The sequence below is a fragment of the Gardnerella rara genome (assembly GCF_055452355.1).
In genome coordinates this window covers 230,687-344,828 of record NZ_JBVBJP010000002.1, presented here as the reverse complement: position 1 = coordinate 344,828, position 114,142 = coordinate 230,687, and the positions used below count along the sequence as shown (strand labels likewise).

Genomic DNA, 114,142 nt, shown 5'->3' with positions numbered 1-114,142 from the left:
AAACACGGGCAAGTGTTCTTGCTTTTGTTCCCAAAATCGGCCAAAACGTAAACAAACACGGGGAAAAATAAACAAACACGGGCAAGTGTTCTTGCTTTTGTTCCCAAAATCGGCCAAAACGTAAACAAACACGGGGAAAAATAAACAAACGCGGGAAGAATCGCAAGAAAAACGCATTGACCCCCACTATGCAATGCACAGCAGGGGTCAAGCGGTATGTCCTTAAGAATGAAATCCAGAATTTAGCGAGCGTAGTACTCGACGACGTACTGGATGTTGACTTCAACTGGAATCTGATCGACTTCCGGCTTACGAGTCAAAGTAGCCTTCAAAGAGGCAAGATTTACATCGAGGTAACCAGGAACTGCTGGCAAAACGTCACGATGAACGCCTTCAGCAGCCATCTGGAATGGCACCATTGTCTGGCTCTTAGCGCGAACCTGAATGGTCTGGCCTGGCTTAACGCGGTAAGATGGGCGATCAACAAGATTGCCATCTACCAAAATGTGACGATGCACAACAAACTGGCGAGCCTGAGCGGTTGTACGAGCAAAGCCTGCGCGCAAAACCAAAGCATCAAGACGGGTTTCCAAATCGGTGAGCATTGCGTCACCAGTCTGACCTGCAGTGTGCGTACCCTTTTCGTAAGCTGCACGAAGCTGCTTTTCGGAAAGACCGTACTGAGCGCGAAGACGCTGCTTCTCGCGAAGACGTACTGCGTAATCGGACTCGGTACGACGACGAGTGCGGCCGTGCTCACCTGGAGCATATGGACGCTTCTCGAAAATACGCTGAGCCTTTGGGGTCAAAGCGATGCCGAGGGCGCGAGAAAGACGCACCTGACGGCGAGAACGCTGAATATTAGTCATTACTAATCCTTTTATTCTGTCGTTATCTGAACGGAACGTGAACCAAACTTTACGATTGTTCACGCTGAGCCGGCCTCTCCAGTGCTTCTTCGTGCAAACACACGAACGCGAAAGCATTAAAACGCATAAAACGCCATAATTCTTGCGCGCCGACCCACTGATGGGCTAAGGCTCCAGATAATGCCTACGAAAATAGGCATCGTTTCCTATACTACTCCGCGCCATAGATAGTTGTACTCACCTCAACATCATCATTTTGCACGCATATTACACTAAGCAAGGTGGAGATTCGAGATTTTTCGCCGCGAAAGAGGTGAGCCTCAGCATGAAATGGTGACTCGCCGAGAGAGCAAGAAAAATCGAGAATCTCAGGCGACTAGCGATACGAAATTGTTCAAGCACGCAAGAGGGCTGGGTGATTCTTGGTCGAACAGTATAAGAGCGGCAGCCGATACCAAACAACCCAATGACACACGCCTACAAACAAACTTCAACCAAAAACAAAATCAAAGCCAAATCGGAACAACCGCAACAACAAACCACACGTAATAGGCGGAGCGTTGTGAGACAAGAAACACCCAGCCCTCCTACAACACCAAGTAAGGAAAGAGCGCAAATGTCAAGCTCAGTTACAGCGCGAACGCAGTATTCCAGAGTCCATTGTGTAAACGAAATCAGCGCTTGCTGCAACCGATTCATCGTGAGTCACAACTAAAACCGCTGCTCCGCCTAGCGCCGACTCGCGCAAAAGATCTAAAACAATACTTGTGTTTTGCGAATCCAAATCGCCAGTAGGCTCGTCCAAAATCAGCAGCCGAGGCTTGTTAATCAAAGCGCGCGCAATCATAATGCGCCGCATTTCTCCACCCGAAAGCTCACGCGGGTAGCAATGCGCAAGATCGTCCACGTTAAGGCGCTTAAGCAAATCCATAGCGAATGAAGTCAAGCTAGCATCTAAAGAAGATGTAGAAGACGCAGACACAGAAGACGCCTGCGCAATCCTAACAGGCAAAATAACATTATTCAGCACACTTAAATTAGCAAGCAGCGTCTGCGATTGCGTAACAAAACCAATGTTTTTAGCGCGAATCGCAGAAATTTGCTCATCGCTTATAGATGGCAGCGAGATATTGCAGCCAAAAATCGTAACGCTTCCACGAGTAGGCTTTAAAAGCCCTGCAATCATGTTTAAAAGCGTTGATTTTCCATTTCCAGACTTGCCCACAATCGCAACAAAATCGCCAGACTTAAGCGAAAAATCAACATTGTCTACAGCAATAAACTTGCGATTTTTGCGCTTAAATTCGCGAGTAACATTTTTAAGACTTACAACCAAATCGCCTAAATCGCCTAAATCGCTGCTAACCACTTTATTCGCCATCTTGCTCGCCACTTTATTCGCCATCTCTCAAAGCTAAATACGCTTCCTTGCTTGCGATTCGCCCAACAATAATCGCAGAAGTTACCAGAACGCTAACAAGCGAAAACGCTACAGAAACCGCCGCAAGAGCGCACACAAACCAAGCGTCCGACTCCAAATACGGCAACTGCAATTGGCTAGAAATCGCAATGTTGTACGGGAACAAAATAAGCGAAGCAAAGGCAACACCAATCACGCCTCCCGCAACGCCAATCACCGCCGACTCTAGCGAAATCATGCCAAAAAGCATGCGCTTATTTGCGCCCAAAATCCTCAATGAAGCAAATTCCCTCTTGCGCTCAGATGTAGAAGCCGCAAAAACGCACACAAGAATCAAAACGCCCACAGCCCAAAACGCCAGAATGCCAAGAAAAATCGCCTTGTTTAGCACCTCTAAGCTCTTTTTAGTCTGCTCGGTAATTCCGCCTGGAAACACCATTCCAAGGCTTTTAATTCCGCTAGTTTTACGAATATTTTCCGCAACACTTTTAGCGCTAAAACCTTTGCGCACCTTTACAAGAACCGCACTAACAGCCTTGCGTGCGTACTTTGCTGGAATCGCAGTGTGCCCAACTTTCGAAGAATATTTAACAACCGCTGGAATCGTATCTCGGTTTACAAACACCGAGTTATCTAGGCTAGTGCCCGTTTTGGCAAGCTGCGCAACAATCGGCCATTCGTGCCCGTACAAGCGAACCGTGTTTTTGTAAGACACAAGCACGTTTGCGCCCGCAATCATCTGCCCTTTTTTAAGCTCGCTTTTGTGCTGCGAATAAATCCATGGCGCGATTACAAAGTCGCTAGCAGGGTCAAAACCTATGATTTGCAACTTTTCCGCGCAGCATCCAGCAGATAGCGAAGATATGTAAGTTTGCACGCTTGCTTTTTCAACGCCCTTTGACTTTCGCACAAAATCCTCAATATTGTTTGTAAAGTAAAACGTGCTCGATCCGCCATTGGTAAGCAACGCTTCCGCGCGATTGTAGGTATTTTGCGGAATCACCATAATATCCGCGCCAAGGCGAGCGCGCATACTGTTTAGGCCGTTTGAAAGATTTAGGGAGATTAGCGAGCCGCCAAAAAACACAGCAGCTAAGCACGCGGAAACCACGATTAACGCGGCGGTTCTAAGCGGCTTTTGCTTTAGGTTTTCTAGCGGCAGGCTTTTTAGAGTAAATTTTTGCATTGTATTTGCGTTATATTTGCACTATATTTGCGCGGACTTTTCGTCACCGTTTGCTGGCGACTACTCAGCCTCTTTCTTTGAATCCAAATACACAGCAACAGCAGCAAACACAGCTGCTAACACACCCAAAACAACCAAAGTTGGGCGCGTTGTGGAAGCGCAATGCATCATCGGGCTTTTGCAAACTCCGATTAGGAAAGTTGGCACTGCGATTGCAAGCAGCGCGTTTACAATCACGGCAATGCTTAGGCCCGCACGCAAAGGTGCTTTTACAAACAACGCAACAACGCCAAGAATCGCTATAACAACGCCGATTCCTAGAGCTGCGCGGCCAGTGTAGTAGCATGCCATGTGCATTCCGTTGGCGGATGCGCAAACTTTTGCAAAACTAATAGGCGCGATGGCGATTAATACGCCAAAAACAATCGCGGGAATTGATGCGAACAACCTGTTTTTCATAACTGTCCTTTCATTTTCAGTGCAGTTTTCAGTATGTTTGCGTTTCCATTTTTTCAAGCATCAAGTACTAAATCAAGACTTGAAAAAGTGATGTTATTCTGTATAATCGCGCCCACGCTAAAACGTAATAATGTTTAGATATGCCATTTTTTAGCGGTAATCTTACGATTAGTCGCAATCTTGGCAACAAAAATTACTTAGTCTGCTTAATGTCAAAAATCAAAGTTTTTCTATTGGAGCAACTCTTAGCATAAGTCGCTTTACGCCATCCGAACCGAAGTCAACCGTAATAATTGAGTTTCTGCCCTTGTCTTGCGTTTTAAGAACAGTTCCAAGGCCGTAGGTGTCGTGCGAAATCTTGTCGCCTTCGTGGAAATCATTTATGTTTAAGTGATTGTCTTTTTCTTGCAAACTCTGCTTTTTGTAAGATAATGACGATGCAGACGATTGCAAATTTGAGGTGGATGGTTGACTCTGGTACAATGCGCTCGATTTTCTTGCGATTCGAGTGGTAACTTTGCCAGACTTTGAGCCGTACGACTTGCCGTATGAGTTACCATACGAACTAGAGCCATACGAATTGCCATAGCTGGACTTTGAACTGTATGAATTGCCGTAGAGCGACTTGCCATAACGCGACTTGCTGTAGCGAGATCCGCCGCGGCTCGAGCCGCCATAAGTGGTGTACGAATCGTCATCCCAACCGCCGTCATCGCTAAAATCGGAGTCAAAATCAGCGTCAAAATCTCTGCCCGCTCCCCTAAGTCCAGCACGCATAACGGCCGCTTCTGTGCGCTTCCAGCAAATCAAATCCGCAGGAATCTCGTCCAAAAACTGACTTTGAATCATCTCCTCCGACTTGCCCCATTGTGAACGCTCAGCAGCCCAAGTAACGTACAAAATTTTCTTAGCGCGAGTTATGCCAACGTATGCAAGACGACGCTCCTCGCAAAGCTCCTTTTGATTATCAACACAGCGCGAATGAGGGAAAGTGCCCTGCTCCATGCCAGTCAAAAACACAACGGGGTATTCCAAGCCCTTAGCCGTGTGAAGAGTCATAAGCGTAACTTTTCCAGTATCTTCGCCCTGGTTTGGAAGCTGATCCGAATCCGCAACCAAAGCCGTAGTCTCCAAAAAACCAGCAACATTTGCATCAGGCGTATTCTGCTCATACTCGGCTGCAACCGATTGCAATTGAGACAAATTATCTACCCTAAATTCGTCTTGAGGGTCTTTAGATTCTTGCAAATCCTGCAACAGTCCGCTTTCGTTAAGCACGTTCTCTACAACCTTAGAAGGCTTGGAATCATTAGCTTTCATAAAGTCAATAAGCGAAGTAATAAGATCCCTAAAACTCTTAAGCGCGTTTGCAGTTCTTGCAGGAACGCCGCCGTCTTGTTCGATTTTGTCTATATTGCTAAGAGCCGCCCAAAAACTGATGGAATTTTGCTGGGCATATAGCGCAATAATCGACTCCGCACGCGCTCCAAGACCACGCTTTGGAACGTTTAAAATGCGGCGCATATTAACATCATCATCAGGGTTTGCAATAGATTGCAAGTAAGCAAGCGCATCTTTGACCTCGCGGCGCTCGTAGAACTTAGTTCCGCCAACAAGTTGATAAGGCAAGCCCGACTTAATAAGCGCATCTTCTAAGCTTCGCGATTGCGAATTTGCGCGATACATAATCGCAATATCCGAGTAATTTACGCCGTCTTCGCTTGCCAGGCGCGCAATTTCTTTGGCAACCCACGCCGCCTCGCTTTGCGCGTTATCTGCCACATAACCGACGATTGGCGAACCTTTGCCTAAAGACGTCCACAACTTTTTAGGCTTGCGATTAGTGTTGTTGGAGATCACGGCATTTGCAGCGTCCAAAATGGTTTGCGTAGAGCGATAATTCTGCTCCAACATAATTGTTGTAGCGTTTGGAAAATCCTGTTCAAAGTCTTGAATATTGCGAATATCTGCGCCGCGGAAAGCGTAAATCGACTGGTCGGAATCGCCAACAACCGTGATTGACGTGACTGAAGAATGCGGAAGATGTGGGGAATCAACGCCATTATCGTCAACGCCATTATCGTCAACTCCTGCAAGCTGGCGAATCAAAACGTATTGCGCGTGATTAGTATCCTGATACTCATCCACCAAAATGTAGCGGAACTTTTGCTTATAATACGCGCTAACCTGCGGATTTTGGCGCAAAAGCTTAACCGTTAGCATAATCAAATCGTCAAAATCGGCCGCATTAGACGCGCTAAGTCTGTTCTGATACTCCGCGTAAACGGCTGCGTAAAGCGCGGCGGCATGGTTGGAATTGCCTGCAGAATTAAAGCCAGATATGCCAGATACAGAAGCGCCTGGCTTATAATCTGGCGCGTAATTTTTAAGGCTTTCTTGCCATGTAACCAAATTATTTTTAAAATCAGATATCTTAGACAATAAAAGTTTCGGCGTAAACTTTTTGATATCAATATTCAATTCGGATGCGATTATTTTAACAAGACGTTCACAATCGGCTGAATCGTAGATAGAAAAGCCTGATTTTAAGCCGATTGAATCGCCATGAGCGCGAAGAATTTTAACGCAAGCAGAGTGGAAAGTAGAAACCCACATGCTGTTTGCGGCAGGTCCGATTAGGCCTGCCAAGCGCTCGCGCATTTCCGCGGCCGCCTTGTTTGTAAACGTGATTGCAAGAATCTGGCTCGACCACGCCTTGCGATTAGCCAAAATCCACGCGATTCTGCGCGTAAGAACACGCGTTTTGCCGCTGCCTGCGCCCGCGCCGATTAAAAGTGCGGGGCCAGTGTATTGAACCGCCTTGGATTGCTGTGGATTTAGGCCTTCTAAAAGCGTTTGCGGGTTGATTTCGGGGATGTTGGAAGATTGAGCAGCGGAAGATTGCGCGATTGGTGCAGGTTGAGCAGGTTGTGCAGTTTGAGCGGAATCTACGGAAAAATCGCCAGCCACCGTAGAATCAGAAACTTCGCTCGTCATATCTTCATTAACAGAAGCATCACTAACAGAAGCATCACTCTGCTCGTCGGCATCTTTGTAAATAGAAGCATCGCTCTGCTCACTGGCATCTTCTGGATTGCCAAACAAATCAAAGTCGTAACCGTATTTGCTCAAAGCCCCTCGCTCCTGTGTTTCAAATCGCAAAATTAAACTCTAACCAATTTTAACGAACCCCAGCCAAACACAAATCGCGCGTTTTGCACTGTACGCATTACGCAAATCTGTAGTGCGATTGTACATAAAATACGGCGTGTTGTATCGCTCGCTCGTTACAGCGCGCGAACGATATGACGCTTTTTGTAGCTCAACACGCTGTCCAGAACTACAAAATGCGGAGTCATCTTCCGCTTTTTGTAGCTCAACACGCTGTCCAGAACTACAAAATGCGGAGTCATCTTCCGCTTTTTGTAGCTCCGCGGGACGTTTTGAACAACATTCTCGGGAAAATCGCTCGCACAGTCTAAGCGATTTGGATGAGCGCTTAAAACGTTGTTCATAAAATGAGTCAAAGCGGGGGGTAAGCTATACAGATACACGCTGCACACGCAAAATACGGCGCCACTAGAAAGGAATAATCGTGCAAGAACTGGAAGAACGCATCCAAAAAGAAGGCATTGTTAAGCCAGGAAATGTTTTGAAAGTCGATGCATTCCTTAATCACCAGTGTGATTGCGCGCTTTTTGACGCAATGGGAGCCGCATGGGCGCAGCATTTTAAAAACACGCAGATCAACAAAATCCTAACAATCGAGTCTTCGGGAATAGGAATCGCGTGCGTTGCGGCGCGTCATTTTGGCAACGTCCCAGTGGTTTTTGCAAAGAAAGCGCAATCAATCAACTTGGATGGCGATCAATACGTGTCTACCGTATTCTCGTTTACAAAACAGCGCGAGTTCCCTGTAATTGTATCTAGAAAATATTTGAGCGCAGACGACCGCGTTTTGATTTTGGATGATTTTTTGGCAAATGGCAAGGCTTTGCAAGGGTTGATTGACATTTGCAATCACGCTGGAGCCACGGTTGCTGGAATTGGCATTGCGATTGAAAAGGGATTCCAAGGCGGCGGAGATGCGTTGCGCACAGCTGGATACGACTTGGATTCGCTGGCGATTGTGGATTCGATGGATCCTAGCGATGGGTCGATCACCTTCCGCCAAGCCTAGTTGATAAGATTGTGCGCAAATTGTGAAAAAATTAAACATAATTCTTCACAAATCGCAATTTTGCGTAAAAATACGATAAAGTAGTTCGGTCAGTGTTTGAAATCTATCATTTTAAATGAGCTGATTTCAACAGGATAATTTTCAATAAGATGCTTAATCGAGATAGCTTTAATCGGCTAGTTTTCAACTGATTGGCGGCTAAACGTATGACTGATGTTGTGATTGTAAGCGCAGCGCGCACACCGATAGGAAAATTCGGAGGCGCGTTGAAATCGCTCACATCGGTTGAGTTGGGAACAATCGCAGCAAAAGCCGCAATCGAACGCGCAGGAATCAGCCCAAAATCCGTAGATCAGGCGATTTTTGGCAACGTTCTTCAGGCAGGCAGCGGCCAAAACGTTGCGCGACAAATCTCTCTTAGTGCTGGATTGGATGAGTCCAGCTGCGCAATGACAATCAATGAGGTTTGTGGCTCTGGTCTTAAAGCCATTCGCCTTGCGCAGTCGGCGATTTGCATGGGAGATGCAAAAGTTGTAGTTGCTGGTGGCACGGAAAGCATGAGCAATGTGCCGTTTTACGCGCAAAACGTGCGATTTGGTGGACTTCACTACGGCAACAGCGCGCTGGTTGACGGCCTAAAAAAAGACGGACTTTGCGACGCTTTTACGGGCAAAGAAATGGGAGTTACCGCGGAAAACGTGGCTGCCAAATTTGGCATAACGCGCGAGCAGCAAGACGCTTTTGCGCTAAAATCACACCAGAAAGCCGTTTTTGCGCAAAATAACGGCGATTTTGACGCGGAGATTGTGCCTGTAAAGCTTATGGACGGAACCGTGATTAGCCGCGATGAGCATCCGCGCGCCAACACGTCTATGGAGAAATTGGCTAAGCTTAAAACGTTATTTAAGGCGGATTTTAGCGCGTACGAAACTGATGGAATGCGCGAGGCGGATGAAACTCGCGAGGAGAATGGAATGCGCGAGGGGGATTTTAGCGCAAAACACTCTCCTACTGTAACCGCTGGAAACGCAAGTGGAATCAACGACGGCGCCGCAGCACTCGTCTTAATGAGCAAAGACTACGCAATCGCGCATGGAATCGACTATTTGGCAGAAATCGTGGGATTTGCGGAGGGCGGAATCAGCCCAGACCTTATGGGCTACGCGCCAAAACACGTTATGGAGCGTATGCTAAAAAACACGGGCTACACCGTTGAAAACATTGATCTTTTTGAGATTAATGAGGCGTTCGCTGCGCAAAGCATAGCAGTTTGCCAACAGCTGAACATTAACGAAAGCAAATTGAACATAAGAGGCGGCGCGATTGCGCTTGGCCACCCGCTTGGTGCTAGTGGAGCCAGGATTTTAACAACACTTCTTTACGCGCTTAAAGATAATTGCATGCAAAACGGCGTTGCTGCGCTGTGCGTGGGCGGCGGAATTGGAGTGAGCATGCAAGTTAAGATGCGAAAGTAGACGTAGCAATGCGATACGTGCGGCTGCTTGCGACACGCGCGGTTGCTTACGACTTGAAAAATGGCGCCAAAGCAACATTGCAAAAGTGAAAAATCGTAAAAATGGCGTCAAAAAAAAATGGCGTCAAAAAAATAAAAATGCGTCAAAAAAAAATGGAGAAACATGGCAGCTTTTCGGGAATTAAGCGTAGAGCAGCGCATAAAAACGCTGGAATCAGAAGGCGCGCTTAGCGGAGATTGCGCGCAGCTGCTGCTGGAACAGCTAGCGCAAAGTGGCGAAACGAACATTCCTGCAAGCGTTGCAAACAGCATGATTGAAAACCAAATCGGGCGATTCAGCTTGCCCGTAGGCGTTGTGCGCGACCTAAAAGTGAACGGCGTTACGCGAAACGTGCTGATGGCCACAGAAGAGCCGTCCGTAATCGCTGCTGCATGCAACGGTGCAAAAATCGCGGCAAAAAGCCTGGAAAACGGCGTTACGGCTCACAGCGCGCATTACGTTACGCGCGCGCAGATTGTTTTTGAAGACGCGGATTCAAGCGTGGCCAAAAAACTAGATAGCATAATGCGCGACGAATCAAAACGCACGGCGATTAGTGAGGTTGCGCGCTCCGCGCACCCATCAATATACCAACGCGGCGGCGGATTAGAACGCGCGCAGGCGGCGGCGTTAACAGGCTTCGCCAAGCTAACACTAGACATAAACACTTGCGATGCAATGGGAGCAAACATTGCAAACACCATTGGCGAAGCTGTTAAAACCCAGCTGGAAGGCTGGGTTGGGCGCAAGGCGCTGGTGGCAATTCTTGCCAACTCCAGCCGCGTGGCCACAGTTGCCGAAGCGCGCATACCCGTAGAAGCGCTTGTGCCTGGCGCAAAAACAGCCGCGGCTGGAGGTGCCGAAGGCACGCGCCTTGCGCGCCGCATCGCCGCCTTAAGCTCCCTGGCCGCCGTAGACGCGGAGCGCGCCGCAACCCACAACAAAGGAATCCTAAACGGAATAGTGGCCGCAGCTGCCGCATCGGGCAACGACACGCGCGCATTACAAGCCGCCGCGCACGAATGGGCCGCAAAATCCGGCCGCTACATGCCGCTTTCAACGTGGACCTTGCAAAATAACGGCCAAATTCTTTACGGCCGTATCGAAATCCCGCTGCAAATCGGCACGGTGGGCGGCGCAATCGCCTCTCTCCCAATGTCAAAAGTCGCGTTGCAGCTTGTTAAAGTCAATAACGCCAACGATTTTCGCAACGTTCTAGCCGCCGTCGGCCTCGTACAAAACCTGGCTGCACTTCGCGCGCTCGCTGGCCCTGGAATCCAGGCTGGCCACATGCGACTTCAGGCCGCAAACATCGCTATTGCATCTGGAGCGCGCGGAGACGAAATTCAAAAAGTTGCGCACGCGCTTCTAAACGAAAATTCTTCCGATTTGAACACAAGTTCTGCAAGAATAATTCTTGAGGGTTTGCGCAAGCGCAAGAACACGTAAAACCGAGTAAACGTGCGGTTAATGGCCATTTTTCCGTAGGAAAAGTCGGAAGCTTCCGCGCCGTAAAATTTACACCACTAAAATCGTCCTTAAAAAAAATCGCCCTTAAAAAGCAGGAAAACATGAGCAACACTTCACATACGCCAGACAACACGCAAGGCACACTCAACACGCCCAACACACCAGACACGCCCAACACGCCCAACACACCAGACACACCAGACACACCCAACACACCCAACACACCCAACACGCAAAAAATTCCGCCAAAAGTTGGCATCGACCGTATAACTTTCGCAACTCCAAATTGCTACCTAAGCATGGAAGACCTGGCGATTGCGCGCGGAATCGACCCAAATAAATTCACAATCGGCATAGGCCAAAGCCAGCAAGCAGTGCCGCCAAACCACCAAGACATTGTAACGCTTGGCGCCCAAGCCGCGCTGCCGCTATTGCCAAGCATTGATAACAACCGACTAAAAATGGTGATTGTTGGCACAGAAAGCGGCGTAGATGCCAGCAAATCCAGCGCGCTTTACATTCACAAGCTTCTAAACCTTAGCCCGTGGGTGCGCTGCGTGGAAGTAAAAGAGGCGTGTTACGGCGCAACTGCGGCTCTTATGATGGCTCGCGACTACATTTTGGCGCATCCAGGCACGCAGGTTTTGGTAATTGCGGCAGACATTGCGCGTTACGGCGTTGGCACTCCTGGCGAAGTAACGCAAGGCGCTGGAGCTGTGGCGATGCTTGTAAGCGAGAATCCGCGCGTGTTGCAAATCAACGATGACAGCGTGGTAAAATCGGCGGAAATCCAGGATTTTTGGAGGCCAGTGTATCAAAGCACGGCGTTGGCGCGCGGAAAGTTTTCAACCGAGCAATACATCAATATGTTCTGCGATGTGTGGCAGCGGTATAGTGCAGAAAACGCCTGCAATTTCAACGATTTTGAGGCGATTTGCTTCCATCTTCCGTACACAAAAATGGGGCTTAAAGCGCTTCGAGCTGGGTTTGAGGAAAATTCGGGCATGTCTCCTACGAGCGACACGCGCGAACGACTTCTTGCGCGATACCAAGACAGCACTAAGTACAGTCGCCGAATCGGGAATATTTACACCGGCTCGCTCTATTTGGGCTTAATTTCTTTACTTGATTGCGATTATTTTAGGAATTCTTGCGATTCATCAGAGTCTGTTGGCGATTCGCCTGCGGCTGCTTGCGACTTATCTTCCGCAGCACACACAAACGAACCACCTACGTGCCCGTCTCCCCTACTCCCAGGCCAAAAAATCGGCTTGTTCTCCTACGGCTCGGGCGCTGTTGCAGAATTCTTTAGCGCAACGCTCGTTCCAGGATGGCGAGATGCGCTGTTTTCCAATCAACACATAAAAGCGCTAAACAATCGCACACAATTAAGCGTTTCGCAATACGAGGAGATGTTTAACAGCGCGGCGCCTTATTCTCCGCAGGATTTTGCCAGCAGCCAGAATCATCGAAGTGGCGTGCGATTTGTTCTTGACTCCATCACATCTCAAGAGCGCCGTTATCTTTCGATTTAGTCTCTCCGCACTTTGTACCAAATTCAACCTAAATTACGTACAAAACCCGTCAAACAACTCCGCATTTTGTACCAAATTTGGCCTAAATCACGTACAAAACCCGTCAAACAACTCCGCACTTTGTACCAAATTTGACCTAAATCACGTACAAAGTCGGGAAAAATCGACGCACTTCGTAGCTCTAAACCACGCGCACAACAGAAACTACACAACAAAAACCACGCGCACAACAGAAACTACGCAACAGAAACTACGCAACAGAGATTACGCAACAACGCCGCTAGCAATCAGCTCGCGCGCAACCTCGCGATACTCCTTCGCCGTCTTATGCTCAGGCGCAAAAATCGTAATAGGAACCGCCGCAACAGTAGAATCCGGCAGCTTAATCGAACGCGAAATCACAGAATGCAACACGCGCCCCTGGAATGCCTCGTAAATCCTTTGCAAAACCTCTTCGCTGTGCAAAGTGCGCGTAAACATGGTAACGAGCACGCCAAACACCTGCAAATCTGGGTTAATTCTGTGCTGCACCTTTTCAATCGACTGCATAAGCAGCGCCACGCCTCTAAGCGCAAAGAACTCCGCCGCAACAGGAATAATCACGCCGTCTGCCGCCGTAAGCGCGTTAACGGTGAGCAAGCCAAGCGAAGGCTGGCAGTCAATAATAATAACGTCGTATTCGTTGCGAACCTTGCGCAGCACGCCAGCCAAAATCTGCTCGCGACCAACCTCGGTAACAAGCTGCACCTCGGCTGCCGAAAGATCAATGTTTGCAGGCATAACGTCAATGTTTTCGGTGGCCGTGTGGCGAATCACATCGTGCACGTCTACAGAAGAATCAAAAAGCGCCGTGTAAACCGTGTTGTCAAGCGCGTTGGCATTAATCCCAAGCCCCACCGTTGCAGCGCCTTGCGGATCGAAGTCAACAATCAAAACGCGCCTACCGTATTGACTCAGCGCTCCAGCAATGTTGATGGAGCTGGTGGTTTTACCAACGCCACCCTTCTGGTTACACATAGCAATAATGCGCGCAGGACCGTGCGTTGTAAGCGCATCTGGCGCGCGGAAAGTCTCATATTCGCGTCCAAGTAAATCAGTAGGCATACGCTCTAGTTTAGCAAAAGGTATGTTCAGTGGATTTGTGTAATGCGGCGGAGAATATAACACCTACCCTGCGGCGTATATCACACCTACCTTGCGCGCGGATGGCTCATAGCATACGCCTCCATAAGCGCCGCGGGGCTTATATGCGTGTAAATCTGCGTTGTTGTAACGGACGCGTGGCCAAGCAGCTCCTGCACCGTGCGCACGTCGGCGCCGCCCGAAATCAGATGCGTTGCAAACGAGTGACGGAGCGTGTGCGGATGCAATTCTTTGCCGATTTTTGCCAGCTTGCCAGCGTGCGAAATCGCCTCCCATGCGGATTGGCGAGAAAGCGCTTTGCCGCGTTTGTTTAGAAAAATCATGTGAGAATTTGCGGATTTTGATGCGGATTTTGATGACGAGTTTAATGGCGACTTTACTCGCGACTCTGCGGTTGCTTGCGACTTCCCAGCTCGCTCCGCAAGAATCGGCCTAGCTTTATCTAAATAATCGCGCAACGCACAAACCGCACACTTTCCAATCGGCACAAGCCGCTGCTTTTGCCCCTTGCCGCTAAGCCGCACAACCGATTCCGCTAAATCAATATCCTCAAATTTTAAGCCAACCGCCTCGCTAACGCGCGCGCCAGTCGCGTACAAAAATTCCACAAGCGCGCGGTCTCGCAAAGAGACGGCGTCCGTGCTGCCAAAACCGCCAGCCGCATCGATTACGCGCTCAACTTCGCTAATGCTTAGCACGTCTGGAAGATGTTCCGCTTGCTTAGGCGCTTTGACTTCTGCAGAAGGGTCGCTTGCAATTTGCGCGTTGGAAAGCATGAATTTATTCCACTCGTGGATGCTGGCGATTCGCCGCGAGACAGTGCGCGGCCCTAAGTTTTGCGCTGCCATTGCGCGCACGTATTCTTCAATGTCTAGCTGCGTGATTTCGTTGATATCGTTGATTTTTCGGGCTTCGCGCAACCAGTTGGTGTATTTTGTAAGATCCGACTGGTAGGCTTCAACGGTTTTTGGCGAAAGCCCACGCTCCACGCTTATGTGGTTTATAAATTGCTGAATTTTTGGGAAAAATGGCGATTGCGGCGATTGATTCATGCGCGGTTGCTGCGATTCGTTCATACCCTAATTATATGCCGCACGAATCGACGACTTGGATCTGCATAATACGCGAGCGATTTTCCGAAAATGCGCGACGACCTGCCTGAGCGCTTAGAGCGCAGCGCGAAGGCAATTCGGAGCGCTGAGCCGCTCAAGGCAGAAGCACTGCTTCTGCGCGGCGAAGACGTGAGCGCGGCTAATCCGCGCGAACGATATTTACCGAAAATGTAGCTCAAATTGGCATGTAGAGCTACAAAGTCGGGGCTCTCAGATCAAAGCGAAAAAGCAGGCAAGATTTTAGACGAATGCATGGCAAGCTAGCAAAGGCTCGCTTCCCGTGTTTGCACAGCAACACGTTATGCAGACACAGGAATAAAAAGAGCTACATAGCCATCCTTAGAACAGACGACGCTGACTCACTCTGTACTGGGTCAATAGTAATCATACCTAATACAGATGTTATAAACGCAAGGAGGGCTAATATCATAAGATAATTCGTTTCCATTACCTTATAATACTTTAGGCAAGACTTCTTTGTAACAAGAAGTTTACTCTCTCTTTCATGTTCTCTAATCTTCAAATACTTATTTGTTGTAGGCATATAGTCTATATCAATCTTAGTTAAAGCATATTTATTATTATAAGATTTCACTTTAACACCGAGACAACAAGCAACTGCCAAAAGGATAAGAGATATAACGATTTTGATATCATAATTTAAAGGACAGCAAGTAAATATAATCAAATACACAATTGCAGATACTGAACTAACATACATATATACAATATTGTCTTCTAAATCATCATAAATTTCTTTACATTCAACTTTTTCTGCATGTGAATAAAAGTGAATAATAATAGTATAGGCAACTAGGCTAAAAAGAAAAATAAATAAATACTCAACACTATGATTATAATCAACACTATAACTATTAGAAACATCTTTATAAAACACAATTAATACTGATACTAATATAACAGCTAAAAGCACATAAAATAACCCTATACAACTACTAATACTCTTTAAAGTTTTTTCATCTATGCACTCTTTATAAGTTGTAGCTTGAGAATTATTTTGCGAATTACGATTTTTAAAACTCATAGGCTGCGCTGCCTCGATTCTAATAATTGTGATTAATTTATTGCAATTAGTTATAAAAATGGTGGCTGCAGGAAAACCTACAACCACCATAAGTGTAACATTGGCGTCTGCAAAACACCGCACTACGAGCGCGAGAGGCTATGCATCAGCCAATGCGCGCAGTGCTTAGTGACGAGCCTTGCGAACAGCAGCACCCATACCAGCAAGCATGGTTGCAGCCAAAGCAGTCAAAGTCACACCAACACCAGTGCCTGGCAACTTCTTGCCATCATTCTTCTTCTTCTCAACTTCAGGCTTGCCTGGCTTACCTGGCTGGCCTGGCTTGCCTGGCTGGCCAGGAACTACAGGAGTTGGAACACCAGAAGGAACAGGCAAGTTAAGCTCTGCCAAAGGATCAGTCAAAACTGGAAGATCACCAGGAAGCTTCACGCCATCAGCCAAAGCAGCATTAATAGCCTTCTTGTAAGCTTCCAAAGCCTTGTTGTAAGCAGCGGAAGCATTAACAGCCTCAGCATAAGCCTTATCAAACTCAGCCTTAACCTCGTTGTAAGTCTTCGAAGCGGCACGATAATGAGCAAGAGCACGAGCAGCACGCTCAGTCAAATTCTTGAAAGCAGAAGGATCGGAAGTATTCAAGCCAGCAGCCAAAGCATCCTTAACAGCCTGATCGGCAGCATCCAAATTAGCCTTAGCAGCATCCATCTCAGCCTTAGCAGCAGAAAGCTTAGCGAAAAGCTCATGATAAGTCTTAAGCTTACCATTCATGTTGCCTTCAGCATCATCAAGCACGGACTTCAAACCATACAACTTAGCAACATGCTCAGCCTTAGTAGAATGAGCTGGAACCTGCTCTGGATCCTTATGATCTGGATCCTCCTTAGGAGCATCCTTGCACTGAGCCTTAGCAAGATCAGCCTCTGCATCCTGCAAAGCATCCTTAGCATCCTGCAAATTATGCTTAGCAGTCTTTACTGGCTCAGCACTAGGTTCCTGACCTGCATTCAACTCTGCTGCACCATTATCTGGATCTTGACCAGCATTAGCGAATGGGTTTTCATCTCCACTCTTGAAGTCCTTAGCAGCCTTAGCAGCCTTAAGGAAAGTATCCTTAAGAGCCTTCAACTGATTTGGAGATGTCTCATCCTTCTTATCGCCAGTCTTACCATCATTGTAAGCCTTAAGAGCAGCGTTGTACTTATCTGCAACAGCCTTCTTAGCTGCGTATGCTTCCTTCTTTGCAGCAAGTTCATCCTGAGCATCAGCAAGAGCATCGGTCTTCTTAGATACATCACGCTTAGCAACAACAACAGCATGAGTAAGCTCAGCAAGCTTATCAGCAGCAGCTGGAGTGCACTTAGGAGCCTCATCCTTAGCGAATGCTGGGGTTGCCATTGCGAAGCCGGCAAGCAAAGTTGCGCCAGCAGCGAAAGCGGCGATAGCCTTCTTATTCATCATTTTAATTTCCTTTCTTCTTCTCCTCTGCGTTAGGGGCGCAGAGAAAAATTTGCCTTTGCGGTTTCCCGCGTAGTTCCCCGTGAACTAGGGATTCACTGGTAACTGACTTAAAAGATACAGCATGCTATGGCGAAAATCAACCAAACATTCAGCTAACGTTAAGGTTTGTTCTAAATATTTTATTGTAAATCTACTAAATTAAGACTTTTTACCGTAAATTTTACACATAAACAACAAATAAACCGTAAAAATACATATTCCAAGGTTTTTAAAGAATTTTCCCAGGTTTTTTTAAGGAAAGACTTTCGCGCGTGTCGCGCGAGACGACCTGCCTTTTCGCTTAAAGCGTAGCGCGAAAAGGCAATTCGGAGCGCTGAGCTTGCTCAAAGTTGAAAGCACAGTGTGCTTTCAACGCAAGCGAAGACGTGAGCGCAGCTAATCTGCGTGCGAGTCGACGATTTCGAGCTGCATAATGCGCGAGAAATCACCTCGACTCGCTGAGCCGCTCAGGCAGAAGCACTGCTTCTGCGCGGCGAAGACGTTCGCGCGCGTAGACCGCGCGAACGACGACCTACATTTCCGCTTTTTGTTGCTAATTTTAGCGTTTAGAACTACAAAGTCGGGAAAAATTTCCGCTTTTTGTAGCTGATTTTGTGGTTTTGAACAACATTCTCGGGAAAATCGGGTATAACCCAAAAAAAACGCCACTGTGCGAGCAGTGGCGTTTTTGCGTTTGTGGAGTCGCGGGGAATTAGCATTTAATAGCCGCTAATGCCTTATTTCTCTAAGAGTTTCATAGAATAACATTTTGATATCAATGCGCTCAATATCGCCTTATATTGTATTTTTGCGGCAAATATTAGAACATCTTTCGCGTTTGTTATCGTGTTTGAATTCTATCAAATATTGCAGAAAATTTCTCACTATTTTTTCTAGTTTACTTTACTTTATATAATAGCTGTGCTATTATATAAAGTGTCAAACAAGAAAGGAGGTGACATGCATATAGTGGAAATACTTACTGCGATTGCAATTCTACTAGTTGGCATTGCAAAGCTCATAGAAGCAATAGCAAAGCTTATCAAAGAATTGAAGCGCAATAAGTAAATAAAGAGTCCCGAACAATCCAGGTGTCCGGGACTCACTATCCACTATACTGCAGGCTCATTATGAAATTAGATGCAATAGTATCAGCTATGTTCTCACTCGTTATTATCGCTGGAGTATGGTGCCATTTTTCACCTTGGCTCATAACTGGTTGTGCTGTAATCAGTGCCGTATGCGCGTTAGACGCTGGTAGAAAGCACAAAGGGTAATATGAGTGAGCGTTATTTGAGTTATACGGAAGTTGCTGAGCTTATTGGTGTAAAAACTGGTGCGCTTGGCAACTACAACCTTCCAGATCCAGACGCGTTTATTGGTCGCACTCGTGGCTGGAAACGTGAAAATATTGAAGCTTGGAATGCGAGTCGTCCAGGTCATGGCGGACGCCCTTCTAATACAGAGTAGTTAAGAGTAAAATCATATTAATGGAAAACGAACTTGCTCTTAACCATTTCTTCACAACTCGAGTCTTAGCATCTCAGAACCAATGCTATAAGAGGGTTGTGAATCGCTTCATTCAAGATACTAAAGGGAAAACTAATAGCCAGATAATAAGCGAGATTTACGAACTTATGGCAAATACACATAGGTGTGAATACGTTTATCAGAACACTCTGTTAAACATACTTTTGCTTAGTGGTAGTGACGATGCGCAGCAAACTGCATTAACACAGTTACCTAGTGGCAAATCAAGAGCCGACTTTATCGTCATCAATGACAACGCCACTGTTTATGAGATAAAAACCGAACTTGATACTTTCGAGCGACTGAAAACACAACTTAGTAATTACTTCAAGGCCTTCAATCGCGTTTGTGTAGTAACGTCTGAAAACAAATACCAACACGCTCTAAAAGTTCTTGCTGGTACCCCTGTAGGCGTTTACGTGCTTGATGGTCAAAATCATATAAGCGAAAAGATGCGCAAAGAGCCTGTAGAAAATAATTCAAAACTTGAGCACGTTGCATTGTTTAAGCTGCTACGCAAATACGAGTACGAAAACATAGTAAAGCAATATTTCGGCATGCTGCCTGATGCGGCGCCCGTGTTTTATTACAATGCTTGCTTGGATCTATTTCGCCAAATTCCCATTCTTGACGCTCATAAAATGGTTATGAGTGAACTTAAGAAACGGAATCACATCAAATACGTAGATGCTTTTAACAGTGTACCTTATGCGTTAAAATCTCTAGCATACTTTTCCTATAACACAAAGAAAAGCCTTAACGGTTTACTGAGTTTTTTAGGCGAAAAGTTCATATAAAAATTACCCCCCGCATGGAGCGAGGGGTAATTACTAATTTTCAACTTGTATTCTCAATTAGAGAATACTTTGAGTATATCGCGCGCTACTTATTTTCAGTAGGCGTGTCTTCCAGCTTTTTGCCACGGCCGTCCAACTCAGCATCAGCCTCGGTTGTTGCGGCATGCTTGCCTGTATTGATAGCATCATCCGCCTGCCCATCAACATAAGTTTTTACACACGCAAGCACAGATAAGAGGACTCTTATAACCCTTGTTTTTGCGATTTGCAGATTTAATGCTGATACGTTTTCGGCAAAGCTAACGCCCTCTATCCAAATAATATATCCACTCACAATACCAACAAGCGGCGGGTTAATACCTAAGTTTGCTTTAGTTTGAGCATACTCAAGCAAAATCGAAAGAGCTACTATCAACACGTACGCAAATTTATGAAAGAGTCCATCACGCATTTTGCTGCTAGACACCGAACGCAAGTAGACTGCTTTCGCAAAACCACTAATATAGTCGAGCAACACAAGGCCGCCAGCAATTTCGAGCAATAAGATTTCAATATCATTCATTCTTTTCTTCTCCTATTTGTTATTTTGGCTGATTGTCTTTGGTTATCCACACGCCGCTGACGTGTGTGAAGCAGTTTTTGCCGTCACCATCCCAGCAGATGCTTCCGTCTGGCTTTACCATGATGCTTCCTGTACCGTTTCCAGATAAGTGGATTGCTGCCAAAGAAACTGGTCGGAAACCTTCAGGGACTTGCTCTCTTGCGTGGATCCATGAGCCGCCGTCGCAAATCACGCAACCGCAACCATTCACTGTGACCACATTGCCGCATCTAGTGAAAACCATGCGCTGGTCTTGATTGATTCCCCATGGAATGTGCATGGTAAAACTGCTAATGTCACCGTCGTGTTCTATTTGTGACACGTCTGGTTGTGGTGCTGGTTGTGGTGCTGGAGGAGTTGTTGCATTGTCTGATTGAGCGTATTTATCCCACGCCGTACGGTCACCGTAGAACTTGTTTAGGTCCAAGTTGCTGCCGTAGTTTGGTAACGCTCCAGCACTAGAATATTGACGAATTGCACAACCATACGCATCCTCATTCCAAGGCTTGCTCTGGTATCCTGTATGATCATTGTTGGCATATTGAGCTACCCACAGTCCACAGTTTGTTGCTTTGCTTACTCGAGCAAGTCTGCCATAGTCACATTGACTGCCGTACAATAACGGGTGTACCCCTGTGAGCGCGTACACTTCCGCCGCACACTCTTGCAAATACCCAGCGTTTGAGTATGCACTGTTGTTTTCGCTTTCAAAGTCCAATGCAAGAATTGCGCGCCCAATGTAAGGTTTTGCCGCGTTTACAAAATACTTCGCCTCGGCTTTAGCATTACCGCCTGTGATGTAATGGTATACGCCTAACAATTTGCCGCTGTTGAGTGTTGCGTCGGCTTGCGCGCGAAAGCACGGACTCGTATACCATACGCCTTCTGTAGCTTTAACGATGACAAAATCAGCTGGTACGGCGGCGATATTAATACCCGTTTGCCAGCTTGATACATCAATGCCGCTTAGCGTCATTTCTTCCTCCTTATATTAAAAAAGCCACGCGTTTGCGTGGCTAAAAAATGTTAAAAAATGCAGATAAGCTGTTATTATCCAATGCAGAAACACAGCAAAGTGCGTTTCTTATTGCTACGGCTTAGTGCATAGAGTACTTTACCCCCATTCTCTACGTCTGTAGTATATGCTGTAGAATGTGTAAATGATTTGTTAGACCTTTGACCTACCCTTATTGTTCTAAGCCAACAATTATTTAGCCTACTGAAATCATCTATAGAGTTTTTGCATATTTTTGGCCATGGAACAAATGCTCCCTTAAAACTTCCTTCAATACTATTCCTACACTCGGGGCAAAATTCATTAACACTTGGTGTAAATACTCTCATTTTATAAAAATCAACATCATATTTTTTGCTATCCACATTAAGATATGCACATGGAACAGATGACAACAAAATATTGTTCTGGAGATAATCTGGCATTTTTTTGAAGAAATAAGCGCAGTACTGAGCAGTACGAGTATATTGGTATGTCCACCTATCTACACCAGCAGGAATCTCTTCACCTTTAAGTGGCATAAGAAACTCCTGATCTGAAGCATTAAACTCCACAGTAGATGGCTTGTCTGCTATCATTAACGCAACTGGAGAACTGTTATATGGGGTGATACCTATTTTTACTATAATGAACTTGTACTGTGTCCCTAGTACTGTTGCACTAATGTAATCTCCTGGGTATATGCCAATTCGGTGATTGTCATACACTGCCTCTCTAATAACTAGAGCTGTATTAGGTCCGTATTTCTTTAGTGGTTTCCATCCTTCGATAGGTTCAAAATCAGGTGTAATTTCTTTTCCTTTGTATGTTCCTGCGGCTACTTCTGCTAGACGTGCATTGTGCCAAGCTGTTTTTTCTTCTTCACTAATTTCATTAGTAATCATGAATGGCATTTGACATACTGGCATTATAGCTCCTTTATAAGTGATTATTTATATAAGATTCGTTTGATGTGCCGCCTTTTTTATCGCCTAATGCTATAGCTATAAGGCTAAGGCTCTCTACAGTTTTTTGTGCAGATACAGTTACTTTACCCGTGTATACCCCTCCGCTAAATTCAAAGTTGAAAACTGGTTGTGCTTTCGCGTATTCTTGCAAGTTACTTGTTCCACTTTCTGGATATACGATGATTGTTTTCCAATCGGGTACACCTTTGAACAGTGATACATCAGCTTCTTTATTATTTCCGCCTTCTACGCTTACTTTGAATCCACATACAAGAGTTTTAGAATCTTCATTTATTGAATTTTTTGCTTCTTGTGCTGCGGCTAATGCTTGTTCTGCTGCAGCGTGAGCTGCAATGGTGGATTCTTCTGCTTTAGTGAGAATTCCAGAAGATTTGGATAATATGGTTTCTGCGCTGGATGATGCTGTTTTGCATTTTTCAATTACTTCATTTATACCTGACACAGAAGCATTGGCTTTCTCGGCTGCAGTATTGGCATTCTCTGCAGCTACGTTTGCTACTCTTGTTGCTTCGGATGCCCCGTCTCTAACTGGTTTAAGTTCTTCTACTGCTGATGCAACTCTTTTTGCTATTTCGCTAGCTTCTTTGACTGAGTCTACTATTTTTTTAGCTTCGCCAAGAATGCCAGCAGAAGCATGCACTGTGTCTAATGCTTCGTGAGCTGCTTTGTCTGCTTCTTTTGCTTTTGTGATTGCAGCATCAATTTCAGCAGCATTGTTACGATACTTACTCTCAGTTTCATTAGCTTTTTGTACAGCAGATTCGGCGTTAAACCCAGCTTTTCTGGTCTTTTCCGTTTCTTGTTTGCATTTTTCAATTACTTCATTTATGTTTGACGCTGCAGTATTGGCTTTTGAGGCTGCAGTATTGGCATTCTCTGCCGCGTTAACTAAAGCCCCTAAATGTGTTGTAGCTTGCTCTGCTTCTTGTATGATTGATTCAACTTTTTGTGAAGCATTTGAGGCTCTTAATGCTTCAGAGTTTGCGGATTGTGCGGAGTGATTCGCGTTCTCTGCGGCAGCTAATGCTTGTTGTGTTGCTTCTAAAGCAGATCGTTTTGATTCATCTATATTACCTGCTGCCTCTAAAGCTTGTTTTGATGCTTCTAGAGCTTTCTCTTTTGCATTGCGAGCCTGCTCAGCAGCTTCAGCTAATGTGAGCTTGTATGCGTTTGATTCTGTAGCAAAATCATCAAAAACAGCATGGTCTACTATAGCAGTGAAAGTTCTCGAGTATAGAACTGAATCACTTTCTTTTATCTCAAAGCTCATAGCAACCTTACCAGGCATGCGACATACATCTGCTGGTATTTTACATGAGTAAACTATTCCATTATCTGTAGCTTGTTTACTCATTGCAACTTTGCCGCCCATAAGAACTCCGAGCTGCTGATTATATACAAGATCTACTGATATATTTTCGGAATCAACTGGTATACCATTGTTTAAGAGTTGGACGTTGATAATACGTCCTTGTTTATCTCCTGCATTTACGCGTATATCGGGGATAAAAGCATTGGCATAGTCTAAGTGGATTATGCTAACTGTTGCATCTTTATAGCTAGTCATATCAGTGTGCTTCCTCTTTTGAACTTGTATTTTTTAATTCTTGTAATTGTGTTTCTAAATCTTGTATTTTTTCATCTTTTGCTTCGCATAAAGCTGCGAGCGTTGCTATTCGACCGCTCATATCCGCAATTATGCTTTGTAGGTTATTCGCTATACGTGTTTGGGTGTCATTATTCTGCATTGGTGTCATTATGGTTCTCCTTTAGTTGGTTGGTCTTTCCCATTTGTAGTATTTGTAGTATTGAGTCTAATTTTGTGTTTATTTCTTCCTGTAGTTGCATAGAAGGTGTACCTGTTGAATGTGCTACTTCTGCGTCTATAAATTTTTCTATAGGCCGTGGTTGGTCTTGTGGCATTACAATTATTTGATTGTTATCCATATAATTCCTTCCTTTTATATGACGAATCCATGTTCAAACCCGAATGTAATGATTTTCCATTCCGTTACTGTGCCAGTATGCTGGTCAATTGTTGTAGGCAGCAAGAATTGCTGTTTCTGCAGATTCGTCCCATTCTCATACCAGCAACTGCTATCGATTTTTGCCTTACTGATTGAGTAGTTATGAAAGTCCGCATCACAAGAAAAATTAATGCCTTTACTGTAGTTGCCCCAGTAATCTGGCGAATATGTCATCATGTTAATATACGAATCAGTAGACCCTTCTTCCCTCCATGCCCACGTCATGTAATTTATGCCCTCTAAGTTGAACGACAATGTTTTACGCCGTGGATCTTTTTTCATATATGAGCACGTTATCCTACCAATATGTTCGTCGCCTACTGTAAAATCCATTCCATTTTTATCAAAACGCATAATTTTGTTATAAATAGCGTTATTTGATATTTCCATTCCACCAATTGTTGCGTCAGTAACTTCCATGTGGCCAGAAATCAAGTCCCAAAAATTATTTTCATATTTGTCCTGAATTTTTCCAGCACGAATAATATTCGCAGACAGATAACCGCTTTTTATGTAAGACGCGTTCAAATACAACTTTCCATCATTTAAGTAGATACCCTGCGTTTCGCCGTCATTAGTGAGCTTGTTAAAAATAGCCTCCTGGGTTAAAGCCTCATTCATTCTATCTATAACACCATCAGCACTATCGTCAACAATCTGCTTAACAGTTTTGCCCCCAATCTTCGCTGACGCTTGCAATGAGAACTCGCCAGACTCCATGTCCCACCAGTTGCGGCCTTGAGCATCTATGAGCCTGCCAGTAGTAATAGCGTTAGCGAAAATACCCTCGCCAGACGCAATATTCTTCCAATCCCAGTCGCCGTCTGGTTTTCTCGAATTAGCAGTGCGCCAGAATCCACCACCGAGCTGGATAGCGCGAGTCGGGTGCTGATTCTCAGGCTTATCGTAAACTGTAATACCCTCACCAGGTTTCAAATACGTATAGCCGCCAACGCCGTTCATCACATCATTCACGTGCCCAATAAGGTCACGAACGTACAAACAATTACCTTCCGTGACGGCATTCCATTCGCTAGACTGTGCGATAAGCGCATCAAGCTTCTGCTCTTGAGCGCGTCTTCTTTGCGTGTACGACTCACTAATATTGCCAAGCGTAATACGAGTCGCATCAACAGAATCAAGTAAATCTTCCTCGATTTTCAGCACGCGCCCTTCCACGCGAATAGGAGGAGTGAACGTAGCGTCAACAATTTGCACGGAGTCACCAACACTCACGCCATGCGCGTCAAACCCAGCGCGCCCAAGATTCACCACGTCCGCTTCGTACGCTACTTGTGGTTTCGATACTTGAGCCAATCGTGCCTTAGCAAGCCTTAAAAGCTCATTATGGTCATCACAATCCTCAAAAACAGCGTCGCCTTCGAGCACGCCCCAATACTTTTGCGCTTCAACATCATCAAGATACGGTTTATCCCCGTTTACTTCCTTAAGCCCAATGCGCCTAGAGTATCCGCCAGTAGCGTTTCCATCGTCGTCAGTTTTCTCCTCACCTTTGCCCCATGCGTAAAGGCGCGTTATAACTTGGTCAGCCATAAGAGTGCGTTTAACACTCTTCAAATCGCAACCGTACTCGAATCGCCTTTCAGCGTTATGATTGCCGCGCTGTTCCAGCAAGTTTATAGTCCGAGCCATAATCTTGCCATTTTCAACGGTTATGCTAGTTTCAATCTCAAGCCCGTATGCTTTTGTAATGTCTTGTAAGGATTTTAGGACGCTTTGGTGATAGAAGTTTAGATCAGCGTAATGGCGTATTGTGCCGTTATCTACAGTACCAATCTTCCATCGTGTGCCTTCTAACGCTACTTTCACGCGCTCTGGTGCGGTTGTTTTTCGCCCTCGTTTATCTAATATGTATACGCTTCCAAGTTCTGCGATAGAGTTCACGCAATATGCTGTGGTGACTGGTTTGCCCTCGTCGCGTTGGGTTTCCACGATTTGCACAATGTATTCGTGCCACAAGCCTTTGCCGTCTAAGTAAAGCAAGCGGTCATTTTTCTCCACTCCGCCATCAAGTGTTGTAATGTCAAGCGTGTCTGCGCCGTCTATTGCGCATGTGCTTACAGCTTTAGTAATAGATGTAATATCTGGCTTTAGTATGCCGTTATAGCTTACGTGAGCAAATCGCATTGATGCTCCTTACATTAAGGTTAATGGTGTTATTTCGAGTGTTCCGCTGCAGCCTGTGCATGTGATTGTGTTTGCTCCTGGTAGCAGCGTGAAGTAGTCGGAATCGATTGTTGGAAGAATGATATTGTTGTTGATTCTGCAATTTCTACTTTGAGGATTTGCGTTGATTGCTAATACTCCATTCATGTGCGAGCCTGTGCTAAAGATAAGAGTTTTGCCGTCTTGCCTAGCTATTGATGCTGAGTCTGCGTCAATGGAGAGTGAGAATTGCGGCCATACTGGTCTGCTTCCTGGTATTGCCACGCGATTTTCGCCTTCATGTAGCCTGAATGTACGCTTTTTGCCATAAACATATGGATCTGCATCAAGTGATAGCTCTAGCAATAGCGCACAGTGGAATGAATCTTGCCAGTTTCGTATTATGTTCCAGTTTGATATTCTCCATCGTCCGCGATATTCTCCGTTTGAGTCACTTGTTTGTAGACTTCCTTGCTTTCCGTGAATTTCTTTGGCAATATGCTCAAAAAGAGCACTTACTGTAGCTAAATCTCCTAAAGCGTAGAGACTTAAGGTGATTGCATGTTTTTGTAGGAATGCTGCGTGTGTGTCGTCTTCTACCGTTGTGTCTAACGCGCCGTTAAGTCCAGGAACTGTAATGCTGGAAGTAGTTGGTTTTGGTGATTCTATGCTGATTCCCTTTTTTTCGAGATTCAGCCCCCATTCGTCGAGTGGGATTTTGTTGATTCTACATTCCAGCATTATTGTTCCCTTCCTTTTATCTTCCTAGTGTTGCCATTTTGTTTAGCTCATTGTTCATTGGTTTTGCGAGTATTCCAGCCATAACTTCTCCGCCACGACCGTTCAGTTTCAGTGCTACGCCTTGGCTCATTACTCCATCGAATGCATCGTATAGATCTTGCTTTGTTAAGCCTGTTCTTGATGCGTCGACTTCATAGTTTGCTGCAACTTTTGCTATCTGGTTTTGTTGAGCATTCCAGCCTCCATCAGGTGGCGCAACAGTAGTTTTCAGACGAATAGCATTAGAATCGTTGAACCAATTTCCAGACTGTTTAGTGAATCCAGCGACCTGCTTTTGCACGTCCTGCCATGAGTTACCAAGCCCCTTGCTGAAGCCTTGCATAATCGCGTTGCCAGCTGGAATGAGCAGCTTTTTATCGTAAGAGATTGGCCCCTTGTGTTTAGCAATCCACGAGCCAATGCCGCCAACGAAGTTGCAAACACTTTGCCACGCGTGGCGTAAGCCAGCAAGAAGACCATCAAGAATCGCGCGGCCAGCATTCAAAAGCCATTGGCCAGCATTGCTGAAGAATCCAAGTATTCTATCTTTCAAACCAGTAACAAAGCGGAATACTGCGTCAATACCAGCTTTGGCACCGTTTTTTATGCCATCCCAAATGGTGCCGAAGTAACTTTTTACACCATTCCAGCAAGCGTTCCAAACGTTGCTAATTGTATTAAGAGTAGTCTGTATAATCGCTTTTATTCCATTCCAAATTGCTTCTCCAATGCCTTTAATGGCGTTCCACACGGTGTTCCAGACAGTTTGGATTACTTGTAACCCTCCTTGAATTAAAGAACTTATAGCATTCCAAACACCAGTTACGATGCTTTTTATCGCAGTCCAAATACTGCCAAAAATATTTTGAATACCTTGCCAGCATTTGTTCCAATTGCCTATAAATACTCCAGCTATAAATTGAATAATTCCAGTAAATACTTGAATGACTCCCTGTATTACTCCTACAATTGCTTGGAATGCAGCAAGTAAGACTCCCCCTACCGTTTGCGCAACAGCGCAAACAATTGGAATAATCGCATTAAAAGCTGGTATTAACACAGCTGCAATTATGTTGCCAAGAGTCTGAAATACTGTACAAATTATAGAAAAAGCTCCTTGGAGCAATGGCGCCATTATATTTATTGCTGTAGGTATTAATGTTCCTATAGCGTTTATTAACGGCTGGAGAGCTTGCCATACAAGTTGTATTGCTTGCCCAACTGCAGAGAATACCGTCTGTAAGAAATTCCATACTGCTTGAATAGGTTGCAAAAGCGCAATGCTGAGCGCTTTTGCAACGTTTGACACTATATTCCACACGCCCTGTAATATTGCTCCAAGCTTACTGAAAAGAACAGGGAGAGCAGCGAATGCGGATCCAATTATCTGAGCGAGTTGGCCAAAAGCGGATTCAATTATCTGAGCGAGTTGGCCAAAAGCAGCTCCAATAGCACCTAATACAGTAGAAAATATATTCCATAGATCTTGCAACGCTTCACCAAGCTGGCTGAAAAGAGCAGGGAATTCAGAAAAAGTAGGGCCAATTATTTTGGCAAGTTGCTCAAAAAGCGGCTCAACAATACTTGATATCGTATTCCATAAGCCTTGCAATGCTTCACCAAGCTGGCTGAAAAGAGCAGGGAGAGCAGCGAATGCGGATCCAATTATCTGAGCGAGTTGGCCAAAAGCAGCTCCAATAGCACCTAATACAGTAGAAATTATAGGGCTTAATGTTCCTACAATGCTTTGTATTACTCCTTGCACTGCTTTGCAAACGTTGGAGCATATATTGATAAACCCTTGGAATCCGCTTATGATTCCGTTCCACATGGTGCCTAATGCTGGCCCAATGCCACCAATAAATTGCGAAAATCCTTCACACAGTGCTTGCCAGACTTTTTTCCCTGTCTCTGTTTGCGTGAAGAACCAAACTAAGATGCCAGTAAGTGCTGCTAATGCAAGTACTACTGCCCCTATAGGGTTCATGCTCATTACAACGTTAAAGGCCGCTTGTGCCGCTGTGGCTATTTTTGTAACGCTAGACCACCCTGATGTGGCAATTTGTGCGGCTTTTACGGCAATGGCATATCCTGCCCATGCTGCAATAAGCGGGGATAAAGCAGGTGTCAAGAATTTAACTACTTGCAAGGCACCATTTAATGCGTCGAGAACCCCCTTTAAGGCTGCAGATAACGACTCTGGCGGGAATAATGCACCCCACCCTCCGACAATGCTGAATACTTCTTTGAAAATGTCGCACAATGATTGCCATATTGCTTTAAAGGACTCGAATACTCCAACGTTTTGCATTGCTGCAAAGAGTTTTCCAAACCAGTCAATAGCTCCACTAATAGCTGCTGACAATGGTGCTTGTATCGAGTTGGTTAGATCACTAATTGCGTCTGCAATTGCACTCATTGCTTGAGTTGTTGGTCCTTTGATTGAGTCAAAGATTACCATTCCAGCTTTTACAACAGACGCTTGCAGATTCCCCCATGCGCCTTCGATTGTTACTGTGCTTTGTGCAGCTTTTACGGCAACATCATTAAAGCCTAGGTCAAGCAGTGCTTGATTAAATGCTTCGCTGGTAATCTTGCCTTGGCGCATCGCATCTGCAAAATTACCAGTGTATACACCGTTTTTCTTAAGCTGTTCCTGAATTTTGCCAGATGCGCCTGGTATTGCTTGTGATAACTGCCGCCAGTTGTCTGCTGTGAGCTTTCCAGCACCAGCAGTCTGAGTAAGAACCATTGCGACGGACTTAAATGTTTCTTTGTTTCCGCCTGCGATTGCGTTCAAGTTTCCAGCTGCTTCAGCGAGCTTGTCGTAGCCTTTTACTCCATTCGATGCAAGCTGTGCTGTAGTTGAGCGTATGTCTTCAAGATCATACACAGTTTTATCTGCGTACGTTTGTGTTGATTTGGTAAGCTCTTTAATCTGCTTATTGCTTACTCCTGCGAATTGCAATGTTGCGCCAAACTTTTGTGCAGAGTCAGACGCGCTCATGATTTCGCTAGTAATACCGCCAAAAGCTCCAATAATTTTGCTGGTAACAGATTGTGCTATGCCGCTAATCATGCCCATTTTTAAGCCAAAACCTTTGGCAAATCCGCTGCCTGCGTTTTCGCCGCTTTTTTGTGCGTGAGATGCCATAGAGTTGAGTGCTTGCTGGATTTTACCGCCTATCCCTGCTGCTTTTTGAGAAAAAGTGCTTGCGTAGCCTGTGCCTGCTTGTGAGCCTTTTTGTATAACAGTAGAGTTGGCTGATGTTAGTTTTTGGGCAATATTGCTTCCAATTTTGCTAACGTTTTGATTGAACCCAACTGCATATTTTTTGCCAGATTCAGAGCCTTTTTGAGAAACGCTATTGTTGGCATTGTTGAAAGCGTCGCAAATAGCCTTACCTACTCCTTTTGTAGATGGCACAATTTCTACAAAAGCGCGCGCAATATTAATGCCAGTATCGCCTTTTGCCATTATTCGTCTCTTTCTCTATCTATACCAAGCAAAGCGTAAAGTTCTTCACTACTTTCCGCATGCCCTGTTTTGATTGTGGTGCTGTTGCTGTTTGTTTTTGAGCCAGGTCGCTTGATTGTATTGCTGAACTTTTTGCCTTTGCTTGCGTCTTTTGTTTTGCAAAATGCTAGAAAAGCCGTATTGTCTGCAATATTCGCAAGCAATTGTCGCGTTGCATTCCATTGTGCTTGTGGGTTAATTCTCCCCCAAATAAGCGCACAATCTGGCAAATTTGCTGCTAAATCAGCCATTCGCCTAACGCGTATGCTTTCGCCTGTTTCGTCTAAGTTAAGCCCGTAGAATCTTTGAATATCCGCGCGTAAGATATCTGGCGCGAGGCGTAGCATTTCTACGAGCGTGAGGAGTTTGGGGAGACTTTACGTAAGTATTCAGAAACGAAAGAGGATACTTCTTCCATAGTGATTCGTCCTGTTTCCTTATTTCGTAAAGCGTTTTTAACTTGCTTGTACTTTTCTCCAAAAAGTCGTTTAAGCAATGGAATAAGTGCGAAAGCGTTAGGTTCTGTATCGTCTGCTGGGTTTAATTGTGAAAGAAGCTCCAATGTCTCCAGATCGTCTAGCACTTGTGGGTCGACTGTAAGCTCTACGCCTTTGATGGATACAAGAATTGGCTCATCTTTAGGCACAATTTTCTTTTCTTGCGTCATATTTAGTCCTTTTTAAGAATGTGTAAGAGAGTGAAAGTTCCTTTCGTTTTGTTAAGAGCTGCTCACGTAAGTGAAAGGAATAAAAGCCTTACGTGAGCAAGATTTATCAGACGTTGTTATGTTCTGAAGATGCGCCACTAACTGGCTGCGATGCTCCCAAATCTGCAAAGTAATTGTATGAATTATTGCCTTGCTTATCTGGGAAGGTAGAGAATGTTACGTCGTAGGTAATTGCGTCGCCAGAATGATATTGCAAATCTCCTGTGTCTGTAAGGACTGCGTCAGGAATCACTGTTCGCTGTTTTTTGTTCATGCCAGACATAAGAATCTCGGCAATAATGCTAACGTGTTCATTCTTTGGCATGCCTGTGGTGAACGAAGTTACTTCGTCACCGTTGGCCTTAACGCGGTCTTTACCGTATCGTACTGAGAGCGTAGCTGCATTGGTTTCTAGCATCACGAATTGGAATGTTTCTTCGTAGGAAGCGATGAATGACGCCGCCTTTTCGCCACTCATGTTGTTGATATCAGTGGTATCAACATCGGTGGATCGTGTGATTCCGTCTTCATTCAAGTCCGCTACGTTCTTAAAAGCTTCATTCAGCTTATCCGTAGCATTTGTAGGCAACGGTGTGCCCGCTGGTGCTACGAAAAGTACTCCGCCTGTGCATTGTTTTGCTACAGCAATGTTTCTAACCATAAAAATCTCCTTTATAAAGGTGTGTTAATTCTGAAGTTCACCATGAATCGGTGATGATATGGGGTGTCTGGGTCTGGGTAGATTGTGATTGTATCTAGGATTACGCTTGCAACGTTTTCTACATGCTCTGGCATTGCTATAAGTGTTAGAGCAAGAGCGTCTGCAGCTTCTGCGGCTTTTATTTGGCTTGGTGCATAAATTGATGCAGAAAGAGCGTAAATTCTTTTCCTGTCGCTTATGCTTGTGCCGTTTTTTTCTACCGTTATGAAGCTACTTGAGCTTGTTGCGTTTTGTGGCACAAGCCCTGATGCTTCGAATCCGTCAATGTGTCCATCTGCGTTAAGGTAAGTGATAACTGTTTCTTCAATGGTTTTCATTTACCTGCTCCTACAGCTTTTGCTAACCAGTGATGTCGTCCTTCTGATCGCATTGTTGCCAGCCATTCTTTGGAAGGATTGCTTGCTGCTGTAACGATTGCGACGGCACCCTGTTTAGTATCTTTTACTGGCAATGCCACATATTTCGGGTGTATTCCGCTTTTTGTAGCTGTTGCCATTGATGTAGCATTTGATGCGATTTCTTGTGCTACTTTTGCTACTACTGTGTGCCCTGCTGTTCGTCGCAGTTGTAGGAAGCCGTCAAAGTTTAATTTAACGTTGTTTTTGCTCACATCATCCTTCCTTGTCTGTTACGTCGACTTCGAGATTCCAAGCGGTTGGACTCATACCGCCGTCTAGTGGCTCTGGGTCTCCTAGCACTGAATATTCGCGCCCTCGAATCCGAATTTTTGCTCCTCGTAGACTTTTGTAAGTCCAAGAGCGAGGGAAGTAGCAGATGCGTGACACTTCTATGCCGTATGGCTGTAGTTCGCTATCCGCGTTTGCGTTAGCAAATACTCCGTTCCCTGGAGAAACAAGCACATTTTCTACTTGCTCCTCTTTTGGTGCTACTTCTATAGGATTGTTGAGCGCGTCAACGCCGTTGAATACTGGGAAAAGAACGGTTACTGTTTCACCTTTCATCTGAATCTCCTATAAGGTCCACATGAAAGCCTGTTTGCGCTCCTTGCCCTCGTATTAAGCGTTTTTCAGCGCGAGTTAAATACAAGTCACCAGCTGGATTTGTAAAACTCCACGATTGTGAGAAAGCTCCCACGGTTTGTGACGTTTGCGTTACTCCAGTCATTCCGTCGCCGACGTTTTCAGCTGCTGCAAGAGCGCGCCTTACTACGCTGCAACAAACGAAGCAAAGTAGACGCTTGTTGTCTGTGAGTTTTGGCGCGCTTGCTTGTATAAGAGCTGACGCATCAGATATCAGTGTTTCTACCGTTTCACGGTTTCGTGTTGAGGCTGCTGAGTAGCGCGCCTTTACGTCGTCAAACGTTGCGAACACTTCCATGCCAGCGCCTTCCTGTTAGTGAGATGCCACTGCTGATCCAGCTGGTGCCTTAACAACAGCGAAACGTTCTGCGAATACGTACCATGCGTACTGAACTTCCAAGCGCACAGCGAGTTGATTTGTGCGCTTCAAGTCTCCTTGACCATCTGGGTCACCGTATCGGATAAGATCTACTGGGCACTTACGCTGAACGCCCCAATACACGCCATTAGCAAAGTCACCAACAATAGCTTTAACGCCACTGTCCTGCTTCATTTCAGGAAGACCGTTTACGGTAGTAGACACAGCTGTCTTAATTCCCTTATACTGAGTCATTTCAGTTCCGAATCCAAGTTCTGGATACATTAAATGACCTTGCTTATCTTTAGCCGTAGCAAGAGCGTAAGCAGTTGGCTTGGAGAGAGCTAAACCGTTTACGTCCGTTCCTTCGCCATCTGTCAAAATTAAGCCAATTGCCTTTTCAATGTCTGCGTCGATGTTTGCAGTAGCATCAACGATTTTCTTTGTAGAAGTAAGGTAATTCGTCCAATCGGTTACTGTGCCTGTTAATGGGTTTACGCGATGGAGTAAACCAAAGTCGAGTGCGCGTGCCAATGCGACTGCTCCTTCTTCGGCAAGAGTTTTCATAATGCCGAGTTGGTAGTCTTCGTCGGCCCAATCGACTTCATCGCTGATGCGCATTGTTACCTGAGTTTTATGAGGCGTTACACGTACAGAACCAAATTTAACGTTAGTTGAGCTTTTGTTTGCACCTTCTTCCACGAACTCTGCACGAGGTCTCGACTCCAAGGTAACGAGCGTAGAACTACCAAAAAGTGTTGGCTTTGCAGCGGATAATGCTGCAACAGTAGAGCCAGAAGTTACACCTTTTACAATTCCCTGTAGCAAATGATCTGGGAGTTCCAAGGTTTTAGTTGTTAAAGTTGCCATAATTTTTACCTTCCTTACATAGGGTTTTGTTTAATCGTTAGAAAAAAGTTTGCGAACAAACGCGAGTGTGTCGTCTACTTTTAAGCCGTCTGGCTCGTCGTTAAGGCGAATACTGTCTGTTCGTGGTTTGGAAAACTCTTTAATTGCCTCTGCGTGATCGCGCAATTCTTTTTCTGTTGAACCGCGCAATAGTGCAGCTGGTACGCCAGTTTCTTTTGCGACGAGTTGAGTGAGTTCATCGTGTTTGCGCTGGGTTTCAATAGCAGATAGTTTTTCTTTCAGCTTTGCTTCAGATTCTTCTACTGCTTTGAGCCTTTCAGCTGCTTGTTCTGAACTCTTGGCTCTGGCTTCCCATTTGCGTGCAAATCCGCGCCATTTTTCAGCTTCCGCTTTGTAATCTACTTCCTCGGTTTTTTCTTCCGTTGAAGTAGTTTCGGCATTGTTGAGTTCTTCGACCTTTTCGGTTTCTGTCTCTTGTGTTGTGTTTTCCAACTTTTCTCCTTAATAAAAAAGCCCCATGCGGGGCTGGTTAATAAAAAACCACCTTTTGCAAGGTGGCTAAAATCTGATAATTGCTATAATTTATAGCGTAAATTCGTTAGTATCGTTTAAGTATTCTTCTTTAAGTTCTCGTTCAAGCTCTGCTCGTTTAGCAAGATAGACTTTTGCGCAATTAGCACATAAGTGGTGACTGAACCCAACATTTATCCAGCCTTTAAGTGGAGAATCTTCCCTCAAGTCAAATCCTAGTGTTGGTTCTGCTTCGGGTTCACATTCGACTTTAGCTTTGCAATGGTCACAGAATAGTGCAGCTTTAGCAAGATATGTCATGTTAATCCCTTTCTAAGTATTGAATAAGATAAAGCCATATGATAGAATTGAAATGAAAGCTAGGGCTCCTCTTACCCCTTAAGCTCGTAACGAGTTGGTTTGAGGGTATGACTAGCTTTCGTATATTCCAACTGTTTTGCCATCTTTAATAATCCATACTTTACTTAAACGTACCTCTACGCGCCGTAAGCGAGATTTTGCTGTTTTAATTATTTCGCTTTCACTTATAGGAGTATCTGTAATATCCAATATGAGATTATTGCTTTGCTTGCTACCATGCTTGAGCGCGTTCATTATAGTGTTTTTACCGTTGCCTGAAATAGTTTTTAATTCCCATATTTCTTTATCTATTGTAAAATCAGGGTTTTTCTGATTTTGTATATTTTTAACTGGGTTTGCTGTAATATTATGCCCTGATTGTGCAATCCATTGCATAGCACGCTTTTCTTTACTGTTAACACGCGCTCCGTCGGGTATATTTATTGAACCTTTTGAACTCTTTGCGTTATTAACTGGCTTGCATTCGTCAGAACAAAGTCCAGGCGTTTTTCGTAACTGCGCAAGAATTTCTTTCATGCTTGGCTCAAAAACTTCGCTAGCATCTTTACCACGTTTACGAGCTTCTGCTTTGTTTTTCTCCCAAACTATTTTTTTGGCTTTATCCCATTCGTCACTAAGAGCGTCAGGGTCATAGCCTCTAATTTTGTTTGGATTTGCATTCCACTCAGGGCAAGCTACACAATCGCAATGATTGTGCATTTTATGAGCTGTTTTTTCAGACTTATACACAAAGCCACGGCCCGCAAGCATTGTGCAGAAAGCGCATGTTTTGCCTTGTGGTACGAGTGCATAGCGTGGTTTTTTAGGGTCTCGTTTGCAATTTTCAGCGATTGTTGCACGCCCTGGTATTTTAACCCATCTATCCATTGCGTCGACGATTGCTTCATCAAACTTGCCTCTGTTTGAAAGTATATGATCGTGAATTTCTTCAACGATTGCTTTCTTGGAATAAGTTTGTGCGAGTGATGCTTCGAAACCGTCGTCAACGTCAGGCAATGCGTCTGCGCGAACTTCTTCATACCATTTAGCAGCCGCCATAGCAATTTGTTCGCTATATTGTGACGCTACTGCTGGAATCAGTTCGTCTATGAGAGCAATGCGAGCAGCTTCTGTTGGTGCACTAGCTATTTTCTGCAGTACTTCCTGTGCCGCCTGTTGCGCTGAGTCGCTTATCTTCTTGTTGGCTGCTGCTAGACGATTCGTATCCTCCCTTGTTACCAATTGTCGTCTCCTTGCCTAGCAAACTGTTAAGTGATTCAAGAGCGCGCGTTTTTCGTGCTTCGCTGAGTAAGGTTCTGCTTTCTGCGTCGCTGAACCCTAGTTGTCGCCATGCGATTTCGTTCATTGCGTACGATGGGCATGTTGCTGCAACTTTTTGGAAGAAGTCGCCTCTAGCTCCCATGCTTACTTCTTGTGTTGGTTTCCATGCAACTTGTGCCGCATAAACATCTGGAGGAATTGTTGTCATTCCATCATTTTGTAAGCAAACCGCAATGCCGAGCGCTTTAATAATCGATTGGCTAAAAATCAGATTTTGCCTATCTGCTTCGCGCGTCAATTTGCGTTCTGCTACACTCATTGCTTCAGCGCTTGTTGGATTTGATGTTGTAATACCAAGATCGCATGCTGGCAAACCTGTTTCGCTGGCTACCATGAGTGCAATCGTTTTCAGCATCTCCGAGTGTGGAGTCATGCTTGCTTGTGTAAGCTGTTGCAAGGTTGGAGTATCTCCGTCCTCGTCCTTTGTTACACCGTTGACTGCACTAACGTAACTGCTCCATTGCGCCTTTTGTGCATCTTCAGAAAGACCTAAGAACCATATCTTTGGAATGCTGTAGAACTCTGCAGTTGCTTCCATTCTTACGAAGGTTCTAATTGCCATATCCGTATAGCTCATAAGCGGTCTTGTTATTCGGCTTCGTCCGAATGGCCTGTCGAGCTGTGGATCGTAGCAAATTGGCACTACGCATACGCCTTGATAGGACTGTTCAGAAACGGTTGCTTTCCACACGCCTTCAACTTTTTTAACTTCGTATGAGTACCCTTTGAGCCAGAATCTTACTTCGTTGACTTCGTTTTTCTCATTTGTTCCTGTAATGGTCATTGCGGCTTTTACTTCTTGGTGTGCCATATCCCATAACGCGGAACTCATTAGAGCGCTTCTAGGTACGATTCTTACTGCTCCACCTGTGGTGGCGTCCTTATATATTGCCAAGAAGCTGCATGAATGTTTGTATGCGCTGATGATGGCTTGTGGCAAAATCACGCTAAACTGGTTTGCTTCTGCGATTGCACGCATGTTGTGCACATCGTCACCGTTGATTTGTAATCCGTCGTAAACACTTAAATCAGCTAATGCTCTTACTGCTTTCGCACTCCAGCCAACGACTGCTTTAACTCTACGAGCTACATCTTCTGGAATGGAAATGTTCAGATTTTTAACCGTCTCATCTGCGTTAAAGTATTTTGTTCGTTTTTGATTACTTTCGTAATGCTGTTGCCATGTATCGTAAAGCCTTTTAATAGTTGGCATGTCTTTTTCATCTACGCCATCAATTTTGCTACCGAATGACAACGTTTGCGAGCTTGTATTCTCAAAATCTTGTAACATCATACTAATAGCCTCTGCTTTCTTCCAGGATGTCGTTTACTCACGAATGCTGCGTGTAATGCCATCGTGCAAGACACGAGCGGGGTAGTATCTACGTCATCGCCTAACTTCCCCCAGGCAAAAAGTCCGCTTTTGCCAAGAGGTCTTGTTGACGCGCCTTTTACTGATGCTGCAAGTGCTGGCTGATCTTCATCTGGTAAATGCGTAAGTTTTCCGGCTGCTAGCATGTCCATGAATCTTCCGCATGCTTGCCCTACGTCTCGCATTGTTAGCGATATTGTTGGGATGTGCGCGTCTGCGAAATCTTGTAAGAGTATGCCTGTTGCGCTTCCTGCGTCGATTCCGACTCCTAGCATGTTGCGTTTGCGTTCTGCTAGGAAGTCGATTAGCCAGTCTGTGCCTTCTGTGAGTGGATGTGATTCTAAAAATTCAATGTGTGCGTATCCGTCGGGGTACTTCATGCAAGCGGATAATGTTAAGCGGTCTCGCGATGGTGGGATCTCTACGCCGTATGCTTTAACGCCGCCTTCTATGCGATTGCTTATTGTTGCTGCTTGCCATTGTTTGTCGCTGATTGCGGATGTTGCTAATGCGAGTTCGTCCCATACTCCAAGAGCTTCGCGCCTGAATGAGTCTTCGGAAAATTGTCTGCGTAAGCGTAATATAGCTAATTCACTTGTTCTTGATGGATAAGATGGATTTGCTTTTGCCCATTCTTCTCTATCGTCTAAATTGCAATTTCTGTCTGCGCTAAATTCTAGATATATTCCATCTCTATCTGATCCTTTTAATAATGCTGTGCGCTTATCTCTAAATACTTCTCCAGGGTCGCATGGTCTCGGCGGCGTGCCCATATAGAAAGCTAATGGGTTTGAAGCTGTATTTAATGTTGGCAATGCGTTATCAAGTGCTCTATTTGTTAAAATTTGTGCTTCGTCGAAAACTATAACGGAAACTTCGTGTAATCCTCGAAAGCCTCGCTCACGGGACCCGAATAAGATTCGTGATTCATTGGTAAATTCAATCGCTTGTTGGCCGTTTGCTTTGCGTATTTCTTTTACAAATCTTGCTATTCCTCTGTTGTTTTCTATCAGTTCTTTCATGTCGCGAAATGTTTCATCGCTTGTTCTTGAGTGATGCGCTGTCCAAACGGCAATAGTTTTCTCGTGCATTAAACATAAAAAGACTACAATCATTCCGATCGTATACGTTTTTCCAACTTGGCGCGGCAAGCTCATTACTACGCCAGACACTCCTGCAGCAAACTTGCCATTACTGCGTTTGCCTAATATGTACATGCCTAATTCAGACTGCCACGAGTCAAAGGTCACGCCGTATCGTAATGCTTTCTTTTGCAATGCTGGGAATTCTGATGCAACTATTCCATCTGGGTATATAAAGTGCCTAGCTTTGGTCTGGAGTAAAGACTGCGTCAAAAGTTACCTCCGAATCCATATTTTCGTCGTCTTCTTTTTCGTCGTCAACTACGCCTGCTAGCTTTTCTGTTATTTCTATGTATTGTTTTGCCATGCTTGCCAATGCGCTTGGCGGCGTATCTGGACTTATGAGAGCTGCATGTAAAATGTCGCGCGCGAATCTTAACTCGTCTTCAAGTCTGCTGTCACACATTCTATCGAATGCGTCTTTTGTTAATTCGTCTGTTGGTATTGTCGTTTTTATTGGTTTTGAGGCGCCTGGAATCTCAAAAAGTACTTCTTGTTTTTTTGATTTTGTTGGTTTTGGGTTCTTTTTTCGGTGTGCATCGACTCTACATTTCTCGCTACAGTACATTGGAGCGCGTCCGCGGCCTGTTGTTTTGAAAAAACGACCACAATTTTTGCATTTCATGGTTATTTTTGCTCCTTTTTGTAGTGAAAAAATCACCGTGTAACGATTTGGTTGTAACGTAATGGCTATTTAGTGGGGGGATTTTAGCCCTTTGTCCGGCTTGGTTTCCTTTGGAAAGTCGTGGGGTTACTCCCCCTGTCGAAATGTTCTAAGGTTGAAACGTTTTGTGTTGCGTTACTCATGTCTACCAATTTGAGTGTCTGTTTTTCTGATTGTATGCGTCGCAACATGCTTCAGGCGCTACGCCTGTGTCTAATCCGTGTTCTTTCTCATATATTCTTGCTTGTGCCCAAGCTGCAGTGTGTGCTTTCTTAAGCTGGTTGCATTGCCTGTGCGTAAGCCGAACGTTGTTCCAGTCTGTTGGGCTTCCGCCTCTACTCACTGGAACTATCTCATCTACTTCAGGGCTCAATGGGTCTGGAGTCTTAATAGTTTTATCTACTGGCTTGCCGCACAAGTAGCAAGTGTCATAGTAAGCAAGCACTCGTTTGCGCATTGCTTTGCGCCTACTCCCATACTTACTACGGGGGTTACTCTTTGGTTTCTGTGGCATATGCAAGCACCTTACAAAAAAGCCCCGAGGTATTAACCACGAGGCTTTCTTTAACGTCTTTTATTTTCTAAGGGGTGGGGGTGGTCTTTCTTTGCGGCCACTTCACACCACAGTGTGATTATATCATTATTGGTGTTCACTTTGTCAAGTCTAATAATTCTTCTGGCGAGTCTTATTTAATATTTCACTTATGTTCCACGCAACTACAGCACCTTGACCTGATGTATGAATTCTACCAGTTGAACGAAGCCTGCGAAGCGTGCTTGCTGGAATGTTTTTATTTAGCACACGATGCATAAACTCCGATGCTTGCTTACTACTCCCAACATAAGTAAGCTTTGATAATTCTTTACGAGTATTACTTAATACTTCATTACTGTTCGTCACTGATCTGCATGATTGGCAAGTAACGCATTCTCTAGTGCTTTCATACCTCAATGGTCTTCTGCAATTTGGGCATAATCCAAATGTTTTTAAGAACTTTGGATTTGTATCTGCTAACACTTTATCTCTAATATTTTTTAACTGTTCATAAGATATTGATGCGCTGGCCAATAAGACTATTTCTTTTGCATTATCTTTAAGTGCTTTAACCACTGTAATGATTGGTGAAGTCTGTGCGATTGCTAAATTACTGCTACCGAGTTGGCTTAATATTTCACGCTCTAAACTTTCCAACTCATCAAGTTCATCAAGAGCACTCAAGTTTACTGGAGTTACACTTCTGTTTACATGAGTATGATACCCTGATTGGCTACGCTTTACTTCGCAATATGCCAACATTGATAACTGCTTATTTAACGATGGAAGCGAACTAAGAATCTTCATATATTCACGTTGTTCTTTTACAGTGTAGCTTTGCATAAGATTCCTTCCAAATGATTTATAAGATTTTCAGTATTCCAGTAGCGTATTCCATGTTTCTTAAATGGTCTTGGCATTAATCCGCTACTTATAAGTTGTTGCAATGCATGAATCCCATTTATGTCATACTTGCTTAATGCCCTTAATCCGAGTGCAGTAATAATGTAACTTTCATCTACTTCTATTTTGTGTATCGAGTTAAGAATTTTGTATAAGTAAGAAAGTCTAAAAGTAAGTTTTTTTAACCTCTCTTGTTTTTTACTAATATTTTTATCTTGACTACATTTCACAATTTCCTCCTCTCGAAAATTCCATGTACTTTCGGTGGTGAATTGCTTGAGTGGGACGACCTTGTCAAGGGGAAAATAAATTGAGAAAGCTTTTTCGGCTTTCTCAATCTCATTTTCTCAATGACTTTTAGGTCGTCCATACAGCGCTTTCGGCGGAGCCATGCCATCGCGTATGACGAGTGAAAAAATATCCACACGGCGGTTTGCTGTAAGGCTCTGGCTTTGCCATGTTCGCTTATCTGGTCGTCCTGTCATAAGACACCTTGCAGCATCAATTCCCGACTCTTTCCGCTCAATACCACGGAACGCTTATGTTATCGGTAGGGAAACCGATATAGGTCTTTACAGCGGCTATTTACGCTGCCTAAGAGGCGTAAGTCTATGCCGCATTAAATTGTCCCGCATTTGGCCAATGCGAGTGCAGTAGAGGAGCTAGAAAAACTTTTACCTATTCCACTGCTCCCCTGCAGCTTTAACGTTCTAATATGACTTAAAAGGGTTTACGCTTATTTTTTGTTTTTGGTTAGAACTCGCTTTTTCATCTTGCTCATTTTTTGCCCAATACCCATAAAGTTCTAAAGCATACGGATATGATCTATTCATCTTGCAACTATGTGCATATACAAGCTTGTTGTAATTTTGTGGCTTAATTACAACTTCTTGCCTATTAGCAAAAATGGTTTTATTGAAGTGCTGCGAGCCAGTAAGCACAGCAGGCGCTATCTCTGGTTTTGCGTACGCACTATTAGCGTAAATGCGGTGAATTTGCGAAAAATAGCGTAAAGCTGGCTTTTGAGGTGGTATTGATATGACTAGCATTATTAATCCTCTTTTACGCTGCTTTTTGTGGCACGTATTTCACGTATACCGAATAAGATTCATCACATTGCAGTATTCGTGCCTCAAAATGGCCTTTACTTGCTGCAAATGCCCTATATCTGGCATTCCTTACTCGTAAAGCCGTATCATATGCTGTATGCCTTGTAAGGCCTTCTTTGAACAGTGCTACGCGATTTGGATTTGCTTTACATTTGTCAACAAAATCTTTGTAATGCAACGGGTGAGCAAACTTCTCGAATGATCCTTCAGGCCAGTTTTCAAGCAACTCCTCCGAATTTGTAGAAATATTGTTGCTTTTAGATTCTGGCTTTTTCTGTTGATTAAGATTCTTTTCTTTTGCTTTCCTTGGTTTGTGCTGACCTTCAGGAGCTTTCTTTTCTTCTAGAGCCTGTTTGTAAGCTTCTTCTAACGATTCCACGCCTATTTCTTGCATATATCGTTTAACAAGTCTCAATTCTCTAGAATCTAACGTATTAATACCATCGCATTTTGCGATAATAACCAATTCGCACGCTTCTTTTCGCCTTGCTGCAGATAGTGGTGCCATTATTGTTCCTTTCGTAAGGTTTATATATAGTTTTCTAAAATTCGTTAATTTAGTTATTAAAATGCTGGTTCTTCGCTGTAATAGTTGTCTATATTGCTTTTTGAAGCCCAAGGTTCTTGACTGGCCACTTGAGGCTGCTGTGATTGCTGTATTTGCTGAGGCTGCGAAATCATTTGTTGCATGCCCTGCTGCTTTATTTGCGTAATTTGCGCTGTTGCAAATCGCATTGACGCTCCAATATCCTCCACGCTGAGCTTGATTGAAGTGTGATGTGAGCCGTCTTCGGCTTCGTACGTGCTTTGTTCTAGCTTCCCATACGCGATAACTCTCATGCCTTTTGTAAGGCTTTTGGCAACGTGTTCTCCTAGCGCTCTCCATGCTGTGCAGCGCATAAAAACAGTGCCAGTATCCTTGTATTGCGAGGTTTGCTTATCTAGCGCACGAGTGGTCGTAGCAATTGTAAAATTCACTACAGTAATCCCGTTAGGAGTAGTGCTTACTACTGGGTCTTTTGTAAGATTCCCTGCAATATAGTATGTGTTATCGCTCATGACTCTTCCTTATTCAACTAGCAATCCTGCTGCTACAAGTTGCGCACGGTATTCTGATGCTGTTTTTTGCGCTTTTATACACTCGCAGCCGAGTATTTCAATAGTTTCTTGGACTTTTTCTAATGCTTGATCTACTTCATATTCGTCGTACCCGTTTTGCGTTCCAAAAAAGCCAAGGCACTCCGTGAATCGCATGTTTTTTACATCTTTCGGCGTTAGTAAAGTAGCCATTTCATTCACCTACGTACTTTTCAATGCTTGTGTTTGTAATGTAAACTTTGCTGCCTGGTAAGCGGCCGTGAGGCATGTGCAATATTCCTGCGTCTACAAGCTTCATTACTGCACGTTTGTCCATGCTGAGCTGATCGCATACTTCTTTAAGGCTCCATAGCCTTTTGTATGGGATTCTTGGTGTAAGTGCTGATGTGCTCATTGTTTGTCCTTTTCTATTTTTTTGTCGTCTGGAATCTCAGTTGCTGCTATTACACCCGAAACCCCCATGAGCACGAGGAACAATCCGAGTGGCACGCATAAGTAAAGACTTAAGTTGTAGAAGGCGCTGAAAACGAGTGTTAGGCCGCTTATTGCTATAAGTACGCCGATGATTATTGCTATACGCTTTTTCATTGTTCTAATAGTCTTTCGTCAATTATTGATACTGAACGAATTTCAAAAACAACTGCAATAATTGTTCCTGCAATTCCTAAAATGTTTGCTCCGTTAAAGCAATAAGCCATATTCCTTATTGCAAACCAAAAGCTAATAGCAAAGCACACAAGGCTTATGAGTGCTATTGTGTACGGGTATTTTTGTACGAAGCTCATTTTGCCTCCTCTACGCTCTCTTTATGTTTTGCGATGTAGTCTTTGAATATCTCGTTGAGCACAAATGCCTGATACTTGTATTCTCGTTTCGCACTTAGGAAATCTCTTTTTTTGTTATCTAAGCGTCTAACAGCCTGTTCCAGTTCAAAATCGGGGGTTGTTGCGAGTATAAGGTCTTCTAAGGTTTGTAAATCATCCAAAGAAAAACCTGAGGTCTGAATTTGGTTAATTTCATCGTCAATATTCGTATCATTTGACGCTTCAACAAGTGAAAGTGCTGTAATCATATCCAAGAAAGATAGCAACGAAAGCCATGTTGCCTGCACCTGATCTCCATGCGTGCAATGTTGGTTCATGTACTGTTGAAGATTCATGTTTAAATCTTGAAGCGTAGAACGAAGCTCTTCTGGAGCTTGTAAAACGCGTTGAAGTGCTAGAATGTAAAATCTGCGACCGCACTCAATGGCTACGTTTTTCGTCTCTTCTTTCTTGTTGTCCAGCTTCTTTTGCATCACTCTTCCTCGCTTTCTTTTTCACCAGCGTGGATGAGCTTGCCACTAACGCGGCAGCGCAGTCTGAAGGCTTTTTCTCCTGTTTTGCGATATTTATCTATCTGCTCGGCGTATGTTTCATAAAAATCAGCTTCCACGCGGCTGAGTGCTGCACGTTTAACTGAGTCTGCGCCTTTAGGGGCTTCGTCATATGCTTTTTCTGCTTCCATGTAGCCAGGGAAATTCTTCTTTGCTTCCTTTACGAATGCCTCAAGCTGGTTTTCCTTAACAGAAGCCTTATACGCTTTCTTAAGCAGCTTCTTGAGCTTCTTGTACTCTTTATTGCCTTTGAGCTCTTTGCCTTTTTGTTCTTCCATTGCTGTCTCTTCCATTTCTGTTCCTTTCTTCCTTTACACTTTTGTGTATGAGTTTTGATAATTTAGGCGATGCTGCAACATGGTTTTCTGCTGGCGTTGCGGTTGTTTCCGCTATTTTCACAGTTTGGTGGCCATGGCATAATCGCCCTCAAGCGTGCTGGGTTTCTATGCCTTTCGATTCTTTTGATGCGTTCGCAGCTGTAGTTCCTGAATTCCGTGGATTGGATATGTTGTACACGAGAGGAGAGCCTGATTACGCTGTAAACCTGACCAATTCTGGGGATTGTGATGCATTTGACGTATCTCTTTCTGCTATCGACTGCGATGTTTTTATTGTTAAGCCTGTAGAGGGAGCCGTAAATGCTCGTGGACTTCGTAAAATCCTTCTTCCTTCTGCTTTACCGAGTATTTCGTGTGGTGAATCGGTATTGGTCGTTGCTTATAAGCATAAGAACGCCCAACGTAGCGGGTTCCGCGTTCGGTGGATGGCGCGGCCTGTGCGTTGCCATAAATACGTTTCGCAGCTGATTGAGCTTGAAGGCAAGTTTGCTTTGCAGCCATATAATCCAATACCTGAGAAGCGTTCATATCGCCCGTTTGTTTGGTTTTATAAACTGTCACATCGGGATGCCATATAACTTTTGGTGTTAGTATTTTTATTTTGTTGCTTTCTCTATTAGCTTCATGCTTTGGCTCTGATGCACGAATCGCCGCAATTTGAATTATTAGGAGTATGACTTGAATAGCCGCGACTGCGAGCTGTACTGCTAATTTGCCGCTCATCCTCCTCACCTCCCTATTTCGTTGAGTAGTTGCGTTAATGCGTCTCTACGAGCGTCTGCAGTTTTGTCTACTTCGTCGACTAATTCCGCGTTGTTTTCGTTGAATTTGTCTTGCTGTCGGCGGCGTTCTTTTACCGCGTCGCAATATTTTTGGTGCGTGTCTATGACTGCTTGCTCGGCTTTTTGTAGTGCTTGGCACTTACACTCGGCTTCTTTGAGTTTGTCGAACGCGTTTTCTTCTTGATCGAGTGCATTGCGATATTCGGCTACGAGTTCCAAGATTTTGGTTGTGTCCACGCCGCAGTCTGTGTTGAGCACGCGGTTTATTCCGTCTAACATGGTTGACTCTTTTCTTTGCCGTCTGCAAGAAGAGATGAAGGTATAAGAGAAGATGCCTTAATGTTCATTGCCTCAGCAAGAGAAAGAATCGCTTCAAGTGTTACGCACCTGTATCCTTTGATAATTGCATTTAATGAGCTATAAGGAATTCCAGATTTTTCGGATACAGCTTTTTTAGTCATTCCAATATTCTTTATGACTTCTTCCAAGTTGTTTCCGAAGCTCTTTCGTATATTATCGGTACTCATATGAGTAACGATAAAGCACAAATCGAACATATGCAAGCGCGACACACCGATATGAATAACTTTTTTATCAAAGTTTGTATTTTAATTGCTCACTTGAGTAATATCAGTAATATGAGCAAAGAAACAAATAGAAGCGAAAGATTCGCTCAACTCGTAGGTCTTGAGTTAAAAGGCAATTTTGCGTCTCGAAATATCTCTCAGACGAAAATTGCTGATGAACTAGGGCATTCAAGGTCTGGTTATTCTAAATGGTTAAACGCCAAACCTTCTATACCTTTAGAGGCTTTATTGAATACTTGCGAGCTTATAGATGCAGACCCGCGCTCTGTAATTGATTCTGCATATTCTCGTTTAATATCAGAAATGGGGGAAAGAAGATTAGTGCCTGATTCTTCTGTTTCGGATTCTTCCGAGTCGAGTGCGTCTTCTAGCTCTGATGTATCAACTGTGCCTCCAAGTGCTGCGGACGATGATTACATAAGCCATATTGCTGACCTGATTGCTGCTGATCCTTCTCGGTTTGCTCTTATGGCTCATACCGACCCTAACAAATTCCTCGAATCCTCCACCCCTCGTGACTAATTGCATGGCGGTTATATTATGAGCAGAAAATCTTTTACGCCGCGTTTTACACTAACGCAGACTGAAGCTAATTCACTTATCGAAGAAACTAAGCGTGCCGTTGAGAGTGTTGTTACTATGCCTGCTCAAGGCGTGCATAATGCTGAGTTTCATGTTGAATCACAAGAACACTCGTTTACTATCGCTTTGTATAGGGGAAACATACGTGCAAATAAGCATACTTTATCTGCACGTATTAGTGTTTCTGGCATACCTCTGATTCGTTTGTGCGTGAATGGTTCTACGCATACTAATCCAGATGGAACAAGAATTGGCGGCACTCACTGGCATATTTATCGTGAAGGATTTGATGATTTTGTTGCAGTTGCAGCGAATATAGATTCGCCTGACTTCGTTCATGATACAATACTATTACTTGATAAGTTTCATGTAATTCAAAAGCCAAAGTTCCAAGGTGCATTATTATGAGTGCAAGTAGTGTAGCGTTTGATGTTCCCGCGCTTCTTGATGACTATACGTCGTGGTTGCGTAGGTCTTCTACTGTTGAGCGAATTGGCGAATGGAATGAGGTTACGTTACCTTTTCTTGATTGTTCTGGCGACGACCTTGTTTTTTATGTGCGCATTGATCGTAGTAACAGTGTTGCTTTTACTGACGATGGTTATACTTTTGCCACTTTGAATCATAAGGGTGTGAGTATTACTGAAAAGCGTTTGGAACGTATGCAGTGCTTGGCACGCAGGTATGGTGTGAGTATCACTAATAATGGTGAGGTTACTCTTGATGCTGAAGATAACTACGCTAATGCTTTGAACCGTTATGCTCAGGCTCTTTTGTCGTTGAATTCTATGACTGAAGTTTCACGTAGGCATGTGGCTGAGTATTTTGCTGACGATGTTGCTGAAGTGTTGAAGTCTTGCAAAGTTTACTACACACCAAATGTAATTATTCGCGGTGTTTCTGGATATGAACATAGTTTTGATTTCTTGTTCCAGCGTAGCGCAAAATATCCTACTAGATTCTGCCATGCTCCTAATAAGTTTGATAAAACTGCTGTTCGCGATATTATGTGGAGCTGGCAGGATACTTGTAAAGCAAAAGAGCGCGAAGGTTCTAAGCTGTTTGTGATTGGCGATGATAGAGAGCGTCCTTTGCAGCCTGCTGCTTTGGAAGCTTTTGAAAACTATGGTGTGGAAGTTATTCCTTTTTCCAATCTCGAGGAACGTTCTGAGTTGTTGCGTGCAGCTTAATACTGCTTTTATGCTCATTATGAAATTGATGTAGATAATAAGAAAAGCAAAAAGCCCTAGGCATAACGCCTAGAGCTTTCGCCGACCGAGTACTCCCAATCCATTTCTATAGAGTATACCGCATTGTGTTGATTTCGTTGGGGTTGCATTATGCTTCGTTTTGATTCGCTTTATGATGATGCCGCGCGCCTTGGTGTACGCGTTGAAGAACGTCGCCTTTCTGGTAGCGTGTGCGGATACTACTACGATGCTTGTAGGCTGATTCTTCTTGATGAGCGTTTAGCTGATCATCAGCGTTTGTGTACGCTATGCCATGAGCTGGTTCATGCGGAGTACCGTGATGTTTCTTGCGGATTTGATTCGCGTTTTGAGACTCGTACAAGGCGCATAACGGCTTCTAGACTCATTAGCGATGTTGATTATAAGTTTGCGGAAGCAATGTACGGCACTGATGTCTGGACTCTATCTGAAGCTCTTGGCGTTACTTGTGATGTTATCCAGGATTATCGCTCTTTTCTTTCCACTCCCGTTCTTGTGTGATGCCGAAAATTGCGATTTTTACATTTTCAGCGCCTTTTTTGTGTATTTTTAGCCTAAAGTAGCCGTGAAAGTAGCTGAATTTGATTTTCTGGGGGCATTTGGCTGATTATTGTAGCTTGCCTCGTTTTGTCTATTGCTTTGAGCGTTGCTACTTGCTGATCTAGTGTGAGTGCTGCTAGTACTGCTATGAGGGGGTCTTTTTCTTGATTTTGCGTAGGTTCTACAGTTTTTTGTGTTTCAACGCTTTGTTGTTTTATTCCAAGTTGTTCTTCTTTTGCTTGTTCATTAAGTCTAGCTGATGTTCTTTTGCGTTGCTCTTGGCTGATTTGCTGATATACGGATACGGTTTTAATGTCGCTATGTCCTGCGACTTCCATGAGTTCTGCAAGACTCGCGCCTGCTTCTCCATAGTGCGTGAGTGCGGTGTGCCGAAGGTCGTGGAAATGCATATCCTTGAGCGACGGCATGTGTGCTATTGCGCGGTTGAAGCTTTCTCTAAGGCTTGCTGGTGCAACGAACGCTCTAGGTGTGCGAGTATGTAGTATTAGCTCATCTGGTTTGCCGCTTGGCATTTGTTGCCGCATGTGCATTTCAAAGTATTCGCGCGTCCATTCTGGTATTGGTACTTTTCTTATGCTACTTGCTGTTTTTGGTTTGCCTACCTCAAGGCGTCGTTTTTGCCCTAAATGGTTTATGCTTTTTAAGCTTTTGTTGACGCTGATTGTCATTGCGTTAAGATCTACGTCACTCCTGGTGAGTGCGCAACATTCGCCTTCGCGCAATCCGCACGCTCCAGCTAGCATGACTCCGATGCGCAAATGTGGTGCCATCATGCTGTATATGTCAACAAGTTGCGCAATGCTGATGGCAATGCTTTCGTGCCTTGTGCGTGGTTTTTTGAGTTTGAGCGTGCAAGGGTTGCGCTGCAGCAATGTTTCTCCAGTTGCGTTTACTTCTTTTGTGCAAGCGTAGTTGAATATGCTTCTAAGCAGTGTGTAGCAGTGTGATCGTGCTACTGTGTTTCTTCCTGTAAGTTCGTCGCAGTCGAATGCGTCATACCAGTTTTGTATGTCTTTGCTTGTGATTGTTTTGATGCGTCTTTCTCCAAATGCTGGTAGAAGATAATTGCGCAATCGTCCTTCTTTGTGTGATTGCGTGGTTTCTTCCAGCTTGCTCCCGTCTGGTTTGCGCTGATTTTGCATATAGTCGTCTGCTAGCTGAGCGAATGTGATTGAGCTTTTGTCTATTTCGTGACGGTTTATTTTGGCTGGTGGTGTCCATGTGCCTAATGCTATTTCTTTTTCTGCTTGAGCAAGCCATGCTTCTAGCTCTACGCGGTAGGCTGCTGGCAAGGTGCGCGTGAATTCTTTTGGTAGTGACGGGTTTTCTGCTAAGGCTGCTGGAGGTGTTGAGTAGCGTGCAACGTATGCAGCGCCGTATGATCGTGTTACTTTTTTGAGCCTTCCAAAACTACGCCGTGCCATAATGCATATTCCCTTCGCATTAACCAATTTTTAGCACTTAGGGCAATGAAGGGCATCGATTTTCTGAAGGTCATTTTTCAATGCCCCCTATAATGCCCTTCATAATGTATTATATGGTATCAGAATGTATTATTTTGCACAATTCAATATTAAAAGCTTTTGAGCCTTAAGCATTGAAAACATTGGGATTTGCTACAAAAAACGCCACTGTTTGAGCAGTGGCGTTATTGCGTTTGTGGAGTCGCGGGGAATTGAACCCCGGTCCGGAAACCGTACCCTCGGTCTTCTACGTGCGTAGTCTGCTGGCCATTCGGCAATTTTTCTGCCCCCATGTTATTGCAGACAATTCATGGCGAGCATATCTACAGTAAAAGTCCCTGAACTACCCTGCAGCTCGGCAATTCAAGCAAGTCTTCTAATGACGTTTAGCACCACCCCGAAGACGTGAGTGGGTAAACGGAGCAGCTGCTCACTGGTTAATCCTGGCGCGAAGCTCAGGCAGCAAGAGCGAACTCAGTGCGATTAGATTTAGCACTTATTCTTTTGCGAAAGGACGTTTACGAGTGGACTTTCGCATTCTCGGCACGCTTCCCCGCGGCGAACAGATCACCGTCGAAACCGATCGACCCCTTTTTATTTATCAAACTGGTTTATCAAACTAGTGATTAAACACTAAATAATGATTAAACACTGGCAAAAGCCAGAATAATTATTATAAATAAATACAGTGATAGAGTCAACCTGTTTTAAGCTTCATTGCTATCGCCAGCAGCACCACCATCGCCAGCAGCACCAGCACCGCCAGCGCCACCAGCACCCTCAGCACCCTTATCACCCTTAGCAAGCTTCTTCGATTTTTCAACAAATCTTCTATTAACAACAAACACACAAATTGACACAACAAACACGCAAATAAATATTGTAACGTTTCTAGCTCTAGCATTTCCAAGGCTCTTTACAGCATTAGCATGAAGAGCAACAGCAGACTCCGCCGCAATAGTGGTCTCTACCTTACCGCCACTAACGCTAACGGTTTTACTGCAATCTTTAGACTCGTAAACATTGCAATATTCGCCGTCTGGCAAATCGGTTTTATAACTCACTTTTTGCGGCTTTTCCGTGTTGTTAATCGCAAGAAAACCCTTGTTTCCTCGGCTAAACGCAACGTTATTATCGTCGTCATCTTGCCAATTAGTAACCTTAGTGCCCTTAACAGCGTTGTAGAACCCAATCATTCCGCGAATCGAAGTCCACCTTTGCGTGCACTGCCACCTGGAACCGCTTGCACAACTCACATCTGGAATCGAAGTGCTTGTTGCCCCAGGCGCCCCCTCGTCTCTTTGCGTAAACTCATACCCCGAAAACACGTTTGGAGTTCCGTACGGGTACGCAAGCATAAACGCATTCGCAAGCTTATACTTTTCGCCATCTTTGTACGTTAAAACTCTGCTTGCATTATCTCGCTCAGTATCCCAATTTGTAACAAAAATCGCAGCTTTTTTGCTTGGAATCAACTTATCTGTAATATTCTTAAGATTTTCAATCGAACCGTAGAAATAGTTACGCAACCTGTAAGAGTATTGAAACTCCTTAACTTCGCCCGTTTCTAGGTATTGGTCTGGCTCAATTCTAGGGTCTTCTTCCCCAGGCGCTCCGATTGTTTCTTGCATCCACCATATTTTATCTGGCGTTGTTCCAGCAGCCTTAGCCGCCGCCGCTTTTATGCCTTTTACGTCTTGCGGAGACATATGCTTTACGGCGTCTACTCTAAACCCAGCAACTCCAAGCTTTAGCATGTACGCAAAGTATGCTCCCAAAGTTTGTTGAACGTGTTTGCTAGACGTGTCTAGGTCTAAAAGACCAACAAGCCTATTATTCCAAACAACTTCGGCTTTTTTGTAGGTTCCTATGCTTTCTGTAGATTTGTGGAAATCATCTTTTGTATATCCAGCATCTGGGAACGATTGATTTGCAGCATCATACTTGCTTCCACCAACGCCAACGGTATCTTTGTTTGCAAAGCCACTAGTGTGATTTATTACAGCATCTACTACTATTCCCACTCCAGCAGCTTTGCAAGTTGTTACCATATTTTTAAATTCTTCTTCGTTGCCAAGCTTTGAGTTGACTTTATAGCTTACTGGCTGGTAACTTGTCCACCACTGATTGCCTTTAATATGGTCTTGAGCTGGCGATACTTGCACGTATTTTACGCCTTCTGGGCCGTACGTTTTTTTGCATTCCTTAGCTATGCTTTTCCAATTTTGTTGGAATGCTGTTACGATTACGCCTTTTTCTGTAGTTTTTTGAGATGATTTTGAGCCAGCATATGCAATCGCTGGGCTGCTTGCGACTACTGCTCCCGCCAAAACGGTAGCAACACAAGATGTTATAGCCGCAACTCTTGCCAACACAAACTTTAACTTTACAAACGCCTTTTTATTAAAGCCTGTAAATGCTTTTATGCCGTGGATCATCGTTGTTCCTTTCTGCAAGAATTGCGGCTTTGCTTTGTTCTTACTTCACTCCTTATATATAGGACTTATATATAGAGCTATGTAGGACTATATTAGTCCTATCTATTCCCACTCGATTGTTGCTGGTGGTTTAGATGTAACGTCTAACACAACGCGATTAATCTGGCGACATTCGTTTGTGATTCGAGTAGAAATCTTGGCTAGAACATCGTACGGAACTCGCGACCAATCAGCGGTCATAGCGTCCTCAGAGCTTACTGGGCGAAGCACGATTGGAGAACCATATGTGCGCTCGTCTCCCTGAACTCCAACAGAGTGAACATCTGCCAAAAGAACAACTGGGCATTGCCAAATATCGCGGTCTAACCCAGCTGCCGAAAGCTCTTCGCGCGCAATAGCATCTGCTTCTCTAAGCACAGCCAAACGCTCGCGCGTAATCTCGCCAACAATGCGAATTCCCAAACCTGGGCCTGGGAACGGCTGGCGCCAAACAATAGCGTCTGGAAGCCCAAGCTCGGTACCAATTGCGCGAACCTCGTCTTTAAATAGCGTGCGCAAAGGCTCAATAAGCTTAAACTTTAAGTCCTTAGGCAAGCCGCCAACATTGTGATGCGACTTAATATTTGCAGCGCCATCCCCGCCGCCAGATTCCACAACATCTGGGTAAAGCGTGCCTTGTACAAGGAACTTAACTTCCGCTCCAGTTTTGCCAGCTTCTTCAATAACTTGGCGCTGCGCTTTTTCGAATGTGCGAATAAACTTTTCGCCAATAATCTTGCGCTTGCGCTCTGGCTCACTAACGCCCTTAAGCGCATCTAAAAAGTCATCTTCTGCGTCTACTGCAATAAGCTTGATTCCAGTGGCTTCCACAAAATCGTGCTTAACCTGCTCAACTTCGCCTTTTCTAAGCAAACCGTGGTCTACAAAAACGCAAGTGAGCTGATCTCCAATTGCCTTATGTACCAGAGCTGCTGCAACAGCGGAATCGACTCCTCCAGAAAGTCCGCAAATAACCTGCGCGTTTCCAACTTCTGCGCGAATCTTTGCAACCTGATCTTCAATTATGTTAGAAGGATTCCAATCATTTTCCAACCCTGCGCACTCGTGCAAGAATGTGGAAATAAGCTTTTGACCTAAAGGCGTATGCTTGACTTCTGGATGCCACTGCACTCCGTAAAGCTTGCGACTTTTGTCTTGCATAGCCGCAACTGGAGCGCCTTGAGTGTGAGCAAGCACCTCAAATCCTTCTGGCGCGCTTTTAACTGCCACTCCGTGGCTCATCCAGGTACTTTGATCTGCTGGAGAATTGGCGAGCAATCCTTCTGCATCGTCAATAGTTGCATGCGTTTTTCCGTACTCGCCCAATGCAGCTTTATCTACAACGCCGCCAAGCTCGTGAGCCATAACTTGGAATCCGTAGCAAATTCCAAGCACTGGAACGCCCGCATTAAAAATCTTTGTGTCAATTTTTGGCGCTCCTGGCTCATAAACGGAGGCAGGGCCGCCAGAAAGAATTATGGCTTTTGGATCTTTTGCCAGCATCTCTTCTACTGGCATGGAGTGTGGAACAAGCTCCGAATAAACGTTTGCTTCCCTCACTCTTCTAGCGATTAGCTGGGCATATTGGGCACCGAAGTCAACTACAAGTACCGGACCGTTTGCCATGATTCTCCTTATATATAAGAAACACATTTAGAAACACATTTATAGGTGATTCAATTTATACTAATGGCGCTTTTAGACGTTGGCGTTGTGCGAAACGCCGCAACTTAACAAATCATAAAAATTGTAAAAATAAACAACCTTGACATAACAACAAAGTTAACATCAAACATAACATAATTGATACTTTTAAGGTGATTTTTGTTAACACTTTAACACATTTTTTCAACAAATTCGCACGTAGTAACTAATCAAACGCACAAAAGTCAAAAGCTATTACTATACTGAAAAAGATGGAAAAAGAGGCGAATACGTTTGTTTTTTAGCCTCTATAACCAAATGGTAATGATTAAAATTGCACTGAAAAGTGCTTGAGTACAGGAGTACACATGACGAGTCCTGTTATTGGCACCCCTTGGAAGAAGCTAAACGCTCCAGTTTCCGAGGCGGCCATCGAAGGCGTAGACAAGTATTGGCGTGTTGCTAATTACCTCGCTATCGGTCAGATTTATCTTCGCAGCAATCCTCTAATGAAGGAGCCATTCACTCGCGAAGACGTTAAGCATCGTCTAGTCGGCCACTGGGGTACAACTCCAGGCCTTAACTTCCTTATTGGACACATCAACCGCTTTATTGCTGATCACCAGCAGAACACCGTGATTATCATGGGTCCAGGCCACGGCGGCCCAGCTGGTACTGCTCAGTCTTATCTTGACGGTACCTACACTGAGTACTATCCAAAGATTACTAAGGACGAAGCTGGTTTGCAGAAGTTCTTCCGCCAGTTCTCTTACCCAGGCGGTATTCCTTCTCACTTCGCTCCTGAGACCCCAGGTTCCATCCACGAAGGTGGCGAGCTTGGTTACGCTCTCTCCCACGCTTACGGCGCTGTTATGAACAACCCAAGCTTGTTCGTTCCAGCAATCGTTGGCGACGGCGAAGCAGAAACTGGTCCATTGGCTACTGGTTGGCAGTCCAACAAGCTTGTAAACCCACGTACCGATGGTATTGTTCTTCCAATCTTGCACTTGAACGGTTACAAGATTGCTAACCCAACCATTCTTTCCCGTATTTCCGACGAAGAGCTTCACGAGTTCTTCCACGGTATGGGCTACGAGCCATACGAGTTCGTTGCTGGCTTCGACGATGAGGATCATCTTTCCATTCACCGTCGCTTTGCCGATATGTTCGAGACCATCTTCGATGAGATTTGCGATATTAAGGCCGAGGCTCAGACTAACGATGTAACTCGCCCTTACTACCCAATGATTATCTTCCGCACCCCTAAGGGTTGGACTTGCCCTAAGTTCATCGACGGCAAGAAGACCGAAGGTTCTTGGCGTGCACACCAGGTTCCACTGGCTTCCGCTCGCGATACCGAAGCTCACTTTGAGGTTTTGAAGAACTGGATGAAGTCCTACAAGCCAGAAGAGCTCTTCGACGAAAACGGTGCTGTTAAGGAAGACGTTCTTTCCTTCATGCCAAAGGGCGAACTCCGTATTGGCGAAAATCCAAACGCCAACGGTGGTCGTATTCGCGAAGATCTTAAGCTTCCAAAGCTTGAGGATTACGAGGTTAAGGAAGTTAAGGAATTCGGTCACGGTTGGGGTCAGCTCGAAGCTACCCGTCGCCTTGGTGTTTACACCCGCGACATCATTAAGAACAACCCAGATTCCTTCCGTATCTTCGGCCCAGATGAGACCGCTTCCAACCGTTTGCAGGCTGCTTATGAAGTAACCAACAAGCAGTGGGATGCAGGATACCTTTCTGGCTTGGTTGACGAGCACATGGCTGTTACTGGCCAGGTTACCGAGCAGCTTTCCGAGCACCAGATGGAAGGCTTCCTCGAGGGCTACTTGCTCACTGGTCGTCACGGCATTTGGAGCTCTTACGAGTCCTTCGTACACGTTATTGACTCCATGTTGAACCAGCACGCAAAGTGGCTTGAGGCTACAGTTCGCGAGATTCCATGGCGTAAGCCAATCTCCTCTGTGAACTTGCTTGTGTCCTCCCACGTATGGCGTCAGGATCACAACGGCTTCTCGCACCAGGATCCAGGCGTAACCTCCGTGCTCTTGAACAAGACCTTCAACAACGATCACGTAATCGGCATCTACTTCCCAGTGGATTCCAACATGTTGCTCGCTGTTGCTGAGAAGGCTTACAAGTCCACCAACATGATTAACGCCATCTTCGCTGGTAAGCAGCCAGCTGCCACTTGGTTGACCCTCGACGAAGCTCGCGAAGAGCTCGAGAAGGGTGCTGCAGAGTGGAAGTGGGCTTCCAACGCTAAGAACAATGACGAAGTTCAGGTTGTTCTTGCTGGTGTTGGCGATGTTCCACAGCAGGAATTGATGGCCGCTGCCGACAAGTTGAACAAGCTTGGCGTTAAGTTCAAGGTTGTTAACGTTGTTGACTTGCTCAAGTTGCAGTCCGCTAAGGAAAACAACGAAGCTTTGACTGACGAAGAGTTCACTGAGCTCTTCACCGCTGACAAGCCAGTCCTCTTCGCTTATCACTCCTACGCACATGACGTTCGCGGCTTGATCTTCGATCGTCCAAACCACGACAACTTCAACGTTCATGGCTACAAGGAGCAGGGCTCCACCACCACGCCATACGATATGGTTCGTGTGAACGACATGGATCGTTACGAGCTTACCGCTGAAGCATTGCGCATGGTTGATGCTGCTAAGTATGCCGACGAAATCAAGAAGCTCGAGGACTTCCGCCTCGAAGCCTTCCAGTATGCAGTGGACAAGGGTCTTGATCACCCAGACTACACCGATTGGGTATGGCCAGGCGTTAAGACCGACAAGCCAGGTGCTGTTACTGCAACCGCTGCAACCGCTGGCGACAACGAGTAGTTTTAAGCTATCAACGCTAAAATTGCTTAGCTGATTTTTAGGGAGTCAATCGAAAGGTTGGCTCCCTAAAAAATTACTCGCACAAAAAAATTAATAATAAAACACATAAAAAATCAAAATTTCCGCTTGTTGTTCTACAAATAGCCTTAAAATAGCTAAGGATTCTTCGTTCGATATGCAATTTTCAACGTTGAAATACGAAGAATAGCAAAACCGAAAATGCAAAGCAAAATAAAAATGCGAAGCAAAATAGAATAAACACAGACGCATCAAAGGAGAAAAGTCGTGTCGTTAGTTAACGTAACTATTATCAGCTCCGACTGCGCGCAAAGTCGCAATGTTGTAGCACTGGGAGTTACAAAGGCTCTTTCTAATCATTATTCAACAACTGTTTTTAGACCATCTGCAAAGCATGATGACGCGTTTACAAGCGAATTGATAGCAGCAAGCAACACAAAGCCAACGCTGGAACAGGCAATTGCCGCATGCCCATGCGCAGTTCGTAAAAACAAAGACACACTAAGAGGAGACATTGTAGCTAGCTACAACGATCTGATTAGCGCAACAAACGCTCAAGGATGCGTTATTGTAGCTAGCGATTCCACTTCCGTATTTGACCCAGACTTATTTAGATTCGATGCATCTGTGGCAGCCGACTTAGCTTCCCCAGTGTTCTTAAGCGTTTGCGCAGAAGGCAGAGATAGCAAGCAAATCTTGCAAACAATCGAAGCACAATCCGCAAGCGTTAGTAAAGAATACACAAAAGTATTTGGCGTATTTGTAACTGATTGCAAAGAAGACTTAGCAAAAGAATTAAAAGAAAACTACGCTCAAAGCAATAATGGCACTCCACTTTGGACTTTGCCTGCTATAAGCGAATCCGAATCGAATAAATTCAGCGATTATGTTGCAAACGAAGAGATTATTAGCGCTTTGCAACAGCCATTTAACGCCCCTACTACCCCGTATGCCTTCCAATACAGCTTGCTTGGAAAAGCCAAGGCAAATAAGAAAACAATTGTGCTTCCAGAAGGCGAAGAAGATCGCATTCTAAAAGCAGCTGACTATTTGCTAGAGCGAGACATTGTAAATCTTATTATTGTTGGCCAAAGCGAGTCTATTCTTGCACGCGGAAAAGAACTCGGCTTAAAGTCTCTTAGCAAAGCAAGCTTCCAGTCTATGAGCGACGAGGCTGTTCTTAGCAAGATGATTAGCAAGCTCTGCGAGTTGCGCGCAAAGAAAGGCATGACCGAAGAGCAAGCTAGAGAACAGCTTAAAGATGCAAGCTACTTTGGCACAATGCTAGTGGTACTTGGATTAGCAGACGGACTTGTTTCTGGCTCTGTTAACTCAACGGCAAATACAGTTCGCCCAGCTCTTCAAGTTATTAAAACTAAGCCTGGCTCTAAGCTTGTTTCTGGCGCATTCATTATGTGCTTTAAAGATCATGTGGCTGTGTTTGCAGATTGCGCAATCAACCTTAATCCAGACGCGCAGCAGCTGGCAGATATCGCTTTGCAGTCTGCTCAAACCGCTAAAGCTTTTGGCTTAGACCCTAAGGTTGGAATGCTATCTTACTCCACTCTTGGATCTGGAAAAGGCCCAGACGTTGATCTTGTAGAAGAAGCAACAAAGATTGTAAAAGAAAGCGACCCAGACTTAAAGGTTGTTGGATCTATTCAGTTTGACGCTGCATGGTCGGAAACTGTTGCTGCATCAAAAGCTAAAGGAAATGATGTTGCAGGCCACGTAAATGTGTTTGTGTTCCCAGACTTGTGCGCTGGAAACATTGGATACAAGGCCGTTCAGCGCTCCAGCGGCGCATTGGCTGTTGGACCAATTTTGCAAGGCTTAAACAAGCCTGTTAACGACTTGTCTAGAGGCGCATTGGTTCAAGATATTATTAACACTGTTGCTCTTACAGCATTGGAAGCGCAGTTCTAATAATCGCAAGAAATAATCGCAAGTTCCTACAATGATTTGACTTAACAAAAGCATTCATTGTAGGAACTTACATGTACACTTAAATGTGGCAATTTACTAGCCTTATCAACACTTTATGGAGGATGCCCTCATGGCAAAAACCGTTCTTGTTATCAATTCTGGTTCTAGCTCTATTAAGTACCAGCTCGTCGATTTGGAAAGCGGCGAAGGTATTGCGTCTGGTATTGTAGAAAAAATTGGCGAGCCAGTTGACGGACACTACAAGCACGTATTCAATGGCGAAAAGCATGAGTTTGACGAGCCAGTGCACGATCACGAGCAGGGCTTAAAGCGCGTACTCGGCTTCTTTGAAGAATATGGTCCAAATCTTTCCAAGTCTGGAATCGTTGCTGTTGGACACCGCGTTGTTCAGGGTGGCTTAACCTTCCCTAAGCCAGCATTAGTGAACAAAAAGACAATTAATAAGGTAAAGGATTTGGCCGTTTTGGCTCCACTTCACAATGGTCCAGAGGCTGTTGGCGCTGAAGTTATGACTGAACTTTTGCCAGACGTTCCACAGATTATGGTGTTCGATTCTTCGTTCTTCCACGATTTGCCACAGGTTGCTGCGACTTACGCATTGAACAAAGATATTGCAAACCAGTACCACATTCGTCGCTACGGCGCTCACGGCACTTCCCACGAGTACATTGGCTCTGTAGTTCCAAGCATTGTTGGAAAGCCTGCAGAAGGCTTAAAGCAGATTGTTTTGCACATTGGAAATGGCGCTTCTGCTTCCGCTCAGATTTCTGGCAAGCCAGTTGAAACTTCTATGGGCTTAACGCCTCTCGAAGGTTTGATGATGGGCGGCCGCACTGGAGATATTGATCCAGCTGTAGTGTTCCACCTTATTCGCAACGCTCACATGAACGTGGACGAGCTTGATACGCTCTTTAACAAGCGTTCTGGCATGATGGGCATGACCGGCCACGGCGATTTGCGCGATATTCACAAGCTCATTGAAGAAGGCGACGAAGACGCTAAGCTTGCTCTCGGCGTGTACGTTCACCGCATTGTTGGCTACATTGGCAACTACACCGCTCAAATGGGCGGCGTGGACGTAATCACATTCACCGCTGGCGTTGGCGAAAACGATGAGATTGTTCGCGCTCTTGTGTGCGAAAAGCTTGCTCCATTCGGCGTTAAGCTCGATAAAGAGAAGAACTTGGTTCGTTCTAAGGAGCCACGCGTTATTTCCACTCCAGATAGCTCTGTGATTATTGCTGTAATCCCAACCAACGAAGAGTTGGCAATCGCTAGAAAGTCTGCACAAATCGCAGAAGCTGGCGTGGATTCTTACGGCAACAAGTTTGAGCGCTAAATCGTAGTGTAAAACAACGTAACGTAAAAACGTAACGCATAAATAATCCCGGGTTAAAAAAACTCGGGATTATTTGTTATTTAAGCATGTTATTCAAGCACACTATTCAAGCATGTTATTCCACATTGTTGGAAAATCTGGAAGCGTTTTACGCGTAGTGGCAATGTTTTTAACATTAATGCCATTAATTCTAAGCCCGAGCATTGCTGCAAAAGTGGCCATTCTGTGATCCGCATACGTCTCCATTACTTCCCCATGCATATTTTGGCTAGGAATAATACGGATTCCATCTTCTAGCTCATCAGCGCCTATTCCAACACGATTTAGTTCGGCAACTATTGCACTCAAGCGATTTGTTTCGTGGCCTCTTAAATGCGCAATACCGTGCAACTCGCTTACACCATCTGCAAACGCAAGAATCGCAGCAATACTTGGCGCAACCTCACCAGCAGCAGCCAAATCAAGTGACTTAATGGCATGAATTTTGCCGCTACCAGTTACGCATAACGTTGAAGAATCTGCGCTAGAACGCTCAAAAACAATTTTTGCACCCATCCGCTCAACAATCCCAGGCAACAATCCCCCAGGCTGAGTAGTTTTAAGCGGCCAATTAGGGATTTTAACGCATCCGCCAGCAATCAACGCTGCCCCAATAAAAGGCGCTGCGTTAGAAAGATCTGGTTCCACAACAACTTCATCTGGCAAAGTTAAATCATGTTCTTTAACACGCCACACTCCGCTTTCTGGCATATCTACCACTCCGCCAGCTTTGCGCACATCTTCCATTGTCATTTGAATATGCGGCATACTAGGCAATTTGCTTCCAATATGCTCTATTTGTAGACCTTTTGGAATACGCGATGCAATTAACAGCAGCGCAGATATAAATTGAGACGAAAGCGAAGAATCAATACGAACAACACGATTGCTGCCAGCAGTTTGCTTGCCATCTACCCCATATTCCACAAGATTTTTAGGAGGAATAACGCTAAATGGTAAGAAGCCGACTTCTCCGTGATATACGATTTTTGCACCCAACTGTTCCAATCCATCTAGAACAGGCTTCATTGGACGAGCATACGCTTGCTCATCTCCGTCAAACTTTACAGACTTATTTGCAAACAGCGCTAAAGCCGTTACAAAACGCATAACTGTTCCAGCCAAGCCACAATTAACAACCGCACAATCATCTACGCTAAAAACGCCATTTTTAGGCGGAATAACGCAAACTGTTGTGCCATCTTCGCTTAATGAATTGCATTTAACCCCAAATACGCTTAGCGCATTAATCATAAGTTCCGTATCTCTAGAACGCAGCAACCCCTTTAAAACAACTGGTTTTTTACCGATTGCTGCCAGAATCAAATATCGATTAGATAACGACTTGCTTCCAGGAACAGAAACTAAAGCATTAATCGCACTATTTGAAAATGGTGCTTTCCAAAGATTGTTTGCATCTTTTGCGTTTAAATTCGTAACATCACTCATACTATGAATTATCTAAGAACGTGTAGAAAACAAGCAGATATAAAAAAGTCGGGGTGACAGGATTCGAACCTGCGACATCCTGCTCCCAAAGCAGGCGCGCTACCAAACTGCGCTACACCCCGATGCTTTCTAGCTGGTTACCAGCTCCAAGCACAATCAAATACAATAGCGCACATTGCAGACAAAAGCAAATTTGCAACACGCGCGATAGAATAGAATCAGCATTGAAAATAGGCAACGGATTTTAGAGGTTAGCATGGGGCGTTTTCAACGTACGGAGGCAGCGGGATTAATCGCTTTTCTTGCATGCGCAGTATTTGGCATGATTGTAATGTCTATATACATAAACACAATGCCCGCAATATGGCAGGTTACGCAACGCTTGTTTACAATGGCATCTGGAGTTGTGGCAGCTTGCAGCATGTGCACTTTTATAGTCGGATATTTAAGAACACACAAAGGATTACTTAAAAAGAACTGGCTGCAAATTGCAAAACATGCTTTTGAAATAATCGCACTTTCTACGATTTACGGCGCAACAATGCTATTAATGTCTTTTGCTCTTCTTTCTATAATCAACAGCATTATTGGAAGAAGCGCTGTAAACACTTATCTTCCTGTTCTTTGCTGTGCGTTAAGCGGAATTGTTGGGTATGCAACTCTTGTTCAGGCAGAACTTTTAGAGGCAAAAACCGTTGCCTCACTTCTTCCACTATTTGTGATTTCTGGAGCAGCAACTGCTGGATTAACTTCCGACGACCCATATTGGTACAACAATAACTTCTCCCAACTTGGCGACAGAACAACGTTTGCTGCAAGCATGTTTAATGCAACGCTGATTCTAGCTGGAATATGCATTATTATTACAAGCTACTTTGCTATAACCGAGTTTGTTGCTACACAGCACGAAATCTTGCAAAATAAAGGCACCAACGCTACAAAGCATTTTAAAGCTCGAACAACTATTATGGCAGCGCTGCTTATTCTTGGAGGAATAGCATTTATTGGGATTGGAACTTTCCGCTATACCCCACACCCCGTTATACACGATTTATGCGCTAGAGGCGTTACAGGACTTATTTGCACAATGCTTATATGCCTTCCGTGGCTTGCGCCTAGGCTTTCTAAAACATTCTACGTTGCTTCGGATTTAGCTGTTATTCTTACAGCCTGGGTTGGAAACCAATGGGTTCATGGCAATAACACTTTAACAAATGTAGAAGCTTTGTCTTGTTTACTATTTTTAGGATGGATAATAGTGTTTTCCAGGCAAGTGGCAGCTATGCAAAGTGACCGTTTAAGATCTTAAATCAAATCTTAAATCATTCTTAAAAATGTGACCTACGGCTGGCTAAAAGCGCAACCATAGGTCACAATCAATTTAATTGCCTATATTATTCTTGATTATTCTTGCTTTTCGCTCATAAGAAGAAGGAAGCTTCTTGATTGAGCAACAATATTAAAACCAGATTCGTAATGCAATTGCGGACCTTTTGGATTATGAGTGTCTACAACAAGAGTCCACTTTTCGCCGTAACGCTTATCTGGCAAAGTGAAAGTTATAGGCTCGTAATGCGCGTTGAAAATAAGAATAAAGTCGTTATCGACCATTCTACTTCCATACCAATCGGTTTCTGGAATATCTGAACCGTTTAAATAGATCATAACCGAAAGCGCATGAGTATTACTCCAAGCTTCCATATCCATTACGGAACCAGTGTGATCAAACCACTCTACTTGCGGAATCTCTGAGGCATCATCCGAAGGCATACGACCAGTAAAGAACCTACGCCTATGCAAAACAGGGTGATCCAGCCTTAAATGAATAAGCTTGGAAACAAAGTCAAACATATCTTTTTGAGTGGAATCAAAATCCCAATTAATCCAAGAAATAGCATTATCTTGGCAATATGCGTTGTTGTTTCCATTTTGAGTGCGCATGGTTTCGTCTCCAGCGCAAATCATAGGAATACCCTGGCTCATTAGCAAAGTGGAGAAAAGATTTCGCATCTGGCGCTGACGAAGCTCGTTAACATCGTGAATATTTGTAGGGCCTTCTACTCCACAATTCCACGAACGATTGTCGTTAGCACCGTCGTTATTGCCTTCTTTATTAGCCTCGTTATGCTTTTCGTTATAGCTCACTAAATCGTTCATAGTAAAGCCGTCGTGAGCGGTAATAAAGTTTACAGACGCAACTGGCTTACGGCCGTTTTGCTCATATAAATCGGAGCTTCCCATAAGTCGGCTTGCAAACTCAGGCAAAGTCGAAGGCTGCGAGCGCCAAAAATCTCGCACGCAATCGCGGTATCGGCCATTCCACTCGGACCAGCTTGGAGGGAATCCACCAACTTGGTATCCACCAACGCCAATATCCCAAGGCTCTGCAATAAGCTTTACGCTAGAGATAATAGGGTCTTGCTCAATAATGTCAAAGAATGCAGAGAGCTTATCTACCTCTTGGAACTGGCGAGCTAGCGTTGCAGCCAAGTCGAATCTAAATCCGTCTACGTGCATTTCCGTAACCCAATAGCGCAAGCTATCTGTGATTAATCGCAGGGCTTTAGGAGATCGCATAAGAAGCGAGTTTCCTGTGCCAGTGGTGTCAAAATAATGACGCTGATCGTTGTCTACTAAACGATAGTATGCACGGTTATCGATTCCACGGAAGCTTAAAGTTGGGCCTCTATCGTTTCCTTCGGCAGTGTGATTGTAAACAACGTCTAGAATAACTTCCATTCCTGCAGCATGGTAAGCCTTAACCATTGCCTTAAACTCGTTAACCTGCTCGCCGCGCTGGCCAGAGCTAGAATAAGAATTTTGCGGAGCAAAGAAGCCAATTGTGTTATAACCCCAATAATTGCTTAAGCCCTTATTTTGCAAGAAAGAGTCGTTTACAAACTGGTGAATAGGCATAAGCTCAATGGCAGTAATACCAAGCTTTTTTAAGTAAGATATTACGCTTGGATGAGCCAATCCTGCGTACGTTCCGCGGATTTCTGGAGGAACATTGCGATTTAGATTCGTCATTCCCCTAACATGAGCCTCGTAAATCACACTATCGTGATACGGGATCATTGGATGCTGATCGTTTCCCCAATCAAAATATGGGTTTATAACAGCAGCTTTCATAGTGTGGCTTGCAGAATCCAAAGTGTTCATTGCCGATAAATCGTCTGGATTTGCAAACCAGTAGGAAAACAGGCTCTCGTCGCCGTCAATATTCCCCTCTATTGCCTTAGCGTATGGGTCTAAAAGAAGCTTGTTTGGATTACACCACAATCCATGATTTGGGTCATACGGCCCGTAAACTCTATAGCCGTACCTTTGGCCTGGCTGTATGCCAGATATGTAAGTATGCCAAACGTAAGAATTCTGCTCCGTCATGTCAATACGAGTTTCGTTATCTTGCTCGTCAAACAAGCACAGCTCAACGTGCTTTGCCACTTCGGAGAATAACGCGAAGTTTACGCCTGCGCCATCGTAGGTAGCTCCAAGCGGATACATAGAACCTGGTCTAATTTGCATAGTTCCAGTATGGCATATATTTATATAGTTTTCATCAATACCATAGGCGATTCTTAAAAAAGATTAAACTTTTACAAAATGCAATAGTCTTTTAGAAAATAAAAAAATCTTTTATATAACATGCTGATTTTTCCCTAAATTAAAGGCAACACGCCGAAGTATAGCCTTTAACCACATTGCTTAAAAAACATAGCAAAAAAGCTTTAAGACTGATGAAATAGCAACATGATAAACCAACAAAACATTGCAGCAGAACAATCTCAAGAAGGGCTATTAAGCCGCGTAGAAAACGTTGAAAAACAGCTACGCGACTTTTCAACGCCCAATAAAACAATAGGGAGTCTTGGAGAAGAATACACATCAATAAAACTAATGCTTAAAAATTGGATTCTTCTAGATAGAAATTGGCATAGTCGTTTTGGAGAGCTGGACGTTGTAATGATGGATATTTTAGGAACAATCGTATTTATAGAAGTAAAAACACGTAGAAGCGTACGATTTGGCACTCCTCTAGAAGCGGTAACAGAAGAAAAACGCATAAAAACACACAAAGCTGCGTTTAAATGGCTAGAAGATCACAAGATGTTTAAACATAGAAGAATACGATTCGACGTTGTATCAATCCTTATTTCAAAAAACAAAAACATTCAAATACAACACATTTTAGGAGCATTCTAATGGTTATTGGCAACGCATTATCTGTAGGGCTACTCGGATTAAAAGCCTTTACAATACAATTACAAGCATTTATATCTAGCGGTCTACCTGGATTTTCGATTATTGGACTACCAGATACTTCTTTAAGCGAAGCAAGAGAACGTGTTAAATCGGCATACATGTCTTTACACTGCACTTGGCCAGACACAAGGCTAACAGTAAATCTTTCACCTGCATCTATGCCAAAAAGCGGATCTTCTTACGACCTTGCAATCGCTGCAAGCATACTAAGCGCTAGAGGAATTATTCCGCTTAACGAGCTAGAAAACACTATTATTTTGGGCGAGCTTAACTTAGACGGGTCTGTTTTGCCAATTCAAGGCATGCTGCCAATCGCACTGTATGCTAAGCAAAAAAATATTACAAAAATGATTATTCCATACAAAAATCTTGCAGAAGCCAAGCTAGTAGACGGCATTGAGGCGATTGGGATTAAGCATATTTTGGATTTAGTAGACGAGCTAAATGGAAAATTAGAAGACGAAGATAGGCCTATTGCCGAAAAGAACAGAGAACGCGCATTAAATGCGATTAACCCGTACGACCACATTATTGTGGAAGAAAGGGAAAATCCTGGAGATTATTGCAATCCTAATAATAACGGCATTAACAATACAAACTATAAAAAAGAAGGCAGCGAAGAGCCACAAAATAACAATAGGCCATTAAACAATAGTCCATTAAACGCTATTGGAGATATGTCGGAAGTTTTAGGCCAAGAGCACACAAAGTGGGCTTTGCAAGTGGCAGCGGCTGGGGGTCATCATGTTATGATGATAGGCCCTCCTGGATCTGGAAAAACCATGCTGGCTTCCAGAATGCCAAGCATAATGTGCCCACTCACCGAACAAGAGCAGTTAGAAGTGGCCTCTATTCGCTCACTTTGCGGAACTCTTGACTACTACGGAATAACGGACATTCCGCCTTTTGAAGCGCCTCATCACACTTCTTCTGCAGCATCTCTTATAGGAGGCGGCGCAGGACTTGCAAAACCTGGAATAATAACTCGCGCGCATTGCGGTGTTTTATTTATGGACGAAGCTCCAGAATTTTCTCCGCGAGTTTTGCAAACACTTAGAGAACCATTGGAATCTGGCCACATTGCTGTTTCTAGATCTAAAGGAACAACGCTGTATCCTGCTAAATTCCAGCTTGTTATTGCAGCAAATCCATGCCCGTGCGGATACGCGTACGGAAACGGCGAGCGCTGCACTTGCAAAGAAAAAGAACGCATACGCTATTTTTCTAGACTTTCTGGGCCAATTTTAGACAGAATTGATATTCAAATGGATGTTCCGCCTGTAGAAAAAATCATAACTAAAAAAGCCATGTTAGAAAACGGCGCAAGTCAAATGTCTGGAAAAATTTTGACTAGCAAAATGATGCGTCAAAACGTAAAAAACGCAAGGCTTGTTGCACAAGATCGTTTTAAAAAACTTGGTTGGAGTTGCAATGCTCAAGCATCTGGAACATGGCTTAGAAAAAACACTTCGCAAGATGCGATTGAGTTAATAAATAGATCACTTGAAAACCACAAACTAAGTTTGCGTGGAGCAGATAGAGCACTCAGACTTGCCTGGACTTTAGCGGATCTTTGCGGGCACACTTGCCCAGATTTAACAGATATGGCTCAAGCAATTAGCTTAAGGACAAGAATATGATTAGCGAAAATAAAACAAACAGCACAAGTAACGCAAATAGCACAAACACCACAAACATAGCAAACGCGCAAAGTGCAGACATTTATTCAATAGATAACGAAACTTTAGCGCGCGCAATCCTAACGTTTTGCGTAGATGGAGCAGACGCCATAATGTACACGCTTACTATAGGAACTCTTAATGCTGCAAGCATTGTAGACGCACTATATTCTATTTGTGAATCAATTACTAAAAGCAAAGGCAAAATAAGCAGCAAACAGCTAGAGCTTGATCTTAAAACAAACAGCTATAAGAATAATACTGACTCAAGCGCAGATGACTTAGACAATGCAATTACAAAGATTGTAAAAAATCACCCGCAAATCAAGGTTTTAGAAAAATACTTTTTGGAAGGCCTTAAAATCTGGGGCGGTAAAAATGCAGACAATAAAAACGAAGTAAATAATTTTGCTGTATTGCATAAATCCGTTAAAAAGTGGTGTTTAAGAATGCAAAACCTACCTTTTTGGGATGCAAATAAACTCAAAAAATGGTTTAGCTCAAACGGATCGCAATGGATTATATCTCCAAAAAGCAAGTATTGGCCTAAGCAATTGCAAGATTTAGCAACAAAATGTAAGGTTGCTCCCCCACTTTGCTTATGGGGAATTGGAGACCCAAATGCTCTTGTTCAATGCAATCAGCCTCTTGCAATTGTTGGATCTAGAGGCTGCAACGACTACGGGTACGAGCTTAGCTTTACATTCGCTAAATCATGCGCTAAAAAAGGACACACTATTGTTTCTGGCGGAGCATACGGAATTGACGCTGCAGCGCACTGGGGAAGCTTAGACGCATTGGATTGCCACGCAATAAACGCAAGCCCTGTAGGCAAAACAATAGTCGTTTTTGCTGGAGGCCTAAACAATATGGGGCCAACATGCAACGCTCAGCTTTTTAACGCAATTCTTGCAAGCGGCGGAGTGTGCATAAGCGAACTTTGCCCCGAAACTATTCCAGAAGCGCGTAGATTCTTGCTAAGAAACCGTCTTATTGCAGCAATCGCCAGCAAAATCATAGTATCGCAAGCAAGATTAAGATCTGGTGCATTAAACACGGCAAATTGGGCATTGGAGCTAAACCGAGAATTGTACGCAGTTCCAGGAGATGTAACTTTGCCAAATAATGCTGGTTGCAACATGCTTATTCACGACGGAAAAGCTATGATGATATGCTCACACAGAGATATAGAAAACATCTACCCTACTTCACACCACTATTTACCACATTCGTTAGGAAATAACGAAAGCATTCCAGAAACTTGCACAAACTTCCAAAAGCTTATATTAAAAGCGATTTACAATTGCAAGCACAACAAAATCTGCGCAAATATAGATAACATTAGTGAAACCATTGCAAAAGCAGAAACAAATGGCGACTTTTCAATATCAAAAATCTCTGGAGAGCTTGCGATTCTTGAGCTAAACGGTGTAATTAAAAATCAGAATGGAGTTTTTAGCATAAATAGAAAAAAGTCTTAAAGTCTTAATTAAAAAAACAAAAAATATGAGAAAATAAGTAGTATGCAGTCAAACTTTAATGAACAAAACGGATTAAACGTAAAAAATCAACAAAAACGCGAGCAGATAAAATTAAATAGCTCTTTTTACAACGTTTTAATTATTGGAGCTGGAGCTGCAGGACTTTCAGCCGCATTAGGCTTAGTAAAGTCTAAAGAATACAAAGAGCTAAAAACGCACGGAAAACAGCCTAAAATACTAGTGATTTGCAAACTTCAAGCGTTAAGGTCTCACACGGGCTCTGCCGAAGGTGGAATAGCTGCAGCACTAGGAAATGTAGAAAAAGACTGCTGGCAATGGCACTATTACGACACTGTTCACGGAGGCGACTGGCTAAGCGATCAAAATGCGGCAAAAATGCTAGCAAAAGAAGCCAGAGAAACAGTTATTGAGCTTGAACACTTTGGCGTTGCTTTTTCTAGAACAAAAGACGGGCATATTAATCAAAGATTCTTTGGAGGCCACACAGCAGACTTTGGAAAACAGCCAGTTAAAAGAGCCGCGTACGCTGCAGATAGAATTGGTCACCAAATTTTGTACAGTTTGTGGCAAAAATGCTTAGAAGAAAACATTGAAATTAGCGAAGAAACTTACGTTACAGACATTGCAATCAACAGCAAAACAAGCAGCGTAGAAGGAGTTATAGCGCTAAACGAAAAAACGGGAAGCGTAGAAAAAATAATCGCAGATAACGTTCTTATAGCAACGGGTGGAGCTGGAAGACTATTTGAAACAACTTCTAATTCCTGGGATTTAACAGGAGACGGAATGGCTTTAGCTCTAAATGCTGGATTGCAATTAGAAGACATAGAGTTTATACAATTCCACCCAACTGGCTTAGCACACACTGGAATACTGCTTTCGGAAGCGGCGCGTGGCGAAGGCGGAGTGCTTAGAAATTGCAAAAACGAAGCATTTATGAAGAACTACGATAAGATTCACGCGGATTTAGCACCAAGAGACGTGGTTAGTAGGGCGATTGTAGCCGAAGTTGACGCTGCCAGGGGCGTAGAAGACACCACCAGCAGCGTTGACAAAAAAGATTGCGTTTGGCTAGACATGACTCATATAGAAAAACAACATATGCAAGAGGCTCTTCCGCAAGTTGTAGAGACGATTGAAAAATACGCGCATTTAGACCCATCAAAAGATTTTGTGCCAATTAAGCCTACTGCACACTACACAATGGGCGGAATACCAATCAACCTTAACGGACAAGTGTATAAATTAGATGGAGGCAAAAAACAAAGCATAAACGGATTATATGCTGCTGGAGAATGTGCATGCTCGGGAGTACATGGGGCTAATCGCCTTGGCGGAAACTCTCTTCTTGACGCTTGCTTATTTGGAAAGCTCGCTGGAAAATCTATTGCAAAGAACGTGCAAGAACAAAGTCAAAATCAAAGTCAAAATCAAAATAATTTACAAAGCAAAACCAAGAACGAAACTAAAAATCTAGACGAATTAGCTAAAAATCGAATACAAAAAATACAAGATTTTATGCAAATCCGTAACGATGATAGCGCAAATCAAAATCCGTATAGTCTTCTAGACAACTTAGAAAACATTATGGAAACTGCGGCAGCTGTTAGATGTAGCGAAAAAACACTTAAAGATGCTTTGCAAAAAATCGATACGATTCTTATTCCAAAAGCTAAAATGCTTGCTGTACATTCTAAAAATCTTGTTTTTAATCAAGAACTAACAGCTATTTTGGAATTGCAAAATATGATTACACTTGCAAAAAGTATTCTAAACGCATCTTTAGCAAGGCATGAATCTAGAGGATCTTTTACAAGATTGGATTATCCAAATCGCAATAACAGCCAAAATCCTCAACATTCTATAGTGGATTTAAGCGGAAACGTGCAGAATATGCCAGTTGTGATCGTTGATTTTAACCCAAATCAGCCAATTAACGAGCAAAATACTAGCGAAATTAAAGAAATTATTGCAAAAATCAATTAATTTTCAACACGCCGAAGCAAAGAGTCAAAAAAGATGTTATAGTTCTATCTGTTGTCTAAAACACCCGTCCGGGTGGCGGAATGGTAGACGCGCTAGCTTGAGGTGCTAGTGCCTATTTGTACAGGCGTGCGGGTTCAAGTCCCGCTCCGGACACAGAATAAAGCCTTGCTGAGAAATCAGCAAGGCTTTTTGCGTATTAATCCCAAGCGCGGGGCTATGTGTTCTAGCCCTAATCACGCTAATTAATCACGCTAATTAATCACGCTAATTAATCACGCTAGTTAATCACGTAATTCCAAGGGTCAAATGCCCTACCAATCCACAAGACATCAATCGATTCTCCAAGATTTTTATAAACACTATCTTGAATATCTTTAACTGCGTACTCAAACCACAAAGACTCAATAGCACTATGAGGAGTGTTTATAAGCATAGGCTTAGCAATACTGGAGTTGGCTAATTTCGATTCATAAACAGCCTGCTCATACGCGTCTGTTGCAGGATGATGCCTTAAATCACTTGTTACATACACATCTGCACCGCAAGCGCGAACGTCATCGAATAAAGAATCTCCCGAACCTGGAAGAACAGCTATTTTGCTAACAATTGCATTAACATCTCCGCACACTTGAACGCCTAACTTAGTAGCAGGCAAAGCGTTAAAAACGCGCATTGCAAACTCTTTAAGAGTGATTTCTTTTTCTAGCACGCCAACTCTGCCAAGCCCAAGAGAAGGGTTGTCATTGCTTGCAGGAACAAGAGGCTGCAAATCCTTAAGACAAAAAGCACTAGCTGCAGCAGCAGCCACTCCCCTAAAAGCCGCGTCCGCATTAGTGTGCCCAACCCACAATCCACAACGATTTTCAATAAGAGTTTGAACTATTTTCCCGCGAACAGAAAAACCAGAAACTTCATGAACTGCTCTAAAAAACAAAGGATGATGCGAAACAATCAAGTCTGCACCCATTTTGCATGCTTCATTAACAGCCTCAAGCGTTGGATCCGATAAGCAAACGATTTTATTAACTTTATGCGAAGGATCTCCAACAATTAATCCTGGATTATCCCAAGACTCAGCAAGACTTAAAGGATACAAATCTTCCAAAATCTTAACAATATCGCTTAAAGTTGCCATTATTCCTATCCTTTGCAATAGACCTCTACAACAGATTTCTACAATAGACTTCTACATTAGATTCCTACATTAGCCTAAATGGTATTTATAGTAATTTACAAACACACTCAGTGCGCAGCAAGCTGCCAATCGTCGCCCAAACCAGTAGAAACACTAAGCGGAACAGAAAGCTCTACAGTATGCTCCATAGCGTTTTTAACAATATCTTGAACAACATCTACTTCTCCGTGCGCAACTTCAAGAACAAGTTCATCGTGAATCTGCAAAATCACACGACTTTTAACATTAGCGTTTCGCAAATCATCGTCTACTTTAATCATTGCAAGCTTCATAATGTCTGCAGCACTTCCCTGAATAGGCGCGTTTAAAGCAGCTCGCTCTGCAGCTTCTCTAGATGCCCTGTTTGTGGAATTTAGCTTAGGGAAATATCTTCTTCTGCCAAACATTGTTTGCGTATAACCAAGCTTTCTGGCCTTGTCTACCAAAGACTCCAAATAATCGTGCACAGAGCCAAAAGTATTGAAATACTTTTCTTTAAGCATCTCGGCAGCCGCAGGACTAATGCCTAATTGTTTTGCAAGACCGTACGTACTAAGACCGTATGCTAGCCCATAGCTCATTGCTTTAACGTGACTGCGCTGATCTGAGCTAACTTGTTCTACTGGAATCTTATAAACCAAGCTTGCTACAAACTTATGGAAATCAACTCCAGACTGGAATGCATCAATAAGCGTTTGATCACCAGAAGCATGTGCCATAATCCTAAGTTCCACTTGCGAATAATCACAGCTCATAAGTTGTTGGTAATTACTTCCTGGAACAAAAGCCGCTCTAATCTCTCTTCCAGCAGCGTTTCTATTAGGAATGTTTTGCAAGTTTGGATCCGAAGAACTTAAGCGCCCAGTAGCAGCAATAGTCTGCTCAAAAGTGGTGTGAATCCTACCATCTTTATATCTTGCAGCATCAATAAGGCTTTGAACAATTTGCTTTAACTTATTAGTTTCACGATATTTTAACAATGCACCCAAAAATTGGCTTGACTTTTCATCTGGATTAGTCTTTGCATACAGCTCTTGCAAAGCCTCGGCATTAGTAGTGTAAGAGCCACTTTTTGTTCTACGCGTAGGCTTTAGACCCATGTCTTCAAACAATAATTGCTGAATCTGCTTAGGACTTTGCAAATTTATTGGCCTGCTGGCAACGTCTAAAGCCATTTTTTGCGCAAATTGAGCTTCGCTTGCAAAATTATCTCGCATAGACGTAAGTCGAAGCATATCTACAGCAGCGCCCGCATCTTCCATTCCTCGTAAAACCCTAGAAACAGGCATTTCAACGTCTACCATTAAGCCAGTTTGCTTGCGTTCATCTAGTTCATTTGCGTACTGCTTAGCCAATAAGCGTATAATCACAGCTGTTTCTAGCATGCCTTTTTCTAATTCTTGGCTATCTTGGCTATCTTGGCCCTGCGACTCTTGTTCTTTAGATTCCTCGCCGCTTTCTATATCAAAATCAAGCTTGCCCTGCGTTGGCTCAGCGTTTAATTCCGCACCACCTATATGAATGTTTAAAACATGTTCGGCCATATTACAAAGATTTTCATTCTTAAAATCTGGCTCAATTAAGTAAGATGCTAAACGAGTGTCAATTAGCGGACTAAACGAGTAGTTGTTTTCCACAATTTTCAATGACTTTAAAAGAGCAATATTCTTTTTGTAATCATGCAAAACTATTGAAGACTCATGCTTTTTTATAAAATCTTTTAGCTTAGCGCAGATTGTATCGCTATTTTTATTAAGAACATCGGCATACACGATTGCTGCATCATTACCAGCTAGGATTATTAACGCTTTTGCAAAAATGCCAAACTCTTGAGTGTTATTTGGCTCTTCTAAAGCAAATAATGATATTTCTTTGTGCTCTTTTATTGTTTTTGCGCAAGACAAGTCGTTTCTTATAAGATTTGTGCTATCTGGAGCAGAAAAATCGCAAGTCTCCGCCACACAAGAATTTGCTATATTAATCCAAACATCTAAATCGGATTCTGAATTAATTTTATGCACGTTTATTCGATCTATCAGCGCTTTAATGTCTTCTAAATCTTCTGAATTATCTAACTCAGACGAACTATTATTCTCTGTGTTCGCGCTTGAAGCAGAAATCATCATTTTAATATTCTCGTCTAAAAGCTCTTTGCTTCCGCGCGTAAACTCCTTTAAAATCTTTCTTCTAGTACGAGTACCAAATTCAAGATTTTCAAACAACTCGCCTACAGCTGCAGCGTCCACATTTCCAAATTCAAGATCGCTAATGCTAACACCAAGGTCTAAATCTTTAACAAGAGTATTAACCTTTTTGTTCAAACGAATCTGATCAATACTTTCTCGCAAAGATTCACCTTTTTTACCAGTAATTTGATTTGCGTTTTCAATAATGCCCTCTAAGCTACCAAACTGATTAATCCACTTGGCAGCGTAGCCGTCTCCAACTCCTGGAACTCCTGGAATATTATCAGACGTTTCTCCACGCAATGCTGCTAAATCTGAATACTGACTAGGCGTAACGTTGTACTTTTCAATAATCGCATTAGGATCCATTTGCCTTAAATCTTTAAAATGCCTGCCTGGGTACAGTACGTTAATATTGTTATCAATAATCTGAAAAGCATCACGATCGCCAGAAAGAATAAGCGATTTATAGCCAGCATTAGCGCCCATTGTTGCCAGAGTTGCAATAATGTCGTCGCCTTCGTAGCCCTGTTTTGTAATATACTTAACACCTAACGCGCTAAGCATTTTTTGAATAACGGGAAGCTGCGCTATAAGCTCTTCTGGAGCTGCATCACGAGTGCCCTTATATTGAGGCAAAAGCTTGTTTCTAAAAGTTCCACCTTTAACGTCGAAAGCAACCGCAAGCTTATCTGGTTTCTCTTTTTCTATAACTTGCGAAAGCATAGTAGAAAAGCCCCATATTGCATTAGTTGCAAAACCAGACTTTGTGGAAAAATTATCCGCGGATATTGCGTAGAAAGCACGAAACGCAAGTGAGTGGCCATCTACCACCAACAACGTTCCTTTTTTATAATTGTTCTTAAAAGAATCTTCGTTTGAAACGATGCTGGTATCCACTTAACACCCACCTGCGTTTTCGTAAAATAAATTTTGAAATTATTCAATGCACGCTTGCATACAATCTGCAACGATTATTAAATTTTGTTTTTACTAACTATGCCTATTCCTCGGCAGCTGGCTTCTCTTCGCCATACTTAGCAATAATAGCCAAAGCAAGACGCTTCTTAGGAATACGCTGATCCATTGAAGTTTTTTGAATCCAACGGAAAGCACCCTGCTCCGAGAATCCAGCCTTATCCATAAGCAAGCCCTTTGCTCTATCTACAAGCTTGCGTTCTTCTAAGGTATCTTCGGCTTTTTTAAGCTTTTCTTCTGCTTTACGAAGCTGATCTTGAGCATCTTGCAACTTGCCTTCTGTGCGCTCAACACTATCTAGCAAATCGTTAATCTCACTAAACCTACCCATAGCCACTTCTAAGGCTGGCAAGAGCTTTGACTCTTCGTAAGGCTTTGTAACATAAGCCATTGCGCCCGCACCCGTAGCACGCTTAACTAAATCAGCTTGCGAAAAAGCAGTTAGCATAACAACTGGAGCAATGTTTTCGTCGCAAATAGTAGCAGCCGCTTGAATTCCATCTACAACAGGCATTTTAACGTCCATGCAAACAACGTCTGGACGATATTCGCGAGTAAGATCAACCGCCTCTTGGCCGTTAGCAGCTTGCCCCACAACCTTATATCCGTTGTCTTCTAGCATAGCTACAAGATCCATACGGTTAACTGCTTCATCTTCGGCAACAACAACAGTTTTTGCAATATTTTCGTTTTGTTCACTAGCGTTCTTATTGCTTTCTACGCCATTTTGCGCCTCAGCAGCATTACGCAATTCATCATCTGTAAGCACAACAGGCACCTTCCCCATCTCTTCATCGCCATTTTCAGCCGACATTTTAACCTCATTTCCTTACCATAAAACACAAGGCAACAGCGCTATGCATTCCACCAACACGTACATTCACACACTTTAATACTCGCCATCTTTGCGTTTATTTTTAGGCCAGCATCATGCAAGTTTTATGCACAAACACTAAAAAGCACACTGTGCGCGTTGCCACATGATTTTACTCGCATGCGTGTATAAAAATACGCTATAAACCGCATTTTAATGCGGCAAACTGCATGCAAATATTGACAATACAAAAGTCAAGGCACCTAGCATTGCCAGCTTTACGCATAGCGGAAAAGCATTAGCATAATCACTATTAGAAACCGCGCATATTAGCAAATGTGCTTTTTTAATAAACACATAGGTAATCAATAATAACAGAATGCAAGAAACAATAAACACACCTTTATTAAGCAATCCGCTATTTAACGTGCAAACAATTTTATATGGATTACCAATACTTAAAATTACGCCTATAAATCGCGTATAAAACACGTATAACAGCACATATGCAGATTGCAAAATCACCAGAAAACCAACAACGCAAGAAAATACAACACTACCCTTGCGCTTTCCAATCAACGCCATTGCTGTGATTTTTTTATGACGTATGTCACTTTCTGCGTCTCGCAAATTGTTAATCATCATAAGACAAGCAGAAAATCCACCTGGAATAAAAGATAATAAAACGCAAAATGCGATTTGACTTACGCTAGCTAACGCAATTGAATCTTTAGAAAAACCACTTGCGTAAAAAAGCGCGCACAATGTTCCTAAAAACGCAACTGGCCCAAAGAACAAAAACGCACTAAACTCTCCCCAACCGCAGTATCCATATGGATGCGATCCTCCAGCATAAAACCACGCTGCAATCAAGCAGACTAAGCCAAGAGGAATAAACAGCCAAACACCACTTTTAATAGTAATAATCAAGCCAAAAATGCATGATATTAAAGCAGATATTCCAACAGCATACAGCACTGATTTTGGCTTAATACCAGCGTCTGCAAGCCTCCAAGACACATCGCATAGCGCTTTACCATCTGCACTCAGTTCTCGCTTAGATCTTTGATTATCTAGCCCGCGTAAACCGTCGCAATAATCGTTTGCATAGTTTACGGAAATTTGCATAAAAGCAGCAACGCCTATGCATAACAGCGATTGAATAACAAAATTTTCAATATTGTATGGTTTAACAAGTATTTGCCCACTAAACAAATATCTTGCAAAAATCGAAATTGCCATAACAACTGGCACAATTCCAATCGGAAGAGTATAAAGTCTTGCACCTTTAATCCAAAACTTAATATTAGTCATTAAAAATCGCCTAAATTCTAGAATTCTTTAATTTATTCTAGATTAGTTTAGACTATTTTAGATTATTTGTGGAGCAAATATAGATGCAAGAATTGGCAAAGCAATCATTAACGCAGACACAACAAGAAGAACAAATCCACGCCATCCAAAAGAATACTTTTTAAAGGAGGATGTTCTAGTGCGCAAATAGAACCCACGCTCTTCTGCAGCCAGCGCACAACTATCTGCTTTACGAACAGACAAAACCAAAAGAGGCACAATCAAAGGCATCATAAGCTTAATCTTTTTAAAAGGATTTTTGGTATCAAACTCCACTCCTCTAGCCATTTGCGCTTGCGTAATTTGAGACATCTCGTACGCAAAAATAGGAACAAATCGCACAGCAGTAGTGATTGTAAAAGCATAGCAATACGGAATGTGGAAGTATTGAACAACTGCATTGGCTAAATCGTTTAGTTTTGTAATGCTAAGAACGCTTACAAGAGGCAATGCAAAGCAAAACAGCCTTAAAGATGCTCGCAATGCAACAGAAATGCCCTTTGTGCTAAACCATAAGAACATGTAGCTTCCGCCTTGAGCAATAACTGTTTGCAAAAAGAACATTACAACGCCAAGAATAAGCATTGCGCGCACAAGAGGAAACAGCGTTTTAAGAATTCCAGCCATAGCCATGCCAGCAAGAATAAGAGCTGCAATAACAACAAGAACAGTAAATTGTTGAGCTATAAAAGCAGAAACAACAACACTTATAGCCAGTATGAGTTTTGCAATAGGATTTGCTTTGTGAAGTAAAGTTGAACCTTCGTTATAAGTTAAGATTTTAGTTTGCATAATTCACACCTTGCTTTACAAATTGCAACTCTTTTTAAGAGCATTAACCAGCATTTCCCTTTTATATAAGCCCCTGCATGCACTAAAACCGTGTTCCACTAATCCTTTAGATACAGCGCATAAAAGCGGAGCGCATAATGCAGCTTCTTTGCAAATGGCGTTGTTTTCAAAAACGCAACTTATGCTGCCGTCTTCTAGAATTTTGCCATCGTTTACTACGATTAAACGCGTTGCAAAGTCAAGAACCACTTCCATATCGTGGCAAACCATTATCACACAGCAACCGTGGTCTCTAAGGTCTTCTACAACTTGCATAATGCGTAAACATTCCATGTAGTCTAAGCCACACGTAGGCTCGTCTAAAACAAGAATTTTAGGATTTGTTACAACAGTTGCAGCCAAAGCCACCATTTGACGCTGACCTCTAGAAAGCATAAATGGGCTTGCACTAGGATTTAGATTTAGCTTTTTAATCACCTGCATTGCATGATCATTAGCATCTTTAACAGATTCGCCTAGAAGAATGCAACTAAACGCAACTTCTTCTAAAACAGTGTCTTTACAAAGCTGACGGTCTGGATTCTGGAAAAGCGTAGAAACATAGTGAGCAATCTGGCTAATCTTCATATTGCTAGTGTCTTTGCCGTCAATAAAAATGCTGCCGCTGCTAGCTTTAAGCAAACCGTTGATTAGCTTAGTAACAGTTGTTTTTCCAGCACCATTCCTTCCAACAAGCGTTACGAGCTCCCCAGCATAAGCTTCAAAAGATACATCTTTTAAAGCATTAACGCCACTAGGGTAGGAAAAACTGACGTTTTTGAGCGAAAGGCACGGAGAAGAGTTTTGTTCTAAGGTTTGAGATTCATTGGAAAAGTCGCAAGCAGCCGAGCATTCAGCATCTGCACATTCGCCATCCGCACAATCAATATTTGAATCTTTACTATTAAAATTGCTGCTATTAATCGTATTAACAATAGTATTTACTGTATCTTCTACAGACACAGGCAAATCACTTTTAGCGCAAATATTCTTGCTCTGTAAATCATTAACCAAATGCGTAGTGCGTGGATAATTTATTCCAATAGAATAAAGCAAATCCATACTTTTCAACGCTTGGCTAACAGGCAAATCAAGCGACAAAGTGCCATTAGAAAGCACAACCAAACGCTTGCAATACTCGCTTAAAAGCGCCACTTTTTGCTCAATTACAACAACCGTTATTCCAAAGTTCTTGTTTAAATCTTTTAGAATCGAAAAAATCATTCTAGAAGAAACAGGGTCTAAAGCGCACGTAGGCTCATCTAACACCATAACTTTAGGCTTTAGCGCAAGAATAGCAGCAATCGCAACCTTCTGCTTTTGGCCGCCAGAAAGAGTGTCTAAATCGCGGTTACGCAGGTCGCTAATGCCAACAATTTGCAAAGCTTCATCTATTCGACTTGGTATTTCGCTATGTGCAACGCCAAAGTTTTCTAGCCCAAAAAGAATCTCATCTTCTACGTTTGCAGCCACCATCTGTGCATCAATATCTTGAATAACAGATCCAATTAAGCAAGCTATATTAGTTAAAGCAAGATTATTAGTGTCTTGACCAGCAATTTTAACGCTTCCAGAAAGTTCGCCAGAATAATGATGCGGAATAGCTCCAGAAAAAAGCGAAGCTAACGTTGTTTTACCAGACCCAGAAGGCCCGATTATTCCAACAAATTCGCCAGATTCTATGCTAAGACTTACATCTTTTAAAGCAAAAGCGGGATTTTGCGCCTTTGAAGAATTGAAAGAATCATCCTTATTACGATTCGCATACTTAAAAGATACTTCTTTTAATTCCAGCAAAGGCACAATAATTCCTAACTCTTAAAACCAATAAATTGATTACTAATTATTGATTAGTATCTAACGATTATATAATTTACCAAATATTCCTAACACATATTGCGTAACACATATTGCGTAACACATATTGCGTAACACATATTGCGTAACACAAACTATGCTACTTGTGCAAAACGAGTCGGATTGGAGTGTAAAGAACTTCAACAACAACAGCATTAAACACAGCAGTTCCCAAAATGATTGGAAGCATAACAAGAACAGTGTTTGGAGAATGAAGAATAAAGAAGGATGCGATTGTTGCAAAAATCATTCCAGAAATAACAGTTGTAACAAACGTAGAAATAAATGGGAAAACGCTGAACTTTCTAGCAGCATCCTTAGGGAAAGCTTTTAGATATCCCATAAGAACTAACGTCATAATAATTGCTGCTGGAATATCGCAAGCGTATTCAAGACCAGGAATCGAAGTGTTAAATTGAATCAATGTAGCAGCCAAAGCACCAATAATCGCACCTTGAATAACATTTGGTCGAACAAGCAAAATAGACAAGCAGAACGATGCAATAACAAACTCTGGCTGAATATTTCCAATTGAAAGAGACTTTGCAACCGTAAAGTCAAGAATGCATCCTGCTGCAAAAAGAACAGCCACCAGCACCAAAGACGTAATATCTAAAGCGTGCTTTTTAACATTTACGCCTTTAAGCAAAGTCGCTGCCTGATTAATCTCTGGTTCTACAGATGCTTCATTTGCGTTAGCTACATCTTGCTGTGCATTCTGATTAAATTCCTGATTCATGATTTTCTCCTTTACGTAAATTTTTACGTTATCTATTTTCAACAATTTTGTTTTATAAATTGTTATTGGTTTTAGATTGTTTAGATTGTTTAGATTGTTTTAGATTTGGATTAAACCCAAATGGATTTTGGCTTAGGGATATAAAAAAGACCCCTAGGTTTACCCTAGAGGTCTTTTATAAGCCTAAACAAGCAGCTTCAAAACTTTAGAGTAAACTACGCCAAAGAGAAGTCTGCCACCACCACATACGAGCAGCATCAAAAGAAGAACGAGCTTGAACATTCATGTTACGCATGATAGCCGCCTCCTTAAATACTTTAGCTGCAAAAGCTAAATGCCTATGTGGTCAATCACAAACCTAACACCGTAAAATTTACGATATGTGTTTGTGTTGTGTTCGATGCTAACACTATAAAAGTACAAATGCAAACAAAAAGATAAAATTAGCAAAAATCACACAAAATGCGCAAAAATATCCCCGCTTAAATCCGCAAAATTCCAGGCAAAACGCCGTAAACGAATAAAACAAACAGAACAAGCTTCTTGAGCTTTTGCAAAAGATTAGAAAAAACAACCCCAATCCCTAGCAACGTGTATACTTTCACGAGTTATGGGCTCGTAGCTCAGTGGATAGAGCGTCTGCCTCCGGAGCAGAAGGCCGTGGGTTCAAATCCCATCGAGCCCACGTTTTGCGTTGATTAATTTCCACCAAGAAACGCAAAAGTACCATAGTAAACAGCTGCGATTAATGCAATTGCAGGAATAATTAAGCATCCAGCCATAAACACATAATCGCGCTTATTTACATAGCTTATACGTGCATGAGATCTTGGATTTTCCCCTCCAAAACCGCGAGCTTGCATTGCTGTTGCCAAAGTACTAGACCTACGAATCGAAAGAACAAGCAGCGCAAAAGCTTGAGGCATAAATGCGCGAATCTTACTATCGTCTCCAAGACCGCGAGATCTTCTAGAAGCGGTAAGAGCCGCCCAATCATCTTGCAAAACGCTAAAAAGCCTCATTCCTGCTAATCCGCCATAAACAAACTTATCTGGCAAGTGCATAACTTGACTAAAAGCATCTGCTAAATCGGTAGCATCAATGCCAATAACCGTAACGATTGCAGGAACACCAATCGCCAAAATACGAATAAACGTTGCAATTGCAAGAGTTGTGGAGTGTTCGCTTACTTGAATAATTCCCCAATTAAAGAAGATTTCGCCGCCAGGCTTACCGTACAACCACACAGCCAGAGCAGACCCAGGCGCACCAACCCAAACAGGCCAAGATTGCTTAATAACGCGCCAAGGATTCATTCCAACAATCCATAAAATTACAAACTCTAGAACAAGTGCAATAGACGAAGAAAGCCAATCTAGAGTAAATATAAGCGGAACAGAAAGCAAAAAAGCTCCAAGCATGCGGTAAACAGGGTTTAACGAAGCCAAAAATGGCGAGCAGCTTGCCGCCCTCTCTTGCTCATCGCGCTTATTTACCGCGCTAACCTTTATTCGCGATATATTGGTTGCACAAGTTGTAGAAGACAGAGCTTCGGAAGAATCGCAAACTGCGGCTGCTGGCGATTCTTGTAAATCGTCTAAATCGTCTAAATCGCCAGAATCACTATTCTTAGCATTGTTAACTGGCAAAAGTTCAACCAAACGCGCGCCAAGAGCGTCTACCAGCTCTTTATCGTGAGTAACAACAATAACGCTAACGCCGTCTGCTCTAAGACTTGCAATCAGCTTTATAATTTGCATCCAAGTTTTTCGATCTTGGCCAAAAGTTGGCTCATCTAAAATCAAAACTCTTGGAGCTGCTGCCAAAGACGCTGCAACCGTGAGCCTTCGCTTTTCTCCGCCAGAAAGAGTGTACGGATTTGCGTTGGCGTATCTAAGCAATCGGAATCGTTCTAGAAGCTCTTGAGCCTTAGAACGAGCGTCTTCCTCGCTCATGCCTGTTCTAATAGGTCCTAACATAACCTCTTCTAAAACAGTTCCGCACGCAAATTGATGTTCTGGATTTTGAAAAACATACGAAATTCTTTTAGCAAGTTCAGTTGACTTCCATTTTATAGGATCACTTGAGTCTAAATCTTTACAAAGATCCTCGCTTGCTACGACTTCACCTTCTAGAGATGGAATTAATCCTGCCAGAGTTAGCGATAAAGTAGATTTTCCAGCACCGTTTGCACCAACCAAAGCCGTTATTTGGCCAGAATTAAACTCAAGATTAATGTTTTTGGCTATTGGAGTATCCGTATGACTAATCGCAAGGTTTTTTGTAGATAAAACTACTTTTCCATCTCCTACAGAAGGGTCGCAATCAGGCTCTCCGTTAACGTGAATCCTAGTTATATTGCGATTTTTTGGATCCTTGTACTTGTCTGGAAGCCATATTCCAAGATCTTCAAAGTCAAGATCCTTGCGATTAAACACCTGGTCTGGAGTTCCATCAGCTACGATTACTGTTTTAGCGCTCTCGCCTCTTGCAATATCGTCATCGTGAACAAAAGTTTCACCTTTATTGCTGCCGCCATTTTTGTTGTTATCAAGCCCAAGAACAATTACTCGGTCTATTAAATCAATCCAAGGCTGAGCATGATGTTCTACAAGAACCATTGTTGCATGAGTATTATCAAGCACCTTTTTAACGGCTGCAACGATTTGCTCAACGCCGTCTGGATCAAGATTTGCTGTAGGCTCGTCTAAAAGAAGAACACTAGGCTTCATTGCCAGCGCGCCAGCAAGAGCCAATCGCTGCATTTGACCACCGCTTAAATGCGCTGTAGAGCGATGAAGTTGCAAACCATCTAAGCCAACCTCTTTAAGACTTTCGTCAACAATATTCCAGATTTCTTTACGTGGAACATTCATATTTTCTGGCCCAAATGCAACGTTATCGCCTAAACGTTGAAAAATCGCTTGCGCTTCTGGGTCTTGCAAAACTAAGCCAACGCGTCCGCGAGCCTTATGAACTGGTACATCGTCTACAAATACTGCACCTTCACTCACTCCGCCATCTTCGTCTTCTACTAAAACATTCTGCTTTAAAGAAGACTGGCTTGAAGAAGATTGATTGTTTTTAACGTTTGAATTGGATTTAAGAATAATATCGCTGCCTATTAATCCAGCAGCGCCTTCGAGAATAGTAGACTTGCCTATGCCCGATGCTCCTAGTAGCAAAACTCTTTGCCCTGCTTCAATAGTTAGGTTCAAACCACGAACAGCAAACGCCTTGCGAGAGGCATGACGATAACCCCAATTCTCAAAACGCAACTGAGCAGCACTAAAAGCCGATGGAAGGAAAGTTTCAGCTTTATGCTGTTTGGTTTCGTTCAAAACCTGCGTTTTAAATGCATCGGGCATAGCAAATCCTTTATGGCAATGATTTTTAGGCAGGGGAAAAACTGATCTCCGTGCGCCAGCATTATCTGGATTCACGTTCAAGCGGTTTCTCTCAGCTTTACGAATTACGCAAAGCACCCGTGTCGACTGAAAATTTTACGGCACTGTGTAGACTCGCGCACAAAATCAACGTGTTCGCGCGCTTTGTGCGCAAGTCAAAATTTATAACACTACTTCACTACTTAGCTAAGCGACTAAGCAGCAAAGCTTCCGTTACAATATTCGATTCCAAGCCAGAAAGAGAAATTGACTCATTTGGGCTATGAGCATTAGACTTTGGATCTTCTGGACCCGTAACCAAAACCTGCGCTTTAGGGAAGATTCGTTGCAATTCTGGAATAAATGGAATCGAACCACCCTCGCCCTTGTTAATAGGATCCACGCCAAAAGCGTCCTTCATAGAAGCGAGCGCATCTTTAGTTGCAATTGCATTTGGATTCATAGCCCAACCCATGCCATTATCCAAAGGCTCTACAGTTACTTGCGCGCCAAACGGAGCGTTTGCAACCAAAAAGTCACTCAACGCTTTTTGTGCAGCCTCAGGGCGCTGGCAAGGCGCAGTTCTAAGCGAAAGTCGCAAGCGTGTTTCGTGAGCAATAACGTTAAAGCTTTCCTCTACTGGATGCGCGTCCATTCCAATAACAGTCAAACTTGGCTTAGTCCACATTCGTGCAGCAAGCGAGCCAGTTCCTGCAAGCTTATAAGAATCCACTACCGAAGAATCGGCTCTAACTTGCGATTCGTCTAAATCGCGTTGCAAGCCGCCAACAGGCTCTTGCGATTCAATTCCAGGCACATCCAAATCGCCGTCTTTGTTGTAAAGAGAAGCAATCAACATTGAAGCGAGCGTGTAGGCGTCTAAAATAGGTCCACCAAACTGACCAGAGTGAACTTGATGACCAAGAACCTTAACCTTAACGTCTACAGTTGTGTTTCCGCGCAAGCTAGTTGTAAGGCTTGGGATTTCGGCAGACCAATTGCCAGAATCCGCAACAATAATCACATCGGATTCAAACTCAGCTTTGTGAGATTCAATAAACGGAATAAAGCTTGGAGAGCCCATCTCCTCTTCGCCCTCAATAAACACCTTAATGTTTACGCCTAAATCTTCGCTTAAAGCACGCAAAGCGCCGTAGTGAATGGCAATTCCGCCACCATCGTCCGCGCTACCGCGACCGTACAATCGCCCATCTATCTCGGTTCCTTTAAAAGGATCTGTGTTCCACTCGCTTGCATCTGGAACAGGCTGAACATCGTGATGAGCGTAAAGCAAAACTGTTGGAGCATTTGGGTTTACTATACGAGATCCAACAACCTCAAATGCGCCTGGAGTACCGTCTGGATTCTTGGACTGTTCAACTCGAGCGTCAACACCAACTTCGCGCAATACTCCAGCCACGTATTGCGCCGAAGCGCGCATATGATCCCCAGTAATACCTTTAGCAGAAACGGCTCCAAGCTCTATCTTTTTACTAAGAACAGATATAACATCGTTCCACGCAGCGCTAACACGATTCTTAACGTCTTCCACATTAAGATTAGCCATACAAATCTCCTTAAAACAAATAGCCAAAACAACTGCTCAAGCAATTAACTACTATCTAACCACTATCACACTATTAACAACATTAACAACCAGACATTAACAGCCAGCAAAATCTATGGAACGCGTCTAGTCTGTTGGGTAATCTGCAAACATGACATGGAATCCATTCGTAAAAAAAGATGCTGATAATAATGCGCAAAATGGCAATCAATCAGCAGTCAATGAAAATAGCGAGAATAAAGCAGAAAACAATGCAAAATCTCGCACAAAAAATGCGCCAACTCCTAAAAGGAACGAGGCTGCAGCGCAAAATCTTAGGCCGCTTGTGCCAAAAGACCGCAAAGCTAGCGCAAAGGCTGCACGCGCCAGAATTCGCCAGCGCGAAAATGAACAGTATGACGCTATGAAAAATGGCGATTTAGCGCATATGCCAAAGTCGGAGCAACTTCCATGGAGAGTGTATATTCGCGATTACGTAGACGCACGCTTTAATGTTGGAGAATTTTTTGTTCCGTTTGCAATCGTAATTATGATTTGCATCTTCTTTACACAAAACTTCTTGTCTACTAAGTATATTGTTCTTTATTTTGCGCTTGCGATTATTCTTTACGCGTATCTTTTTGCTGCGATTATTGACGTTTTAATAATGTGGCGCAAACTTAGAAAAGAACTTGTTAAGAAGTACGGCCAGGTGGCTGTTGCTAAAAGCTCTAGGTCGGCAATGTATGCCTGCAGTCGCGCAATACAAATGCGTAGGTGGAGGTTACCAAAGCCAAGCACACCAAAACGCGGAAACTGGCCAAAGTAAAGCGCTAGTATACCAACAAAGATATGATTTATAGCAATGTGTGTTTGTAGCATGCTGCTTAAGTAATAGCGGCACAAACGTGGTACAAGCCTTGCAATAAGCACAAAACAAAATTAACGCGAATATCGTATAGGGGATAAACGCAAAATGGCAAACGAAAAGTCAAAGAATACTAAGAAATCGGGCATGATTTCACAGATTATGCGCATTTACAAGTACACGCATACAGACGATAAGCAGCTTCCACTTTGGCTTGGATTGGCTTTTGCAGCCCCTGTAGTTCTGTGCGTTATAGCTGGCGTTATTTTGCGCTGGTCCATTTTTACATGGATTATGATGGTTGTAACAGCGCTTATGCTGGGGCTTTTGCTTTTTACGGTTGTTTTAACAAAGCGCGCAGATAAAGTTGGATACGCAAAACTAGAAGGCAAGCCTGGAGCTGCCGCTGGAATTCTAAGCGCAATCAATAAGGGCGGTTTTACATTCCCACAGCAGCCAGTTTGGGTTGATCCTCGCACAAAAGATGCTATTTGGCGCGGAACTGGCTTTAACGGAATCTTTCTTGTTGGAGAAGGCAATTACGAAAGACTAAGCCAAGCTATGAATCGCCAGGAGCATGCGATTAAAAGCGTTACAGCTGGGTCTAGTATACCTGTGTACCGTATTTGCGTTGGAAACGGACAAAATCAAATTAAGCTTAGAGATTTAAGAACCACAGTTTTAAAGTCTAAAACTTTAATTCCTACAAATCATAAGTTTGCTCCTCTTGCAGCAATTCACCCAAACCGCAGATTCTTCCTTACTAAAACGGAGCTTGCGATTCTAAACGACCGCTTGCGTACTTTGCAAGGAAAGCTTGGATTTGGAATTCCAAAGGGAATTGACCCTACGCACACGCCACGCGTGAGCCGCAGAGCTTTAAGAGGAAAATAAATCATATAATCAATAAATCTAAATTTTTAAGGTATAAAATAAACCAGACGTTCCAAGCGGTTCGTCTGGTTTTAATATATTTACTTGCGACTTATACGCAACTATTATTCTCGCGTTATGTGCGCTTCTACCCAATCAACAATGTACGGAGCGCACTCTTCTACTTGATCCATTGCAATCTCAAACTCTTTAGGGCCTCCATACCAAGGATCCGCCAAATCTAAAGCAGCTTCGCGCCCAGCTTGTGGCTTTGGTAACTGTGGATCAAAAGACCTGTACATGTGTACAAGACCACGCTTTTGCGGCGGAATAATCCTAAGTAAAGATTGCATATGCGAAGCCGTCATTGGAAGAAAAAGATTCGTCTCTTCTATTTCGTCTCGCTCAATCCTATGCGCAAAATGGCTTAATGGCAAAGAATATCCCCTACTTTTAAGCTCCCTCTGCGCACGCGGATCAATAGGATTTCCGTATTCTTCATCGCTTACTCCGCATGATTTTACAGCAACAACATCGCTTAATCCCCTAAGCTTAAACTCGTTGCGCAAAACAATTTCTGCCATTGGAGACCTGCAAATATTTCCCGTACAAACCGTCATAACAACATACGGATGCTTAGCGTCTACGTGAATTTTGTTTAAAGATTCCATACATATCCTTAATCTGGCTTATTTCTTAGATTTAACTGGCTTATACACCATAAACTTATATTTTGCATTAAATTGATTTGCGCCAACTTTTATAGGCGATTCCTGCCAATCGTCATCGCGCGCTATAGTCCACAATCCATCATCTACAAGTTTTTGAATGTTTGGAGCAAACGTATCTGCTTCTACTCTAGTATCAATCTGAGTTACGTAGGCAGCGTCAACGATTTTTGAATTAATCACTTCTTTAAAGATTGCTCCGCCGCCAATAATCCAAATTGCTCTGCCATCTTTTGGCAAATCCGAAGAATCTACAAGCTCAATAGGATTATCTTCAATCCACTTTTTTGCGTAGCAGATTGCATCTTGTATATTTGTAAAGCTTTTCGCTCCATTTGGATTAAAATCTGGATTCCTAGAAACAACAATATTTTCGCGACCAGGAAGAGGCCTAAATTTTTCTGGCATAGCATCCCAAGTTCCCCTACCCATTATTACTGGGCAAGAGATTGTCATTGCCTTAAAATAGCGCAAATCTGGGGAAAGCCTCCAAGGCATGCCGCCATTAACACCCATTGCGCCTGCTAGGCCTTGCAAATCGTATGCCTGACCCCAAATTAAACGCACAGGAATATTGCTAGTCACAGTATTGCTAGTCATAAAACTCCTACGTAAATCTACTAATCAATTACTAAATAAAGCAAACAGTTAAACAAGCAAAAAGTCACACTGCTACAGGAGCTTTAATCGTAGGATGATGCTTATAATCAACAACCTTAAAATCGCTATAGTCGTAGCTAAAAATAGAATCAGCTTTATTAATTTCTAGCTTAGGATACGGGTACGGCTCTCGCGAAAGCTGCTCAAGCACTTGCTCTACGTGATTGTCGTAAATATGGCAATCGCCGCCAGTCCACACAAACTCTCCTGGCTCAAGGCCTGCCTGCTGAGCCATCATCATTGTTAAAAGCGAGTAAGAGGCAATGTTGAATGGCACGCCAAGGAACATATCGCAAGAACGCTGATAAAGCTGGCAAGAGAGCTTGCCATCGGCAACGTAGAACTGGAAAAGCGAGTGACATGGAGGCAAAGCCATATTCTCTACTTCCGCAGGATTCCAGGCGCTAACAATCATTCTTCTAGAATCAGGATGATTTTTAATAAGATCCATAACGTTTGCAATCTGGTCGATTGTGCGATTTGGATTTTGCTCTGTTGGAGCTGGCCAACTACGCCATTGAACGCCGTAAACAGGGCCTAAATCGCCGTTTTCATCTGCCCACTCATCCCAAATATGCACACCGTTTTCTTGCAACCAACGCACATTGCTGGAGCCTTTAAGGAACCAAAGAAGCTCGTATGCAAGCCCCTTAAAGAACACGGTTTTTGTTGTTATAAGCGGAAAACTCTTGCTTAAGTCAAAGCGAATTTGCTGACCAAAAAGAGATATTGTTCCCGTGCCAGTGCGATCCGATTTTAGCGTTCCTTCCATAAAGATTTTTCTAACTAAATCTTCGTAAGGAGTAGGAATATTGGATACTGGTTTTTGCGGCACGCGCGCGCGCAAATCTGCAAGTTCTTGTTGAGTTAAAGCCATACGCTTATTCTAGCATTAGCTAAATTCAACACCAGCAATGTATGTGCAAATAACTGTATATCTCTATATAATTGTTTTAGCTAAACACAACAACTGCAAAGGAGCAAAAATGGCTAGAAGAATATGGGTTGAGCGATTAGAAGACGGCTCTTGGATTGCAAAAAGCGAAGACGGAGCAACTTTGGAATTTGGCAAAGGCGAAGGACAATTCTCGCCTGTTGAGCTAATGCAAATAGCGCTAGCAGGATGCACGGCTTTAAGTAGCCAATATGCAGTTGAACACGCGATTGGAGAGGGAAAAGGCGCGCGCGTAGTTGTAAATGGCACTTACGACCCCGAAGAAGGAACTTACTTAAGATTCCAAGAAGACTTAACAGTAGACGCCACAAACGCAAAACCTGCGCTAACAAGCGAAGATGCACAAGCGCTAAAAGAACGCATGGAAAAGCATATTAGCAAGGGTTGCACAGTTAAGCACACGCTTGAGCGCGGAGCTGTTGTACAAGTTAGCGTAAATATTAGGCATTAATGGGAAGATTGGCGCAAGCGCTTTTAGAGCGCGGAAGAATCGCCAGCAACCTAGCGTCAAGAAAACGCCACTAATGTGGCAAAAAATAACGATTTGTGGCACAATGCTAAACACAATGCTACACTTTTAAGGTTGTTAGAGCTATTTATGTAATCGGAGGAAACTTTGAAAATCGCTATTTTTACGGAAACGTATCCACCATACATAAACGGCGTAGCAACGCAATCCTACATGCTTAAAAAAATGTACGAGGAACTTGGGCATGAGGTTCTTGTTGTTACGGTTGGCTCCGAAAAACAGCGTAAAACAAAGCTCGTAGACGGCGTTGTGTACGTTCCAGGTATTCTTTTAAAAAAGCTCTACAAATATAGGGTTGCGATTCCAATTGGAAATATGCGCAAAAAATTCCCGATTAACTTTAAGCCAGACATTATTCATATTCAAAACGAGTTTGGCATTGGAGAAATCGGCCTAGAAGTGGCCAAAAAAGAGCATATTCCAGTTGTGTACACGCTACACACCGAATACGATAAATTCCTGTTTTACATTGGCTTAAAGCATTTTACCGAGTTTTCAAGGAATATATCGGCAAAATATTTTACGCGATTTTCTAAAAACGCAACAATTATTACAAGCATGTCTTCTAAGGCTCAGGCTTATATTGACCGCCAAAAAGTTGACAAAAAGGTTGTTGTTCTTAGCAATGCCGTTGAATACAAAAAATTCTTGTCTACGCCAGAACGAATTGCTTTTAGAGAAGAATTCCGTAAAAAATACGGTATTGCAGATTCTACAAAGTTATTTGTTTTTGTTGGAAGAATTGGCGCAGAAAAGAACATTAGCGAGTTAATTGACAACTTTATGTACTGCGATTTTCCACGCGATTTGGCTCGATTGGTTGTTATTGGCGGAGGCCCTGATTTAGAGGACTTGCGCAATAAGGTGGCAAGCAAAGGTTTTGAAGATAGAATCTACCTTCTAGGGCCTATTGACCACACGCAAATTCCTAAGTATTTGCACGCAATGGACTACTACACCACCGCTTCTTTATCGGAGATGCATTCGCTTTCTATGCTGGAGGCAATGGCCTCTGGCTTATTTGCGCTTGTTAAGCACGACGCTCCTAACGAAAATCAGATTATTAGTGGCAAAAATGGCTATCAGTGGGATTCTAAAGAAGACTTTAAAAAAGTGTTTAGTCGCGTTCTTAATATGAGCCAAGAAGAGCAAGCAAAGCTAAAAGAAAATGTTCTTGAATACTCAAAGAACAATGATTTTAAAAAGCAAGCTCAAGAATTAATTAAGATTTATCAGCGCGCAATTAGCATTAATAATCAAGAAATGGCTAAAAAGCGTGCTGCTCGCGAGGCAAGACGAGCACGATTCTTGCTTAAGAAAAACTAAAAGCATATTAACAATACAAGTTTGAAAAAATCGCGTATAAAACACAATTAGTGCCTTATACGCGATTTATGTTTTAGCGCTTAGCGTTACTACTTAGCGTTACTACTTTAGTGAAGCGGATCGATTGTTTGCTCAATCTGCTTAGCTTCTTCTACACCAGCCTTTGGAACATCAACTTTATGAACGCCATTAATAGAGTCAATAGGCGCCGCGTTGCTACTAGCAATAGCCTGCTGAGCCACTTGCGCTGCGCTTAGCTCCACATACTTGCGTGGAACAACGTACACTGGCCTAGACGAATGCTGAAGCAAACCTTGGCTAATGGAGCCAAGAAGCAAACCAGTAAATCCGCCCCTGCCCCTAGAGCCAACAACAACCAAATCGTTGTTTAAGCTGGCTTGAGTCAAAGCGTTTACAGCAGATCCTGGAACCACGGAACGATGAATCTTTAGGTTTGGCAAACGCTGCAAAATCGGCTTTACGCGCTCATCAAGATCTTCCATATAAGATCCCATAACTGCCGTATCTCCCTCAGCACCCTGAACGCTAGGAACAGCGGAGATAACGTCTAACTGAGCATTCCAGCTATCTGCCAAGTCGGCAGCAATCTCAAGCGCTTTTAAGCCCCACTTAGATTCATCGGAGCCAACTGCAATCTTAGAAATCTTATTGTTCAAGTGAATTCTCTGACCATCATCGTCGGTGTATGGAACAACAACAATTGGGCAATAGGCATAAGCTGGTAGCGAAGAACTTGTTGTGCCAAGCAAACGCTCTGCTAATCCACCTTTTCCGCGGTTTCCAATAACAATAAGCTGATAGTTTCTAGAAAACTCCACAAACACGGAAGAAGGGTCTCCCGTAACAATAAGAGTTGTTGCGTCAACACCCTGCTCTAAAGCTACGGCTTTGGCTCTAGATAAAATCTCTTGCGCGTCTTGATGAGCAACATTATCGTCTCCAATGGCGGTATAAGTTGCATCAAAAGACACAGCCGCATAACTTGGCAAAGAATATGCGCAAACAATTTGAAGCTGCAATCCAGCGTGCTTAGCGTAATTGGATGCCCACCAAACAGCCTTATAGCTTGCATGAGAACCATCAACGCCTACAAGAACAGCTTTTTCTTGTGTAATAACATTCTGTGTCATCTAGATCCTCCTAGTATGCGCGAATTTTGCAACCTTTGCTTAAATACTACAATAGCCGTTTAATTGTTTTGAGTCTATTGCGACACAGCAGATTTACAATATAACAATATAAGATTAAACGCCACTTTTGCGCGCAAAAATAACTAGAAAACTCTGCGAATTGAATAGGCAGATGTAAAGACGTAAGGAATAGGACTATACTTTGTTCCGCCGTATTGCGAATTAATAACCATTCCGTTGCCTACGTAAATAGCAGCATGAGTGCCATTTGCAATAATGTCTCCAGGAGCCGCCTGATCCAGGCTTGGAACAGCTGTGCCAACAGTTGCTTGCGCACCAGAAGTTCGAGGCAAAGAAATACCCATATTGGCAAAAACATACTTTACAAAGCCCGAGCAATCCCAACCGGCAGGAGTTGTTCCGCCAGAACGATAAGGAACTTTGTCTACAAATTGAGCGGCAAAATTAAGCATTGAAGAAACAGAAGAGCCATCTGGAGGAGCAACAAAATAATTTTGCGACATTCCTCTAACGCCAGAACGGCTTGCTGCAAAATCGTAATCGCCAGCATTAGCGGCATTACGTGCATTTTCTGCGGCCACTTCTTCGGCACTCTTAGTCTGAGGAACATTCAAAGACTCAATACCACCCCAATGCGAATTAGAATCAACACTTGTAGAAGTGGATTCAGTAAGCAAATCTCGCTTAACAGAGGTGAGTTTAGGGAAAGAACGCGTAGAAGTAACAGCAGATTCTTTGGCAGAAGCATAAGCAAACGGAACCATAGTAGCAAGAAGCGTTACACATGCAGCGCCCGCAGCTATAGAAGAAAAAATCTTATTTTGCTTAATATTTTGCTTAACCATCATTAGCGATGTTAACACATTAACAATACAAAGCGGCAAAAACCGCGCAATAAATCAACAAAAGTTGATGAATCTAATCTTTATACTAGTAAAGTTTTAAAAGCCATAGTGGCGAATTTAGTAGTTAATTTAGTAGTGAATAAAATCAAAAGCAGAAACGTCTTTAGCACTAACAACTCTGGAATAAGTTCTACCATGATATTCAGCGCTAGATTCAGAGGTTTCTATAGAACCATCTTGATTAATCTTTTCTACAATTGCAACATGGCCATAATAGCGATTAACACCAGCCTGACCACGGCCAAACACCATAATGTCTCCAACGTGGCGAGGAGTATGATCAACCCAATAGCCGAGCTTACGAGCAGACCAGCCCCACATCCAGCCATCTCCCATATTGGAGCCAACAGGAAGACCTAACTGATGCCTGCGAATATAAACCCACCACGTGCATTGGCTGAATTCATAAGCGTTTCCAGAATCGCCAGAATCGTGATTTGGATTAAAGCCAGCTGGCAAAATCTTTGCATCTGAATCCATAAAAACAGCAACATTTGGATTATTTGCTGCCGACTTAGACATTTCCGACACTTTAAAATCGGAGATGGAACCCAAATCCCACTTAGACTTATGAGAAGACTTAGTAGAAAACGCATTTAAATCGGATTCAAGACCAGCAACAGCACTACTAAAGTTTAAATACTTACTAGCGCGATCAATGCTCTCTCTAGCACTAGAACGAGATGCTGCTTGAGCAGAAGAATCGTCTACAAAACTTAAATTAGAAGAATACGACTTAGAAGCCAAAGAATCCATATTATTAGGCTTGTTTAAAGTCATAGAAGTTAAAGCAGCTCCAACTAATGCAAACAAAGAAGCCGAAACAATCATACGATTCTTACGTTCTTTAGTAGCACGAGCCATTCTGCGCTGACGGCGTGTTAAAGGAACAGCAAATTCTTGTAAATCTACATTTTCCAAACCTACAACAGCGCCATTATTTGACAAAACTGCAGCAGCGCGATTTGTGGAAGAGGCATGCGAACCACGTACAGAAGCAAAAAGCATAAAAGGCGAACCAAACCGCCCCTTTGCTTTATTAGCGCCGTGCTCAGCATGCTTCATAAAAAATCGCTCCTAAAATCTTCTAAAGCGTATTCACAAATTTACACTTACAAACTTAAAGAATACAATGTGGTACGGATACAAAACACAGTACGCAATGCAATTCTTAAAATTGATATTGAACACGCAAAGATGTATGGTTAATCATATGAAGCTAGCACCAATTATTAATCCAGACGCACGCAGAGAAGCGCCAAAGCCGTTGCGCGTAGACTTGTGCAAAGCTTTTATGGCTGGAACAATTATTTGGCTAATAGCATCATTAATCACCGTTCTACTTGCGATTTTGCATTTTATACTGTGGTTTATTGCGGTGGTGTGCCTTAGCGGATTTGTAATTGGAATTTTGCTTTTAGTCTGGGAACACTTCGACCGCTGGGATTATAGAAGACTCGGAAAATAAGTCGCTTAATCTAATTTGCATCCGAATTTGCAAGCGAATTTGCAAGCGGAATAGCAAAGTTAACCGTAGTTCCCTGCCCTGGCCTACTCCACAATGTTATACTGCCATGATGCGTAAGAGCCACGTGCTTTGCAATAGCAAGACCCAATCCAACACCATCTTGGCTAGAATCATTTTGATTGCTCGACCTGTAAAAACGCTCGAAAATACGCGGCTGATCTTTTAGTGGAATTCCAATTCCAGAATCAACAACGCGAATCACAGCAAATCTATTATCGTTTGACTTTAAAACGCAGAGCGCCACACTGCGATTTTTGGGCGAGTAAATAATAGCATTTTCAACAAGTTTTCTAACAGCAACTATTATTTGGCTAGCATCTGCTAAAACGTTAATGGAAGAATCTGCCTTAACAATTACATTAACATTTTTGCTTTGCGCAAGGCTAGAAACCTGTGATTTAACTTCCTCCAACACTTTCAAAACGTTTACAACACTAGCCTTTGAAGAGTCTATAGGACTTTGCGCGCGCATAAGAAGCAGCAAATCTTCTAGCATATGCTCCAAGTGTTTAGATGATTTTTGAGCAGACGCAGCAACATCTTTAATACGGCTTGCACTAACATCTTTAGTTTGCAAAACATTAGTAAGACTGGAAATCATGCGTGTTGATTTAATAAGTTGATTAGAAACATTACTTATAAAATCGTTGCGAGTTTGCTCAAAGCGATGCGCTGCACTGGAGTCGTTTATAATAACAACAACCTTGCCTGCTCCAACGCTTCCAACCGTAACATTAAGCCAGTTAGGTCTAGAAATTGTAGAAGGATTAGACGCGGGTGCTGTAGAGCCAATTGCAGTAGGGTCAATTGTACCAGAATCGATTGCAGTAGAATCGATTGCAGTAGAATCGATAGGACTAGAGCCAACTTCGGCAGAGTCGGAGTCAATTGTTACATATTGTTTTGGCGTATAAGTCACCAAGTCAAAGCTTTCAGACCCTCCAGAGAAACGAACTTTATTTACGGCTTGTAAAACGCGCGGCGAAACAATCGAATCATCTAAAACAACGCCGAGAGTATAACTTTGCGAACTTGCGCGCAAAACGTCGTTATTTTTATCAACAACAATGGTTGCGCCTGGAAGCATAGCCAAAACCGCGCAAGCGTCGGAGCTAATATCTTCGGAACTATCGTCTAAATCAAAATCGGAATCGGAACCAGAATCTAAATCGCCAAAAGCTTTTTTTATCTTCTTAAAATTGCCTCTAAAAATTCGCTTAAAAATGCGCCTAAAATAACGCCTAATAGCTTTAAAAACGCGACTTAAATCGGATGTAAAAAACGGAACAAAAACATTGCGAAATGTTTGCAAAATAAAGTCAAATGCAAACATAACAACAACGATTGCAACGCAAAGTGCAATCAAAGCAAAAACAACAAACACCATTAAAGGCGAAGATGGCGAATCTTGAAGCATACTCTTAAAGAATACTCTAACGCGCTCACATTTAAGCGATTAATCTGTTTAAGCACGTGCGCACAGTAGTCTATAATTTATTACAGCAAGAATTTATTATGGCAAGTTTAAAAACGCGAATATGCTTCAAAATGCAAATCGCAAGAAAGGACACACCATGCGAGTGATTTTCAACGAAGAGATGAAGGCTGTTGCATCAAACATTGAACGCATGGCAGAGCTTGTTGCAAAAGCTATGAACAATGCTGGAAACGCGCTTGTAAACGCAGATATAGAATCCGCGCAAACAGTTATAGATAACGACGCAAAGTTAGACGCTCTAGAAGCAAACGTTATAGATCAATGTTTAATACTGCTTGCTCGCCAAAACCCAGTTGCAACAGATTTGCGAGAAGTAGTTGCAACTATGAGACTTGCTGCCACTTTTGAACGCATGGGAGATTTAGCTAGCCACGTTGCACAAATCGCAAGAAGAGATTGGCCAGAGCCTGCAGTTCCTAGCCAGGCAAAAGAAACTGTTGAAAAAATGGTTGACTTTTTGCATGTTCTTGCAGGTCAACTAACAGACATGCTTTCGAATAGAGACGTTAATGTAGCAGATGCTATTATTCACGGCGACGACGTAATGGATAAGTTGCACGAAGATATTTTTGCTCTTGTAGAAGGCGAAGATTGGAACGGCACCAGAAAACAACTGATTGACTTGGTGCTTTTAAGCCGATTTATGGAACGCATAGGCGATCATTCAGTTGCAGCCGCAAGACAAGTGGTATTTATTGTTTCGGGATTTGACCCAACTAAGAAGCCAGAACCAGATAAAGATACGGTTGTTGCATAAAACAAAATAAACAAAATAAACAAAAGTAGGTCTGCAAAATTAATTGCAGGCCTACTTTTTTAATCAAAACTAACTTAAACTAACAAAACTAACTTAAGCTAATCAAACTTACTTCTGGCCTTGAGCCGCAACGGCAGCAGCACCAGCAGCAGCAGCTTCTGGATCCAAATACTCACCGCGAGGCTTAATTGGCTTAAAGTTCTCGTCCAACTCGTAAAGAAGAGGAATAGCCGTTGGAATGTTTACCTTGGAAATCTCTTCTTCGCTCAAACCGTCGAGCATCTTAACAATTGCGCGCAAGCTGTTGCCGTGAGCTGCAATCATTACAGTCTTGCCAGACTTAAGCTCTGGAATAATATCGGACTCCCAGTAAGGAGTTACGCGAGTTACAACGTTTGCCAAAGCCTCAGTTTCTGGAACTGGATCGCCTGCGTAACGTGGGTCATTTGTTTGAGAATACTCGTCGTTTGGATCAATCTGTGGAGGTGGAGTTGCGTAAGAACGACGCCAAATCATAAACTTTTCATCGCCATATTCCTGACGAATCTCAGACTTGTTCTTACCTTGCAAAGCACCGTAATGACGCTCGTTTAAACGCCAGCTGCGGCGAACTGGAATCCAAAGGCGGTCGGCGGCATCAAGCGCGTAATTCGCGGTATTGATAGCGCGACGAAGCAAAGAAGTGAACACGATGTCTGGAAGAACGTTCTTCTCTTTAAGAAGCTCGCCACCATGCTTAGCTTCCTCAACACCCTGCTCAGTGAGAGGTACATCAACCCAACCAGTGAACTGATTGGTCTTATTCCATGCGCTCTGACCATGTCGGAGCAATACTAATTTGTATGTCATAATTACCTAGTCTATTAGTTTCGTACGACTACATGAATTAAATTTGACTTTACGTCAATTAGCGAAGAGGCTTTACGAGTGGGAATGTAATCGTCTCGCGAATGGTTGCGCCCGTAAGGGCGATTAGCAAGCGGTCAATACCCATTCCCATGCCGCCAGCAGGAGGCATACCAACACCGAGAGCCTCAATGAAGTCCTCGTCAATATCCATTGCCTCAACGTCTCCAGCCAAAGCGTCCTTAGCTTGAGCAACAAAGCGCTCACGCTGCACAACTGGGTCGTTAAGCTCGGAGTAGCCGGTTGCAAGCTCAAAGCCGCGCACGTACAAATCCCACTTTTCAACCATTCCTGGCTTTGTGCGGTGACCCTTAACAAGCGGGCTGGTTTCCACTGGGAAGTCGCGCACAAAGGTTGGCTCGTAAAGCTTATCTTCGTAGAAGTGCTCCCACAAGTGCTCAACCAACTTGCCGTGATTTTCCACTTCGTCGCGCTCAACGCCAAGCTTGTCTGCGATTGCGCCCAAATGCTCAACAGAAGTCTCTGGCGTAATTTCCTCACCCAAAGCCTCGCTAAGCGATCCGTACATGGTAATCTGCTTCCATTCGCCACCAAAATCGTACTCTTCACCGTTAAGCAAAGTCACCTTAGTGGAGCCAAAAGCGTCTACAGCAGCCTTTTGAATCAGCTCTTTAGTAAGATCGCCAATCGTATCGTAAGTACCGTAAGCCTGGTACGCCTCGAGCATTGTAAACTCTGGAGCGTGAGTTGCGTCCACGCCTTCGTTACGGAAATCTCGGTTAATTTCAAACACGCGGTCAATGCCACCAACCAAGCAGCGCTTAAGGAAAAGCTCTGGAGCAATTCGCAAATAAAGATCAATGTCAAAAGCGTTCATATGAGTTGTAAACGGACGAGCAGCAGCACCGCCGTGAACCGTTTGCAACATTGGAGTTTCGACTTCCAAGAAGTCGTGGCTGTCGAAAGTGCGGCGAAGAGAAGCCACAGCATGCGAACGCCTACGAACCATATCGCGAATCTTCTCGTCTGCAATCATGCCAATATAAGGCTTGCGCGTACGAGTATCGTCGCTTAATTCCTTGTGCAAAGCTGGGAGTGGCTGCAAAGCCTTGGCAGCAATTGCCCACTCAGTTGCGAATACGGAAAGCTCGCCAGTCTTAGAAGAAATCACGCGACCGCGCACGTACAAATGGTCGCCCAAATCTACCATCTGCTTAAAGCTCTTAATGGATTCTTCGCCGATTTCCTTCTTGGAAACCATTGCCTGAATCGTGGTGCCATCTCCTGCCGCAAGCTTAACGAAGCACAAGCCGCCAGCATTACGCAAGAAAAGAACGCGGCCAGCAATGCCAACCTCGGTATCGGTTTCTTCGCCAGCTTGAAGCTTGCCATCAAAATCGGCACGCACTTTTTCGATAGTATCTGTAACGTTAAGATGCACTGGGTATGGCTGCACGCCTTCCTTAAGCATCATCGCACGCTTTGCAACGCGCATTTGCACCTGCTCTGGGTGCGCAAGAGGACCAAACTCTTTATTGCTTGGATCAATTGCTTCATCCAGGCTTGCGCCTTCGTTTACACGCTTTGCAATAGCCTCATCTTGAGCAAGCAGCATTTCGGCATGCTCAACGGTGTCAATTTCATTGGCGTTGTCTGTTGATTCATTTTCTGCTGCGGCGTTTTGCGCGGCGAGCATTGTAGTATTCGTGTCACTCATAGACGCTAATTGTAGCCACTAGGGAATACAGCATGGAACGCAGTTAAGAGAGCAGTTATTTACATAGAGTTAAGCGAACACAATACAATATTTGTATGCGCCAACCTGTAACATTACGGACGTTGTTAGAACTTTGTACGCAGGTACTTTACGCAAGTATTTTGTACAAGTACTTTGCACAAGTGCTTTGTGCAAGTCTAACATCGGGCTGTAGCGCAGTTTGGTAGCGCGCTTCGTTCGGGACGAAGAGGCCGCGGGTTCAAATCCCACCAGCCCGACTTTTGTGACTTAAGCAGAAAACTTCCGCACTTTGTACCAGATTTGACCTAAATATGGTACAAAAAGCGGAACACAACTCCGCACTTTGTACCAGATTTGACCTAAATATGGTACAAAAAGCGGAAATGTAGGTCATGTCACTAGCGCGTTACAGCGCGCTGCTTTATGGCGTTTTATTTTATAGCGATTAATCTTTTATAGCACTCTGATTTTCGTCGCTTTGCTCATCATCGCGCTTCTTCCTCATCTTATATCCCACAATAAAGCCAATAAGAAGCATAATCAGCCACGAAATAATCAAGCCGCCAATTCCCAACCAGGAATAGCTATTTCCGCTTTTACAAGGCGCAGCTTTATTTGATGATTTTCTTACCGATTTATTGGATTTATGCGATTTTGCATCTTTCGGCAAAGTTGGGCACTCGCATTTGCAAGTTCCACTATTGCTATTGAATTGCTTTTTTATTACAAAATTAGAATTATTTTCCGCCTCTGCGCGCTGTAGCACGTTATTTTGTACATCAGCACCTTGAGTTGATTGAGGCGATTTTTGAGGCTGTTTAATAAACGGATATACAAAATCATGATTCGAGTTAATATTCAAATCTGGCTTTGTAGTCACGTCTGGCAAAATATCCGAATCATCTGGACCATGCTCTGGCGTTGGAGTTGGCGTTGGCTGCGGTTCTGGTTCTGGCTCTGGCGTTGGAACAGGCGGCTTTGGCTTTTGCTTATGCGTTACATTAGCCGTAAAAGTTACGTCTTTCCACGCGACTAACTCATGATTTGAAATTTCTGAATCAGAAACATTACTACCATTGCTAACAGTTACCTCTGTTCTGCCTGGAGCAGTATTCCCAACTATGTAGTAGACTCCAGTTCCTATATTATTTCTACCAACAGTAGCCTCTTTAATATAATCACCTAATTTGCTCTCATCAACATTCCAAGTGACAGTATCTCCCTCAACAATTCCAAGAGATTTCTTTATACTATCCAAATTCATAACTGGTTTAGAACGAGAATTATCCGCTCCTTTAAGAAGATTTTTCAATTCATCAATCTTATTACTCTTAGATTCGCGAATAAGTTTAGCAGTATTAGTCAGACCCGAGTTTTCTGCATAAGACGCAAGCATTTCTCTAGCTTTCTCCAACTTTTCGGAAGCATTCAAATTCGCATCTTCACTTGGAGAATATTTATATTTGCAATTAGTAAATTTTGTATCACTTAAATTATGCTTAACATTTTTACCCTGTAGCACGTCAGCAACACAAGTTAGAGAAGTATTATCAGCATTATTCTTAAACGTAATCTCAATATAATCGCGCACTATACGCATATAATTAGCTTCTGTTTTAGGATTTAATTCAACATTTTCGCCTGGATTTTTAGCAGATTTTCCACCCGATTTACGCCATACGCCTTTAGCTCTATAAGGTAGGAAATTGCCTACGTAAGTAAAATCACGCAGAGTATTGTTAAATACTACACCACGATACCCAGGTTCACCTTCACCAGGCAAACTATAATAGTTAGGATTTTTAGGAACATTTTCAGTAGGAATAAACCATTTACTTAAATCTAGCGATTCTAAAGCTGTCATATAAAAAGCACAATACATGTCATTTATATTTCTAGTGTTCCATTCCTCAATTCCTGGTATAGATGAAAGTTTGTTACAGTTAAAGAACATCCCCTCAATGGTCTTTAATTTACCTTCTGTAGATGGAAATATTTCTACTTCTTCTAGAGAGCTACACTCTCTAAACATACTTATTGTGTCTTCAATACCTGCATGCTGCCATCCAGATAAATCTATGTTTTTTAGCTTTTTGCAATATTCAAACATGGAATGCACGTTCTTTACATTCGTCATATCCCAGTTATTAATACCATCTAAAGTTCTAAGATTCTCACATTTAGAAAACATTGAGTCTGCATTACCACGTTCAAGTTTATTACTGAACTTTATATGCTCTAGACCAATTATTTTCTGAACACCTTCAAACCCATAAAACATTTGCGATGCAGCAGATAATGTCATGTCTTCATCTATGACAATAATTTTTATTTGATTAATTAAAGCGGTTTTATTATTATAACCATCATAAATTGACTCTACAGTATTAGAATCATTGCCTATCAACAATTTTCCATTTACATCATCTTTTGAATTCTTAGGCTTCAAATGCAAAACTTGGAAATTATTTGTAGGATCGTATTCTAAATTACGGCCTTTCAGATCAATCCAGCTGCCAGCCTTTTCAATTTTTATATCATCTGCATCTATGCCATAAGAATTATCAGCTGAACGCTCACCCGAAGCCGAACCAGCCGAACTCGCCGAACGAGTGGCACCTTTGGCACCTTTGGGAGCAGCAGCACCGGAAATCGCGGAAGCGGAACGCGCGTTGCCTACCAATCCGACTGCGCTTGTAATTGTTGGCAACGTCATTGTTACTGCCACAATCGCAGACGCACAGATGGCCACAATTTTATAAATCCCACTCTTATTCTTCATCTTCTAATCCTATGCAAAATAAAATGCTATCCCAAACACATCAACGCTAGCACTTAAAAAAAAAAATGGAAGAGAAATAGGAAAACATACTTCACATCCATATATTTTTGTAACTAATTGCTACTCTTATTCGGAAAAATTATTTTTTGCAGAACTATTTCAACATAAATTATTTGCGGTACTTTTTAAATTATTCAATCTCAATTTCGATTTAATCCGCATCTTTGCACACACGCAGTTACAAAAACACACACTACAGTATGCTGCTAACGTTATTTTAATTTGATAGAATTTTAGATAGTCCCTCGAATAGTCACCCGCTGGTGCGCGTTTCCTTACATAGCGTAATGAATAGAGGGGCTATAATTTTATCTATTATTTTTGGACTATAACCCCAATTTTGCAATTTAGTGATTACTAACTATCTGGCAGCAAATTTACGAGTTGCAATTGCAAGACCCGCAAAGAATCCAGCAAACAGTGCCGCAATTGAAGAAATAATCCAACATGTTGCTGCAGTTCCAGTAGTTATTAAATACCCTCTACGCACGCCGTCAAGCGTATTAGTGCTAGAGGAATCATCGCTCTTATTGAGCTTATTTTCTTGAGCATTAGGGCATATGCACTTACTTTGCCCTGGTGTTTTATTTGATATTGCAGGCTTTCCGCCGAAACCACTAAATCCGCCAAGATCTGGAGTAGAATCAGGCTTCAATTCTTGTTTTGGCTCTGGAAGAGGCGCTGGAGAAGGATTTGGAGCAGGATTTATAATCTGCGGAATGCATGGTCTAGGCTTATCTGACTTCTTATTGTTCTTAATAGTTGCAGTAAAAATTGCATCAACCCATGCGTATAAATGCGTATTTTTTACAACCCTATCGTCTGGAATAAACTGTTCAAATTTTGGACTGACAAATTTAGAATTACTACTACTCTTATCTGATGGACTATAAACACCTGTTTCGTCATCTTGCACAATAAAATTATAAGGAGCAACCTTATTAATATCCCAAACAACAGTATCTTTTTTATCAATTCCAAGAACAGCTTTTATTTGATCAAAAGTCATAGGAGCAGACCTAGAAGACTCTGCTTCTTTAAGAAGATTTTTTAATGCCGAAAGAGAACTACTCTTAGAATTACGAATTAACTTAGCAGTATAACTTAAGCCTATGCTTTCTGCATACTTTGCTAATTCTTCCTTCTTTATACTTAAATCTTTTGTATCGCTTTGTTTATCTGCATCTGTTTTATCAAAATTATCATCCCTATATTCATGATGACAATTCAAGAATTTAGCTTCATAATCACCTTTATGCAATTCATAAGACTTACGTCTATACATTGTACGTGAACCTTCTTGAAACTTCACAAGACCTTGCAATGCGTCAACAGAACAAACAATATAATCATTACTATATGTAGTATTAAAGGTGACTTTAATATAATCTCGAACTATGCGAAGAACATTTTGTTTTCCATTATTTGAAATAAGATTTTCACCAGGAGTTTTGCCTGTTTTACCACCAAATATTCTCCAAATACCATGATTAAGACCAGATATAAAAGCTTTTGAAAGATTGCCTCTTTCATCTAAAACATCATACGGACCTTTACCACCCATGTTTGGATAAGGATAATAATACACTTTTGGTTGCTCAGCTTTATTTGCAGGAAGAGATAAATCTCGAAGCCCTACCGAATTAAACATAGCGCCTATAGAATTATGCACTATACTACTAGTTCCCTGCTCAGGAACATCTTTATTCGGGAACTTCCATTTACTCAAATCTAAGACTTCAACACCACTGCCTTGGAACATTTCTGCCATATCTTCAACTCTTGAGGTATCCCAATCTTTTATACCATTAATCTCTTTTAGCTTTGAAGTAAAGTAAAACATTTTCTCCATAGTTGTCACATTTTTGGTATTAAATTTTTCTAAGCCTTCTACACTTGAAAGCTTGGACTCACCTCTCTTCCAACTCATGTTGAACATATCGTTTATTTTTGTTAACTTTCCACTTTGTGAAGCAAATAACTTAGCACTTTCTAAATTAGAGCACATTTTAAACATGCCACTAGCATTGCTTATATTAACTTTTTGCCATTTGGATAAATCAATTGATTCTAATTTTTTGCAATAAGCAAACATTAAACTAGCATCTTCAACATTTTCCATATTCCAGTTTTCAAGGCCAGTTAAACTGAGCAAATTACCGCAATTATAAAACATTTTAAAAATGTTTACAGCTTTTCCATCTTTTTTGATGAACTTTATCTTTTTTAAGCCTTCTATAGACTCAAGACTAGAAAAATCAGAAAACATATTCTCTGCATTATTTATTTTAAAGTCAGTTCCACCTATAACAACCTTTTTAACGCTTTTATATCTATCATCATCAAGCAAATTTTCAAGATTACTTGCATCAACTGAATCATTAGAATTATTTGCTTGCAAATGCAAAATTGAGTTGTTTGCTCCACTTAATCCCCATTTAAGATTGCGATCAGAATCTGTAGTCCAATTTAATGGCTGCGGATCCGCATCTGATGATCTAGATTGAGCAGAAGAACTTACGGCAGACCCAGAAGACGAAGTGGAAGGAGTCGAAGTGGAAGGAGTCGAAGTGGAAGGAGTCGAAGCAGAAGCTGCATTATGAGTGGAATCGCTAGAAGCAGACGAGCCAACAGCACTAGAAACAGTCGGAACCAGCATTGCCAGAGCAGCAATAACAGACGCACAAATCGCAATGCTTTTATATAGTCTACTTTGATTCTTCATCTTCTAATCCTATGCAAAATAAAATGACATCCCTAAAATATCAACGCTAGCACTTAAAAAAAAAAATGGAATAGAAAATGTAAAATACACTAAAAAACAACTATTTTTTATAAAAAACTAACCTTAAACAAAAATAGTTAATGTAAATTATTACAAATCGTTAAAAAATAAAACAGGAATCGCGCACGTTGCAACACTCTTATAAACAAATAATTCGCTATGATTAAGTAGTGAATAAAACAGAATTTAATCGCAAGAAGCAGGGTGGCTTAAATGTTAGACGTTGTTCAATTATATAAAGAGCTTGACAATATGTTTGCTGCTCACACAAATGCGCAAGAAATCGAAAAATACTTGATGGATGCGCTGCACGAAGCAAATTGCGCATATGGCGAATCGCAAGAATCAAACGCTCAAGCATTGCAACTATCTGTGTTAAACGAGTTGATGGGATTTTATAGGTCTAGAGGAGAACACGACAAAAACAAGCCAATCATTGATAATGCGCTAGATTTGGCAAAAAAGATGGATTTAGCAGGCAGTGAAGCAGGAACAACCACGCTGATTAACGCTGCTACAAGCCTTCGCGCAGCTGGCGATTATGAACGCGCAAAAAACATTTACAATCAGGCGTTAGAAGAGGCGGCTAAAACGCTGGGACCTAAAAATCGCAAGTTGGCAGCACTTCACAACAATCTTTCAATGCTTTATAGCGAAACTGGAAGCACTGCAAAGGCTGTTGAGCAGCTTAAAAAGGCGCTTGAAATCTTAGAAGAAACGAGTTTAAACACTTCTACCGATATTGACGTAGCAGCAACTCACACAAATATTGCGCTGGCGATTTTGCAAGAGGCACGGGAAACTCAGGATGTACAAGAGGCGCAAGAAACGCAAAATAGCTACTCTTCCCTAGTAAATCTTGCTCTTAGCCATGCGCAAAAAAGCATAGACATTTATAAAGCTGGCGGCAACCAAAATCAGCCGCATTACGCCTCGGCATTGGCAGGTTTTGCGCAAGTTCAATACGCAATGGAAAACTACACTAGCGCGGCACAAAGCTACAAAGAAGCACTTGATTTGATTGCACAATGCTACGGGGAAGATAGCGAGTCCTATGCGATTACGCTGGAAAATTTGCGGCAAGCGCAGAAGGCAGCAGAAAAGTTTACGGCTGGCGGCGTGACGGATGCGATTCAGTGTGCTGCGGAAAAATCGCAAGCAACCACACAAGCACAGCCAGAGTCAAATAAAACTACACAATCAAACAAAAATATAAAAGCAGAAAATAATCCAAAAATAAAAAACGGCATGCAACTTGCAAAAGAATATTGGCAAACCTACGGAAAGCCGCTGCTTGAATTACCAAAATTTAAAGACTACAAAAACCGCATAGCTGCAGGATTAGCGGGCCACGGATCGGAATGCTACGGATTTGACGACGAGATTTCACGCGACCACGATTTTGGACCAGGATTCTGCTTATGGCTTACAGATGAAGACTATGCGAAAATTGGCGACGATTTGCAAGCAACTTACGATTCTCTTCCGCAAGAATTCGCTGGTTTTGGCTCTAGAAAAGAAACGCCGCGCGCTAAATCATGTGAAAGCAGCAAGCGAGTCGGAGTATTTAGCATAAGCGAATTTTTTGAAAACATAACAGGATTTTCCGCCGCACCAAGCCAAGACGAGCCGCATTTATGGCTTTCGCTAAGCGAGCCAACACTTGCTGCAGCTACGAACGGCCAAATTTTTGCAGACCCACTTGGAGAATTTAGCAAAACGCGTCAAAGCTTTAAACTCATGCCAGACGATGTGCGAATCTCGCTAATATCTAGAAGGCTGGGCATGATGGCTCAAGCAGGTCAATACAATGTTCCACGAATGCTTGCGCGAAAAGACGGGGCTGCAGCATGGCTTTCTATAAACGAGTTTGTACATGCAACAGCTTCAATCGTATTTTTGCTAAATAACCCAATAAGTGCGGGATATTTGCCATATTACAAATGGCAATTTGCAGCTTTGCGCAAGCTAAGCGCGCGAATGGCGTCTAGACTTTCTGGCGTGTGCAATCAGCTTGAATCGCTTATGCGACTAAGCTCCGCAGCATGCTTTGGCGGAATCGGATTTGGCGAAGGCACAAAAGGCGGCAGCGAAGCCGAATCTAAAATAAACGCGATTATTCAAAACGTGTGCAACGAAGTAGTGCAAGAGCTTAAATATCAAGGCTTAAGCGATTGCAGCGAGACGTTTTTAGAATGGCAACGCCCGTATGTTGAAGCACATATTAATTCGCGCGCTGCGTGCTTAAGGAGCTTATGATGTGCAATTCATTATCAAATTCGAAAACACAAAGTCCAAAAACGCAAAAGCTTGCCGAAGAGATTACAAAGCTAGAATGGCAGCAATTCCAGCTTACGCAAAACGAAGGCGGACGCGCGAACTGTCAAGGAAACTGGCCAACATTCCACATTATGCGAATGAGCCAATTTTTAACTTGGCCGCGCGATTTGCAAGAGTCTTATAAAAAAGATCTTGAGCGCGCAAATAGCGATGGCGGTAATTTGATAACAGAAAAATATGCAAGAATGATGGAGTCTACTGCCCCAGAAATTTTTGAACGCACGATTAAGCCTTATATTAAGCCGATTTTGGAGCCTAGAAAAAGTGCGCAAGAGCAGGTTATTTTAACGCAAGTTAAGTGGGCTGAAGATTTTTGCAATCACTATCCTAATTTAGGTCTTGCAATGCGCGTTCTAAAAACAAGCGAAGATACAGCAGAAAATACGTCTTTTGAAACGTATTTGCGAGGAGAATTAAGCACGTATTCTAACGATACTTTTGCTAAATATAAGGCTTTTATAGAAGATTTGACGGCAAAAAATCTAAATCTTACGCAAATGATTATTGAAAATACTGTGTACATGTATGGCTACGATTCACTTGAATCCGCCGAACACGCACACTAGTTAACTTGCTTATAAAAACTTGCTTTTGTGCGTTATATTTTAATAAATAGCGCACAAAAGCAAGTTACAAAATCAAAGCTAAAAAACCTAATCAAGCATAAGATTTATTAGTTTTGAGATAGCGGAAATAACATCTTCAAAATTTACACTTTTCGCGTACTGATGCTTCTTAGCATATCTATTCCATCTATCGATTACAGCACTATCGCATGAGATGCATTCAAGTATTTCACATGCTTTTACTTTTGAAAAATACGTATTTCTATGCTTGCAAGTAAGTGACATAGCAATTTTTAATACACTAAAATCAATACTTTCATTAATTTGATTCACAAACTCACAATCGGCTAAATACGCAATAGCAACTCCACAATTCCCGTTATTAGACGCATTCAGCGAATTCATAATTGCGTAAATATCGTAAAAGTCTTTGCTTCTTGTATTACTCTCCGCCTTAGAAAGAATGGTTTGCAATTTTTCAGCCAATACTGATTCAAGTGGATACATTTGCAAATCTATATCATCTCCAAGAACAGTAGAATATTTTCCCACTTTAACTTCTGGATACATTGGATCTCCAGTAGCTATATCAACCGAAAAAGGAAACCTAATTTTATCTAAATGACCGATTATATGAAAACGATATCCACCATATTCATCTTCAGGTCTAATAGAATCAATAGAATCGTTGATTTCAAACCACACACCATCATGGTTTTCATCATAAGCTGTAACACTTTTAATAATATTAAATAAATAAGAATCCTCCATTTTTAAACCATTAACCAAAAAATCAATATCTTGGGTTGATCTATTATCAATTCCAAGCACAAAGCTCAGAAGCATTCCGCCTTTCAAGACGAAATTATTTTTATACACACTTTTTGCAAGCAACTTCAAAAACTCATCAAAGAAATATCTACTTAACAAAGTGTTGTAATCTAAGCTAAGTTCTTGCGACTTGTTACGCAAACGCTGAGTAACACTATCTCTAATTGCAATACTTTTACTACTACTGTTATTCATCGAGAATCTCCAAAATATCGTCAACTTGCCGAAGAATACCAAATTTTTTGGCATATTCGCGCAATCTATGTACATCTTTCTTAGGATTTCTCACATACGCACGCAAAGCCTTACCAAATATCTCTGAATCCTGGCGCCTACGATTTCTAACCAAATCGCAGATAGTGCGCTCCATATTATAAACCATCACATAATTACCAATAACCGTACGCACTTGAGTGATACCAATTCTATACCATTTTTTCTCAATTCGATGCACTTCAACATCACTTTTTATGCGCCACGTGTTGTATCCTTGGCATACCGTAACTTCGTTTATAAACGGCATGCGATCTGTAAGATTATGCAAATACAAGGCAGTTTGGTAAGAGTATATGCAAGCTCTATTACGAAGCTGGAAAAAATAAAGTTCATCATAATTATTTGAATTGCTATCGAAATAAACTCCGCGCGCAACTCTTTCCAAATCATTATTTTTGACCATGCTAGTTAGATACCAAGAGTCAATTCCTGCAGAAGAAATTTCTTTTGCAGTGACAATACCGTTATTTTTCCTAACTATTCCTTTAATCGAACTAATATTCGTTCTCTTTTGATTCGCTGTTACTTTCACTGATGCATACCAACCTATTAAAAAATTATCATTTTATAGATAACAAACACTTATAAAAAACTTGCTTTTGTGCTTTATTATTATATAAATAAAGCACAATTGCAAGTAAATACAGCTAAAAAGTTACATATAGGTGATTATTTAGGACTGAAAAACGTAAACATCAGCAAATGTTTATAAGTCAAGTATTGACACTGTTGACAAACATTGACAAATTCAAATAACTATTGATAAATATTTACAAATGTTGAGGCAACTATAGTGTGAATAGTTTTATTACAGTGTGAATAATTTTGCAGATGCACAGCCAATTCTTTGCGCAGTTTTTAAGCTACGCAAATCAGATTCAACAAAAACGGTGGAAGATACACGCAAACCATTTTTGTGCAAAAAATCTCGATAAATCATAATATTCGGCTTGCGCAAATGCGATTCGCAAGATGCACTAACGCCGTTTATATCGCCAAGTATTGGGCAAGTTGCTCGCGCGCAATCAATCCACTCTTGCGAAGCATTTCCCAACGCCCAAACGCGCACACCTTTTGCAATCAAATCGCGAGCAAGAGACGCAAAACGCGCTCGCTCCCCTAAAAATCCGCGTGAAAAATTCTTAAAATACAGGCGATAAAGCCAAGTTACAGCAGGACCGTGATGCTCGCTAAACGATTCCAGCGCGCGCTGGCTGCTCCATGCCGCCTCTCGCAAAGCCTCATGAAACTCAAAACCCCATTCTGGCTCGTAGCTAAACAGAACTTCGCCAATATAATCTGGATAATCCGATTCCAACGTGCGCCGCGCATCCCAATCAACAAGAAGATGCAAGTCAAAAACAACATCCGTTATGCCGTTTTCAACAATTTTTTGCGCACACAAATCGCAGCAGCCATCACTATTCTTGCAATCATCACTATTCTTAAAATCATTGCGATTAGGCGAAAAATCTTCTGCATAAATCATTAAAAATCCTAAATTATTCGGTTGGAGAAATTCCGCCAGCATAGGACGACATTCCAGAAGCGCCAGGAGCACCAGTACCATATCCAGCACCAGAAACACCAGCGCCAAAGCTAGCAGGCAAATTGTTCAAATTATACCCAAGCGCCTCAAGCTGCGCGCGCCCATCTTCCGTAATATTTTCAACACTCCAACGCGGCTTCCAAGTCCAATCAATTCTAAATTCATCTACAAGCCCCACCAGCGCACTCGCACACTCGTCTTCAATCAAATCCGTAAGCGGGCAAGCAGGCGTTGTAAGCGTCATTGTAAGAATCGCGCGACCAAGCTCATCAATCTCAATCCCATAAACCAAGCCCAAATCAACAACATCAATACCAAGCTCTGGGTCCACAACATTGTGCAAAGCCTCTTGAATATCTTCCTCGCTCACGCGCCCAATACTGTTTGCGCTAAGAGTTGATTCTGCTTGATTTTCTGCCATCTTGTTCCTTATTTTTGGTGTTACACTGCGATTTTATAAAGCCACATACGATTTTATAAAGCCTCAATAGCCTTTGCAATACCGTCTTTTAAGCCTTCCCATGCAAGCAACGCGCACTTGATTCGCATTGGATATTTAGAAACGCCTTGAAAAACCATTGCATCTTCCAAATCATCCTCGTCTTGCTCGCTTTTTAACCCCGCTCCCCTAGATTCCATGAGCTTGTGAAAAAGAGCGGCCAATCGCAAGGCATCCGCAACAGTTTTTCCCTCAACCAAATCAACCATAATCGAAAGACTCGCTTGAGATATTGAGCAACCGTGGCCATCCCACTTAATACTTTTAACAAGCGCATTGCTTGAATTATCAGCGTTTTTAGCGAGTTCCACATGCATTGTAACCTCATCTCCACAAGTTGGGTTAAATTGATGAGATTCGCCAAATGCGTAGCCTTTATTAGCTTCTACAGCACAATTTTCGTGATGATTTGTAATTGTTATATTAGAATCGTTTTTTAACTCTTCGGCTGCTTGCGACTTTTCCGCAACATCCGCAACTTTCTCTTCCTGCATTTCTGCTTTTAAAAGACTCTCTGTGCTCAAAAAATGCGTTTTTCCATGCGGATTTCTAGCAGCATCCAGAATCACTTCTTGATACATGCTTTCTAAGCCACTACCATCATCAAAACTCATATCGAACATACGCACTCCTTGCTTTAAAATATTACGACTATGCGGCAAAATATGCGCGAACGCGGGAAACGGCTTCCACAAGCACGCTAGCTTCTTCGATTGTGTTATAAACACCAACAGATGCGCGATTGGAAGCATACACGCCAAAATGGCGATGAATCGGCTGAGCGCAATGATGCCCAACGCGAATCGCGATTCCTTGCGCATCCAAAAACTGGCCAACGTCGTGCGGATGCACGCCTTCAACTTCAAAAGAAACTGTGCCAATGCGATTGTTTAAATCAAGCGGTCCAAGAATGCGAACGCCTGGAATATCTTGTAATTCCAGTAATTTAGCTGCAATGCACTTCTCGTGTTCTGCAACTTTTTCCATATTTAACTCGCGCAGCCAATCCGCAGCAACTCCTGCCGCAACCATTTGTGCAACCGGCTGAGTTCCTGCCTCAAAACGGTAAGGCGCATCCATGTATTGTGCCGGCTTGTTAAGCCATGCAAGCTCCACCATAGATCCTCCAAAATTGGCTGGCGGAAGTGCATCTAAAAGATTGCGGCGGCCATACAAGAATCCAACACCCGTAGGACCGTACATTTTATGCGCACTAAACGCTGCAAAATCAACGTCTAGAGCGTGAAAATCAACTGGAATATGCGGAACAGACTGGCAAGCGTCAAGAACAAAAATTGCCCCAACTTGGTGCGCACGCTTGCAAATTGGCGAAACATCTGTGATTGCGCCCGTAACGTTGCTAATATGCGTAACAGCAACGATTCTAGTGCGCTCATCAATAACAGTGCTTAGATAATCCGCGTCCGCTCGCACGCGGCCATCTTCAGTTACATCAATCCAGCGAAGCTCCGCGCCTGAGCGAATCGCAAGCTCTTGGAATGGCAATAAAGCGGAATGAT

At 42.9% G+C, this 114,142-nt stretch carries 103 protein-coding genes, 4 tRNA genes, 1 other RNA gene and 2 pseudogenes (1 of these 110 only partly in view); 31 read left to right on the top strand and 79 right to left on the bottom strand.

The features are described 5' to 3' along the window. The 6 genes from ACZ0NX_RS03210 to ACZ0NX_RS03185 all read right to left on the bottom strand — a co-directional run. The coding region (locus ACZ0NX_RS03210) for a hypothetical protein (RefSeq protein WP_464405477.1) at positions 1-211 on the bottom strand (211 nt) is incomplete at its 3' end. Between the two features lie 31 nt (positions 212-242). Beyond that, complete coding sequence (rpsD, locus tag ACZ0NX_RS03205; protein WP_004113375.1) at positions 243-869, bottom strand: 30S ribosomal protein S4; 627 nt, start codon at positions 867-869, stop codon at positions 243-245. 625 nt (positions 870-1,494) lie between these two features. Continuing rightward, positions 1,495-2,250, bottom strand: coding sequence for an ABC transporter ATP-binding protein (locus ACZ0NX_RS03200; protein WP_464405475.1), 756 nt, complete (start codon positions 2,248-2,250; stop codon positions 1,495-1,497). 13 nt (positions 2,251-2,263) lie between these two features. After that, entirely contained in the window at positions 2,264-3,475 is a 1,212-nt protein-coding gene (locus tag ACZ0NX_RS03195; RefSeq protein WP_415689198.1) for an ABC transporter permease, read from the bottom strand. Positions 3,476-3,535: 60 nt separating this feature from the next. Further along, on the bottom strand, positions 3,536-3,934 hold the full coding sequence (locus ACZ0NX_RS03190) for a DUF4418 family protein (protein WP_415689196.1): 399 nt from the start codon (positions 3,932-3,934) through the stop codon (positions 3,536-3,538). A gap of 219 nt (positions 3,935-4,153) precedes the next feature. After that, complete coding sequence (locus tag ACZ0NX_RS03185; protein WP_464405472.1) at positions 4,154-7,066, bottom strand: ATP-dependent helicase; 2,913 nt, start codon at positions 7,064-7,066, stop codon at positions 4,154-4,156. Between the two features lie 463 nt (positions 7,067-7,529). Between ACZ0NX_RS03185 and ACZ0NX_RS03180 the strand changes: the two genes are divergently transcribed. The 4 genes from ACZ0NX_RS03180 to ACZ0NX_RS03165 all read left to right on the top strand — a co-directional run bounded on the left by ACZ0NX_RS03180 (position 7,530) and on the right by ACZ0NX_RS03165 (position 12,633). After that, a complete protein-coding gene (locus tag ACZ0NX_RS03180; protein ID WP_464405470.1) occupies positions 7,530-8,114 on the top strand; it encodes a xanthine phosphoribosyltransferase in 585 nt (194 codons plus the stop codon). 206 nt (positions 8,115-8,320) lie between these two features. Beyond that, a complete protein-coding gene (locus ACZ0NX_RS03175) occupies positions 8,321-9,589 on the top strand; it encodes a thiolase family protein (RefSeq protein WP_464405468.1) in 1,269 nt (422 codons plus the stop codon). Between the two features lie 162 nt (positions 9,590-9,751). Continuing rightward, positions 9,752-11,077 (top strand): hydroxymethylglutaryl-CoA reductase, degradative, encoded by a 1,326-nt coding sequence (locus ACZ0NX_RS03170; RefSeq protein WP_464405466.1) that lies wholly within the window; start codon positions 9,752-9,754, stop codon positions 11,075-11,077. 122 nt (positions 11,078-11,199) lie between these two features. After that, a complete protein-coding gene (locus ACZ0NX_RS03165) occupies positions 11,200-12,633 on the top strand; it encodes a hydroxymethylglutaryl-CoA synthase (protein ID WP_464405464.1) in 1,434 nt (477 codons plus the stop codon). A 264-nt stretch (positions 12,634-12,897) separates the two neighbouring features. Here ACZ0NX_RS03165 and ACZ0NX_RS03160 read toward each other — a convergent pair whose 3' ends face one another. The 4 genes from ACZ0NX_RS03160 to ACZ0NX_RS03145 all read right to left on the bottom strand — a co-directional run bounded on the left by ACZ0NX_RS03160 (position 12,898) and on the right by ACZ0NX_RS03145 (position 17,388). Next, positions 12,898-13,737, bottom strand: a complete 840-nt coding sequence (locus ACZ0NX_RS03160; RefSeq protein ID WP_060787370.1) for a ParA family protein — start codon at positions 13,735-13,737, stop codon at positions 12,898-12,900. A gap of 86 nt (positions 13,738-13,823) precedes the next feature. Continuing rightward, entirely contained in the window at positions 13,824-14,828 is a 1,005-nt protein-coding gene (locus ACZ0NX_RS03155) for a site-specific tyrosine recombinase (protein ID WP_464405490.1), read from the bottom strand. A gap of 385 nt (positions 14,829-15,213) precedes the next feature. Continuing rightward, positions 15,214-16,023: a permease gene (locus ACZ0NX_RS03150; protein ID WP_464405462.1), complete on the bottom strand. Its 810-nt coding sequence runs from the start codon at positions 16,021-16,023 to the stop codon at positions 15,214-15,216. A 75-nt stretch (positions 16,024-16,098) separates the two neighbouring features. Further along, complete coding sequence (locus ACZ0NX_RS03145; protein ID WP_464405460.1) at positions 16,099-17,388, bottom strand: GumC domain-containing protein; 1,290 nt, start codon at positions 17,386-17,388, stop codon at positions 16,099-16,101. 1,317 nt (positions 17,389-18,705) lie between these two features. Between ACZ0NX_RS03145 and ACZ0NX_RS03140 the strand changes: the two genes are divergently transcribed. Both ACZ0NX_RS03140 and ACZ0NX_RS03135 read left to right on the top strand, forming a co-directional pair. Continuing rightward, positions 18,706-18,897 carry a helix-turn-helix transcriptional regulator gene (locus ACZ0NX_RS03140; protein ID WP_464405458.1) on the top strand — a complete coding sequence of 64 codons (192 nt, stop codon included), beginning with the start codon at positions 18,706-18,708 and terminating at the stop codon, positions 18,895-18,897. A 20-nt stretch (positions 18,898-18,917) separates the two neighbouring features. Next, entirely contained in the window at positions 18,918-19,754 is an 837-nt protein-coding gene (locus tag ACZ0NX_RS03135; protein ID WP_464405457.1) for a sce7726 family protein, read from the top strand. Positions 19,755-19,839: 85 nt separating this feature from the next. Here the strand turns inward: ACZ0NX_RS03135 and ACZ0NX_RS03130 are convergent, their stop codons facing one another. From ACZ0NX_RS03130 to ACZ0NX_RS02965, 34 genes are all read right to left on the bottom strand, one after another. Then, positions 19,840-20,316, bottom strand: coding sequence for a phage holin family protein (locus ACZ0NX_RS03130; protein ID WP_464405456.1), 477 nt, complete (start codon positions 20,314-20,316; stop codon positions 19,840-19,842). A gap of 19 nt (positions 20,317-20,335) precedes the next feature. Next, positions 20,336-21,331 (bottom strand): GH25 family lysozyme, encoded by a 996-nt coding sequence (locus tag ACZ0NX_RS03125; RefSeq protein WP_464405454.1) that lies wholly within the window; start codon positions 21,329-21,331, stop codon positions 20,336-20,338. Positions 21,332-21,405: 74 nt separating this feature from the next. Beyond that, complete coding sequence (locus tag ACZ0NX_RS03120; RefSeq protein ID WP_464405453.1) at positions 21,406-22,278, bottom strand: hypothetical protein; 873 nt, start codon at positions 22,276-22,278, stop codon at positions 21,406-21,408. 10 nt (positions 22,279-22,288) lie between these two features. Next, the gene (locus ACZ0NX_RS03115; RefSeq protein ID WP_464405451.1) at positions 22,289-23,905 is read right to left on the bottom strand and encodes a BppU family phage baseplate upper protein; all 1,617 of its coding nucleotides are present in this window, start codon (positions 23,903-23,905) and stop codon (positions 22,289-22,291) included. Position 23,906: 1 nt separating this feature from the next. Then, on the bottom strand, positions 23,907-24,095 hold the full coding sequence (locus ACZ0NX_RS03110) for an ABC transporter permease (RefSeq protein ID WP_464405449.1): 189 nt from the start codon (positions 24,093-24,095) through the stop codon (positions 23,907-23,909). Continuing rightward, the gene (locus ACZ0NX_RS03105; protein WP_464405447.1) at positions 24,076-24,285 is read right to left on the bottom strand and encodes a hypothetical protein; all 210 of its coding nucleotides are present in this window, start codon (positions 24,283-24,285) and stop codon (positions 24,076-24,078) included. Before ACZ0NX_RS03105 ends, ACZ0NX_RS03110 begins: the two co-directional genes overlap by 20 nt. A gap of 14 nt (positions 24,286-24,299) precedes the next feature. After that, a complete protein-coding gene (locus tag ACZ0NX_RS03100) occupies positions 24,300-26,513 on the bottom strand; it encodes a phage tail spike protein (RefSeq protein ID WP_464405445.1) in 2,214 nt (737 codons plus the stop codon). Positions 26,514-26,522: 9 nt separating this feature from the next. After that, on the bottom strand, positions 26,523-27,272 hold the full coding sequence (locus ACZ0NX_RS03095) for a phage distal tail protein (RefSeq protein ID WP_464405443.1): 750 nt from the start codon (positions 27,270-27,272) through the stop codon (positions 26,523-26,525). 16 nt (positions 27,273-27,288) lie between these two features. Next, complete coding sequence (locus tag ACZ0NX_RS03090) at positions 27,289-30,789, bottom strand: tape measure protein (protein ID WP_464405441.1); 3,501 nt, start codon at positions 30,787-30,789, stop codon at positions 27,289-27,291. Further along, entirely contained in the window at positions 30,789-31,175 is a 387-nt protein-coding gene (locus ACZ0NX_RS03085; protein ID WP_464405439.1) for a DUF5361 domain-containing protein, read from the bottom strand. Before ACZ0NX_RS03085 ends, ACZ0NX_RS03090 begins: the two co-directional genes overlap by 1 nt. Positions 31,176-31,177: 2 nt before the next feature. After that, positions 31,178-31,495, bottom strand: a complete 318-nt coding sequence (locus ACZ0NX_RS03080) for a hypothetical protein (protein WP_016809867.1) — start codon at positions 31,493-31,495, stop codon at positions 31,178-31,180. Positions 31,496-31,601: 106 nt separating this feature from the next. Then, on the bottom strand, positions 31,602-32,195 hold the full coding sequence (locus ACZ0NX_RS03075; RefSeq protein ID WP_464405437.1) for a phage tail tube protein: 594 nt from the start codon (positions 32,193-32,195) through the stop codon (positions 31,602-31,604). Positions 32,196-32,206: 11 nt separating this feature from the next. Continuing rightward, entirely contained in the window at positions 32,207-32,572 is a 366-nt protein-coding gene (locus ACZ0NX_RS03070; RefSeq protein WP_464405435.1) for a hypothetical protein, read from the bottom strand. After that, positions 32,569-32,865, bottom strand: a complete 297-nt coding sequence (locus tag ACZ0NX_RS03065) for a hypothetical protein (RefSeq protein WP_464405434.1) — start codon at positions 32,863-32,865, stop codon at positions 32,569-32,571. The genes ACZ0NX_RS03070 and ACZ0NX_RS03065 overlap by 4 nt, the downstream gene beginning before the upstream one ends. Position 32,866: 1 nt before the next feature. After that, positions 32,867-33,217 (bottom strand): hypothetical protein, encoded by a 351-nt coding sequence (locus ACZ0NX_RS03060; protein WP_464405432.1) that lies wholly within the window; start codon positions 33,215-33,217, stop codon positions 32,867-32,869. A gap of 391 nt (positions 33,218-33,608) precedes the next feature. Further along, a complete protein-coding gene (locus tag ACZ0NX_RS03055; protein ID WP_464405430.1) occupies positions 33,609-34,523 on the bottom strand; it encodes a phage major capsid protein in 915 nt (304 codons plus the stop codon). Positions 34,524-34,553: 30 nt separating this feature from the next. After that, the gene (locus ACZ0NX_RS03050) at positions 34,554-35,015 is read right to left on the bottom strand and encodes a hypothetical protein (protein WP_464405428.1); all 462 of its coding nucleotides are present in this window, start codon (positions 35,013-35,015) and stop codon (positions 34,554-34,556) included. A 90-nt stretch (positions 35,016-35,105) separates the two neighbouring features. Beyond that, on the bottom strand, positions 35,106-35,354 hold the full coding sequence (locus ACZ0NX_RS03045; RefSeq protein WP_410312243.1) for a hypothetical protein: 249 nt from the start codon (positions 35,352-35,354) through the stop codon (positions 35,106-35,108). A 111-nt stretch (positions 35,355-35,465) separates the two neighbouring features. After that, complete coding sequence (locus tag ACZ0NX_RS03040) at positions 35,466-36,635, bottom strand: VG15 protein (RefSeq protein WP_464405425.1); 1,170 nt, start codon at positions 36,633-36,635, stop codon at positions 35,466-35,468. Beyond that, complete coding sequence (locus ACZ0NX_RS03035) at positions 36,535-38,028, bottom strand: phage portal protein (protein ID WP_464405423.1); 1,494 nt, start codon at positions 38,026-38,028, stop codon at positions 36,535-36,537. The genes ACZ0NX_RS03040 and ACZ0NX_RS03035 overlap by 101 nt, the downstream gene beginning before the upstream one ends. Next, positions 38,025-39,461: a phage terminase large subunit gene (locus ACZ0NX_RS03030; protein WP_464405421.1), complete on the bottom strand. Its 1,437-nt coding sequence runs from the start codon at positions 39,459-39,461 to the stop codon at positions 38,025-38,027. The genes ACZ0NX_RS03035 and ACZ0NX_RS03030 overlap by 4 nt, the downstream gene beginning before the upstream one ends. Beyond that, positions 39,430-39,654, bottom strand: coding sequence for a hypothetical protein (locus tag ACZ0NX_RS03025; protein ID WP_464405420.1), 225 nt, complete (start codon positions 39,652-39,654; stop codon positions 39,430-39,432). The genes ACZ0NX_RS03030 and ACZ0NX_RS03025 overlap by 32 nt, the downstream gene beginning before the upstream one ends. Before the next feature lie 403 nt (positions 39,655-40,057). Next, positions 40,058-40,426, bottom strand: coding sequence for an HNH endonuclease (locus ACZ0NX_RS03020; RefSeq protein WP_016797643.1), 369 nt, complete (start codon positions 40,424-40,426; stop codon positions 40,058-40,060). A 150-nt stretch (positions 40,427-40,576) separates the two neighbouring features. Further along, complete coding sequence (locus ACZ0NX_RS03015; RefSeq protein WP_464405418.1) at positions 40,577-41,290, bottom strand: hypothetical protein; 714 nt, start codon at positions 41,288-41,290, stop codon at positions 40,577-40,579. After that, positions 41,272-41,580: a hypothetical protein gene (locus ACZ0NX_RS03010; protein WP_464405416.1), complete on the bottom strand. Its 309-nt coding sequence runs from the start codon at positions 41,578-41,580 to the stop codon at positions 41,272-41,274. The genes ACZ0NX_RS03015 and ACZ0NX_RS03010 overlap by 19 nt, the downstream gene beginning before the upstream one ends. Before the next feature lie 117 nt (positions 41,581-41,697). Then, positions 41,698-41,835 carry a hypothetical protein gene (locus tag ACZ0NX_RS03005; protein ID WP_016797637.1) on the bottom strand — a complete coding sequence of 46 codons (138 nt, stop codon included), beginning with the start codon at positions 41,833-41,835 and terminating at the stop codon, positions 41,698-41,700. Positions 41,836-42,060: 225 nt separating this feature from the next. Next, a complete protein-coding gene (locus tag ACZ0NX_RS03000) occupies positions 42,061-42,399 on the bottom strand; it encodes a hypothetical protein (protein ID WP_464405414.1) in 339 nt (112 codons plus the stop codon). 13 nt (positions 42,400-42,412) lie between these two features. Beyond that, positions 42,413-42,967 (bottom strand): hypothetical protein, encoded by a 555-nt coding sequence (locus tag ACZ0NX_RS02995; RefSeq protein WP_464405412.1) that lies wholly within the window; start codon positions 42,965-42,967, stop codon positions 42,413-42,415. A 56-nt stretch (positions 42,968-43,023) separates the two neighbouring features. After that, positions 43,024-43,518: a single-stranded DNA-binding protein gene (gene ssb / locus ACZ0NX_RS02990; RefSeq protein ID WP_464405410.1), complete on the bottom strand. Its 495-nt coding sequence runs from the start codon at positions 43,516-43,518 to the stop codon at positions 43,024-43,026. A 9-nt stretch (positions 43,519-43,527) separates the two neighbouring features. Then, positions 43,528-43,749, bottom strand: a complete 222-nt coding sequence (locus ACZ0NX_RS02985) for a DivIVA domain-containing protein (RefSeq protein WP_464405408.1) — start codon at positions 43,747-43,749, stop codon at positions 43,528-43,530. 1 nt (position 43,750) lies between these two features. Next, complete coding sequence (locus ACZ0NX_RS02980) at positions 43,751-43,951, bottom strand: hypothetical protein (protein WP_016797627.1); 201 nt, start codon at positions 43,949-43,951, stop codon at positions 43,751-43,753. Between the two features lie 190 nt (positions 43,952-44,141). Continuing rightward, positions 44,142-44,342, bottom strand: a complete 201-nt coding sequence (locus ACZ0NX_RS02975) for a hypothetical protein (RefSeq protein ID WP_410314241.1) — start codon at positions 44,340-44,342, stop codon at positions 44,142-44,144. Then, a complete protein-coding gene (locus ACZ0NX_RS02970) occupies positions 44,339-44,854 on the bottom strand; it encodes a hypothetical protein (RefSeq protein WP_464405406.1) in 516 nt (171 codons plus the stop codon). The genes ACZ0NX_RS02975 and ACZ0NX_RS02970 overlap by 4 nt, the downstream gene beginning before the upstream one ends. Further along, on the bottom strand, positions 44,854-45,225 hold the full coding sequence (locus ACZ0NX_RS02965; RefSeq protein WP_464405404.1) for a hypothetical protein: 372 nt from the start codon (positions 45,223-45,225) through the stop codon (positions 44,854-44,856). The genes ACZ0NX_RS02970 and ACZ0NX_RS02965 overlap by 1 nt, the downstream gene beginning before the upstream one ends. Positions 45,226-45,257: 32 nt before the next feature. On the opposite strand from ACZ0NX_RS02965, the gene ACZ0NX_RS02960 reads away from it, so the two are divergent. Then, the gene (locus tag ACZ0NX_RS02960) at positions 45,258-45,848 is read left to right on the top strand and encodes a hypothetical protein (RefSeq protein ID WP_464405402.1); all 591 of its coding nucleotides are present in this window, start codon (positions 45,258-45,260) and stop codon (positions 45,846-45,848) included. 150 nt (positions 45,849-45,998) lie between these two features. On the opposite strand, the gene ACZ0NX_RS02955 is transcribed toward ACZ0NX_RS02960, so the two are convergent. Both ACZ0NX_RS02955 and ACZ0NX_RS02950 read right to left on the bottom strand, forming a co-directional pair. Next, on the bottom strand, positions 45,999-46,331 hold the full coding sequence (locus ACZ0NX_RS02955; protein WP_464405400.1) for a hypothetical protein: 333 nt from the start codon (positions 46,329-46,331) through the stop codon (positions 45,999-46,001). After that, positions 46,325-46,579, bottom strand: a complete 255-nt coding sequence (locus ACZ0NX_RS02950; RefSeq protein WP_464405398.1) for a helix-turn-helix transcriptional regulator — start codon at positions 46,577-46,579, stop codon at positions 46,325-46,327. Before ACZ0NX_RS02950 ends, ACZ0NX_RS02955 begins: the two co-directional genes overlap by 7 nt. Before the next feature lie 111 nt (positions 46,580-46,690). On the opposite strand from ACZ0NX_RS02950, the gene ACZ0NX_RS02945 reads away from it, so the two are divergent. The 4 genes from ACZ0NX_RS02945 (at position 46,691) to ACZ0NX_RS02930 (ending at position 48,951) form a co-directional block, all read left to right on the top strand. Then, positions 46,691-47,161, top strand: coding sequence for a helix-turn-helix domain-containing protein (locus ACZ0NX_RS02945; RefSeq protein ID WP_464405396.1), 471 nt, complete (start codon positions 46,691-46,693; stop codon positions 47,159-47,161). Positions 47,162-47,179: 18 nt separating this feature from the next. Further along, the gene (locus ACZ0NX_RS02940; RefSeq protein WP_250309610.1) at positions 47,180-47,629 is read left to right on the top strand and encodes a DUF6978 family protein; all 450 of its coding nucleotides are present in this window, start codon (positions 47,180-47,182) and stop codon (positions 47,627-47,629) included. After that, complete coding sequence (locus ACZ0NX_RS02935) at positions 47,626-48,411, top strand: DUF1829 domain-containing protein (RefSeq protein ID WP_415702344.1); 786 nt, start codon at positions 47,626-47,628, stop codon at positions 48,409-48,411. The genes ACZ0NX_RS02940 and ACZ0NX_RS02935 overlap by 4 nt, the downstream gene beginning before the upstream one ends. A 150-nt stretch (positions 48,412-48,561) precedes the next feature. Next, entirely contained in the window at positions 48,562-48,951 is a 390-nt protein-coding gene (locus tag ACZ0NX_RS02930) for an ImmA/IrrE family metallo-endopeptidase (protein WP_464397740.1), read from the top strand. 53 nt (positions 48,952-49,004) lie between these two features. On the opposite strand, the gene ACZ0NX_RS02925 is transcribed toward ACZ0NX_RS02930, so the two are convergent. From ACZ0NX_RS02925 to guaA, 4 genes are all read right to left on the bottom strand, one after another. Next, positions 49,005-50,435 (bottom strand): tyrosine-type recombinase/integrase, encoded by a 1,431-nt coding sequence (locus ACZ0NX_RS02925; RefSeq protein ID WP_464405393.1) that lies wholly within the window; start codon positions 50,433-50,435, stop codon positions 49,005-49,007. Positions 50,436-50,668: 233 nt separating this feature from the next. Continuing rightward, positions 50,669-51,065: a transfer-messenger RNA gene (gene ssrA / locus ACZ0NX_RS02920) on the bottom strand. A 116-nt stretch (positions 51,066-51,181) separates the two neighbouring features. After that, positions 51,182-52,912, bottom strand: coding sequence for an alpha-amylase (locus ACZ0NX_RS02915; RefSeq protein ID WP_464405391.1), 1,731 nt, complete (start codon positions 52,910-52,912; stop codon positions 51,182-51,184). A 102-nt stretch (positions 52,913-53,014) separates the two neighbouring features. Further along, entirely contained in the window at positions 53,015-54,577 is a 1,563-nt protein-coding gene (gene guaA / locus ACZ0NX_RS02910; protein WP_464405389.1) for a glutamine-hydrolyzing GMP synthase, read from the bottom strand. A 386-nt stretch (positions 54,578-54,963) separates the two neighbouring features. Here guaA and ACZ0NX_RS02905 point away from each other — a divergent pair, with 386 nt between their 5' ends. The 3 genes from ACZ0NX_RS02905 (at position 54,964) to ACZ0NX_RS02895 (ending at position 60,745) form a co-directional block, all read left to right on the top strand. Beyond that, positions 54,964-57,441, top strand: a complete 2,478-nt coding sequence (locus ACZ0NX_RS02905) for a phosphoketolase (protein ID WP_464405387.1) — start codon at positions 54,964-54,966, stop codon at positions 57,439-57,441. Between the two features lie 285 nt (positions 57,442-57,726). Beyond that, a complete protein-coding gene (gene pta / locus ACZ0NX_RS02900) occupies positions 57,727-59,385 on the top strand; it encodes a phosphate acetyltransferase (RefSeq protein WP_464405385.1) in 1,659 nt (552 codons plus the stop codon). A 130-nt stretch (positions 59,386-59,515) separates the two neighbouring features. Further along, on the top strand, positions 59,516-60,745 hold the full coding sequence (locus tag ACZ0NX_RS02895; protein ID WP_464405383.1) for an acetate/propionate family kinase: 1,230 nt from the start codon (positions 59,516-59,518) through the stop codon (positions 60,743-60,745). A 102-nt stretch (positions 60,746-60,847) separates the two neighbouring features. On the opposite strand, the gene aroA is transcribed toward ACZ0NX_RS02895, so the two are convergent. Both aroA and ACZ0NX_RS02885 read right to left on the bottom strand, forming a co-directional pair. After that, a complete protein-coding gene (gene aroA / locus ACZ0NX_RS02890) occupies positions 60,848-62,233 on the bottom strand; it encodes a 3-phosphoshikimate 1-carboxyvinyltransferase (RefSeq protein WP_464405381.1) in 1,386 nt (461 codons plus the stop codon). 48 nt (positions 62,234-62,281) lie between these two features. Then, positions 62,282-62,355: transfer RNA gene (locus ACZ0NX_RS02885), tRNA-Pro, on the bottom strand. Between the two features lie 134 nt (positions 62,356-62,489). Here ACZ0NX_RS02885 and ACZ0NX_RS02880 point away from each other — a divergent pair. Further along, positions 62,490-63,542, top strand: a complete 1,053-nt coding sequence (locus tag ACZ0NX_RS02880) for an ABC transporter permease (protein ID WP_464405379.1) — start codon at positions 62,490-62,492, stop codon at positions 63,540-63,542. Positions 63,543-63,637: 95 nt separating this feature from the next. On the opposite strand, the gene glgX is transcribed toward ACZ0NX_RS02880, so the two are convergent. Further along, a complete protein-coding gene (gene glgX, locus ACZ0NX_RS02875; RefSeq protein ID WP_060787358.1) occupies positions 63,638-65,761 on the bottom strand; it encodes a glycogen debranching protein GlgX in 2,124 nt (707 codons plus the stop codon). 225 nt (positions 65,762-65,986) lie between these two features. Between glgX and ACZ0NX_RS02870 the strand changes: the two genes are divergently transcribed. From ACZ0NX_RS02870 to ACZ0NX_RS02845, 6 genes and pseudogenes are all read left to right on the top strand, one after another. Further along, a complete protein-coding gene (locus ACZ0NX_RS02870) occupies positions 65,987-66,439 on the top strand; it encodes a YraN family protein (RefSeq protein ID WP_415695341.1) in 453 nt (150 codons plus the stop codon). Next, positions 66,439-66,948, top strand: a pseudogene (locus ACZ0NX_RS02865) (magnesium chelatase domain-containing protein); the annotation flags it as partial. The gene ACZ0NX_RS02870 and the pseudogene ACZ0NX_RS02865, both read left to right, overlap by 1 nt. 213 nt (positions 66,949-67,161) lie before the next feature. Further along, positions 67,162-68,139: pseudogene (locus tag ACZ0NX_RS02860) on the top strand (YifB family Mg chelatase-like AAA ATPase); the annotation flags it as partial. Next, the gene (locus ACZ0NX_RS02855) at positions 68,136-69,659 is read left to right on the top strand and encodes a DNA-processing protein DprA (protein WP_464405376.1); all 1,524 of its coding nucleotides are present in this window, start codon (positions 68,136-68,138) and stop codon (positions 69,657-69,659) included. The pseudogene ACZ0NX_RS02860 and the gene ACZ0NX_RS02855, both read left to right, overlap by 4 nt. Before the next feature lie 42 nt (positions 69,660-69,701). Beyond that, positions 69,702-71,666: an FAD-binding protein gene (locus ACZ0NX_RS02850; protein ID WP_464405374.1), complete on the top strand. Its 1,965-nt coding sequence runs from the start codon at positions 69,702-69,704 to the stop codon at positions 71,664-71,666. A 66-nt stretch (positions 71,667-71,732) separates the two neighbouring features. Next, positions 71,733-71,819, top strand: a tRNA-Leu gene (locus tag ACZ0NX_RS02845). A gap of 124 nt (positions 71,820-71,943) precedes the next feature. On the opposite strand, the gene ACZ0NX_RS02840 is transcribed toward ACZ0NX_RS02845, so the two are convergent. The 7 genes from ACZ0NX_RS02840 to ACZ0NX_RS02810 form a co-directional block, all read right to left on the bottom strand. Beyond that, positions 71,944-72,801 (bottom strand): Nif3-like dinuclear metal center hexameric protein, encoded by an 858-nt coding sequence (locus ACZ0NX_RS02840; RefSeq protein ID WP_464405372.1) that lies wholly within the window; start codon positions 72,799-72,801, stop codon positions 71,944-71,946. A 107-nt stretch (positions 72,802-72,908) separates the two neighbouring features. Beyond that, positions 72,909-75,926: a DNA polymerase I gene (gene polA, locus ACZ0NX_RS02835; protein ID WP_464405370.1), complete on the bottom strand. Its 3,018-nt coding sequence runs from the start codon at positions 75,924-75,926 to the stop codon at positions 72,909-72,911. A gap of 103 nt (positions 75,927-76,029) precedes the next feature. After that, the gene (locus ACZ0NX_RS02830; RefSeq protein WP_464405368.1) at positions 76,030-76,818 is read right to left on the bottom strand and encodes an ANTAR domain-containing response regulator; all 789 of its coding nucleotides are present in this window, start codon (positions 76,816-76,818) and stop codon (positions 76,030-76,032) included. A 213-nt stretch (positions 76,819-77,031) separates the two neighbouring features. Beyond that, complete coding sequence (gene menA, locus ACZ0NX_RS02825) at positions 77,032-78,132, bottom strand: 1,4-dihydroxy-2-naphthoate octaprenyltransferase (protein WP_464405366.1); 1,101 nt, start codon at positions 78,130-78,132, stop codon at positions 77,032-77,034. A 57-nt stretch (positions 78,133-78,189) separates the two neighbouring features. Then, positions 78,190-78,963 (bottom strand): energy-coupling factor transporter transmembrane component T family protein, encoded by a 774-nt coding sequence (locus tag ACZ0NX_RS02820; RefSeq protein WP_464405364.1) that lies wholly within the window; start codon positions 78,961-78,963, stop codon positions 78,190-78,192. A gap of 15 nt (positions 78,964-78,978) precedes the next feature. Continuing rightward, positions 78,979-80,805, bottom strand: coding sequence for an ABC transporter ATP-binding protein (locus ACZ0NX_RS02815; protein WP_464405362.1), 1,827 nt, complete (start codon positions 80,803-80,805; stop codon positions 78,979-78,981). 154 nt (positions 80,806-80,959) lie between these two features. Then, positions 80,960-81,598: a hypothetical protein gene (locus tag ACZ0NX_RS02810; RefSeq protein ID WP_464405360.1), complete on the bottom strand. Its 639-nt coding sequence runs from the start codon at positions 81,596-81,598 to the stop codon at positions 80,960-80,962. Between the two features lie 612 nt (positions 81,599-82,210). Between ACZ0NX_RS02810 and ACZ0NX_RS02805 the strand changes: the two genes are divergently transcribed. Next, positions 82,211-82,283: transfer RNA gene (locus tag ACZ0NX_RS02805), tRNA-Arg, on the top strand. Positions 82,284-82,296: 13 nt separating this feature from the next. On the opposite strand, the gene ACZ0NX_RS02800 is transcribed toward ACZ0NX_RS02805, so the two are convergent. Beyond that, the gene (locus ACZ0NX_RS02800) at positions 82,297-84,966 is read right to left on the bottom strand and encodes an ATP-binding cassette domain-containing protein (protein WP_464405358.1); all 2,670 of its coding nucleotides are present in this window, start codon (positions 84,964-84,966) and stop codon (positions 82,297-82,299) included. 217 nt (positions 84,967-85,183) lie between these two features. Then, a complete protein-coding gene (locus ACZ0NX_RS02795; RefSeq protein WP_464405356.1) occupies positions 85,184-86,551 on the bottom strand; it encodes a dipeptidase in 1,368 nt (455 codons plus the stop codon). Positions 86,552-86,702: 151 nt separating this feature from the next. Here ACZ0NX_RS02795 and ACZ0NX_RS02790 point away from each other — a divergent pair, with 151 nt between their 5' ends. Together ACZ0NX_RS02790 and ACZ0NX_RS02785 are read left to right on the top strand one after the other, a co-directional pair. Next, the gene (locus tag ACZ0NX_RS02790; protein WP_415695328.1) at positions 86,703-87,359 is read left to right on the top strand and encodes a DUF3043 domain-containing protein; all 657 of its coding nucleotides are present in this window, start codon (positions 86,703-86,705) and stop codon (positions 87,357-87,359) included. A gap of 147 nt (positions 87,360-87,506) precedes the next feature. Continuing rightward, a complete protein-coding gene (locus tag ACZ0NX_RS02785; protein ID WP_060787343.1) occupies positions 87,507-88,292 on the top strand; it encodes a DUF4191 domain-containing protein in 786 nt (261 codons plus the stop codon). Positions 88,293-88,396: 104 nt separating this feature from the next. Here ACZ0NX_RS02785 and ACZ0NX_RS02780 read toward each other — a convergent pair whose 3' ends face one another. The 3 genes from ACZ0NX_RS02780 to ACZ0NX_RS02770 form a co-directional block, all read right to left on the bottom strand. Next, a complete protein-coding gene (locus tag ACZ0NX_RS02780) occupies positions 88,397-88,942 on the bottom strand; it encodes a low molecular weight protein-tyrosine-phosphatase (RefSeq protein WP_060787342.1) in 546 nt (181 codons plus the stop codon). 18 nt (positions 88,943-88,960) lie between these two features. Then, positions 88,961-89,584, bottom strand: a complete 624-nt coding sequence (locus ACZ0NX_RS02775) for a dihydrofolate reductase (protein WP_415695351.1) — start codon at positions 89,582-89,584, stop codon at positions 88,961-88,963. Between the two features lie 79 nt (positions 89,585-89,663). Next, positions 89,664-90,536 carry a thymidylate synthase gene (locus ACZ0NX_RS02770; protein WP_060787341.1) on the bottom strand — a complete coding sequence of 291 codons (873 nt, stop codon included), beginning with the start codon at positions 90,534-90,536 and terminating at the stop codon, positions 89,664-89,666. Between the two features lie 109 nt (positions 90,537-90,645). Between ACZ0NX_RS02770 and ACZ0NX_RS02765 the strand changes: the two genes are divergently transcribed. Both ACZ0NX_RS02765 and ACZ0NX_RS02760 read left to right on the top strand, forming a co-directional pair. Continuing rightward, the gene (locus tag ACZ0NX_RS02765) at positions 90,646-91,065 is read left to right on the top strand and encodes an OsmC family protein (protein WP_060787340.1); all 420 of its coding nucleotides are present in this window, start codon (positions 90,646-90,648) and stop codon (positions 91,063-91,065) included. A gap of 165 nt (positions 91,066-91,230) precedes the next feature. Beyond that, positions 91,231-92,469, top strand: coding sequence for a glycosyltransferase (locus ACZ0NX_RS02760; RefSeq protein WP_464405353.1), 1,239 nt, complete (start codon positions 91,231-91,233; stop codon positions 92,467-92,469). A gap of 107 nt (positions 92,470-92,576) precedes the next feature. On the opposite strand, the gene ACZ0NX_RS02755 is transcribed toward ACZ0NX_RS02760, so the two are convergent. The 3 genes from ACZ0NX_RS02755 to ACZ0NX_RS02745 form a co-directional block, all read right to left on the bottom strand. Further along, positions 92,577-93,620, bottom strand: coding sequence for a universal stress protein (locus tag ACZ0NX_RS02755; RefSeq protein WP_464405351.1), 1,044 nt, complete (start codon positions 93,618-93,620; stop codon positions 92,577-92,579). A gap of 143 nt (positions 93,621-93,763) precedes the next feature. Beyond that, entirely contained in the window at positions 93,764-94,486 is a 723-nt protein-coding gene (locus ACZ0NX_RS02750; RefSeq protein WP_415695350.1) for a C40 family peptidase, read from the bottom strand. A gap of 129 nt (positions 94,487-94,615) precedes the next feature. Beyond that, positions 94,616-95,611, bottom strand: a complete 996-nt coding sequence (locus tag ACZ0NX_RS02745) for a CHAP domain-containing protein (protein ID WP_464405349.1) — start codon at positions 95,609-95,611, stop codon at positions 94,616-94,618. 148 nt (positions 95,612-95,759) lie between these two features. Between ACZ0NX_RS02745 and ACZ0NX_RS02740 the strand changes: the two genes are divergently transcribed. After that, positions 95,760-96,014 (top strand): hypothetical protein, encoded by a 255-nt coding sequence (locus ACZ0NX_RS02740; protein WP_060787382.1) that lies wholly within the window; start codon positions 95,760-95,762, stop codon positions 96,012-96,014. A 10-nt stretch (positions 96,015-96,024) separates the two neighbouring features. On the opposite strand, the gene ACZ0NX_RS02735 is transcribed toward ACZ0NX_RS02740, so the two are convergent. Next, a complete protein-coding gene (locus tag ACZ0NX_RS02735) occupies positions 96,025-97,491 on the bottom strand; it encodes a sensor histidine kinase (RefSeq protein WP_464405347.1) in 1,467 nt (488 codons plus the stop codon). A 157-nt stretch (positions 97,492-97,648) separates the two neighbouring features. Between ACZ0NX_RS02735 and phoU the strand changes: the two genes are divergently transcribed. Then, positions 97,649-98,329 (top strand): phosphate signaling complex protein PhoU, encoded by a 681-nt coding sequence (gene phoU / locus ACZ0NX_RS02730; protein WP_464405345.1) that lies wholly within the window; start codon positions 97,649-97,651, stop codon positions 98,327-98,329. Between the two features lie 108 nt (positions 98,330-98,437). Here the strand turns inward: phoU and ACZ0NX_RS02725 are convergent, their stop codons facing one another. Both ACZ0NX_RS02725 and lysS read right to left on the bottom strand, forming a co-directional pair. Continuing rightward, a complete protein-coding gene (locus tag ACZ0NX_RS02725; RefSeq protein WP_464405342.1) occupies positions 98,438-99,178 on the bottom strand; it encodes a phosphoglyceromutase in 741 nt (246 codons plus the stop codon). 58 nt (positions 99,179-99,236) lie between these two features. Beyond that, positions 99,237-100,913, bottom strand: coding sequence for a lysine--tRNA ligase (gene lysS / locus ACZ0NX_RS02720; protein WP_464405340.1), 1,677 nt, complete (start codon positions 100,911-100,913; stop codon positions 99,237-99,239). Between the two features lie 204 nt (positions 100,914-101,117). On the opposite strand from lysS, the gene ACZ0NX_RS02715 reads away from it, so the two are divergent. Then, positions 101,118-101,191 (top strand) — tRNA-Pro (locus ACZ0NX_RS02715). 188 nt (positions 101,192-101,379) lie between these two features. Here the strand turns inward: ACZ0NX_RS02715 and ACZ0NX_RS02710 are convergent. Both ACZ0NX_RS02710 and ACZ0NX_RS02705 read right to left on the bottom strand, forming a co-directional pair. After that, the gene (locus tag ACZ0NX_RS02710; RefSeq protein ID WP_464405338.1) at positions 101,380-103,716 is read right to left on the bottom strand and encodes a BspA family leucine-rich repeat surface protein; all 2,337 of its coding nucleotides are present in this window, start codon (positions 103,714-103,716) and stop codon (positions 101,380-101,382) included. 421 nt (positions 103,717-104,137) lie between these two features. Further along, entirely contained in the window at positions 104,138-106,501 is a 2,364-nt protein-coding gene (locus ACZ0NX_RS02705) for a BspA family leucine-rich repeat surface protein (protein ID WP_464405336.1), read from the bottom strand. 273 nt (positions 106,502-106,774) lie between these two features. On the opposite strand from ACZ0NX_RS02705, the gene ACZ0NX_RS02700 reads away from it, so the two are divergent. Both ACZ0NX_RS02700 and ACZ0NX_RS02695 read left to right on the top strand, forming a co-directional pair. Further along, complete coding sequence (locus tag ACZ0NX_RS02700; RefSeq protein WP_464405334.1) at positions 106,775-108,820, top strand: DUF4037 domain-containing protein; 2,046 nt, start codon at positions 106,775-106,777, stop codon at positions 108,818-108,820. Continuing rightward, the gene (locus ACZ0NX_RS02695; protein WP_464405332.1) at positions 108,820-109,467 is read left to right on the top strand and encodes a DUF4125 family protein; all 648 of its coding nucleotides are present in this window, start codon (positions 108,820-108,822) and stop codon (positions 109,465-109,467) included. The genes ACZ0NX_RS02700 and ACZ0NX_RS02695 overlap by 1 nt, the downstream gene beginning before the upstream one ends. Positions 109,468-109,554: 87 nt before the next feature. Here the strand turns inward: ACZ0NX_RS02695 and ACZ0NX_RS02690 are convergent, their stop codons facing one another. From ACZ0NX_RS02690 to ACZ0NX_RS02665, 6 genes are all read right to left on the bottom strand, one after another. Continuing rightward, positions 109,555-110,493, bottom strand: coding sequence for a nucleotidyl transferase AbiEii/AbiGii toxin family protein (locus tag ACZ0NX_RS02690; RefSeq protein ID WP_415689125.1), 939 nt, complete (start codon positions 110,491-110,493; stop codon positions 109,555-109,557). After that, complete coding sequence (locus ACZ0NX_RS02685; protein WP_415689123.1) at positions 110,486-111,106, bottom strand: type IV toxin-antitoxin system AbiEi family antitoxin domain-containing protein; 621 nt, start codon at positions 111,104-111,106, stop codon at positions 110,486-110,488. Before ACZ0NX_RS02685 ends, ACZ0NX_RS02690 begins: the two co-directional genes overlap by 8 nt. Positions 111,107-111,382: 276 nt before the next feature. Next, positions 111,383-112,063, bottom strand: a complete 681-nt coding sequence (locus ACZ0NX_RS02680) for an HAD family hydrolase (RefSeq protein WP_464405330.1) — start codon at positions 112,061-112,063, stop codon at positions 111,383-111,385. Between the two features lie 13 nt (positions 112,064-112,076). Further along, positions 112,077-112,544 carry a metal-sulfur cluster assembly factor gene (locus ACZ0NX_RS02675; protein WP_464405328.1) on the bottom strand — a complete coding sequence of 156 codons (468 nt, stop codon included), beginning with the start codon at positions 112,542-112,544 and terminating at the stop codon, positions 112,077-112,079. A 53-nt stretch (positions 112,545-112,597) separates the two neighbouring features. Beyond that, positions 112,598-113,245 carry a Fe-S cluster assembly sulfur transfer protein SufU gene (gene sufU, locus ACZ0NX_RS02670; protein ID WP_060787328.1) on the bottom strand — a complete coding sequence of 216 codons (648 nt, stop codon included), beginning with the start codon at positions 113,243-113,245 and terminating at the stop codon, positions 112,598-112,600. A gap of 28 nt (positions 113,246-113,273) precedes the next feature. Further along, positions 113,274-114,142: the 3' portion of a SufS family cysteine desulfurase gene (locus ACZ0NX_RS02665; protein WP_464405326.1), read on the bottom strand. 478 nt of this gene lie beyond the right edge of the window; only the last 869 of its 1,347 coding nucleotides appear in the window; its start codon lies beyond the right edge, outside the window; its stop codon occupies positions 113,274-113,276.

What these genes read in the sequence shown, in the direction of transcription:
- ACZ0NX_RS02745 (WP_464405349.1), bottom strand. Translation starts at nt 95,611, where the DNA reads ATGAAGCATGCTGAGCACGGCGCTAATAAAGCAAAGGGGCGGTTTGGT.
- ACZ0NX_RS03140 (WP_464405458.1), top strand. Translation starts at nt 18,706, where the DNA reads ATGAGTGAGCGTTATTTGAGTTATACGGAAGTTGCTGAGCTTATTGGT.
- ACZ0NX_RS03055 (WP_464405430.1), bottom strand. Translation starts at nt 34,523, where the DNA reads ATGGCAACTTTAACAACTAAAACCTTGGAACTCCCAGATCATTTGCTA.
- ACZ0NX_RS03020 (WP_016797643.1), bottom strand. Translation starts at nt 40,426, where the DNA reads ATGCCACAGAAACCAAAGAGTAACCCCCGTAGTAAGTATGGGAGTAGG.
- ACZ0NX_RS03115 (WP_464405451.1), bottom strand. Translation starts at nt 23,905, where the DNA reads ATGACTAGCTATAAAGATGCAACAGTTAGCATAATCCACTTAGACTAT.
- lysS (WP_464405340.1), bottom strand. Translation starts at nt 100,913, where the DNA reads ATGAGTGACACGAATACTACAATGCTCGCCGCGCAAAACGCCGCAGCA.
- glgX (WP_060787358.1), bottom strand. Translation starts at nt 65,761, where the DNA reads ATGCAAATTAGACCAGGTTCTATGTATCCGCTTGGAGCTACCTACGAT.
- sufU (WP_060787328.1), bottom strand. Translation starts at nt 113,245, where the DNA reads ATGTTCGATATGAGTTTTGATGATGGTAGTGGCTTAGAAAGCATGTAT.
- ACZ0NX_RS02820 (WP_464405364.1), bottom strand. Translation starts at nt 78,963, where the DNA reads ATGCAAACTAAAATCTTAACTTATAACGAAGGTTCAACTTTACTTCAC.
- ACZ0NX_RS02740 (WP_060787382.1), top strand. Translation starts at nt 95,760, where the DNA reads ATGAAGCTAGCACCAATTATTAATCCAGACGCACGCAGAGAAGCGCCA.
- ACZ0NX_RS02840 (WP_464405372.1), bottom strand. Translation starts at nt 72,801, where the DNA reads ATGGCAACTTTAAGCGATATTGTTAAGATTTTGGAAGATTTGTATCCT.
- ACZ0NX_RS02680 (WP_464405330.1), bottom strand. Translation starts at nt 112,063, where the DNA reads ATGATTTATGCAGAAGATTTTTCGCCTAATCGCAATGATTTTAAGAAT.
- ACZ0NX_RS03110 (WP_464405449.1), bottom strand. Translation starts at nt 24,095, where the DNA reads ATGACACCAATGCAGAATAATGACACCCAAACACGTATAGCGAATAAC.
- ACZ0NX_RS02785 (WP_060787343.1), top strand. Translation starts at nt 87,507, where the DNA reads ATGGCAAACGAAAAGTCAAAGAATACTAAGAAATCGGGCATGATTTCA.
- ACZ0NX_RS02985 (WP_464405408.1), bottom strand. Translation starts at nt 43,749, where the DNA reads ATGGCTACTTTACTAACGCCGAAAGATGTAAAAAACATGCGATTCACG.
- ACZ0NX_RS03130 (WP_464405456.1), bottom strand. Translation starts at nt 20,316, where the DNA reads ATGAATGATATTGAAATCTTATTGCTCGAAATTGCTGGCGGCCTTGTG.
- ACZ0NX_RS03165 (WP_464405464.1), top strand. Translation starts at nt 11,200, where the DNA reads ATGAGCAACACTTCACATACGCCAGACAACACGCAAGGCACACTCAAC.
- ACZ0NX_RS02905 (WP_464405387.1), top strand. Translation starts at nt 54,964, where the DNA reads ATGACGAGTCCTGTTATTGGCACCCCTTGGAAGAAGCTAAACGCTCCA.
- ACZ0NX_RS03105 (WP_464405447.1), bottom strand. Translation starts at nt 24,285, where the DNA reads ATGGATAACAATCAAATAATTGTAATGCCACAAGACCAACCACGGCCT.
- ACZ0NX_RS02915 (WP_464405391.1), bottom strand. Translation starts at nt 52,912, where the DNA reads ATGATCCACGGCATAAAAGCATTTACAGGCTTTAATAAAAAGGCGTTT.
- ACZ0NX_RS02940 (WP_250309610.1), top strand. Translation starts at nt 47,180, where the DNA reads ATGAGCAGAAAATCTTTTACGCCGCGTTTTACACTAACGCAGACTGAA.
- ACZ0NX_RS02830 (WP_464405368.1), bottom strand. Translation starts at nt 76,818, where the DNA reads ATGTCGGCTGAAAATGGCGATGAAGAGATGGGGAAGGTGCCTGTTGTG.
- ACZ0NX_RS03170 (WP_464405466.1), top strand. Translation starts at nt 9,752, where the DNA reads ATGGCAGCTTTTCGGGAATTAAGCGTAGAGCAGCGCATAAAAACGCTG.
- ACZ0NX_RS03135 (WP_464405457.1), top strand. Translation starts at nt 18,918, where the DNA reads ATGGAAAACGAACTTGCTCTTAACCATTTCTTCACAACTCGAGTCTTA.
- ACZ0NX_RS03150 (WP_464405462.1), bottom strand. Translation starts at nt 16,023, where the DNA reads ATGGTGGTTGTAGGTTTTCCTGCAGCCACCATTTTTATAACTAATTGC.
- rpsD (WP_004113375.1), bottom strand. Translation starts at nt 869, where the DNA reads ATGACTAATATTCAGCGTTCTCGCCGTCAGGTGCGTCTTTCTCGCGCC.
- ACZ0NX_RS02780 (WP_060787342.1), bottom strand. Translation starts at nt 88,942, where the DNA reads ATGGAATCTTTAAACAAAATTCACGTAGACGCTAAGCATCCGTATGTT.
- ACZ0NX_RS03100 (WP_464405445.1), bottom strand. Translation starts at nt 26,513, where the DNA reads ATGCGATTTGCTCACGTAAGCTATAACGGCATACTAAAGCCAGATATT.
- ACZ0NX_RS03000 (WP_464405414.1), bottom strand. Translation starts at nt 42,399, where the DNA reads ATGCTAGTCATATCAATACCACCTCAAAAGCCAGCTTTACGCTATTTT.
- ACZ0NX_RS03175 (WP_464405468.1), top strand. Translation starts at nt 8,321, where the DNA reads ATGACTGATGTTGTGATTGTAAGCGCAGCGCGCACACCGATAGGAAAA.
- ACZ0NX_RS02935 (WP_415702344.1), top strand. Translation starts at nt 47,626, where the DNA reads ATGAGTGCAAGTAGTGTAGCGTTTGATGTTCCCGCGCTTCTTGATGAC.
- ACZ0NX_RS02855 (WP_464405376.1), top strand. Translation starts at nt 68,136, where the DNA reads ATGATTAGCGAAAATAAAACAAACAGCACAAGTAACGCAAATAGCACA.
- ACZ0NX_RS02810 (WP_464405360.1), bottom strand. Translation starts at nt 81,598, where the DNA reads ATGAATCAGGAATTTAATCAGAATGCACAGCAAGATGTAGCTAACGCA.
- ACZ0NX_RS02725 (WP_464405342.1), bottom strand. Translation starts at nt 99,178, where the DNA reads ATGACATACAAATTAGTATTGCTCCGACATGGTCAGAGCGCATGGAAT.
- ACZ0NX_RS02850 (WP_464405374.1), top strand. Translation starts at nt 69,702, where the DNA reads ATGCAGTCAAACTTTAATGAACAAAACGGATTAAACGTAAAAAATCAA.
- ACZ0NX_RS03200 (WP_464405475.1), bottom strand. Translation starts at nt 2,250, where the DNA reads ATGGCGAATAAAGTGGTTAGCAGCGATTTAGGCGATTTAGGCGATTTG.
- ACZ0NX_RS02925 (WP_464405393.1), bottom strand. Translation starts at nt 50,435, where the DNA reads ATGGCACGGCGTAGTTTTGGAAGGCTCAAAAAAGTAACACGATCATAC.
- guaA (WP_464405389.1), bottom strand. Translation starts at nt 54,577, where the DNA reads ATGGCAAACGGTCCGGTACTTGTAGTTGACTTCGGTGCCCAATATGCC.
- ACZ0NX_RS02970 (WP_464405406.1), bottom strand. Translation starts at nt 44,854, where the DNA reads ATGCAAAAGAAGCTGGACAACAAGAAAGAAGAGACGAAAAACGTAGCC.
- aroA (WP_464405381.1), bottom strand. Translation starts at nt 62,233, where the DNA reads ATGAGTGATGTTACGAATTTAAACGCAAAAGATGCAAACAATCTTTGG.
- ACZ0NX_RS03025 (WP_464405420.1), bottom strand. Translation starts at nt 39,654, where the DNA reads ATGTGTGACAGCAGACTTGAAGACGAGTTAAGATTCGCGCGCGACATT.
- ACZ0NX_RS02770 (WP_060787341.1), bottom strand. Translation starts at nt 90,536, where the DNA reads ATGGCTTTAACTCAACAAGAACTTGCAGATTTGCGCGCGCGCGTGCCG.
- ACZ0NX_RS03160 (WP_060787370.1), bottom strand. Translation starts at nt 13,737, where the DNA reads ATGCCTACTGATTTACTTGGACGCGAATATGAGACTTTCCGCGCGCCA.
- ACZ0NX_RS03035 (WP_464405423.1), bottom strand. Translation starts at nt 38,028, where the DNA reads ATGATGTTACAAGATTTTGAGAATACAAGCTCGCAAACGTTGTCATTC.
- ACZ0NX_RS03155 (WP_464405490.1), bottom strand. Translation starts at nt 14,828, where the DNA reads ATGAATCAATCGCCGCAATCGCCATTTTTCCCAAAAATTCAGCAATTT.
- ACZ0NX_RS02755 (WP_464405351.1), bottom strand. Translation starts at nt 93,620, where the DNA reads ATGACACAGAATGTTATTACACAAGAAAAAGCTGTTCTTGTAGGCGTT.
- ACZ0NX_RS02710 (WP_464405338.1), bottom strand. Translation starts at nt 103,716, where the DNA reads ATGAAGAATAAGAGTGGGATTTATAAAATTGTGGCCATCTGTGCGTCT.
- ACZ0NX_RS03080 (WP_016809867.1), bottom strand. Translation starts at nt 31,495, where the DNA reads ATGACGCAAGAAAAGAAAATTGTGCCTAAAGATGAGCCAATTCTTGTA.
- ACZ0NX_RS02975 (WP_410314241.1), bottom strand. Translation starts at nt 44,342, where the DNA reads ATGAGCTTCGTACAAAAATACCCGTACACAATAGCACTCATAAGCCTT.
- menA (WP_464405366.1), bottom strand. Translation starts at nt 78,132, where the DNA reads ATGACTAATATTAAGTTTTGGATTAAAGGTGCAAGACTTTATACTCTT.
- ACZ0NX_RS02960 (WP_464405402.1), top strand. Translation starts at nt 45,258, where the DNA reads ATGAGTTTTGATAATTTAGGCGATGCTGCAACATGGTTTTCTGCTGGC.
- ACZ0NX_RS02735 (WP_464405347.1), bottom strand. Translation starts at nt 97,491, where the DNA reads ATGCTTCAAGATTCGCCATCTTCGCCTTTAATGGTGTTTGTTGTTTTT.
- ACZ0NX_RS02955 (WP_464405400.1), bottom strand. Translation starts at nt 46,331, where the DNA reads ATGTTAGACGGAATAAACCGCGTGCTCAACACAGACTGCGGCGTGGAC.
- ACZ0NX_RS03070 (WP_464405435.1), bottom strand. Translation starts at nt 32,572, where the DNA reads ATGAAAACCATTGAAGAAACAGTTATCACTTACCTTAACGCAGATGGA.
- ACZ0NX_RS03045 (WP_410312243.1), bottom strand. Translation starts at nt 35,354, where the DNA reads ATGACATATCTTGCTAAAGCTGCACTATTCTGTGACCATTGCAAAGCT.
- ACZ0NX_RS02705 (WP_464405336.1), bottom strand. Translation starts at nt 106,501, where the DNA reads ATGAAGAATCAAAGTAGACTATATAAAAGCATTGCGATTTGTGCGTCT.
- ACZ0NX_RS03125 (WP_464405454.1), bottom strand. Translation starts at nt 21,331, where the DNA reads ATGACGCTAAGCGGCATTGATGTATCAAGCTGGCAAACGGGTATTAAT.
- ACZ0NX_RS02790 (WP_415695328.1), top strand. Translation starts at nt 86,703, where the DNA reads ATGACATGGAATCCATTCGTAAAAAAAGATGCTGATAATAATGCGCAA.
- phoU (WP_464405345.1), top strand. Translation starts at nt 97,649, where the DNA reads ATGCGAGTGATTTTCAACGAAGAGATGAAGGCTGTTGCATCAAACATT.
- ACZ0NX_RS02930 (WP_464397740.1), top strand. Translation starts at nt 48,562, where the DNA reads ATGCTTCGTTTTGATTCGCTTTATGATGATGCCGCGCGCCTTGGTGTA.
- ACZ0NX_RS02945 (WP_464405396.1), top strand. Translation starts at nt 46,691, where the DNA reads ATGAGCAAAGAAACAAATAGAAGCGAAAGATTCGCTCAACTCGTAGGT.
- ACZ0NX_RS02695 (WP_464405332.1), top strand. Translation starts at nt 108,820, where the DNA reads ATGTGCAATTCATTATCAAATTCGAAAACACAAAGTCCAAAAACGCAA.
- ACZ0NX_RS02750 (WP_415695350.1), bottom strand. Translation starts at nt 94,486, where the DNA reads ATGGTTAAGCAAAATATTAAGCAAAATAAGATTTTTTCTTCTATAGCT.
- ACZ0NX_RS02995 (WP_464405412.1), bottom strand. Translation starts at nt 42,967, where the DNA reads ATGGCACCACTATCTGCAGCAAGGCGAAAAGAAGCGTGCGAATTGGTT.
- ACZ0NX_RS02950 (WP_464405398.1), bottom strand. Translation starts at nt 46,579, where the DNA reads ATGAGTACCGATAATATACGAAAGAGCTTCGGAAACAACTTGGAAGAA.
- ACZ0NX_RS03005 (WP_016797637.1), bottom strand. Translation starts at nt 41,835, where the DNA reads ATGACAGGACGACCAGATAAGCGAACATGGCAAAGCCAGAGCCTTACA.
- ACZ0NX_RS02675 (WP_464405328.1), bottom strand. Translation starts at nt 112,544, where the DNA reads ATGGCAGAAAATCAAGCAGAATCAACTCTTAGCGCAAACAGTATTGGG.
- ACZ0NX_RS03190 (WP_415689196.1), bottom strand. Translation starts at nt 3,934, where the DNA reads ATGAAAAACAGGTTGTTCGCATCAATTCCCGCGATTGTTTTTGGCGTA.
- ACZ0NX_RS03095 (WP_464405443.1), bottom strand. Translation starts at nt 27,272, where the DNA reads ATGCTGGAATGTAGAATCAACAAAATCCCACTCGACGAATGGGGGCTG.
- ACZ0NX_RS03085 (WP_464405439.1), bottom strand. Translation starts at nt 31,175, where the DNA reads ATGCTACGCCTCGCGCCAGATATCTTACGCGCGGATATTCAAAGATTC.
- ACZ0NX_RS03120 (WP_464405453.1), bottom strand. Translation starts at nt 22,278, where the DNA reads ATGCCAGTATGTCAAATGCCATTCATGATTACTAATGAAATTAGTGAA.
- ACZ0NX_RS03145 (WP_464405460.1), bottom strand. Translation starts at nt 17,388, where the DNA reads ATGATGAATAAGAAGGCTATCGCCGCTTTCGCTGCTGGCGCAACTTTG.
- ACZ0NX_RS02700 (WP_464405334.1), top strand. Translation starts at nt 106,775, where the DNA reads ATGTTAGACGTTGTTCAATTATATAAAGAGCTTGACAATATGTTTGCT.
- ACZ0NX_RS03060 (WP_464405432.1), bottom strand. Translation starts at nt 33,217, where the DNA reads ATGAAAGGTGAAACAGTAACCGTTCTTTTCCCAGTATTCAACGGCGTT.
- ssb (WP_464405410.1), bottom strand. Translation starts at nt 43,518, where the DNA reads ATGAGCGATAACACATACTATATTGCAGGGAATCTTACAAAAGACCCA.
- ACZ0NX_RS03075 (WP_464405437.1), bottom strand. Translation starts at nt 32,195, where the DNA reads ATGGTTAGAAACATTGCTGTAGCAAAACAATGCACAGGCGGAGTACTT.
- ACZ0NX_RS02870 (WP_415695341.1), top strand. Translation starts at nt 65,987, where the DNA reads ATGATAAACCAACAAAACATTGCAGCAGAACAATCTCAAGAAGGGCTA.
- ACZ0NX_RS03090 (WP_464405441.1), bottom strand. Translation starts at nt 30,789, where the DNA reads ATGGCAAAAGGCGATACTGGCATTAATATTGCGCGCGCTTTTGTAGAA.
- ACZ0NX_RS02765 (WP_060787340.1), top strand. Translation starts at nt 90,646, where the DNA reads ATGGCTAGAAGAATATGGGTTGAGCGATTAGAAGACGGCTCTTGGATT.
- ACZ0NX_RS02880 (WP_464405379.1), top strand. Translation starts at nt 62,490, where the DNA reads ATGGGGCGTTTTCAACGTACGGAGGCAGCGGGATTAATCGCTTTTCTT.
- ACZ0NX_RS02980 (WP_016797627.1), bottom strand. Translation starts at nt 43,951, where the DNA reads ATGAGCACATCAGCACTTACACCAAGAATCCCATACAAAAGGCTATGG.
- ACZ0NX_RS02795 (WP_464405356.1), bottom strand. Translation starts at nt 86,551, where the DNA reads ATGGCTAATCTTAATGTGGAAGACGTTAAGAATCGTGTTAGCGCTGCG.
- ACZ0NX_RS03015 (WP_464405418.1), bottom strand. Translation starts at nt 41,290, where the DNA reads ATGCAAAGCTACACTGTAAAAGAACAACGTGAATATATGAAGATTCTT.
- ACZ0NX_RS02965 (WP_464405404.1), bottom strand. Translation starts at nt 45,225, where the DNA reads ATGGAAGAGACAGCAATGGAAGAACAAAAAGGCAAAGAGCTCAAAGGC.
- ACZ0NX_RS03195 (WP_415689198.1), bottom strand. Translation starts at nt 3,475, where the DNA reads ATGCAAAAATTTACTCTAAAAAGCCTGCCGCTAGAAAACCTAAAGCAA.
- ACZ0NX_RS02800 (WP_464405358.1), bottom strand. Translation starts at nt 84,966, where the DNA reads ATGCCCGATGCATTTAAAACGCAGGTTTTGAACGAAACCAAACAGCAT.
- ACZ0NX_RS02895 (WP_464405383.1), top strand. Translation starts at nt 59,516, where the DNA reads ATGGCAAAAACCGTTCTTGTTATCAATTCTGGTTCTAGCTCTATTAAG.
- ACZ0NX_RS02690 (WP_415689125.1), bottom strand. Translation starts at nt 110,493, where the DNA reads ATGAATAACAGTAGTAGTAAAAGTATTGCAATTAGAGATAGTGTTACT.